Raw genomic sequence first — 94,161 nt, 5'->3', positions numbered from 1 at the left:
TACAAAAGCGCACTCTACAACATGAAGATGCGGGAGCATTATTCGCCCCTTCAACAAGACCAAAACCTTCACACATCCTTGCACAATCTTTTAACGCCTGCCATAGAACCACAAATCATCACACGATCTTCATCAGGAGAAATTTTGAACAAGCCGGTTGCTTAAAAAAGCACCAGCCCCTACCATCACTCTACAAAAGCGCGCTCTACAACATGAAGATGCGGGAGCATTATTCGCCCCTTCAACAAGACCAAAACCTTCACACATCCTTGCACAATCTTTTAACATTGCCATANAAAAATACCATACACTAAAAAGCGTAAAATATAAACCCAAAAGGCAAAACACCGCATATATGATAAGTCTTAGTTCATAAAACAAGAGCAAAACCAACCATCGCAAGCAGAAACCGCTCTCGTTACTCAGCGTATATAGTACTCTTTCAACAAAAGAGTCAATATCATTTTTAATTTTTTTCTAAAATAAAATATAAAAGCAAAAAAAACTATTTCAATAAAAGATCTACCAAAAATTATATATATAAAACCTAAAAAACAGAAGAACTTAAGAAAAAAAAGACACTTCTAAAAAAACATAAATAACCAAAACCGATCAATCATAAAGACGAATTGCATGAAAGTTTTTGCCGGATAATGGCGACTCTTAGATCATAAGATCCCCTCCTCTCACAATGCTTATAAACCTCCTTAAACGAAGCGCATCATGTAAAAGACTCAAAGACAGGTTACATCTTCTATAATCACCATTGCATAAACACCTTACACGCTTTATGATTTTCCATGAAAGCAAAAGGAAGAAGATATCAATGTCCTCTAAACTGACGCGTAACCAAACATTGGTTTTGAACACTTTAAAGAATGCAAAAGGGCCTTTAAGTGCTTATGCGATTCTTGACCAATTACGCGAAGAAGGTTTTCGCGCCCCTCTCCAAGTTTATCGTGCATTAGAAAAACTCGTACAATTAAAATGTGTTCATCGTCTTGAAAGTGTAAATGCCTTTATGGTCTGTTTACACCCTGAAAAATGTCAACATGAACTTACAACTTTCATCATTTGCGAAAACTGTGGCACAGTTAATGAAATACAAAATCAAACGATTGTATCAAGTTTAAAACAAATGGTTCAAGCTGTTAACTTCCAAGCCCACAAAAGCACTCTAGAAGTACGAGGTCTTTGTAGAAAGTGCGCAACAAAATAAATCCTTGAACTTGCAAGTTCATATATTTAGCATTATGCTTTGAGGATTGCCTCATTGTTTGAAAAGCTCTTATCGTCTTTGCACGTATATCACTCTAACCTACAGTGATGGGCTTATTATACTCATTGGAACATAAATATTGAAAGTATAAATCATGTCTATAGCTGAGACAATTTTTTCAACCAAAAATTTCAATAAAACGAAACAAAAGAAGATAATTAAGGCTTTTCTTATCGTCTTTGCGCTTTTTGTGCTTTGGTTTGGCTATAAGTGGATAACACATTGGCGTTATATGCTCTCCACTGAAGATGCCTATGTACAAGGAGATATCGCAGCTATTGCGCCTAAATTAAATGGATATATTGAAAAAATTGCGATTAAAGCCAACCAAGTTGTAAAAAAGGACGATGTTTTATTTTATTTAGACAATGGTGATTATCAAATAGCTTTAGATCAAACAAAAGCGCGTCTTAACACACAGAAAAAAACCCTTCTACGCATTGATGCACAAATCACAGCTGCTCACAGTAGCTTAGATGATGCAAAAGCGCAAAAAGCAGCCGCTTCAGCCATAGCAACCAATGCACAACGCACCTTAAAACGTGTAACAGAGCTGAAAGCCAATCGTTATGCTCCTCAATCAGATGTTGATGATGCCCAATCAGCCTATGAACAAGCCATTGCCAATGTTAATAGGGCGGATGCACAAATCGCTGCAGCACGTGCCAATATCCAAGTACTAGAAGCACAACGAAGTGAAACAGAAAGCCAAACCAAGAGCTTAGAGCTTTCACGTGAAAAAGCACAACGTGATCTTGCTTCAACCATTATACGCGCGCCATTTGATGGAATTATAGGAAATTTAACAGCAAAAAGGGGAGATTTTGTCGTAAATGGTCAACGTCTTGCAGCGTTAGTCCCTATCCATGCGCTTTATATTGAAGCAAACTATAAAGAAACACAGTTACAAGATATTCATGCGGGGCAAAAGGCTTATATTGCTGTTGATGCCTTCAAAAAGGAGGTCTTTACAGGAACAGTGCTCTCTATTTCACCCGCAACTGGTGCTGTTTTTTCTCTTCTTCCTCCACAAAATGCCACTGGTAATTTCACCAAAATCGTTCAACGTATTCCTGTACGGATCTCTATCCCAGAAGAAGTCTTAAAGACCGGTCATATCCGAGCAGGAATGAGTGTTTCAGTAGAAGTTGATACACGCACACAACCATAAGATAAAAGTCTCTTATAACAACAAGAAAATGACCTTATTATTATGACATCTTCCATACCAAAGCCCATACAGTCTCAAGAGCGCATAGAAATCCGTAACATTGTGATTTTCATCGTTATGGCCTTTGGCATGTTCATGGCTATTTTGGATATCCAAATCGTTGCCTCTTCTTTAGCAGAAGTTCAAGCGGGTCTTGCTGCAAGCTCTGAAGAAATTTCATGGGTTCAAACCTCTTATCTCATCGCTGAAGTCATCATGTTACCCCTTTCTGGCTTCTTAGGAAGATTGCTTTCAACACGCGTTTTCTTTACGATCTCGGCAATTGGATTTACGCTTACCTCTATTCTTTGTGCAACAGCAACATCCATTGGAGAGATGATTATCTACCGTGCATTGCAAGGTTTTATTGGTGGAGGAATTATCCCAAGCGTTTTTGTCGCCTCTTATGTTCTTTTTCCGCCTTCCAAACGTCCAGTCGTCGTGCCTATTGTTGGACTCGTCGCAACACTCGCCCCAACGATTGGTCCAACGGTTGGGGGATATCTTTGTCATCTCTTATCATGGCACTGGCTTTTTCTCATCAATGTGCCTTTTGGGATTATTATTTCAATTCTCGCTTGGAAATTAATTGATTTTGATAAAGCAAACCCATCTCTCATGGCTAAATTTGATTGGTTGGGACTCATTTCTATGGCTATTTTTCTAGGAACTTTAGAGTATGTACTAGAAGAGGGAGCACGCCATGATTGGTTAAATGATCGGCTGATTCGGGATTTGTTCATTATCATGATTCTTGCTGCCGCCCTCTTCTTCTGGCGTGCTTTTACGGCAAAAGAGCCTATTGTTGATCTTACGGCTTTTTCTAATTTTAATTTTTCTGCTGCATCCATTTTTTCCTTTTCTTTGGGAATAGGTCTTTATGGGCTCACATATCTTTATCCTGTTTATTTGAGCCAAATCCGCCATTATGATGCCCTCATGATTGGAGAAACATTGTTTCTTTCAGGATTCGTCATGCTATTAACCGCCCCTCTAGCCGGATATCTTTCCGCAAGAATAGATGCACGTTTGATGATGGCGATAGGACTTTTGGGCTTTGCAATAGGAACTTGGATGGCAAGTTCTATCACAGACAACTGGGATTTTTGGCAACTCTTTTGGCCACAAGTTTTCCGTGGTGCTTCTGTCATGTTATGTATGGTTCCTGTTAATAACATTGCCTTGGGAACACTTCCGCCAGAACGCATGCAAAATGCTTCTGGACTTTTTAATCTCACACGGAATCTGGGGGGAGCTGTAGGGCTTGCCATTATCAGCACTCTCATGACAAAACGCACAGACTTCCATTACGAACGAATAGCCGAAACGCTCAATCACGCAAATAAACAAGCAACTGAAATTCTTTCAAAGCTTACTTTACTCTTCAAAACAGAAACCTTTGATTCGTATACGCTTGCTCTTTCTCAATTATTTGGTGTAGCGCGCATCCAAGCAACGATTATGGCTTTGAGTGATATTTTCTTTATCATCACCATCATCTTTGGTCTTTTGACATTTATGACCATTTTTCTCAAAAAAATACCACCCCTCACTGATTCGACACCAAGCCACTGAGTTTAATTTAAAGTGAGAAATACCTTATTACTATTCTTGATAACTTTATTGTCTTTTAAGAGATAAGATAAATCAGCATCTGATTCCAAACGATTTTTTCTGATAAAAATTCTTTGTAATGTATGACTCTTTAGACAGTAAAAAATAACTTCTCATATGAAAAATTATTTTAGATGAGAAGATAGTATAATAAAGACTTGATCATAAGGGCTCTACACCATAAAAAATAAAGCAGTTCTTTCTACAAAATTTTTTATTTCTCATCATAGGGCAGAAAAACTATTAAAAGAATATTTTCCCTCTCATGAGAGAGCTTATCTTTTGGGCAATCTATTTTATGCTACTGTTCTCATAAAAACGATCCTGTAAGATTCTGTGCGTTTCATTCTTTTTAAGCTTACCAGAATAGATCACCTTTTTCTTTTTCTATTTTCCATGGTCCCCTCTTTCTTTGAAGTATTTCATAAAAGATTGATGATTCTTTTGAGTTTTATTTACCTCCCCATTTCCTTACGATCAGAGGCTGCTACTCTATATAGAGCAATGATTTTTTGATTCTTCATATAAAATTTGAAATGAGAATCCTGTATTCGACACGCTCATACCATTTGAAAAACATTGTCTTTAGAAGCTATTCTCTTTAGAGAAAAGAAGTAAGAATATGTTTTTTAAGAAGTTTTCAAACATGTGATTTTATTTTTTTATGCTCTGTACAAACCCTTTGTTGCCTGCCAATAGGCTCTCTTTTAATGCTCACAGGGTTGAAAAACGGAATGAATACAATCTTCAAGCCACTTTATGATGCTGAAAGCGCCTAGAAACGGCTCGTTCTCCGCTCGCAACCAAAGTGCCATAACAACCAGAAAGATAGTGTGGTATCAGTTCCAAGCCTTGAAAACGATGCTTTTCGTAAGGACCAGGCATTGCCAAATTTTCTGTTAAGCGATTTGAAAAACCAAAACGTTGATAAAATTCAAAATCTCCTACCAATAAAATAGCGCCATATCCTAATTTTTTGGCTGTTTCAATTGCATGGCGGACTAAAATTGATCCTATTCCCATACCAGAACATTCAGCAGCAACAGCCAAAGGTCCCAAAAGTAAAGCATGTTGTGTTTCATTTTTTTCTTTAAAAAAAGACACATGCCAAAGACGCACACTCCCCACAAGCTCACCAAGCGCATTTTTAACCACAAAAGAAAGCCCTTTAGCCGCTAACCGACCACGACGTAAAGCCTCTGATGACTTACGTTTACGTCCACGCCCCATTGTTGCATCAAGCAAAATTTCTCGATAAGGCTTGTCTGCTTCTTGCTCCAATAAAAGTGTAAAACATGCCCCATTTTTTGTTTGAAAATTAATCATGTTCATCTCGATGACCCACCCTCTTATAGTGCAATGACAAGCACAGCAAAAAAATCTAAAAACACCTATCGTTACAAGGAAATTTCAGATCACATACGATCGTAAAGGCTCAAAACCATTAAAGGCAACAGATGCGTAAGTTGCTGTGTAAGCACCCGTTCCATGAATCAATATCTTATCTCCGATCGTTAGAGATAAAGGAAGCGGATAAGGTGTTTTTTCATAGAGAACATCTGCCGAATCGCATGTTGGTCCAGCTAAAATACAAGGCTCCATAACCTTATCATCATGAGGGGTCTCAATAGGATAACGAATGGCTTCATCCATCGTTTCAGCAAGACCATTAAATTTTCCAATATCAAGATAAACCCATCGGACATTATCATTATCAGCTTTTTTAGAGATCAGAACAACTTCTGTGCGAATAACACCCGCATTGCCAACCATCGCACGCCCTGGCTCAATAATTGTCTCAGGAATACGATTACCAAAATGCTTTTTTAATGAATCAAAAACTGCCGTACCATAAGCTTGTTCTGTAGGAACATCTTTTAAATAACGCGTTGGGAAACCACCCCCCATATTCACCAACTTCAGTGAAATACCTTCTTGTTCCAAATTTTTAAAAACCCCAGCCACATCCGATAAAGCACGATCCCACGCACTCAGATCAACTTGCTGAGATCCAACATGAAAAGAAACACCATGAGCTTGCAAACCTAATTGGTGTGCGCGTTTTAGCACATCAACCGCCATAGCAGGGACACAACCAAACTTGCGTGACAATGGCCACTCTGCACCTTTTCCATCGGTAAGAATGCGGCAAAAAACCCGCGCTCCAGGAGCAGCACGCGCAATTTTTTCCACTTCTTCAACACAATCAACGGCATAAAGTGAAACCCCCAATGCGTAGGCACGCGCAATATCACGCTCTTTTTTAATTGTATTCCCAAAAGAAATACGCTCACCCGTTGCCCCTGCTTTTAAAGCCATTTCAATTTCTGCAACAGAAGCCGCATCAAAAGAAGATCCTAAAGAACTTAGCAAACGCAAGATCTCAGGGGCTGGGTTTGCCTTTATTGCGTAAAAAATACGAGACTGCGGAAGCGCTTTTTCAAAATTTAAATAATTTTCACGGACAACATCAAGGTCAACAATTAAGCATGGACCCTCAGAACGATGTGTTGCAAGAAAATCGCGAATACGTTGCGTTGCCATCTGCAATTCTCCTCGAGGGAAAGCTCCCCCACTCTATGCTTGGACAGCCAAAACTTCCAAGAACCAAAAGACAAAGAACACACAACAACCATCCCTATTCTGATTACAAAAAACCAGAAATTAGCATTGCATGCAGCGAAAGAACAGCGCGAAAACCGCGTCATTCTACTTTATCTGCCTTTTTGATTGGAGTTGAGAAAACCACTTCCGCACTGAAGGCAATGAGGTGTGCCTCTATAGTAATCCCAGCATTTAAAAACTGGAAGACACCAGAAAGGCCCGCACCGTCGTTGCTTCAAGATGTCCTCATTCTTGCAATTGGCTGTAAGAATGACTGGAGCGGTTAGTTCCAGGTACCGTACCGGTTGACCTCACCATTTGAGAACCAGCGGACACCCACAGGCACGTGCGACTTTGGGCAAGGAGACCTATAAAACGAATCCTTTCTCATTTCAATCATTTTTTTAATTTTAAACATTTTTTAATTATTAAAGAGAACATGATGCTAAAAAGCAACACTCTCCGCCACCAGACAAAGCCATCCCCCCACTTTTATGAGATCACTCCCCTACACAATCCGTACAACAGAAATCACAATTTTGCTTTAAAAACGCCTCTTGTTTAGCTTTCCCATTCTATTTTTCCAACATCATCCATAGAAAACAACGCAACATATCACACTCAACACATTCATTTATAATTGATACTTTCATTATTCTAACCCTAGATCAAAAATCCAATCTTAAAATACTTTCATTTCCCCCTCTCTTACAATGCATCAACCAAAATCATGTCTTTACACATAACAAGTATAAAACAGCGTGTGGCGACAAAATAGTTGAAAAAGGAGTAAAATATCTCTTATTAAATGCAAGGAATCCCAACATTGAAATTTGGGGATATCTGGGCTGAAGCAGCAGCATCTTTAAAGATAACGATATCCTTCCCCCAACACCCCTTATCTTGCTCACTGATATCCTAAAAAAATATCCGTACTTTCAACATCCATTTCACTCTATCCTTAAAGCAAGAGATCATGCAAAATCACTGTATAATAGAGCCGATATGGTATAACTCAACTGTGTTTCACCATCTTTAAGCTTCATAAAAGAGCAAGCCGATCATCATCACGCACTGAACCAATGTGCAACAGCTCTTGACATTTAAGAAGATTCATAAGAGGCATATCTTTCTTGTATCCTTTTACTCTACAGGACTTTCCTCGCTTGTAACGTGCAAAAGACATGGATTTTAATTGATTCAATATAGAAACAGACTTGGAATGAGAAAACCCTCACAATATTCAGATCTCTTATTCAACATGAAAAAAGTAAAATTATTATAAATCAATGTCCTAGACTGTTCGTCAACGGGTTTTCTATTTTAAAATGAAAAATATTTAAAAGATACAATCTCCTATCAAATAAAGCAGAGTGAACAATCTATAATGATTATTTATCAATCAATAAATTAATGTAAAGAAAAAGACCGAATAACATCCGGTCTTATACGATATTTTTCTAAGAAGATTAAAGATGCTTCTCTCTTAAATTTAAGAGAAAAAAGCTGAAATTTAAAGCGCTACAGTAATCCTTATGTTCCTTGATGCGCATCAACTGCACGCAACTTCAACAATTGAAATTGCCTATGGCGCTCACGAAAACGCTCTCTATCCGCTTCACTACGCGTGTTATAACAAGCCTCACAAGAAACACCTTCCTCATAATGAGGCGATAATTTGCTTTCAGCATTCAAAGGAGAACGACATGCGCGACAGAGCTCGCGTCCACATTCCTCAAGACCATGCTGCACAGAAACCCTCTCATCAAAAACAAAGCATTCTCCCCACCATAAACTTTCCTCTTTTGGAATTGTTTCCAAATATTTGAGAATTCCTCCTTTTAAATGGTACACTTGGTCATACCCAAGTTCACGAACATACGCTGTTGATTTTTCACAACGAATACCGCCTGTACAAAACATAGCAATTTTCTTTTTCTTCTTCAAATCAGCTTCATGTTGACGCACCCATTCAGGAAATTCGCGAAATGTTTTAATCTGTGGATCAATCGCTCCTTGAAAACTCCCAATTGCATATTCATAATCATTACGGGTATCGATCAAAATTGTCTCTTCATCTTGAATAAGAGCATTCCACTCTTCAGGCTCCACATAAGTCCCAACAACTTTTAGCGGATCAACCCCTTCAACCCCCATTGTCACAATTTCTTTTTTCAACCGCACTTTCATGCGATGAAAAGGCATTTTTGATGCCCATGAATATTTAATCTCCGGCGTTTGAAACGCTGGCTCAGCCGTAATAAAATCAATCAACGACTCAATCGCTTCACAAGAACCAGCAACAGTTCCATTAATTCCCTCTTGTGCTAAAAGGAGGGTCCCTTTGATATCCTTTGCCCGACATAAATCCTGCAAAGGCTTTTGTAATTGACGATAATGCTTCAAATCTGCAAAGCAATAAAGTGCAGCAACTTTAAAATTCTTTTCCATGTCTTTTGCCATAACGTGCGTTTCATCCAATTTCAAGATCTATTCATTTACTCTTTAACATATTGTGCTTAATCAAACGATATAAATAATATCCTCTCGAAGAAAGAACATTATGTGCCAAAAAAGAGAAACCCTTTTATCATACCTCCAAGGACAAACCGTTATACCTATTTTGACCATCGACAATTTACAAGATGCTGTACCTTTAGCACGAGCTCTTGTCAAAGGCGGATTAAAAACAATTGAGATCACCTTGCGAACACCCCATGCTCTCAAAGCAATTCAGATAATGACACAAGAAGTTCCTGAAGCAATTGTTGGAGCCGGAACGATTCTTAACACAACACACTACGAACAAGCCGAACAAGCTGGAGCAAAATTTATCGTAAGCCCTGGATTATCCAATGAATTAATCAATTGTGCAAAAAATAGTGAAATTCCCCTTCTTCCTGGTGCAATGACCCCAAGTGAACTCATGCAAGCTTTAGACAAAGGCTATTCATATCTTAAATTTTTCCCTGCCAAAGCCGCTGGAGGTCTTGCCTTCCTCCAAGCATTAGCCTCTCCTTTTTCTGAAATCTTCTTTTGCCCTACAGGCGGTATAACACAAAAAAGTGCAACACAATGGCTCCAACTTCCTAACGTCTTCTGCGTTGGCGGCTCTTGGATAGCACCCCAACAGCTCATTGCTATAAAGGACTGGGATTCGATTAGTGCGTTAGCGCATACTGCATCAAAACTTCCCTCTCACCCTACAAAAACGCGCTCTACAACATGAAGATGCAGGAGCATTATTCGCCCCTTCAACAAGACCAAAACCTTCACACATCCTTGCGCAATCTTTTAACACCTGCCATGGAACCACAAATCATCACACAATTTTCATCAGGAGAAATTTTGAACAAGCCGGTTGCTTAAAAAAGCACCAGCCTCTACCATCACTCTACAAAAGCGCACTCTACAACATGAAGATGCGGGAGCATTATTCGCCCCTTCAACAAGACCAAAACCTTCACACATCCTTGCACAATCTTTTAACGCCTGCCATAGAACCACAAATCATCACACGATCTTCATCAGGAGAAATTTTGAACAAGCCGGTTGCTTAAAAAAGCACCAGCCCCTACCATCACTCTACAAAAGCGCGCTCTACAACATAAGTCGCAGGAGCATTATTCGCCCCTTCAACAAGACCAAAACCTTCACACATCCTTGCACAATCTTTTAACATTGCCATAGAACCACAAATCATCACGCGATCTTCATCAGGAGAAATTTTTGGTAAACCAGTCGTTTCAAAAAAAGCACCGCTCTCCATAACAGTCGTAATGCGTCCCATATGCTCGGAAGGTTCACGCGTAGTCATAGGATAAAATTTCAACTGTTGTGCATATTCCCCAATCAGTGGATCTTGTTGCAAAGAGCAAACAAGGTCTTTTGCATAAGTCAACTCATTCTTTTCACGCGTTGTTTGAATAAGAATAACTTCTGAAAATTTTTCATAAGTATCCGGATCACGAATAAGGCTTGCAAAAGGAGCAACCCCCGTACCAGTTGAAAGGAGATAAAGGCGTTTTCCAGGAATAAGAGCATCAAGAACCAGCGTTCCTGTAGGTTTTTTACGCATCAGCACTGTATCACCAATTTTAATTTTTTGCAGATGCTCAGTTAATGGCCCTCCTGGAACTTTTATCGAAAAAAACTCAAGCTGTTCATCCCAAAAGGGACTTGCAATCGAATAAGCACGATAAATCGGCTTTTTTGCATTTGGCAAACCGATCATAACAAATTCACCCGAACGAAAACGAAAACTTTCCGGACGATTCAGGCGAAATTTAAACAAACGATCTGTATAATGATAAACTTCTTGAACAGTAAGAGCGTATACATTCTCAGGAATCGGAAAATTTGAAGCAACGCTGCTGCTGTTTGACGGAACATTGGTAGCAGACGTATTCATACACTTCCCCATATCTTTATTGAACGTTAAATTTCGAATCCCTGACGTGATATAGTACGTGCATCACCATCTGCCAACAATTTTCTTAAAACAAAAGTCTTAAGATTAACACTTTTATGTCCAAATCAATCGCATGAAGAAAACGCCAATACAAATCATATTCAAAGAAAAATAAAAATTTTGAGCCTTAAACAATCACTACACTTTCTTCGCTTTTAACACACAACGCATATTTTCTATTGTTAAGAAAGCCATGCAGGTTCATCAAAACAACCTCATCCGCAACCAACAGCATAACATTGCACTCTTCAAAATGATACAATACAATAAGTTATGCTTTATTTTTTTAATATGCCTCAACAAGAGAAAACAAGTAAAAAACAAAAACCTATGTTTTACAAACTATCAGAAGGTACCATATTGCGAACAACACAAATAAAACTAAAATATCTCTTATATCCAGAGTATCATTTTACATAAAAAACGATTTTATGGTACATAATTCAGTATGGGAGATTTATGATTTTGACCGTCGCAAACAGTATCTTTTCCTTGTATCCTAAGAAACCTTTGTAACATAACCAAAGAAAAAGCCGTACGCACAAACACAGATAAGATTTAAAAATGAATAAATCCGCTAATGATGAAATAAATCCACACCTCTATGCCGCTGTCGCAACCATTGATGTCAGTGCCATTGTTGCCAATTATATCACTTTAGCCAAACGTGTAGCGCCAACACAATGTTCAGCAGTTGTCAAAGCAAATGCCTATGGGCTAGGCGCTCACAAAATTGCTCCTGCCCTTTATCAAGCGGGTTGTCGTACTTTTTTTGTTGCTCAAATCAGAGAAGCATTGCACTTAAAAAGCATTTTACCACCAGATGTCACGATTGCTCTTCTAAATGGACTTCCACACTTAGCAGAAGAATTTGTCGCACAGTCTGGTATTGTTCCTGTCCTAAACTCTTGGAATGCCATTGAAATTTGGCAAAAGATTTGTCAAAAAAAGGATAAAAAATTTCCAGCAATTGTTCAAATCGATACCCATATGAACCGATTAGGACTTGATCAAAAAGAATTACAAAAACTCATCAAACGCCCTACAATTTTTGAAACCGCAGACATAAAATATATTCTCAGTCACCTTTCTAACGGAGAAGATGATACCCAGCCATCGAATTATACCCAATTGACTGCTTTCAAAACTGCCCTTGCACAACTCCCCCCTTGTAAAGTTTCCTTTGCAAATTCTGGAGGTATTTTTTTAGGCTCAGATTTTTATTTTGATCTTGTTCGCCCCGGTATTGCACTTTACGGGATCGACCCTTCAGGAAAACACCCGTCCCTTCTAAAACCTGTTTTAAAACTTGAAGCCCAAGTCATTCAAAATCGCATTGTTGGTGCAGGAAAACCTGTTGGTTATGGAGAAAGCTTTATAACCAACAGACCAAGCACTCTTGCAACCATTTCTATTGGCTATGCAGATGGTTGGCTTCGTGCTCTTTCAAATAAAGGAGCTGTTTATTTCAATGGGTACAAACTTCCCATGGTTGGACGCGTTTCTATGGATTCCATTATTGTAGATACAACCGATCTTGATCAAAAGCCTCAAACAGGTGACTGGGTAGAACTCATTGGTCCCCATCAAACACTTGAAAAAATATCTCTAGATGCCAACACCCTTCCCAATGAAATTTTAACATCCCTTGGATCACGCTATAAATACATTTACACCTAAAGGCTCTTTAAACAAATAAACCGCTACAAATCATCACTTTAGAAAATCAGAGAGCTTTTACGAAAGTTTTTACAACAATCAATCATATACCATGTTCATGGGACACTGCCCATTTACAGAAGTCTCAAAATAGACAAGTTAATAAGCTGTCTTATGAAGGGTTGACGAGATGCAATAACAAAATTTCGCACACCTTTATCATCAGAAGCACTAAAAGTGAATTTATTCAACCAGTCATAGTCTTCTTAGTGAGAATAGCATGTCACACCCCATGTAATAAACTGTAACCCCTCTCCCCATAGATTTAGCTCTCGTTTATGTGGAGATTGGCTGGCTTAGAAATAACTGATGCGCTGAGTCAACTCAAACCATGTCATACGATAGAAAAAAGGAGAGTATACCTATCGCTTACAAAGCACAGCTTTTTTGTCAACTTTTTCGATTTTGCTCATGTTGTAAAAACAAGGAAAAATTCTATAAAGCAGACAAATAACGCCATAGAAGCATAGCTCAATAAGCACAAAGCCCACACATTTCGTGTGGGCTTTTTTTATGCAAATAAACAAATTAAATACATATTTTTATTTAATAAGTATTTCCCAAGGGTGGACACGAACAAATAAGCATTCTGTCTCCCGCAACATTATCAATCCGCGATACAGGAGGCCAATATTTATTGGCTGGATCAAGGGAACTATTGGGAAAAGCAGCTTCTTGTCGCGAATAGGGTCGCGCCCAAGCATCATCTAAAGTATCTGCAACTGTATGCGGTGCATTCACCAATGGATTATTGTCTTTTGGCCAAACCCCATTCCCAACTTTTTTTGCTTCTTCAGCAATGGAGAGTAATGCATCACAAAAACGATCAATTTCTGCTTTTGGTTCTGATTCCGTTGGCTCAATCATCAAAGTTCCCGGAACAGGAAACGACATCGTGGGCGCGTGGAATCCATAATCAATGAGACGTTTTGCAATATCATCAACACTTACCCCATACTGATCTTTTAACAGGCGTGTATCCACAATACATTCATGAGCAACACGTCCATGTTTGCCCCGATAAAGAATGGAATAAGCCGGTGAAAGACGTGCAGCAATATAATTAGCATTTAAAATAGCTATTTGTGTTGCATATTTTAAGCCATCAGCGCCCATCATTCGAATATACATCCATGTAATGGCAAGAATAGATGCACTGCCATAAGGCGCTGCTGAAATTGCATGCGTTGTACCATCTTGTTCATGCCCTGGTAAAAATGGTTTGAGATGCGCTGCGACCCCAATTGGTCCCATCCCAGGTCCCCCCCCTCCATGGGGAATAGCAAATGTTTTATGTAGATTCATATGACAAACATCAGCCCCAATATCTGCAGGACGCGCAAGCCCTACAAGGGCATTGAGATTAGCGCCATCAAAATAAACTTGTCCGCCATTTTCATGAATAATAGAACAAATTTCTTTAATGCTTTCCTCATAAACACCATGGGTTGAAGGATAAGTAATCATGAGAGCAGCCAATTTGTCCTTATGCAATTGCGCTTTCATTTTGAGATCATCGACATCAACATCGCCATCACTTAAACATTTTACCACCACAACTTCCATGCCCGCCATATGTGCCGAAGCTGGGTTTGTACCATGTGCAGAAGCAGGAATAAGGCAAATAGTCCGTTGCTGTTCTCCCCGTGATTGATAATAGCGTCGGATCGCCAAAAGCCCCGCATATTCACCTTGAGCACCAGAATTTGGCTGAAAAGACACTTGCGCAAATCCTGTAATTTCACACAACCAGGCATTTAACTGATTGATCATCTCCAAATAACCCGCCGCATCCTCTTGTGAAACAAAAGGGTGTATATTGGCCATGCTTGCCCAACTTACAGGCATCAATTCAGCCGCTGCATTCAGCTTCATTGTACAAGAACCAAGAGGGATCATCGCCCGATCCAGCGCCAAATCCTTATCGGCTAAACGACGCAAAAAGCGCATCATATCTGTCTCTGAATGAACTGCATGAAAAAAGGGTTGAGAAAGAAAAGCAGCATCCCGCCTTTGACCAAAGAGTCTTGGAGACGCCTGATCAACGAGTTTTGCACCTAAAAGCTGTGCTAGAGCAGCAGCATCTTCTTCTGTCGACAATTCATCAAAATTGATTGCAATGGTATCATCATCGAGAACACGAACAAGACGCCCACTCATCTTGGCTTGATGCGCAATTTCACGCGCTTTTCCCTTCACAACAATGCTAACACAATCAAAAAAAGCTTCACCTTCACAAGAAACGCCAGAAGCCTCTAAACCAGCAACGAAACGACATGTTAAATGATGAATCCGCTGTGCAATTTCTTGTAAGCCTTTTGGCCCATGCCAAACAGCATAAGCGGTTGCCATATTAGCCAACAAAGCCTGAGCTGTACAAATATTTGATGTCGCTTTATCGCGCCGAATATGTTGTTCACGTGTTTGCAAAGCTAAACGAAAACCAACACGCCCTTCTGTATCGACGGATTGCCCCACTATACGCCCTGGAATAAGGCGTGTGAGCGCATCACTCACCGCAAGGTAACCAGCATGGGGACCACCAAATCCCATCGGAACACCATAACGCTGCATCGAACCGACAACAATATCAGCGCCCCATTTTGCCGGTGCTTCCATAAGCGTAAGCGCTAAAGGATCAGCCACAACAATAACCAGCGCTCCTTTTTCCTTTGCCTCTTTTATGACCTCACTATAATCATGAAAAGAACCTTTTGTATCGGGCCAAGAGAGAACAATTGCCGCTGTATCAGAACAAATTTCCTTCTCAAAGCTGATCCGAATGCCTTGCGTTTCAGCACGCGTTTGCACAACACTCAAAGTCTGAGGATGTAAAAGGCTCTGAAGAGAAATTTTTGTTTTTTTCTCCCGCGCAAAACGAACAGCAAGAGCATTGGCTTCCGCTAAAGCCGTTGCTTCATCAAGAAGAGAAGCAGCAGCAACAGGCAGACCTGTCAGTTCACTAATCAATGTCTGAAAATAAAACAGAAGCTCTAAACGACCTTGGCTAATTTCTGCTTGATACGGCGTATAAGCGGTATACCAAGCTGGATTTTCAAACAGATTTCGTAAAATAACCGGAGGCACAAATGTGCCGTGATATCCTTGCCCAATAAAACTTTTATGCACACAATTACGCGCCATCATTTTGGAGAGTTCTTCCAAGGCTTGGCTCTCACTGGCAGCCTTGGGAAGGTTCAGTGAACGTCCCAAATGGATAGAATTGGGAACCGCTTGAGAAATGAGTGTGTCAACACTATCGAGCTCTAAAACATCAAGCATTTTTTGTGTTTCATCAGGACGCAGCCCAATATGTCGAGAAGAAAAAGAACGCTCGATCATGACACTCATCCAATCAAAGCTTTATAAGCATCTTCATCCAACAACCCTTCCAGTTGTGTTTCATCCTGCACTGTCATTTTCCATAACCAGCCTTCTGTTTCAGCCTTTTGATTGACCAGTTCAGGATTATCAGCCAGTGCTTCATTAATTTCGACCACTTCACCATCAAGAGGAGAATAAACATCTGAAGCTGCTTTAACGGATTCCACAACAGCCGCCGCCTCACCTTTAGAAAGTTTTGTCCCACTTTGTGGTAAATCAACAAAAACCAAATCGCCTAATTGTTCTTGCGCATAATGTGTAACCCCAACAGTCACCATTTGTCCTTCAACGCTAAGCCATTCGTGGTCTTGTGTGAAATAAGTTTTAGACATAAAAAATCATCCTTTAAAATAACGTTGTTCAACAAAGGGAAGAGAATGCACTGAAAGTGCAATCTTTTTGCCTCGCAATTCTGTAAAGACTTCTGTTCCTTCACCTTTACACGCAACAGGAACATACCCCATCGCGACAGGACCATCAAAAGAAGGACCAAAACCACCGGATGTTACCACACCAATCTCATTGCCCTGTTCATCGAGAAGCACCGCACCGGCACGAATAGGTTGGCGTGTTTGCGGTTTTAATCCAACACGACAACGATCAGGTCCTTTTTGCAGCGCTTCAAGAAAAGCCTTTGCACCGTAAAATTGTGCTTTTTCTCGGACACTCTTAGGAACAGCCCATGTGAGAGTTGCATCAATAGGCGTCGTCTCAGGGGTAATATCATTTCCATGCAAACACAACCCTGCTTCCAAGCGCAAACTATCGCGTGCAGCAAGTCCAATCCACTCAACACGCGAATCACTCAGCAATTTTTCAGCCAACATATGCGCATGCCCTATGGGCAAAGCAATTTCAAAACCATCTTCTCCCGTATAACCAGAACGCGTTATAAACCAATCTTGTTGTGGTTCGAATCCCTGCATAAAGAATAATTCATTCCCTGGTAAATCGGCATCAGCCAGAACAGCTGCGGCTTGAGGACCTTGAAGAGCAAGCAACACCCTTTCAAGAGCAATCACTTGACATTCAAAATCAACGGCACGCTTTTCTAATTCTTCAAAATCAGCCTGTGCATTCCCCGCATTGGCAACCAACATAAAACGGTTCTCTTCCAAACGAGTAATGATCAGATCATCAAGAATACCAGCCTGCTCATTTAGCAAATAATTATACCGCGAGTGCCCAATCTTTAAAGCTGCTGCATCAATAGGAAAAGCATAGGATAAAAATTCTACGGCTTGTGCCCCTTCAACGGCAATCAATTTCATATGAGAAATATCAAAAAGTCCTGCATGTGCACGCGTATGAAGATGCTCTTTCAAAACGCCAAGAGGATAAGTTAAAGGCATATTCCACCCAGCAAAAGCACCAAATTTTGCTCCTGCTTTTTCATGCAGATCATATAAAGGAAGTGTTTTTAAAAAAGATGTTTCTTGTTGTGTGCCCATAATAACTCCAAAGCTGCGCTAACGCCCACACAATATGGTCGTCTCTGCACCCCTCTGTCATCAACCTGAGAGACTCGCGAAAAGACTTTCGCTTACACCTTCGGCGCGGGCTCTCCCGACTTTCCAGATCTGCCTTCCTCCTTTTACGGTCCTTAAAGCCTGAGAGATTATGGGCTATTTCCCCTTCGGCGGCAATGCGAAAACTTGCAATCTGCACTCTCCCGCAAAAGAATGAAAGAAACGATAACGCTCTTTCCAGCATGTGCTAACCTATAACCTATCTTTATCGCACTGTCATTAGTAAAGTGATAAACATACTCTCATTTTAAAACTTGCATATTTTAAAACTTGCATAAGCTACTTCAAAAGATTTATAATAGTCTCCTTTTGAAGCTTACAAAAATTGTAAGGAACACATTTTAGGAAATTTAAGACAAAAATACCCCTTGAAAATCATGCAAAAGGTCACACACTAAAAAGATCGCAAAGAAATATTCTTTCTTGTGCAATTCAACCTTAAGAGTAAGGTTTCGTATTCTTTTAAAAATAAGGATTTCAAGTATTTATAAGGTTGATTTTAATGCACAAGAAGTAGATTTTCTGCTTTTTCAATAGTGTCATCACGTGCAACGATAGACAGGCTAAAATTACCGAATAAAGGTCACAATATACTCATGAAAGCTGGTAATATCTCCTACAATTGCGAAAATGATCTTCCAAAGCAAATTGCTCTTTTTCCTTTAGAAGGTGCACTTTTACTGCCCGGTGGTTTTTTATCCCTCAACATTTTTGAACCAGAATCGCTTGAAATGATTGAAAATGTTATGGTATCCGATCGTCTCTTGGGCATTATTCAACCCCTTTCATCGGATACGAACCGCTTTTCTACACAACTTTATAAAACAGGTTGTATAGGACGTATTACAAACTACAGTGAAACCGGTAATGGACAACTGTTCATTATCTTACAAGGTGTTTGCCGTTTCACCTTAGAACAAGAATTGACAAATACGAAGTCCTATCGAACAGCTCTTATCCAATCAAACATAAAAGACTTACAAGAACTCGATATCGAAGAAAGCATTCATCGAGAAAGCTTACTTGACGTTGTTGAGAAATATCTGACCATCCATGAAATGGAATACAATTGGAGCAGTATCATAGAAGCCCCAACACCGATATTGGTAAATGCTTTTTCAGCGCTTATCCCCTTTACACCGGCAGAAAAACAAGCTCTCCTTGAAGCCCCCGATATCAAAAGTCGTGCTCAAACGCTTCTCGCATTAACAGAACGCTCCCTCATGAAACAAACAGGAACAGATTATCGTTTAAACTAATAAACGTAAAAACATGAAAAAAATGACCACAGATCCTAAAATGCTCGAATTGCTTGTCTGCCCAATGACGAAAGGCACGCTTTCTTTCAACCGAAAAACACAAGAGCTTATTTCTCTCAAAGCCAAACTTGCCTATCCTATTCGTGATGGAGTTCCCATTATGCTTGCTTCAGAAGCGCGTCCTTTGCAAAACAATGAAAAAACAACTCATAAAAAATAAACACTCTTTAGGCAATTTTCTTTCAAAGACCCACTGTTATCAAGCTTCTATCAAGATGATATTTTAGTGTCTTGAGAAAAAGAGTTTTACAATCCGACTTTACAACTTTTCAAAGTCTCTCAAACGATATTTTTATCTATCGTGGATGCCCTGATGACATCAAAACTTGAAAAAACCAACAAGGAAAATGGGCTGTAATTTCAATTGACGATTGAAAGCTATTGCCTTAAGTCTAGTCGGTATACACGGCGGTCAGGGGGGGCAAATTCAAACATTAAATCCTACTTTGCAAATATACTTCCGGGACTCTTGTCATGTCCAAGTGCATTTTACGCACTAAAAGCAAGAGGCTGTTTTGAGTCAGCACTTCCAGATCCCGGAAGTCTCCAATCCTGAAAGTTGAATGCCGAGGGTGCTTGCACCTGAAAGGCATGAGTATAAGCCCAATATCCAGATTTTAATGACATTTCTATAGGCTAAATCCATCGGCTAAAAAATGCACTTTATTTGCTTGGAACAAGCAATTTGAATTTCAATTGACGATTGAAAGCTATTGCCTTAAGGTCTGGTCGGTATACACGGCGGTCAGGGGGGCAAATTCAAACATTAAATCCTATTTTGCAAATATACTTCCGGGACTCTTGTCATGTCCAAGTGCATTTTACGCACTAAAAGCAAGAGGCTGATTCGATGTCAGCACTTCCAGATCCCGGAAGTCTCCAATCCTGAAAGTTGAATGCCGAGGGTGCTTGCACCTGAAAGGCATGAGTATAAGCCCAATATCCAGATTTTAATGACATTTCTATAGGCTAATCTATAAGCTAAAAAATGCACTTTGACTTGCTTGAAATAAGCAATTTGAATTTCAATTGACGACTGAAAGCAATTGCCTTATGAAGGGAGATTGTGTTTTTGGTCGTATACGCGACGATCAAATAGGGCCTGGAAGCCCGAAAACCGAGTATAAAATTAACCCGCTTGGCGGGTGTCCCGGAATTTCCGGGGGCTCTTGTTATGTCCAAGTGCATCTTACGCACTAAAAGCAAGAGGCTGACTCGGTTTCAGCACTTCCAGACCCCGGATACCAATGCGAGGGCGCTCGCAACCGGAGGGGAAACAAAGTGCAAGCTAAAAATTCACATTCTTACGACATTTCTTTAGGCCAAAAAATTCGCTTCAGAAGAAATATGATGGGGTTTTCTCAAAAACAATTAGGAAGTCATTTGGGCGTAACGTTTCAACAAATCCAAAAATATGAAAAAGGTTTAAATCGTGTGAGCGCAGCACGTTTACAGGAAATTGCTGATGTACTGGGTGTTCCCGTTTCCTTCTTTTACGCTGATTGCACAAAAAAAGAAGAGACTTCCTCGCATTGTGATGACAGAATATCCAGTAAAGCAGAATATTTACTTTTGAAAAATTTCAGAGAGCTGACCCGCAAAAAACAAAGAGCAATTTTGCAGTTGATTTCTGATGAAAAAAACAGCCCCTTATTTTTATGAATTTACTGAAAAGCCCTCAACTGTTCTGAAGCACATTGAAAAACATTTTAACTGTCTCCGCCCCAAAAGACGAAGATTTTTATCCAGTCTGGAAACAGTCTGAATAGAAATTTTTGTCTTTAGAGAGAGGGAAGAAATCAAATAATTGAACACTTAACAGATAAAAGACAAAAAAATCTCCCAAGGCGATGCGCCATACCATCTTTTAAAAATTCAAAAGTGTAAAGAGAAACAATTGACAGAAGAGAAAAAATTCACTTAAGTGCTCTCGCAAAGAGATGAAGAATTCGCATAAAATATTCAATTTTTTTCACTTCTGAAAGATTAAAAAAGACAATATTATTTGCAATACAATACTTTATTGTGCTGACAATTCTGATTGCTGTGCACAACATGGGATTTGTTGAAGATATAATTTAATGATGTTCCTTGACCAACTCATTCTCTCCTGAGTATAGCGCGGGGAATAAACGTGGAGAGACACGAAGGAGTATAGAACAATGAGTTTTAAAGTTGCCATTGTCGGCGCAACAGGAAATGTCGGTCGTGAAATGCTTACAATTTTAGAAGAGCGTGGTTTTCCTGCGCATGAAATTGTTCCTCTGGCATCACGACGCTCATTAGGACAAGAAGTTTCTTATGGAGACAAAACGTTAAAAGTAAAAGCTCTGGATACGTATGATTTTTCTGACACAGATTTGTGTCTTATGTCTGCGGGAGGCAGCATTTCCAAAGAATATGCTCCTAAAATCGCGGCAACAGGCTGTGTCGTTATCGACAACTCCTCTACATGGCGCTATGATGCCAATGTTCCGTTGATTGTCCCTGAAGTCAATGCTGAAGCTATAAGTGCCTTTTCTAAGCGTAATATTATTGCCAATCCCAATTGTTCAACAATTCAATTGGTCTTAGCTTTAAAACCTCTCCATGATGCTGCTATCATTAAACGGGTTGTTGTCTCTACATATCAATCCGTCTCTGGAGCTGGTAAAGAAGGAATGGACGAACTTTTCGAACAATCACGCGCTGTGTTTGTTGCAGATCCCATTACATCAAAAAAATTCACTAAACGCATTGCCTTTAATGTCATTCCCCATATCGATGTTTTCATGGAAGATGGTTATACAAAAGAAGAATGGAAAATGACGGCTGAAACGAAGAAAATTCTTGATCCGAAAATTAAACTCACAGCCACGGCTGTTCGGGTTCCTGTCTTTATCGGGCATGCAGAAGCCGTCCATGTTGAATTTGAAAAACCACTCAGCGTATCTGAAGCACAAGCGCTCTTCCGCGATGCCCCTGGTTGTCAACTTATCGATAAACACGAAGATGGTGGCTATACCACGCCTTATGAATGTACAGGAGAAGATGACACCTTTATTAGCCGTGTTCGTGAAGATATCACCGTTGAAAATGGTTTGGCTTTCTGGGTTGTCGCCGATAATTTAAGAAAAGGCGCCGCATTAAATGCCGTTCAAATTGCTGAATTGCTCATTTCTCGTAATTTGATAAAGCCTAAGTCTGCCAATTAACGCCCTATCTAAAAGGACGAAGAATCCTAGCCGGTCTGTCAAAAGTCCGGCTTCTCTTCAAAAAAAATCTTCCCCCTACTGTGGATTTATATCATCACCCTAAAGGACAACCATTCAGGGCTTTAATAAATTCTACTCTTAAATATCCTTGAAACCCTCACCGCCTTAAAAAACGAAGATCTCTACCTGCATTGCTCTTGTACACAATCGCACTTTTTACCCAGTTTATACCGATCACCATCCTCATGCCGCCTTACGACACAATAGGATAAGGACAACAAGCTTCTCACCATTCTCTTAAAAAAATCCAGCTTTAATAAATTCCATCAAACATTATCCTGAAGGACAGTATCTCGAGGCGTTGATAAATTTCACCCTAAATATTCTTAACTCTCGCCACCTTAAGTTATCTCTCACCACCTTGATGCTATTTTATGGGATAATAGGATCAGCAGCATAAAGCATTTTTTGCTTCATACTGCCATCCTTTCTGTCATTCCCGTTATGAGGTTGATTTTTTATCCTTATCGAGCAGGATAGGTCACAACACGGTAACGTGTTTCATTGCGTTCAAAATTTTTGTCATTAACCTTATCCGGAAAGAAGGGATTATAAGCATTGACGTGTTTTACAGAAACTTCTTGTGCCTTTGGCGAAGGATTAAAAATTGTCCGTTCATCTCTTTTTTTGACTCCTGTGGAATCAATAATCACATCTGTTCTGTACAGTTTTTGCATGTTTTTTGGTGTTTTTTGCACCGCTGGAAGAGCTTTTAAATCAGAAACAATCTGTTTTACTTTTTCTTTTTTTACTTTTGGGGATTTTATCATGGAATTTGATTTTACCGGCACCTTTTTAAAAGCAATGGTAGGAACATTAGCAACATTGACATAACGTGCAGATGCCCAACCAACTTTTCCATGATACCCAAGAGAACACCAAGTTTTATTGGATAGACAGCCATAAATTTGCACTTTTGCACCCACTGGAACCGTTGTGATCACTTTATAAGCTGTCGCAGGACCTGTGCGTAACGATACCTGACCTGATGCAACACGAGCAACCGTTCCAGCAATAGTCCCAGCTTGCGCGTGAGAAGCAGCCACAGCCACCCCTGATGCTCCCAAAGCCGATAACATCATTGTCACTGATAAAAAATTCTTTCTTAACATTATTCTTCTTCCTCTCTAATCTGTGAAGAGCAAAATATTCGCCTTTGCAAAAATTTGCCGCATTTACATCCAGTAATCATCACTCTTTGTTTTTCCCCAAACGTCCCCAGCCCCATTGCAACCAGATCTCTCTTTGTCCCCTCCACCCCTCTCCACAAACACAGTCTTTTGATTTTGATTGCGCAGTATGTCCCTCATAAATTGACCGCTAAAACATCATCTGATTGCGTGGCTCTTTAGCCAATCGTCTCTTAAAGAAGTTTTTAAAGCGACATTGGTTCCCTCAACAAATCATTACAATAGATGAATTGATTGCCTAAATTTCAGAGAATTGCTATGAACCAATGATGATGTTTCCCCAAACTGCGGAACATAAAGAAAAAAGAATATTCTTTTTTAAAATAAAAGTGATTGAATATTCTCTAAAGCTTGTATAACCTTAAATTTCCTTAAAAGAATATAGAGTATATTGAAGCTTTCCTCGAAAAATTTCTTGGAAAAGAAAGTTAAAAGCACATGACATTAAAATTTTTTTCTCGCAGTCAGATTATAGGATTATTCCTCTCTCTCTTTACCCTTTTTTTGTCTACTGCTTTTTCCATGGCCGCAGACAAATCAAAAATCAAACTTGGTGTCATGGAAGGACACGAAGCCACTGTTTGGCAAGTCGCTGCAGAGCAAGCTAAAAAAGCTGGTTTAGAAATTGAGCTGGTTTATTTTTCTGATTACACTTTGCCCAACGATGCTGTTAATGCGGGAGAGATTGATGCCAATGCTTTTCAGCACACGCCTTATCTTAAAAACCAAATGGAACAGCGCGGTTATAAACTTTCAGTTGTAGGGTACACATTTATTGCCCCAATCGGTGTCTATTCCCACAAAATTAAAGATTTAAAGGACCTGCGTGATGGTGCACATGTTGGCATTCCTAATGATCCATCCAACGGTGGAAGAGCCCTTCTCCTTCTCAATTCTTTAGGTCTTATTCAATTAAAAGACCCTCATGATATTCTTGCCTCTCCACTGGATATTATTGAAAATCCTAAAAACGTGCAAATTCGTGAACTTGATGCCGGCATGTTAGGGCGAGCTATTGATGATTTTGATATTGCCGTTATCAATACAAATTGGGCTTTGGTTTCTGGACTAGACTTGCAAAAAGATGTTGTCGCATGGGAAAACGCAGAAAATAATCCCTATACCAATATCATTGTTGTGCGGACCAGCGACAAAGATGAACCATGGGTCAAAAAATTAGTTTCTGCCTACAATAGCGAGCCTGTTCGTGCAAAAATCAAAGAAATCTTTGGTCCAGCAGCACAAACATCTTGGTAATTATACCCCATATTCTCGTCGTTTTGCTGAACATTCTGGTAATTTTAAATGGAAAAAAACGCCCTCATTTCCTTAAAAAATGTCAGCCGTTGTTTTAACAAAACGGCGGGCAATCCAGCGGTTGATAATTTATCTCTTGATATCCATACCGGTGAAATCCTTGGTATTATTGGTCGTAGTGGAGCAGGAAAATCAACACTTATTCGCTGTTTAAACGGATTAGAAAAAATTGATACCGGCTCTCTTTTTTTTGAAGGCGTCAATATTTCCAATCTATCAGAGACAGAATGGGCGCCTTATCGTCAACGGATTGGAATGATTTTTCAACATTTCAATCTTCTCTCATCGCAAAAGGTGATTGATAACATTGCATTACCGCTCAAATTAAGTGGTGTAAACAAAAAACAGCGCAACAAACGTGCCCTTGAGCTTATTGAATTAGTCGGATTATGGGGGAAAGAATATTGTTATCCAGCAGAATTGTCTGGAGGGCAAAAACAACGCGTTGGCATTGCCCGAGCGCTCGCTGCTAATCCTAAAATATTGTTATCAGATGAAGCAACCTCTGCTCTTGATCCTGAAACAACACAATCTATTCTTGAACTTCTTGCCGATATTAACAACCGCCTCAATCTCACAATTGTGCTTATTACCCACGAAATGGAAGTGGTACGCACAATTGCGCATCGCGTTGTTGTTCTCAATCAAGGGCGCATTGTGGAAGAAGGACGTGTAAAAGATATTTTTACATCCCCACAAGAAGAAACAACCATTGCCATGCTTAAACTTGTTACGCCACAACTTCCTGAAAAATATGCAAAAAATCTTAAACCTATCGGCCAAGAAGCTGTTATTGAAATAAATATTGCCGGTGAAATTGCCCAACAGCCTTTTCTCCATCTTCTGGAAGATGAAAGCGGTTTAAGAGCACGTATTCTCCACGGAGGCATTGATACAGTCCAAGGGGAAACCATCGGGCGTCTCTTCTTATGCCTTCCTGCTCAAGATCAAGAAGCTTTTAAAAAAGCCGTTCAATGGTTAACCGAAAAGGGACGATATTGCGAGGTGTTAGGTTATGTTTAATGTTCTATCTCATGAACTTCCCAATGCCTTTTTTGACACAATCTTGATGACGATAAGTGCTTCTTTTATGGCGCTTATTATAGGGCTTCCCCTTGGTCTGCTTCTTCACACGACAGCACGTGGGGGAATCTTTGCTTCATCTCTTATCAACCGCCCTTTAAGCATCATCGTCGACAGTATTCGTGCCATTCCTTTTATTATTCTTGCATTTTATCTTCTTCCCGTTACCCGTATCGTGGTAGGAAGAGGGGTGGGAATGTCTTCTGTTATTTTTGTTCTCACCATTTCAGCTATTCCTTTTTATGCACGCATGGCCGAACTTTCTTTTAAAACCGTTGAAAACGGTCTCATTGAAGCGATCCGCTCTATGGGAGCAAGCCGTCTTCAAATCATCAGATATGTTCTCATTCCTGAAGCTCTCCCTAGCCTGATTACAGGTTTTACAGTCATGGTCATTTCTCTCATAGGCGCCACCTCACTTGCCGGATATCTTGGTGGAGGCGGTTTAGGAGACATGGCAATTCGCTATGGCTATCAACGCTATAATACCTTCATCATGACCATTGTCATCCTTCTTTTGATCATGCTCAATATCATAACCCAATGGACTTCTGATAAAATCGTACAAAAACTTGATAAAACGAAGCATTAAAAGACTGCAGATTTCACACACCAGCGTTATCATCCTCTTTGCCACTTCCAAAGTGAAACCATCTCTCCCGTATACCCATTGGTGATCGAAAGCATTCATTTAAAAAAAACAAGCATTTTTTCTCTTATCTTAAACAGTTTTATCTCAGCCTCCAATGTGCACCCCAACAAATAGTTTGATAGTTTCAATATAAAAGGAAATTAAATGAGAGCTCTTACAACATTCAAAGCTCTCTCTCACCGTAAAAATGATAAATGACCATGTTAAATCACTCTATTGATCACAATCCAATCATAATACCCCATCAAAACAGTCGAGCAGAAAGAACAATCTGCGATGACGAGGAAAGCTATAAAACCTCCACCATAATTACGCCTGATCACTCTCAATGTATGAGTATTGTCTTTCAAAGTATTTGATAAAAAACAGGAACATCTCGCCAATCCATTGCTAATCTATTCATGGTTTTATGACATTCTTTTCTTAAACAAGGTTTGTGCTTTAACAGCGACCTGTCAATCAACATCTAGATCGAATGCGGCAGCATATTTGATACACAGACTGAGTGGGATAAAAGTTCTAAACACTGTTCCTACTGTTATACCAAAGTGCAAGCGAGAGAGCATATTTCGTATCTGTCAAGCGTAATTTCTAAAACCAACTCATTTGAAAAGAATATTAAGATGTAAAAGTACCAACCAATTTCCCTCTTTACCATCATTCTTGAGTTCAGCATTAAGGCTTTCAAAAATGCCTCACGCAATATTCTTTAAATAATGGAGATTGCGCATTATCTCATACTTTTATCTATCGCGTTTTTAATGAATCACAACCTGCTCGTAAAACAGAATGCCCCAAGCTTGGCTCACATCTTCATACGCTTTTAAAAATACATCAAGGTTCTCACGTCCATTTTCCATTTTGCAACAGCAGCCGTAAATAGTATAATAGCCAATCCATTGCCCCCATCTTGACGCTTCATAAAAGAGCAAACCGCTAGCCTCAGACACTTTGCCAGCATCCAATGTTGTCCCCCACTACCCTTAATACTTGAGACGGTTCAAAGGTATAGCTTGTCTGTACAGTTTCAGTCCACATAGATGCCCCCGCTTTTAAACGTGCAAATGAGTGGTTTTAATTGTTTCAACATGGAATGCGCTTAAAATAAGAAAATCTTACGACATTCTGGAGCGCATTCAGGATGAATGACACGAGATTATCCTGATAAATCAATATATTCTCAATTTTATCATCGATAAAAAATTCGAACAAAATTGTATGAAAATTCTTATCAAATAAAGCACTTAAATCATCTTAAACATTGGAAAATTTTTCTCCCATCACAGCAACAATAAGCCATTGAGCCGTAAGGGCTGGTTTTTTTAACTGTTCCACTTCCACCGTAACCCCATAATGGAAGACCACGCGCCCAGAAGGACGAATTTCTGCATCATCGAGCACAAAACGCGCCCGCACCCGTGTTCCTGTCTTCACAGGACTCATGAATCGTACTTTATCAAAACCATAATTAATCCCCATTGTAGCCCCTTCTAACTCTGGAAGAGCTTCATAAGCAAGCGCAGACAAAAGCGATAATGTTAAAAACCCATGAGCAATCGTTCCCCCAAAAGGTGTCTTTTTAGCCTTTTCCTCATCAACGTGTATCCATTGATGATCATCTGTAGCGCATGCAAATTGATTAATCATATCCTGTGTAACAAGACGCCACTGTGATAATCCCATTTCTTTTCCAATAAAAGTAGTGACATCTTGTACTGTGATTTTTTGCTGCATAACGCTATTCCTATTTTATTTGATAAACGCACCCCTCCCCCTCTTGCTTTTATAAAACCCATTGATTAGAGCATCAAGAATAAAAGATTAATTGTCTTAAAAACAAATACACCTTATGAATGAGAAATTCTTTTTAGTAGAATAGTTTTCAAATGGGAAAAAAGAATGGCAAGCAATGTAACCCTAACAGGTTTAGCGCATGATTTAAAGCAACGTGCAGAAAACCATCCCCCCATCCGTATTGGACTGATTGGTTGTGGAGAGATGGGCACAGATTTATTATCAAGTATTGCGCAAATGGAGGGAATAACCGTTGCTGCTGTAGCCACGAGGACACCATCACGAATTTTTGATGCTGCAACACTTGCCTATGGCGAAGAGGGACATGTCTGTGAAGTTGAAAATGCTCATGCCCTCACACAAAGCATTGAAAAAGGTTTGATTGCGGCAACAGATGATATTGACCTTGTTTTGCGCCATGAACAAATTGATATTATTGTTGATGCAACAGGCTATCCTGAAGCGGGAGCAGAAATTGGCTTTAAAGCGCTTGAAAACAACAAACATCTTGTCATGATGAATGTTGAAGCCGATGTTACAATTGGTGCGTATCTAAAACATGAAGCAGAAAAACAAGGACTTATTTATACCCTTGGTGCTGGTGATGAACCGACTTCCTGCATGGAACTCATCGAGTTTGTTTCAGCTCTTGGGCATAAAATTGTTGCAGCGGGAAAAGGAAAAAATAATCCTCTGCTCTTTGATGCCACACCTGATGTTTACGAAGAAGAAGCATTACGGCGTAATATGAATGTACGCATGTTGGTTGAATTTATTGATGGTTCCAAAACGATGGTTGAAATGGCAGCCATTGCCAATGCCACTGGACTTCTCCCTGATTGCCCAGGAATGCATGGCCCCCAAGCGGCACTGCAAGATTTAAACAAAGTCCTTATTCCAAAACAAGATGGCGGTATTTTGCAGCAATATGGTGTGGTGGATTATTCAATAGGTCAAGGTGTTTCTCCAGGTGTCTTTGTCATTGCAGAAATAGCACACCCACGTTTACGCGAACGTATGGAAGATTTAAAAATCGGTCAAGGACCTTACTTCACCTTTCATCGCCCCTATCATCTCACAGCAATGGAAGTTCCCCTCACCTGTGCACGCGTGATGCTTTATGGTAAAAAAGATATGGTTCCTCTTAGCCATCCCGTAGTAGAAGTCTGTGCTGTTGCTAAAAAAGATTTATATCCAGGCGATCAGTTAGATTTTATCGGTCTTTATACGTATCGCGCTTGGATCATGAATATTGCCGAAGCACGCGCCCACCAAGCCATTCCTTGTGGTCTTTTAGAAAAAGCAACAGTCACAGCTGCCATTAAAAAAAATGAACTCATTACAGTACATAATACAGCTATCCGTGAAGATCAATGGATTGCCCGTCTTCGTGCCAAACAAGATCTTTTGCTTGATTGCTCTTCTCCCGCCAAACTATAAATATCCTCTTCTACCCTAACATAAAAATCCATTCATGTATAAGGAACAATGTTTCTTTTCTAGAGGAGAGTAACGCATCAAAAAATAAAAGCATTTTTAATTCATGAGATCTTCACGAAGAAAATATTATGAATTAAAAATGCTTATTCAAAACAATATCTTATGCTTGTTTCCCCTTTCCTTCCACTCATGCATTCCCTTCTTATCCCCTTCCTTAATAGCCCCCTTCCCTTGCGCAACAGAACACCCAGAATACACTTGTATTACACATTCAAGTTTCTGTTTGAATAAAGACATTTTTCAATGCCGCCCATCATCACCTCCCTCTCACGAACAGTGCGCATCAATCTCATACCCAAATCCCCATGAGGCGGTCTAAAATTGGCTATGTATCACTATCTTTACGCTATAAAGATACGAAGCCGGCATCATCATTTTATTTTCCTATATTACGATAGACCTTAAGCCTTAGAGCCTAATTCATGAGAAAAATTTTACCCTTTTCCTAAAGAGTTTTTACCCATACACAAATGCAACTTGCGATATGCAAAAAATGCTTTTGATGAATCCAACATACACAGATTGAAAACGGTAAATATTTATAAAGCAGTAAGTTTATTTTTAATTTAATAGTTTGATTTATAATGATAACTTATCATCAGCTATTTACATTAGAAGAAAACTACAGAAATATTTTTTATTTTATCTCTTCTTTTTTATCCTCTAAAAAATATTTAAAAAAGATAAATATACCTTTGATGAATAATCTTTATATAGAAACGGCAAGATAATATTAAAAAAGCTGATAAAGAAGTTAAAAGTGTTAGCCTTATGACGAGGAAATAACCATAAAAAATCCGGTTACACCACTTTGAAAAGAAAAAATATGAATTACAAGAGATTGAATTTTAATAACAGCTCAAAAAATATATTTAGTATTAATAGTTAGTTATTTTTCTATCCAATACAGCACGAACAACTTCAAATATTGATTTTTTTCAACATAAGGAAATAAAAGAAAAAACTCATCGACAAAGTCGATGAGTTTTCTCCTAAAGTGTACAGAATATTCCTAAAAGAGAAACAAAAGTCCCAACAATATCCCCAACACATAAAGAAGCAAGAAGCGAGAAAACACCTATCCCACCCCAAAAGACGTTCCCTGAATATGCAGAAACTTTTTCAATTTTTCCAAAAGCAACGCCATCTTGTTCCTCAACGCCGTAAATAACAGCTCTATCCGCAGCTTTAACAACTGGATTGTTGTCTACTGTAGAAACAGAAATTGCCATTCTCTCTTGAAATTGATTTTTTACAAAACTCGCATTCCCTTCTATAATTTGTACAAAAAGAAGAATAAGGAGTGTAAAAGTAAATGAACATACACGATTTTTAAATACTTTAAACATAGCTTCATTTGCTCCTCTTTTTCTTCACTGAAAAAGTGAAAAAATATTTACATATATAAAAACAAATAACACAATATGATATATTATATGTAACTTTATATTAAATATAATACATTATGTATTACATGTAAAGATATAAAAACAACATAATTTAAATTTTAAAAATAAATACTGATAAATTCAAAATAAGAACAACAATACTAAAAAATTTCTAAACGGCCTACTTAGGAAAATTTTACTTTAAAATCAAACGATTAAAAACATAGCAAACATAATTGAATATCGCCTCACATTACAAAAAATCTTATCCAATAAAATGTACTATTTTATTATTATTGACTAATAATTTTAAAAATATTCATGAATATCAAGAATAATTTATTACTTTTACAATAGAATCAGTTATCATTTATGATCTTAAATGAAGAGGATAAAAGTAATATTTTTTATCAATATACTTTAAAGTAATAAAAATTTATCAACTTTCACAGCACAATAAAGCTTAAAAAATAAATTCATTTAAAAAAATATAGACTATAAATTTTAAAACCGTATAAACTTAAAAAATGTCAATATAAAAATACTTGTCTCTGATCTTGATCAGAGAAAGATGGCATAGCGCTTCAAGGATCTCTTATTATATCCCTCATCGATATGGCACAAGTCTGCTCTCAGTAATGTTGAAAAATAAAATCGCGAGCAAATAAAAACAACGATCTAAAATAAATATATTTTCATCAACAAACCTTAAAATTCTGTCCTATTTTTTAACAAAATGGTTATAAAGCGTAAAAGATTCTTCAAAATCTCTATTTTCAAAATTGACAAAAAGCACTTATAAAACAAATCAACTTATCAGATTTACAAAAACATTATAAGCAACACAAAAGGGCTAGAAAACTACCTAAAACCAAATACTAAGATATTCATGAAAAATAAGAGTATTCCCCAAAATGCTGAAAAACAACTCTCTTGCCTAACTTTCATAAAAGTTAGCTTATTTTTTTCTTCATTAGAGTAGATCACAGCCCTATCTATATTTCGAGCAACTCTATTTTTCTCTTGATGAGTAAAAAATAATTCTCTTTGAAAGAACTCTTTAGCAATATTTATATGCCTTTCTGCACCTTGTGCAAAAAAAAGAACAAACGCTATAAAAATAGAGCAATAAAAATTACTTTTAAATATGTTAAACATAAATCTATATTACCATATTTTTCTTCAAATAAAAAAGTAAAATAATAATAAAAACTGTAAAAATAAAAACTATTTCCAAACAATTTGTTTCTATACATACAATAATACATATACTATATTGAATATATAGCGTGATTAAAATTTGAATAAAAAAATATTATGATTTTAGAGACTCTTATTCAACATAAAAAAATAAATACTCTTTATAAATCAATATAGTGTCATTATGTAATTTCATCTTATGTAAATTCTTCTCATTACATTCATTTTTTCTTCATGAACACTAAAATCTGTTAAGACACTCTTCAAAGTAAAATGAATGCACAAATATTTCTATTCTTTTGTAAGACGTCTATATAAACTTGAATTCACAGCACAAGAATTCTGATTAAAACAAAAGGACACAATCAAAAACGCTTACATAAGCTACCAATCCTTAGAAGGGATAGCGCATATTTCATCAAACCTGTGTTAACTCCTCTCAATAAAACCTTTCACTATTTTTAATAAAGCTCTCATTTTTAGAATTTCCCTATGGAATGTAACAATACACCTATTTGCGTTTCTCTTATAGATAGATTAAATAGTGATAGCACCTTTGATCACTTTATCTGTATGAACTCCTCTTTTGGGCAATAATTTATGGTATCTAACACACCCTTTCTCGCTCTTTTACCTTTGGGCGCACATGAATATCACGGAGAGCATCTTCCCTTTGAAACCGACTGGATTATTGCTGAAGCTTTTGCAAAAGCCCTCACGTTAGAAACAAAAGAACAATTTCATATCGCCCTGTTACCGGTTGAAAAAATTGGCTATTCTATAGAACATATGGATATCACAGGGACACAAACTCTAACCTTTTCTGATGCGATTAAGCGCTGGATAAAGATTGGTGAAAACTGCTATCATAAAGGGATCAACCGTCTTCTTCTTCTCAATGCTCACGGAGGCAATTCACCTTTAATGAGCATTGTTATCACCGAATTGAGAAGGCGCCTTTCCATGCTTGCTGTAGCAACAAGCTGGAGCCGTTTTGGTTTACCAAAAGGTCTGATAGAACCTTCTCAACAGCCTCTTGATATCCATGGCGGTTTTATCGAAACTTCTCTCATGCTCTATTTAGCTCCAGAAAAAGTCCATATGGAAAAGGCAAAAAATTTTCATAATAAACAAGCGGATATGATTGCCAATTATCGCCATTTACGCGCCTATGGTCCTCATGCTTTTGGCTGGACAATGCGTGATCTCAACACGCAAGGTGCAGCAGGAAATGCAAGCAAAGCAACCCCCCAAGCCGGTAAAGCAATCTTTTCTCATGTTCTGTCTCAGCTTCGTGATTTACTTGATGATATCAAGCGATTTAACATAAACACATGGCAATAAAGAACAATAAAAGGTCTCTCCATGGAAAAAACACCCCCAACAAAACTTCCTGTTACGGTTCTCACGGGCTATCTTGGTGCAGGAAAAACCACCCTTCTCAACCGCATTCTCAGTGAAAATCACGGCAAGCGCTATGCTGTCATTGTCAATGAATTTGGTGAAATTGGGATTGATAATGACCTGATCATTGAATCAGATGAAGAAATTTATGAAATGAATAACGGCTGTGTTTGCTGCACTGTGCGGGGTGATCTCATTCGCATTCTGGAAAGTCTGATGCAACGTTCTCATCGATTTGATGCAATTATTATAGAAACAACAGGACTTGCCGATCCCGTTCCCGTAGCACAAACCTTTTTCATGGATGATACTGTTCATGAAAAAACAATGCTTGACAGTGTCATAGCTGTCGTTGATGCAAAGCATTTGCCCTCTCAACTGAAAGACAGTCGTGAAGTTGAAGAGCAAATTGCCTTCGCAGACATCGTTCTTTTAAATAAGATTGATCTTGTCACGGCACAAGAGCAAGCCCATGCAGAGTCACTTATTCTTGCCATTAATCCTCGTGCTATACTCTATACAACACAGCGCACCAATATTCCTCTTGATAAACTTCTTAATCGTGGTTTCTTTGATCTCCAACGGACTCTAGACCATGAGCCTCATTTTCTTGACCACGAACATAAAAACCAACCTGAAGATCATGTGTGTGGTCCCGACTGCCATCACGACCATCATCATCACACATCTACCATTCATGATATTACCATCACTTCTATAAGTTTAAAAGCAGGTGCCCTGCAACCAGAGAAATTTTTCCCTTGGATCCAACAGCTTACACAGCAACAAGGACCTGATATCTTGCGTCTTAAAGGCATTATTGCCTTTCAAGGAGATGATGATCGTTATGTCATTCAAGGTATTCATATGCTTCTTGAGGGACAACACCAACGCCCATGGCGTGAGGATGAAAAACGAGAAAGCCGCCTTGTTTTTATCGGACGCTCTCTTGATGGCAAAAAATTAAAAACTGATTTTGAAAATTGCGCATAAAATGAATGACAATGCCAAACATAACCCATTATGATCTCAAAAGTTACTGCCTTTCCTGTGGTTTTATAGGCAATAAACCAGCCTTTGTTTCCGTGGAAGGTTTGATTGTTTTTTTAACTCCAACCCCACAAATCTTTGAAGTTCACCAAGGAATAATTTCAAGTCATTTTTCCCATGACAATACTGCGATCATCACAGGAGGAGAAGATGGAAAAGTCTGTCAAACAACAGTAGGTGGTCATACAGAACTGCTCAGTCAAAAAGAACGCAAATGGATAAATAACGTTGCTTTTGGTCCCCAAAAAGCTTTTGCCTTTTCCTCTGCACGTCTTGCATTTGTACATGTGGGAAAAGAACAACAAGAGCTCCCACATGAGCGCAGTGTAGAAGGTTTGGCTTTTGCCCCAAAAGGTTTACGGCTTGCCGTTGCTCATTACAATGGCGTTACGCTTCATTGGCTCTCAACACAAACATCCCCCACCACATTGGTATGGAAAGGGGCGCATTGTGATGTCACCTTTTCACCAGACAACCGCTATGTCATTTCCACGATGCAAGAAAACGCCTTACACGGCTGGCGTCTTACCGATCATCAACATTTACGGATGAGTGGCTACCCAAGCAAAGTCAAAAGCTGGTCTTGGAGTGCAAAAGGAAGATGGCTCGCAACATCAGGTGCTTCTGCAGCAATTGTTTGGCCCTTTCATACAAAAGATGGCCCCATGGGAAAAATCCCCCTAGAACTTGGGACACGAGCAGATGCCCTTGTTAGCACCGTTTCATGCCATCCAAGCAAAGAAATTGTCGCCATAGGCTTCAATGATGGAATGATTTTAGCGGCATATTTTCGTGATGGAAAAGAAGTCCTTCTAAAAGGCTATGGAAAAAGCGCTATTTCAGCACTCAACTGGGATCAAACAGGACACACCCTCACCTTCGGCAGTGAAAATGGTGAATGTGGTATGATCGATATCACTGATTAAGCCAAGAACCAACAAGCACAATCATCATTGATAAAAATACCCACACAATCCTCTAGAAATCTGAACCTCCGCGCATTTCTAGAGCTCGCAAAATCCAGGACACCCTCCCCCAAAAGTCCCCACCCAAAATCCCCAAAGTCTTTATAATCATGAAGCCTTCCATCTTGCTAGAACCTCCCTTGAGACAAGAAAAGGCCTCTTTATTCCTAAGATCAAAAGAAGGAAACTCAACACTATTCTTCTCAATAAATTTTTTTGACCGCCACTTGATACCTCAAAAAATAAAATTCCCTACCAGTTTTGATCGACAATCCAGTTTTTTTCTAGACATATCAAATCGGTTTAATAAAGGATGTTCAGTGTTTACACGTAGGAATGAAAGCCTTTCAAATCATAAAATGCTCTCGATTCAAATCTGTTTATATTAAATTAATCAAAACTATTTGCTTGTACATGACAAACAGAAGAAAGCCCGTATCAATACAAAACATTTAAGAAAAGACTAAAAATACTTCTTATAAATATTTTCGAGTGCTAAAGTCACAGCAATATTGGAAGCTTAAAAAAAATAGAATGATGATGCCCACTTATTAGAGCAATAACAATACTCTATATCTTATCAAAGTTTCTCTTGGTGACTATCATTTGCAAAAAAGAAACAACACCCCTAAAAACACAATCAAGCATCCTTTACTTTTTATGATCATTTAACCACAAATTCTCTCAGTCTTTTCTAAAAAGACAAGTATTTTTCTAAAATTCTCAAGTAAACAACCTCAAAAAGAAAACAAAAAATAGGCGTATTGACGGCTATAAACGTAAATAGAGTTTATATTGTTTTCTTCTCTAAAATAAAATTCAAAACAATGTATAAAAGATCATAAGATTTAAAATTTTGATCTACAAAAATGAATAAAGAAACGGACAAAAATAATCCTAAAAACTCTTAAGAAAAATGCCTAAAACCATTCTGAGCCCACTTTAATATTAAAAAAAACCATCAATACCGCCTTTTTTAAACGATTACGCAACAAAGCATTCGGTATAAAAGATTGTCACATTCATAATGAAATCTGTCCTCATATCACAAGATTAAAACTTGTAGAAAAATTTCTCATTACTTAGAAGCAAGCATCTTGAATACTTCAATCATCAATCAAAGAAATCGTTTACAGTAGCTTTTTATACTTAAAAAAATAACCATATATTGATGAAGGAATATAAGTTAAGAGATTAAAAGGCAGAAAAATCTTCTGCCTTTCATATAAAAATGTACAATGGATCTCTTTTAAAAACGGTGGCGCAATCCAGCAGAGAAACTCGTTCCAGAAAAACCAACTTTTTTAAGCCGATGCTGATAACTAATATCCCCACGAAGAGAAAGTTTTGAAGAAAGACGCGCATTAAACCCAAGCCCTGCTTCTAAGTGAGAACCAAAAGAACCTAACTGAAAATCATCTTTAAAAGAAACAAATTGCTTATCTTCAAAACTATGCAAATAAGAAAACTTACTATAAAAAGAAATCTCTCGTCCCTCTTGAGAAACATTAAGTGTCTTACTTAAACGCCCACCAACACCCCCCATCCATTGATGAAATTTCCCCAAATCAACATCAATCTGATCAACATCATATGCTTGATAAAACTGAAGTTGCTGATACATAACCTGAACCTGCGGATCAAAAACAACACCTTTATATCCTATTGAAAACCTTTTTCCACTCGTTAAAGATCCACTAAACTGTTTTCCCTTTAACGCCAAAACCTTACCTCGTGCAAGCGTCAAAATATCTCCCTTAAAAAGACCATAGGATAATACTCCATCAATATAAAAACCCGTATCATGCTGTAGACTTCCATAAGCCCCAACAGACCATTTGTTTAATGCGCTTTTTTTACTTTGTTCAACCTCCTGAGGATATAGAGAAAGATTTCCATAGTTTCCCAAAGCTCCAAAGAGTGTACGCGTATATAAACCCTCCATCTCGTTTAACAAAACACCGGCTTGCAACGCATTATAATCAAGCTCAGCGCCATAGCCATATTCAAAATCAGATAAATTGGAAGCATAATGATGACTTGCCCCATAAGCATGCAGAAAAAAGGCCGTATCTTTATTATCTCTTCCAAAAGAATAAAAAGCACCCCGCATTGTCTCTAACATCTTATTTTGCGTGGTCATCTCCATAAATCCCGCATGGAATAAAGCATTTGGCAAAAGCAGATACGTTGGCAATTGAGGAACAACAGCTATAATTCCTTGTTCAGGCTGCCCATCAAACGGGACAGAAAGATGAGACGAAGGCTCAACAGGAGCAGAAGGTTGAGAAGGCTGTGGTTCAACGGGTAGAGAAGCAGAAGCCGTAGATGAAGGAGATACCGAAGAAGAGGGTGAAGCCGATATCAATGATGTAGGAAGGAGATCGGGAGAAGAAGGAGGAGGCTCAACAGGAGCAGAGGAAACAGACGAAGACGAGGCAGATGTCAATGATGTAGGAAGAAGATCGGGAGAAGAAGGAGGAGGATCAACAGGAGCAGAGGAAACAGACGAAGAAGACGAGGCAGATGTCAATGATGTAGGAAGAAGATCGGGAGAAGAAGGAGGAGGATCAACAGGAGCAGAGGAAACAGACGAAGAAGACGAGGCAGATATCAATGATGTAGGAAGAAGATCGGGAGAAGAAGGAGGAGGATCAACAGGAGCAGAGGAAACAGACGAAGAAGGCGAAGTAGATGTCAATAATGTAGGAAGGAAATCGGGAGAAGAAGGGGGAGGATCAACAGGACCAGCAGATGGTGAAGAAGGCGGGTCAGACATCAACAATGTAGGAAGTGTATCGGGAGGGGGAGAGTCTAAAGGATGAGATAATGAAAACGAAGCAGGTTTACCAAATGGACCATGATAAGAACCCAATCCAGAATGAAGATAGATCCCTTCAAGACGGAAATCCCAAAAATCTCCCTCACCTTCCACTAATCTTTGCCTAGCATCCGCTTCTCCAAAGGGCGAACCTGGACCATAACCACGAATACGATATTGATAAGGAAAACCTTTCACCGTAGCATAACCATCATAACCATTGGTAAGTCGAAAAGAACCTGCCTGCGCTTTTCCAGCAACTTGAATGAGTGAAATGCTTTGATCTCTTCCCTTATAGACTTCTTTTTTTACAATTTTTGGAAAACTTTGTACCTCAACGAATGTCGTTCCTACGACATCACCAGAAATCAATATACGATCGGTTTTTTGGGAATCAAACAAACCCTCATCACTCAAAAATGCACTCAACCTAATCCGAGCATTTCCTTCAGCGCTGTAGACTTTTTTATCTTTTGATCTGAGAATTTTATCTCCTGCCTCTATGCCTATTTTTCTCCCAATGCGCAAGATTTGATACCCATTCGATATATCTTCATCATCAAAGATCAGTGTACTATTAGAAAGACTTAGAGAAGAAAGTGATGAAACAGATTCCTGTAAACCGTTGTATTTACTTTTGGTCAGATACCATTTCGAATAACGGGTTAATTCTAAATCAACAGTCGATTTATCGTCAACACGCGTCCCTCCTGTCAGAAAAGAAAAATTCGTTTTCACCAATAGAGAAGCATTATTTTCAGCTTTTAGCAACAAATCACTAGAAATCTTTGTTTCATCTGATAATTCAAGAATACCTTTCACCTCGTAGTCTTTATTTCCCTTCGCATAAATCGCAATTCCATCTGGAACTGTCATATCCGTCTTTGATAAGGAAACAAACGCCTTCCCCGTAATGACTGTTTTGCTTTTTAAAAGTTTTTCACCCTCGCGTTGTCCCGACATTTTAGCAAGCTCTTCTGGAGTTAAAACACTAAAATACAGACCATATGTCCCCTCTCCTTTCACAGAAATATTGTTTTTTTCTATCTTAATGTTTGTATTTTTAAAGCCATTCGGTGAAACATATTTTTGAATTATTTTGCCATTATCACCGACATAACCTGAAAAATTTTTAATCAAGAATGCATGCATAGAGTTAAGCTGAAAAAAACCGTTTTTCAAATGAACACCTCCCCCTTGAAAAACCTCAAAAGCTTCCGGCAATACCCCCATAGCACCATCATCATCTGTTTTCGCTTCCTCTCTTCTCCCCTGTCCTATAATCCCCATATTCTCGAGAAGATAGCGCCCCCCAAACTGCGTTGAAAATGAGCCAATCTGATTAAAATTAATAGTACCATCTGACATTCTAACCATTGCATCAAAGCCACTCATAATACCGACCCCTTTTACATTCAAATTATCAGGCTCAATATCGATATTCACGCTCACTAAAGAAATATCCGTCTCTCTCCCCCATGCATAAACAGCATGTGATGTTCCTTTAATTTCTCCTACTGTCATACTAATAACGGCATTTTGAGCACGAAGAGCAGGCATATACTTAAAATCTGCGGCGGTTAGATTAAGTCTCCCACCATTTCTTGCGTATGCTCCATAGGCAGATATTTTATCTGGATTATCACCATAAACGGTTACCTGAGATGCATGAACAATAGTCCCTGGTTTTTCTACATAGAGAGCTGCAATAGGTGCAAAACTAGCAGACTCCTGCTGAGAACTTTTTAAGTAATAAACTTTATTTGCGAGAAAGTGCATTTTTCTATCATCGCATTTATAAAAGGCATCTCCTAGATCATTTAAAGCTCCTGCAGCACTTACATAAGTAACCTGTAGAAAATAAAGAACAGCTGTTGTAAAGTTGCATAAAAATACATGTCTTTTAAGTACATAAACCATAACGCTTCTCGACTCCTATTCCCCTACTTCTCTTCATTGAAGAATAATATCTATATTTAAGTAAACAAAATTATTAAAATACAATAAATATTAAAATAAAGAGCCATTTTTACTTAATATAACATTATATACTTATATATAAGTTACTATATAGTTTATGTATAGCTAAAAATGATAATGTAATCTAGCAGAGAAACTCGCACCAGAAAAACCAACTTTTTTAAGCCGATGCTGATAACTAACATCCCCATGAAGAGAAAGTTTTGAAGAAAGACGCGCATTAAATCCAAGCCCTGCCTCTAAGTGAGAACCAAAAGAACCTAACTGGAAATCATCTTTAAAAGAAACAAATTGCTTATCTTCAAAATTATGCAAATAAGAAAACTTACTATAAAAAGAAACCTCTCGTCCCTCTTCCACAACACCAAGCGTCTTGCTTAAACGCCCACCAACACCCCCCATCCATTGATGAAATTTCCCCAAATCAACATCAATATGATCAACATCATATGCCTGATAAAACTGAAGTTGCTGATATATAACCTGAACCTGCGGATCAAAAACAACACCTTTACACCCTATCGCAAACGTTCTGCCGCTCGTTAAAGACCCACTAAACTGTTTTCCCTTTAACGCCACAACCTTACCTCGTGCAAGGGTCAAAATGTCTCCCTTAAAAAGACCATAGGATAACACCCCATCAATATAAAAACCCGTATCATGCTGTAGACTTCCATAAGCCCCAACAGACCATTTGTTTAATGCGCTTTTTTTACTTTGTTCAACCTCCTGAGGATATAGAGAAAGATTTCCATAGTTTCCCAAAGCTCCAAAGAGTGTACGCGTATATAAACCCTCCATCTCGTTTAACAAAACACCTGCTTGCAACGCATTATAATCCAGCTCAGCGCCATAGCCATATTCAAAAGCGGATAAATTAGAAGCATAATGATGACTTGCCCCATAAGCATGCAGAAAAAAGGCTGTGTCTTTATGATCTCTTCCAAAAGAATAAAAAGCACCCCGCATTGTCTCTAACATCTTATTTTGCGTGGTCATCTCCATCAATCCCGCATGGAATAAAGCATTTGGCAAAAGCAGATACGTTGGCAATTGAGGAACAACAGCTCTAATTCCTTGTTCAGGCTGCCCATCAAACGGGACAGAAAGATGAGACGAAGGCTCAACAGGAGCAGAAGGTTGAGAAGGCTGTGGTTCAACGGGTAGAGAAGCAGAAGCCGTAGATGAAGGAGATGAAGGAACGTCCGGAACAGATGGCTTAGATGGCATAACCTCATCAGTAGAAGTCTCAACGGGAACAGTAGGCATAGGTACAGTAGAAGGATCCTCTGGAACCGTTGGAACAGAAGGAAGCTCAGGCGAAACAGGTTTAGAAGGAGTAAGTGTAGAATCCGTAGGAGAAAATGTTTCAGACGGTTTAGATCCTTCCGGCAAAGAAGGTGTAGATGGTATAAGGGGAGGCTTAACAGTAGGCGGTTGTTCAGGCGAAAGTGTCTCTGTTGGTCGCTCAGAAGGAATCTTTTCTTCTTCAGATTGAGGAGGAATAACCGTAGGCGTCGGTTTAGAAGCAGATTCAGAAGCATCTAAATCAGAACCAATGTAAACACTTTGGAGACGAAAGTCCCAAAAATCTCTTGTTCCTGCAACCAATCTATTTTTGGGATCTGCATTTCCAGCAGAAGAACTTGGACCATAGCCACGAAGTTTATATTGATAAGGAAAACCATTTACCGTCGTATAACTATTGTGTAGCTTAAAAGAATTTTCCTCTGCCCTCCCTGCAACTTGAATAAGTGAAATACTTTGATCGCCCTTCCTTCCTATTTCTTTATCTGAAGTTTTTTGAAATTGTTCCATCTCAATGAGGGTTGTTCCCCCAATATCCCCATAGATCAAAATGCGATCTGTTTGTTGAGAATTAAATGAACCATCATTATGCATAAATGTGCTCATCTTAATCTGAACATTTCCCTCCGCACTGTATACTTTATTGGACACGTCATCCACACTAGCTGTTTTATTGCTATTGTCTAATGCATGAATATCGTCTCCATTATTTATTTTGTTTCCAATATACAATGTTTGATAATCTTGAGAGACATATTTCTCAAAAACAACGGTACTATCCAAAAGGCTCAAAGTAGAAAGCGATGAAACCGTAAAGTCCGCTTCTTGTGAACCTTGATATTTACTCTTAGTAAGATACCATGTTGAACCATTTCTTAACTGCAAATCAATACGAGACCTACCCTCAATGCGTGCTCCCCCTGTAAGAGTCGAAGAATAGGCTTGAACACGAAGAGAAGAATTATTTTCAGCTTTTAACAATAAATCACCAGAGACTTTTGTATTTTCCGATAATTCAAGGGTAGCTTCAGCCCCATAAACAGCATCTCCGGTACCATAAATGGCAATCCCCTCTGGAACTAAAAAATTTGTCTTTGATAACTGAACAGTGGTCTTTTCCAGAGCAACGCCTTGCGCTCCCAGATTTCTCATATTGCCCCATACATCATTGGCATCTAATCCATAAAAATACAGACCATAGGCTTCCTTCCCCTGAACAGAAATATTGGATTTTTCAATCTTAATATTCGTCTTCTTAAACGCATCAGCTAAATTAAATCCTTGCCTCAACAACCTAGCTTCATTATTCACATTCCCTGAAGAACTTTTAACCAAAAAACCATGCATATCACTCAGTTCCATAGAACTATTATTCAATTGAACAAAGCCACCTTGAGAGATATCAAAAGCTTCTGGTAATTTATTGATACTTTTCTCACCAACGATAACAGTTTTTTGTTTTCCTTTTCCCTTAATGACAGAACTATCGAAACTATACTCTCCCCCCAAAATTGATGAAAACGGGCCTTTCCCATTAAAAATAACGGTACTCCCTGACAGCCTAATCTTTGAACCCAAACTGCTAATCAGAGCAGTCTCTCCTACACCATTCAATTCTTTTGGTGTCGTTTCTTTTGGTGTCGTTTCAATCTTGACACGCACTAAAGCAATATCTGTTCCTTTACCCAATGCAGAAATAGCGTGAGAAACCCCCGTAATAGTGCCATCTGTCATGCGAATAACCGCACTTTCAGCATGAAGAGCAGCTATATTCTTAAAATTTGAATCTTTTAGATTAAGATGAGCTCCCTCTTTTGCTAATGCACCATAGCCGTATAATTCATCTGCACTATCACCCGTAACAGTTATCTGCGAGGCATCAACAACTGTCCCTGCTTTTTCTACATATAGAGCTGAAATAGGAGTAGAATCAGAAATAGATTGTTGAGAATATTTTAAATGATACGTTTTATTTTCAAGTGTATGTTTTTTACCATCATTGCATTTATAAAATGGGGCATTTGGATCACAGAGATTTCCTAAATTATGAGAATTTGCATTAACACTCACGATTGGCAAAAAAGAAACAATAGCCGTTGTGATAAATAAAAATCTATAATCTCTTAATACATTAATCATAATTCTTTTCCCAATTTTTTCTTCCGCCCCCTTGACTTAAAAATAAAAAATACGCGCAATAACGCTCACTTAAACAAACAAATAGTGAGAAATATAAAACTTAGATATTCATTTTATACTATACACAACATTATGTGTTTTATATAAAAATTCAGATTATATTTCATAGGTCCCTAAAAACGATAGCGTAACCCGTCCAAAAAAATCCTCTCCATACAATACAAAGTTTGAGGACAACTGCGCATTCAACCCCACTCCAGTTTCGAGAGAAGAACCCAAAGCCCGCAATTGGCATTGATCTCCAAACTGCACACATTGTTCTCAACTAAAACTAATGGCAATATGAAACTTTCCATTGAAGATCATTGACCGTGTTTTTAACACTTCCAATAAAAGAAACCTTATCCCAAACACTCTTCATTTTTTCTTGTGCAAGTACCCCTGATGAAATTTTATCAGTGTTTTTTAACGGCAAAACCCCATCAATCTGCAAACTTCCTCTTTCCTAACCTTAATGCTTACCTGACCAAACTTTCTTGCCTTCGAAACACCAGAGAAACTGCTATTAGCAGTATCTGAACAAGTATCACGTGCACAACCCACACTCCTCAAAAACATCACATGAATAGGACTTTAAAAGAAAACGACACAAAAGCTCCTCTTGCACATTCCCATCTATATTATGAATAAAGAATAAAATAGACATCGTAAGAGCACATAAAGATACATGACGTTTTAATACTTCCATCATTATTGGCTCTAAACTTCCCTTACTTCATCTTCATTAAAAATCGAAAAGATAGATCTAGCTCATCGATAGATTGTTCCTATTATGTGCTATCCGAATAATTTGTTTTGGATTATATGTAAAGTTAAAAACATAAAAACAACACAATAAAATCATGTTTTGTACTTACAATTTTCACAAAGGGTGAATTATAACGAAAAAAATGCAACTAAAAATGATAGCTTAATCCACCAGAAAAATGCGTTCCAGAAAAGCCAGCTTTGGTAAATTTATGCTTATAAATCAGATCACTATGAAAAGTAATTTGGGGGGATAACTGCGAATAAACACCAAATCCAGCTTCTAAAGAAGAACCAAAAGAACCAAGCTGAAAAGCATCTTTAAAATACACAAATTGTTTATCATCAAAATTACGAACGAAATGAAGCGTACCATAGAATGAAAGAACCTGTGCATCTTTCGTTAATGTCAGTGTTTTAGTTAAATGCCCCCCAATACGCATTCCCCAATGATCTGGTCTTCGCATATCAATATTAAGATTATCAATATCACGCGTGTTATGAAACTGAAGATTTTGATAAACAAATTGAACCTGTGGTTCAAAAATAAAACATCGACAACCTATCATAAATGTTTTACCAGCCGTTAAGGAAAAACTTAAGGGCTTGCCTCTCAATACAGCCGTTTTACCTCGCTCACGTGTAAGAACATTGCCATTAAACAAACCATAAGAGAAGAGACCATCCATATAAAAACCCGTATCATGCTGCATACTCCCATATGCTGTGATTGTCCATTTATCAAATATACTTTCTTGACGTTGTTTCACCTCTCGAGGCAGCAAAGAAAGCTTGCCATAATTTCCCATAATCCCAAAGGATGTTGTACTGTATGCACTTTCGATTTTTTTGAGTAAAATACCTGCCTCTAGTGCATTATAATCAAGGTCGCCTCCATATCCATATTCCAGTGCAGACAAGTTGGAAGTATAACGATGATGTCCCCCGTAACCACGCAAAAATAAAGCTGGATTTTCATTAGTTTTCAATAATCGACGAGAAAAAGTTCGCAGTGTTTGCAACTGCTTATTTTGATGACTAATATCCACCAATCCAGCATGAAATAAGGTATTTGGCACAAGAATATAAGTCAAAACCTGTGGAACAATGGTTCTCACATTTGGCTCAAAATGAGAAGAAAGTTCAAAAACAGGGGGAGTAACAGAAGAGCTAGATTTAGGCGACACAACAACAGAAGAAGTGGAAGGAACAGATGACGATACAGATGAACTAGACGCAGAGGGAGAAACAACAGAAGGAGTACGAACTACAGACGGCGATACAGGGGAACCAGACGCAGAAGAGACAACAGAAGGAGTACGAGTAACAGAGGGCGATACAGGGGAACTAGACGCAGGGGGAGAAACAGTAGAAGGAGTACGAGCTACAGACGGTGATACAGGGGAACCAGACGCAGAAGAGACAACAGAAGGAGTACGAGTAACAGAGGGCGATACAGGGGAACTAGACGCAGGGGGAGAAACAGTAGAAGGAGTACGAGCTACAGACGGCAATACAGGGGAACCAGACGCAGAAGAGACAACAGAAGGAGTACGAGCGACAGAAGGCGATACAGGGGAACTAGACGCAGGGGGAGAAACAGTAGAAGGAGTACGAGCTACAGACGGTAATACAGGGGAACCAGACGCAGAAGAGACAACAGAAGGAGTGGAAGGAACAGAGGGCGATACAGGGGAACCAGATGTTGGCACAACTGGATGAGATTTAGGAGTACTGGGTCTAACAGGTGTAAGAGAGGGAGGAGAAGAAACAGGAGGAGGATTTGGAACATCCAGCATAAAAACATCAAAAACATCAGATACAGTCTTAAGATGGGGATCCCTATCAGGAAAATCTACAGGAGAAGAAAGACTTGGCTCTTGAGGTTTCTGCTGAGAATTAGGATCGATAACCTCCTCTTCACCTCCAGTCATATGAGGATGATTTTTAGGAAAAGCAGGAACCTCATCAGAAACAGGAGGAACAACAGCATCAAGAACAGGAAAAATTTCAGTGGGATCAAGAGAGGAAGAATCAACCATTTTACTTTCAAGGCGAAAATCCCAAAATGTTCCGGTGTTTTTAAGCACTCTTTGATTGGAATCTGCTTCTCCTAAAGTAGAGCTTGGACCATAGCTTTTAAGACGATATTGATAGGGAGAAGCATCAAGTGTGACATACCCTCCCTTTAACTGAAAAGAATCTTCAGCGGCTTGCCCATAAACCTGAATAATGGAAATCCCCTGATCATTACCACCTTCTCCCGTCAATGCCCCAGGACTTCCAAGAACCTTATAGACATGGACTATCGTTTTTCCCTCAAGGCCACCATTGATTAAAAGTCGATCCGTTTTCTGCTCTTCAAGCTTTCCTCCTTTATCCAAATATGTATTGAGATAAAGATTTGCATTACCTTGCGCTTTATAAACAGTCCCTGATCCTTTTCCAATGAGAAGTGTCTGATAGCCATCTGTTGTTTTGGATTTTAGTTTCTCAAAAATAAGAGAACTATTCGTAAGTTCGATCGATGAAATAGAAGAATAGTCTTTTAACCTAGAACTAGAAGCATCAGAATTTTGTAATTGTCCAACTTTTGGTCGCGATAAAATCCACTTTGAACCATTTTTTAACACTATCTCGGCTGTAGAACTTTCATCAACATATGCGCTTCCTTGTAAAGTAGAAGCATCAGCTTCGATCTTGATATTAGAGTGTTCAACAGCTTTCAGGAGTGAATCGCCAGAAACTTTTGAATTTTGTAAGAGTTTAACAGAACTTTCAAATTCGCGGCTATAAATAGCTGTACTTTCTGGAGCTATAAAAGTTGTCTGGGTCAACTGGACCGACCCTTTTCCAGGTATGATTGTTTTTTTATCATTCAAGACAGCTTCCCAAAAAAAGTGCATCCCATGAAATGCTTTTCCTCTCACAAAAATATTGGAATGTTTAATATCAGCAACAGCATTATTATTTCCTTGCAATACAAGGCCATGAACGTTATGAACATTAACATTTCCCTTCTGAAAATGAATCATGCCTTTCCCTTGAAGCATACTGAAAGCAGAACCTTCACGAGGATTATCTGTACTTGTCGCCTGTTTCCCCTTTCCGATAATAGAAACACCCTCTAAATCAATTTCGCCCTCTCCTCCTGTTTGGACTCCAATACCCTCAGTAAAGTCAATTTTCCCTCCTTTCATATAGATTTTTGCCCCATTATGACTCAAAAGACCTATCGCATCAGCCGGTGTTATAATCTCTGTTTTGGTCAAAGAAACCAATGACTGCTCACTCGAAACACTGATCCCCATTCTGGTTGCTTTAATCACCCCGTTTTGCATATCAAAAACGCCATCCTCGTCAATATCAGCCCCTATCGACACATCATTTAACATGGAGTCGAACAGAGCAACGCCTCCTCCTTTTGAAGCTTTTACACCGGTTGTCCAAACGCCTTTTCCGGAAGGACCATTAGCATTCGAAACACCGTTAATGATTATAGCCTTTCCCTCAATGAGGGTATTTTCCCCGGATGCCTCTAAAGCTGCCTCAGAACTTTCACCCGTGAGTTGATAAGTTTTCCCAGAAATTTCATGCGTTTTCCCATCGTTACAGTGATAAAATGAAGCACTTTCGTTACATGAATATTGCTTCTTCTGAGAAGAAACGTCACCGGCATCAGCATTGTATACAAAGAAAAAAATAACTGTTGTAAAACGACATAAAGAGAGATGATTTTTGAGCATAATTTTCTACAAACTTTCTTCCCCTTCCTCTAAAAACAAAAAAACACGCGTTCTATTGAATAACTTTGGCTACGCGTGATAATTTAAAATACGTTTTGTGTTTTATATAACTACTCCACACTTTGTGTAAAGCCATAATCTACAAATATCACAATTTAAAATTGTATTATTTACAAAATAACGCGTAAAAATAGAGAAAATCATAGCCCCCAAAGCAGTGATCTCAAGAGAATTTGTAAACTGACACAAAAGAAGATAATGTATCACCTCACAACTTTATGTTTCTCGCGTTCTCTAAGAAAGTCACAACCATCACGAAAAACCAAACACCCCAAACAGAATATAAATATGTTGCCAATTCACATGCTTATTTGAAAGACACATCTCTCAACGCATCGAAGCTCATTTCGCGATAGCGCGCCCCTTGGAAAGATAGAATGGTCAATTCATTGAGCATCCCATCTATACACTGATGAATAAGTAAGCCGATATATCCCCCACGTTACCACCCTTAAAATATTGTAACAGCCCTTAGACCCTTGAGGCGATTCATGAAAAGACTTTTAGCTCCTTTCTTATCCTCATTTTTACTCACACGACCTCCCCCTTGTTACCTGGAAACAAATGATTTTGATTGAGTGAACATAGCCCAGATCTAAAATGAGAACGCCCAACGATATTCATATTTTTTAAACAATGCATTATTATAAAAAATATCTTTCATAGAGGAAAAAACAGTAAAAACGGTGCCCCAGAAAGCCTTATCTCGTTTCTAAAAAGAAACAAATTTTCTCATGCAAAAACATTCTTTAAAAAAGCTTATCTTCAAAGTTGCAAACAAAATAATAAAAAAACCACAAGCGATGCTTGTGGCTTTTTTTAAAAATTAACCCCAAAGGCAATCATCCTAAAAACGATAGCGCAATCCACCAGAAAAACTGATTCCAGAAAAACCACCTTTACTCAACTTATGCTGATAAACCAAATCCCCATGAAACGCGAGATTTTGTGACAAACGGGCATTAAGCCCCAATCCAGCCTCTAGAGAAGAACCAAAAGCTCCCAACTGGAAAGAATCTTTAAAGCGCACAGATCTTTCTTTGCCAAAATCATGAGCAAAATGAATTTTACCATAGAAAGAAACATCACGATCCTTTTCAGGCGCAGCAAGTGTCTTCATCAAACGTCCACCAACACGCACCACCCATTGATCAAGCTTATCCATCTCTATATTAAAATGATCAATATCACGAGCCTCATTAAACTGAAGATATTGATAGACAACCTGCGCTTGTGGATCAAAAACAACACCCTCATATCCTGTGGCAACTTTTCGACCACTCATCAAGGAAACACTTAAAGGGTTACCCTTCAATGTTGCTGTCTTCCCCCGTACAGTTGTCAGAACATCACCCTTAAAAAAACCATAGGATAAAAGACCATCGACATAAAATCCTGTATCATGCTGCAGACTACCATAAACTGTAGCAGTCCATTTATCAAATGTACTTTTTTGGCTTTGTTCAACATTCAAAGGTTGCAGAGAAAGCTTTCCGTACGATCCCATAACCCCAAAGGATATGGCACTCTCAACGTTTTCAATTTTTTGTAACAAAACACCTGCCTCTAGAGCGTAATACCCTAGATCGCCACCATAACCATATTCAAGCGCAGATAAATCTGAAGTATAACGGGAACTGCCCCCATAACCACGCAAAAATGAAGCAGGATTTTCATGAATTTCCAACATTTCACGAGAATGAGCACGCTGTATCTCTAACTGCTTATTTTGATTGCTGATATCCATCAAACCAGCATGAAACAAACTATTCGGCAAGAGGAGATAAGTTGGTACCTGCGGAACAACAGCCTTAACGCCTTGGCTAAAATGATTTTTACCATATAAACCCAATTCAGGACGAGAAGCCGGCACAAGCTTACCCCCCTGAGCTACACTAAATGGATTATCAGAATCAATATATCCATTCTCGAGACGAAAATCCCAAAATTCTCCCTCTCCTTCAACTAGTCTTTGAGAAGGATTTGCCTTCTTTAAATTATGCTTGGGACCATAAACGCTAAGCCTATACTGATAAGGTAAACCGTCCAGTGCAACATAATCACCATCTAACTTAAAAGAATCCTCTTCTGCTCTTCCAGACACCTGAATAATTGAAATCCCCTTGTTGCTTCCTTCAAACCCAGTACCTCCCCCTGGACTTCCTGAAACACTTTGCACATGTACTATCGTTTTTCCCTCAACATCACCATGAATTAAAAGCCGATCCGTTTTTTGATTGGTAAGAGCTCCCCCCTTATTTAAATAAGTATTGAAATAAAGACGCGCATTACCCTGCGCCTTATAAACCTCACCTTTTCCTCTCCCAACACGAAGCGTTTGATAGCCATCAAATACGTTAGTTTTTGGTTTTTCAAAAGCAATAGAACTATCAATAAGATGTATCAATGAAATCGATGAAACACCTATAGAGTCAGAATCTAACAAACTTTCATTTTTGGGTCGTAATAAAGTCCATTTTGAACCATTTGTTAACCGAAAATCAACAGAAGAATCTACATCAACACGTGTCCCCCCTACAAGGGTAGAATCATCAATTGAAACTTTCACAAAAGAGCCCCCTTCAGCCTTCAACAATAAATCTCCAGAAATTTTGGATTTTTCTAAGATTCTAATAAGTGCGCCAGATTCTTTGCTATAAATAGCTGCACTATTTGGAACTGTAAAAGAGGTTTTTATCAAGTCGACAACCCCTGGTACAGATACAGGTAAGTTTGTTTTTGGGAAGCCTCCGAACATCTCTTTCTCACCCGCAAAAATATACTCATCATAGGAATCCTTCTGATCGTTTATTTTCCCCTTTCTATCCCCGCTTTTCTCCAAAAAACGCAAACCATAAGACGCATTACCCTCTACTAAAACCGTAGAATCTGCGATAGTTATAACCCTAGCATCCTCACCAATACCATTCCCATGCATTGAAAAACCATGAGCATTGGCTAAACTAACTTTACCTTCTTTAAAATAGATAATCCCAGAACCAGACACATTAAAAGCTAAGCTTTCACTATGGTCATCTATACTCACCACCTGACCACCTTTTTCGGTAATGGAAAAACTCTTTAAAGTGACCTTTCCCCAATCTCTTACTTCAACTCCGATACCATTTGTAAAGTTAATCTCTCCTCTTTCTATAGTCACCTCTCCACGTTCACTCGCTAAAACCCCATACTTCCAAAAACTTCCTTCCAAATTATCAGCATTTGGAACATCCTTAACAGTTATATCCTCCCCTAAGAGCAACGTTTTGTCGCCAGACGCTTGTATAGCAACAATTTCATCCGTATTGTTATCAGTTTTTTGATAATTTTTCTTTTCAATGTTGTGTTTTTTACCATCATTACACCGATAAAATGCTTCAGAACTATTACATGAAAACTGGTTCGAATTATTTCGTATTTTACCATTAACATCAGAATGAGTTTGCACTCCTGTATTAATAGCAGCACTAGCTTGAACCTTAGCGTCAACATTTTGTACAAAAAAAAGAAGTGCTGTTGTAAAAGTATATAAGGAGACACGATTTTTAAATAGATTGACCATAATTCCACCATAATTCCGCCCCCCTTCCAAAGATGAGCACACAACGTATCAAAAACTCAACCAAGAGAAAATTTAATACGTTTTGGTTTGATGTATTGTATTTATTAGTATTTTTTGTGTTTTATGTAAATATGGAATTAGAAAATGACTAAAAAATACAGTCTAGATCAGTCATTTTTACAAAAAAAATATAAAAATTAAGCTGAAAAACAAGAGAAAAATCATCTCTAAAGTTGTTGTTTAAAAACAGCTTTAATCGGTTTACATGCATTAAAATGCTTCTTTTAACCGCTGCCTAATCAACACCAAAGCAGATATAGTCAACATCTTTACGATTATTGAAACGATAAGCATCTGTAAGCAGAAAAAAACATATATCCAAATTGGGAAATAAGGGGGAGCATATATATCTATTTCTAAGCAATCTTCACGGCAAGAAAGCCTAATAAAGAATAGGAATATGTAAAAAATAAAATCAATTCCTATTCTTACCGTCTCTTTTTAATTCAATTTTACAACATTTAAAAGCATTGAAAATATTTTTAGTATTCTCAATTAAAAAATATCTTTATGAATCGGCATATTATAAACAATATGAAAGAAATTCTAAAAGACGCGTTTGGAAACGATAACGTACAATTTTTTCAATTTTTCCAGAAAAATAAAAGAAATCCAACCAGAAAGCATATTAAAGAGACACAAAAATACATTCTATAAACACGCCCTAAATACACAATAATAGAGAACAAAAAAACCACAAGCATAACTTGTGGTTTTTTCAAAGATTAAACAAAAACAGTAACAACACTAGAAGTGATAACGCAATCCACCAGAGAAACTGGTTCCAGAAAAACCAGCTTTCGTAAGCTTGTGCTGATAAACCAAATCACCATGAAGCGCAAAGTTTTGAGATAATTGAGCATTAAAACCTAATCCAGTTTCTAATGAAGAACCAAAAGCACCTAGCTGAAAAGCATCTTTAAAGTGCACAAATTGTTTTCCTTCAAAACCATGAGCAAGATGAAGCTTGCCATAGAAAGAAATAACTTGAGACTCATCAGCGGCAACCAGCATCTTTGTTAAACGCCCTCCAACACGCCCTACCCACTGATGAAGCTTTCCTAAATCAATATCAAAGCCATCCACATCACGCACTTTATTAAATTGAAGATATTGATAAACAACCTGAACTTGTGGATCAAAAACAAAACCGTCCTCTCCCACCATAAATGTTTTACCAGCCATCAATGAAGCACTTAAAGGATTTCCCTTTAATGTTGCCGTTTTGCCTCGTGCTGTTGTGAGAACATCACCCTTAAACCAACCATAAGACACGAGGCCATCAACGTAAAAACCTGCATCATGCTGCATACCGCCATATGCTGCAACTGACCATTTATCAAATGTGCTTTTTTGACTCTGTTCAACATTTAAAGGTTGCAAAGAAAATTTCTCGTAAGACCCGATAATTCCAAAAGAAGTGGTTCCATACATATTTTCGATTGCTTTTAGCAAAACACCTGCCTCTATGGCATTATAACTAAGCTCACCGTTATAACCATATTCAAGCGCAGAAAGATTTGAAGTATAACGATGATTGCCGCCATAACCGCGCACAAAAAAGAAAGGATTTTCGCGACTTTCTAATAAGCCGCCAGAAGCAATTCGCAAAGCTTCTAACCGCTGATTTTGATTGCTAACATTCATCAAACCAAGATGACGTAAAGCATTAGGCAAAAGCAAATAAGTCGGAACCTGCGGAACAACAGCCTTAACGCCCGGCTTCGGACGAGGATGAGGCTCTGGAGCCGGTCCTGGAGGAGGCGTTGGACTAGGAGGAGGTGTCGGACGAGGATCTGGTTGAGGTTTAACATCAGAATCTATCGATCGACTCTCAAGACGAAAATCCCAAAATGTTCCGCTTCCTCCAACTAATCTTTGAGCAGAATCCGCCTCCCCTAATTCAGAGTTTGGACCATAACCATAAAGCTTATACTGATAAGGTAATTCGTTTAATGCTACATAACCACCTTCCAACTGAAAAGAATCTTGCTTTGCTTGTCCAGAGACCTGAATGACTGAAATACCTTCATTACTCCCTCCCCTTCCCGTGTATCCTCCTGGACTTCCTGCAACAGCATGCACACGAAGCATTGTTTTTCCCGAAACATCACCCTGAATTAAAACACGGTCCGTCTTTTGCTGATCAAGAGCTCCACCACTATTCAGATAGGTATTCAAAGCAATAGAGGCACCTTCACGTGCTTTATAAACTTCCCCCTTTCCCTTTCCAATACGAAGGGTTTGATAATCATCAACAGAAGAAGTTTCATGTCTTTTGAAATTAATAGAGCTCTCGCCCATAAGGCTAACAAGTGAGATAGAAGAATCCTCTGCATCCCCCTGTTGATCTCTCTGCAACTGCTGTGGTAAAATCCATGTGGAGTCTCCCAAATAAAGTTCGGCATTAGAGTTTTTATCAACATGTGTGCGACCTTCAAGTGTAGAGCCATCAGCTAAAACCGTTATAGAGGCCCCTTTCTCAGCTTTTAATAAAAAATTCCCTGAACGAAGCGAACTTTTCATCAAACTCACCGCACCAGAAATACCATTTTCACCATAAATCGCCGCATCATCTACAACAGAAAACTTTGTTGTATCCAAATTAACAACTTCCAATCGTGGTGGCACTTTTTCTCCCCCTAATGAAATCTCTTCCCTTTTATCCCCACCCTCATCCCATGGTTTTTCTCCCCGAAAGTAGATACCATAAGATCCTTTACCCTTTACGGTAAAAGTAGAAGACTTTAAATTAGCCTCCGTCACATAAAAGTTATTCGATAAATCTTCTGCTTCATCTTCGGTTTCAGATTCTTCTTCAGATCGTTCTGGTCCAGAATATAAAGGCTTGAGCGAATTTTTTAACAATATACCATGCGCATCCTCAACATCAACAGTTCCGCCTTTAAACTCAACCTCTCCCCCTTCATCCATTAAAAAGACCGCATGGTTTTCGCCTTTTTTCCCCTTTCCAGTAACACTAACCCCATCAAGAAAGACCTTCCCCCCTAACATTGCAGAAATACCGTGACTGTCCGCAAAGTTAATCTTTCCACCTTCCACCCCGATCTCTGCCCCACTATAACTTAAAAGGCTTGTTGGCCCACCGCTCGTGTTAATGTTTGTATCCTCTAAAATAATCGATGAATTTCCTATAGCTTCAACAGCCCTATCACTCTCCTCTATAATCCCCTTCTTAACCTCAATAATGCCATCGCGAGCAAAAAGAGCTAACTTTGTATTTTGAAGCGCCGGATTTTTCAAAACAATCTTTCCATCATCTGATACAGCGACACCACGCAAAAAAGATCGACCAGAAATGTCACTGCTAACCGTTACACTCTCTCCCTCAACTCTAGTCCCAATCCCCTTGACTGTTATAGCCGTCGGCTCAGCAGGATAGTTGGAAGTATTCTCATTCGTAATTTTATAAGATTTATTATCAATATTAGGCTCCCCACAATTATCACATATATAATACAATCCACTATAGTAATAAAACCCAAGATTCATACCTCTTTCATCAGAGTCCGCATCTCTAACAGAATTATCTATATTTTCCTGTCGTCCGTTCTCTCCAGCCACTCCACTCAACTCACGATAGTTACTCCCCCCACGAATACCCTCATCGTTATTGCCAACATGAATCATATTAGGAATATAATGATTATTCTGCCCACTCTCTCCCCTAAGAGGCTTATTCAGGTTGTTCCCACTAAGATGATTACCACCGACAGAATTTCCACTGATAACACTACCATTAAGAAAAGTATTGATAGGATATCCCTCAACGCCACTCGTAGGAGGTGTTCCAATAGGATAGCCTTCAACACTACTGAGAATATAACCCACATCTGAAGGAATAGAGACAATTGGGATGGTGTTGTTATAGTTACTATTCTCAGCACTTGCAGCAATCACCATTCCATTATGAAGCAAAGAAAGGATAGCTGTTGTACAAGCACATAAACATACATGATTTCTAAACACTTTAATCATAGTTCCCTCGAAACTTTCCTTCCCCTCTCATTAAAAATAAAAGCACTCGAAAACATGCCGCTCTGCACCTAAAATACGAATGGTGTAACCATTAAGATATGTCTCTCATGCTCATTTGAACTGTGCAATGAATTACCCCTATAAACTTGGCAGAAGCTCTACACATAAAACCATCTATAAGAGAATAATGACAAAGCACAATTTATAAGTGTATAATGCATTCTGTATTTCGTGTAAAGAAAAAATAAAACCAGCGCGTGTAATTAATTAATGACACAATTTAACCTTGTGATCTTTAAAAAATTACGCCACAACAAGATGAATGAAAAAATGATTTAAATCAGAGAAAATAAACGCTCAAAAACGAGCTTTAGAAAGCATAAAATGTTATATTAGATAGTATCAATACGGTACCCAAAAAGATAACACAACGCATACTGGGCTTCTCCACACTTTAAAAGCCCATACAAGTTTGTCACTCTATCGCATCATCATCAGCAAAAATTTTAAGAAAATTTGCTTTAATATAGAAAAACGCGCTCGTGCACACAATAAACGTGTCTTTTCTATTCATATCAAGAAAACGAAAGAAAAACACAAGTTGTTACAAAGAAAAAAGGCAGCACAATGTGCTGCCTTTTTAAAAAGTACACCCTGTACCTTATATTAGAACTGATAACGCACGCCTCCGGAGAAACTTGCTCCAGAAAAACCTGCCTTATTAAGTTTATGTTGATAGAGAATATCAGCATGCAGAGAAAACTGTCGCGACAATTTGGCATTAAATCCTACCCCAGCCTCTAGTGAAGAGCCAAACGCCCCTAACTTGAAAGCATCATTGAAATGCACAGACTGTTTTTCTCCAAAACCATGAGCAAGATAAAGCTTACCATAGAAAGCAACAGCATTCACACTTTCAGAGCCTGTAGGATTCTTGGTTAAGCGTCCACCAACACGTGCCACCCATTGATCAAGGTTACCCATTTGAATATTAAAATTATCAATATCACGGGCCTTATTAAATTGGAGATGTTGATACACAACCTGAACCTGCGGATCAAAGACAAAGCCTTTATACCCTGTCGCAATTGTCTGGCCACCAATCAAAGAAACACTCAAAGGATTACCTTTCAATGTTGCCGTCTTACCGCGCGCAAGAGTGAGAACATCACCTTTGAACAGACCATAAGATAAAAGACCATCAACATAAAAGCCAACATTATGCTGCATGCTACCATAGAGCGTAGCAGTCCATTTATCAAATGCACTCTTTTGACTTTGCTCAACATTCAAAGGCTGCAGAGAAAGATTTCCATACATTCCCATAACCCCAAAGGATAGAGCACTATCAGTATTTTCAATAGTTTGCAGAAGAACACCGGCCTCTACACCACGATAGTCAAGATCACCATTATAGCCATATTCAAGTGCAGATAAATCTGAAGCATAACGGTAACTTCCACCATAGCCGCGTAAATACAAAGCAGGATTCTCACGAACCTCTACCATTCCCGTAGAAGTCATCCGTAAAGTTTCTAACTGTTTGCTTTGATTGTTAATATCCATCAAACCAGCATGGAATACGCTATTAGGCAAGACAAGGTAAGTTGGCACTTGTGGAACAACAGACCTGACAAATTTTCCAGGAAGAGCAGAAGATCCAGCAGACTTAACATACTGATTTTCTAAACGGAAGTTCCAAAATGCTCCGCCATCCTTAACAAATTTCTGCCGAGCATGCTCCTGTTTGGAAGTTGCTTCTGGACCATAAGCACGAAGCGTATATTTGTAAGGTGAGTTCGCCAGCGCAACATAATCACCATCCAGTTGGAAAGAATCTTTCTCCGCTTGACCATAAACCTGAATAACTGAAACACTGTGAGCAATCTTAGCATTCACTTGACTATTTGCTACATTGCCTGCATCGCCTCGTACACGTATCTTTGTTTTTCCATAAACATCACCATGAATGACAAGTTGATCCGTTACTTGCTGACCACTTGAATCATGAGGATTTAAACGTGCATTGAGATGAATGACAGCATCACCCTGCGCCACATAAACTATGCCTTTCCCATTTCCAATATGGAGAGTTTGATATTTTTCTCCAGATTCCGAAGGTGCAAAATTAATAGCACCATTTACAAGACTTACAGAAGAAATGCATGAATGCATACACCCTGAATCTGGAGTCCCAAAATTCTTTTGGACACTTCTTTTGAGAATCCACTCTGAACCATTGGCCAAGTATAATTCTGCATAAGAATCTTTATTAACGCGAACGCCGCCTGTCACAATAGAATTATCAACCAAAACCGATATATTAGAATCGTTTTCAGCCTTCAACAACAAGTCACCAGAGAGAGTTGTTTTATTTTCTAATAAAACATGACCTTTAGAATTATTACCATAGATCGCTATACCCTTTGCAACTTCAAAATCAGTTTGTTTCAACGAAACTGTCCCTGTCACGCTTATAGGTGTTTTCTCCTGTTTGGTAGATATAGCACTCCGCTTAACAACATTTGCTTTCTGAGTTTCTAAATTCTCATTTTGATTTTGTTGACTCTCTCCTTTCTGTATTAGCCCATCAAAATAGATACCATAGGTTCCATTACCTTCCACTTTAACAATAGAAGCCTCGATATTCGCGTGATTCATAGCAGAACGAGCCTCAGAAGATCTTTTCTTCCTAGAAGTCCCCGTTTCAACCACATCATCACCCTTTCTAACCCACAAAGCATGTCCATCAGTCACAACACTCCCATTCTTAAAATCAACAGAAGCATTATCACTCAATAGAAAAGCCGCACTCTCTAAATTCTCTTTAGAATCTAACTTTTCTGTCGCTTTTTTCGCAGTAATATTAACTTTGTCTAACTTAACACTTCCCCCAGCTTCTGACCTCACAGCGATTCCCTTTTCCAGAGAGATAGCCCCAGAGTTCATAATTATTTCACCAGCATTACTTGCCAGTCCAGCCGCCGCCAAATCTCCCATCAGGTTAATTGTTGTATCCTTTAAATTAACAGACGATCCGGAACCCGCCAAAGCGCCCACATAACGAGCATTAACATTTCCTTCTGTCATCGTAACCTTCCCGCCACTTTGTGCTTCAAGCCCAATCACAGAAGATGTAATTTTTGATTTTTTATCCAAAATAACTTCTGCCCCCTCTTCTGCAAGCACAGCACTCACAGCCTCTATTTCAGTAAAATCAACACTATTGTTACTATTAGAAGAATCCACACCACTAATTGTAGCTCCCTCTAGCTTAACAACCGTATTCTGATTTTTTACATGCATAGAATGCTGAGTTTTATCACTTGCCTTCAATGTAAGGTTTGTTATTTTTCGCGACTGACCATCACTACACGTATAAGGAGTTTGCAACGCATTTTCACCATTATTCTGTGCAGCATCACACGTAGAAACCATTTCCTTAGCACCATTAGACAGAAGAACACGTCCAACAGCCCCTTTAGAAGGTGCGGCAGGTTTAGCAGAAACAACAGAAGCAGAAGGCTTCAGAGCAGAAGCTCCATTAGAGGGCACACTAGATGTATCAGAAACAACAGGATCAAAAGGCTTCAGAGCAGACTTCGCAATAGCAGCTGATTTTATAGGAGCTGGCCTTTTAGATACAGGAACAGAAGATGTAACAATCGAGGAATTTATAGTGTCCACACCAGATGTTTCTGCAATAGAAGGGCGGGGTGGAACAATAGTTACATGAGAACTATCAGAATCTGCAGAACCATTAGAATTTATATCTGTAGGAGAAATATGAGACTCAGATGATCCAGAAGAAGCCCCTTCAACCCCAGATATTTGAGATTCCTCACGCAAAACAGGTGGAGTAGGAGTACTAGAAGACGAAATACGATCCGATTCTTTTGAAGGATCTATTACAGATAGACTACCATCATCAGCAACAGCTATACCAAATTCTTTAAGCTTCTCTTCTAAACTATCTGATTCTTTTAGTACACCCAATCCTTCAAGATGCCTTCTTACAAATTCTCTTGAAATCAGAAGTACAGACCCCTTACCCGCTGCACTATACATTCTCCCTATATAAGGATCCTCGAATGTATACAATTTAACTTTTTGTCGCGTAGGGCCTCCCAATCCCAATCTAGAAAGCAGCCCCGTCTTCAGCTGAGAATTACTAGGATCAACGGTAGGTTGAACAGAAGATAAAGTCCCAGTAGAAGACTCGGGTGTAGCCGGCAAAATACTTCCAACAGGTAAAGCGGAATGTACACTTCCAGATTTCTCAGACTCCTCGCGCACGACCCCAGTGCCAGAACTAGAATCAACAGTATCCTCAACACTTTTAGCAGCAACTACACGAGTTTCTTCACGTTGAGGAGGTAAACTATACGTAACTGTAGACTTACGCGGATCAGCATAAAGATAATACGAAACAAACTCTGCATTTTCTAAACGAAAATCCCAAAACTCTGTCCTCCCATTCTGTAATTGATTATCAAAATATTTTACCGTCTGAGACACCTCTGGACCATAAACATGAAGAGTATATTTGTAAGGGTAACCATTTAACGTAACATAATCACCATTCAACCGAAAAGAATCTTCTTGTGCCTTTCCATGAACCTGAACAAGTGAAACACTGTAGGGCGCGTCTTCCTTTCCAACGCCACCCAGAGAGAAATTTCCTGAAGCGGTAGCACTGATATGCAATGTAGTTCTTCCAGAAACATCACCATGAATTAAAAGCCTATCAGACACCTGCATCCCGTTACCGTCCCGACTATATCCGCCCCCCAGATGCACATTAAAATGAATCCAAGCGTCATCGGCATTGTAAACCACACCTTCCCCATCCCCAACACGAAGAGTCCGGTAATTTTCAATATCATTTTCCGAAGAGATGAACTTAAGAGTACTATTTTTAAGATTCAGAGATGCAATACATAAATCTATACAATCACTCTTTTTTTCTCTTTTCTTACTTTTTGATAAACGCCACTCGGACTTATCAGACAAAAAGAACTTTGCAGTAGCATTATCTTTAATAGAAACATCACCTACAATTACAGAGTCATGTGCAAAAACCGAAAGATGAGCAGAAGATGTAGCTTTCAACAACAGATCACCGGAAACTAACGTGTCTTTTCCTAAAACAACAGAACCATTATAAATGGCCACACCATCTGGTACCTTTAAGACAGAACCCCTCAAAAGAACCATATGCTTTCCACCCTCCTCCAGAGAAACGGCTTGGCTCTCTACACCATCTACAGCTGATTCTGCAACAGCAGGGCTTCTTCTAACTCTAACATCTGAATCTTCACTTGTTTTTAAGCTGTTATCTTCAAATTCTGATTCACTTTCACCAAAATATATACCATAAGAATTTCTACCCTCCACTGTAATATTTGAATAGTTTATAGCAGCACTAATGCTGACATAATTATCAGCAATAATATTATCAACAAATTGAGTAAAACTATCAGCCCCACTACCAGAACTCATAACATTAAAGGCATCATGATCAATAACACTCAAAAGACCATTTTTAATACTATAATTATTGTTTATCCATAGAGCAATAGCATTAGAACCGCTAAAGGTTACACGATCAGAAGAAACGAAACCATCTTCCAATAAGAAGAGAACACTTAGATCCGCTACACTAGAATCAGCCCCTTCAACCCCAGATATTTGAGATTCCTCTTTGCTTCTCTCTTTTTCAGCAATACTAATTTTAATATCTTCTAGTTTAACAAATCCTTCGTCCTCCGCCCAAACCCCCACACCATGTTGTGCGAAAGTAATTGATCCAGATTTCATCACTATTTGAGATCCACCAGAACTTTGCAAACCGATTGCATTCAAAGGCACCCCATCACTAACCCGTTCCACATTAATATCTACTCCCTCTAAAACAATATACGATCCAGAGTCAGCCACAGCACCCATATAAGATTTTCTGATGCTTCCCTTCCGCATCAAAATCCTCCCCCCCTCTTTAGCCTCAAGCCCAGCAATAAACTTCCTAATATTTGAGTCTTTCAAAATAACCTCTGCATCTACTGCAGCAAATATAGCACTCCCAAAACCCACTTCAGAGTTATCACCGTTATCACCGTTATCACCAACAACAGAAGGATCAAAATCCAAACCAATGATAGGTACTCGGTCCAGTATAACACTTGTAACTTTAGGTTTAATACCCTTAACAGGCATCACGATATTACTAGATTTGATACCCTCACTAGATATTCCGGAACCAATAATAGTAGTACTCCCATCATCTAAAATATTTATTTCACTAACTCCACTACTGTTTGAAATTCCAGTACTCTCTCTAGACGCTGAATCCCTTATGCCTAATGAAAGACGTCCCATTGCATACACAGCATTCTCACCATACTTTTCTATTTGAACAGTACCCCTTTTTGCTGTGTGCTCTTTACCATCCATACAAAAAATAGGCCCACGATCTTCATAATCTTTAAGCGCACACCCATAGGAAATGAATATTGAATGAAGAGAAGGTAATCCTTCTGCATCGGAATCAACACCACCGGGGACACCGCCAACACCAACGCCTCCAGGGACACCGCCAACACCAACACCACCAGGGACACCGCCAACACCAACACTACCGGGGACACCGCCAACACCAACACCACCGGGGACACCGCCAACACCAACGCCTCCAGGGACACCGCCAATACCAACGCCTCCAGGGACACCATCAACACCAGCGCCTCCAAGGACACCACCGCCACCAACACCTCCAGAGACACCACCACCAGTGCCTCCAGGGACATCGCCACCACCAGTTCCTCCAGGGTTACCATCTGATGTCACACGATCTGCTCCCCCAGTAAGTGCTTCTGCTTTGGGTGCAGGAGGAACTTCAACAGAATGATTAGATCCACTAGAAGATGATGAAAAAATCCCTTTTAATGCTGATAGTGATGAATTCCACCAACTATTCCCCATAGAAGCATCGACACCTTGTAAAAAGAAGAAAGCACTTGTTGTCAGTGCGTACAAACGTGTACGCTTTTTAAATACATTGATCATATGTCAAACTTTCTAAATAATGTTGCAAAAACACTAGAATTAAGTGAAAATGAGGTAAGTGAACAGTTTGTAACATATGTTAGTCAACTTTACAACATAGTGTTATTTACAGTCGCATCATTTTGTGCATAAAAATGCCTAAGTTAAGGTTTTAAGTGCACAAGCCCTTGTAATATAAGATAAAAGGATAAAATCACGATGATAAAATATATGAAATCCGTGACTTCTATTTTACTGGTTGCAATCTGCTTTGCAACGGTTTTATGGACACAAACGAGTATGGCAAAGAAAAGTACTCAAACGAATGTAACGATTAATCATGTTTCAGGCACAACTTCTGTTCCCGCTTCTCCGCAAAAAGTTGTTGTGTTTGATCTTGCCTCGCTTGATAATATGAATCATCTTGGGATTAAAGCAGTTGTTGGTATTCCTGAAGGAAAAAAACCATCTTATCTGCAACAATTTAATGATGAAAAATATGAAAAGATAGGCACGCTTTTTGAACCGGATTATGAAAAAATTGCCACTCTCCGGCCCGACTTAATTATTATTTCTTCTCGAACTCAAGCAAAATATAACGATTTATCTAAAATCGCTCCAACTATTGATCTAACGGTAGGAAACGAAAATTCCCTTGAAGATATTAAACGAAATGTGTCTATCCTTGGGAAAATTTTTGGCAAAGAACAGGAAGCAGAAAAGGAAATTGCAAAACTCAATGAAACTTTAGCTGAAGTCCGTAAAAATACCCAAGGGAAAGGTACAGGGCTCATCCTCATGACCTCTGGTGGAAAAATCAGTGCTTTGGGACCAAAATCACGTTTCGATATTTTCCATTCTGCTTTTGGAATTGCTCCTGCAACTGATAAGCTCACCGTACAAAAACATGGACAGCTCATTTCTCCTGAATTTATTCTGGAGACAAATCCGGATTGGTTGTTGGTAATTGATCGGGATGCGGCAATTGGACGGGAAGGACTATCCGCAGCACAACTGCTCAACAATGAGCTTGTGCACCGCACAACTGCAAGCAAACAAAACCAAATTATTTATTTGGACTCTTGGAGCTGGTATCGTGCAAGTGGTGGTTTAACAGGGCTTCTTGAAACCGCTAAGCAGATCAATGAAGCTTTTACAAAGAGCAAATAAGCATACAAAAGAGCTTGCTTGCTCTATGAATAAAATTTAAAAGCAGAGGTTGTTTATGAAACAACCTTTGTTTTTTTTGTTAAGTTTTATGAGAAAATGATTTAACGTGAAGAATTATTGGATAACCATAACCCTTCTGATTTTCTTGTCCATCTTCAGCATTTTTGTTGGTTATTCTGACGTCACGCCTTCTGATCTCTTTGCAGCCGATCCTCATGCGTGGCTTATTTTTTGGCAAACGCGTCTTCCTCGTACCATTGCAATCCTTTTAGTAGGCGCAGCGCTTGCGCTTTCAGGCATGATTATGCAACTGTTGACACGTAATCGCTTTGTCGAACCATCAACCGCTGGAACCGTTGAATCTGCCTCCCTTGGCATTCTTTTTATTATGATTTTTCTACCCGATATTCCTGTTTTAGGAAAAATGGTCGTTGCGACACTCTTTGCCATGACGGGCACTTTACTTTTTATGTTTTTATTGCGCCGCATTCCTTTAAAATCGGCTCTCATTGTACCTCTTACAGGGATTATGCTAAGCTATATTATTGGCTCGTTAACCAATGCCATTGCAGATTATGAAATGCTCCTTCCTTCTCTTCAAGCTTACTTATTTGGTAGTTTTACTATGATTCTTGAGGGGAAATATGAACTTTTATGGCTCTCCCTTCCTCTTTGTCTTCTAGCCTATTGTACTGCTGATCGCTTTACGGTTGCAAGCTTAGGAGAAGATTTAACCAATAACCTTGGGTTAAATTATCGTGTTGTCATGTTGTTTGGTCTTTTTATTGTCGCCTCAATCACTGCTGTTGTTGTCTGTACCGTCGGTCGTATTCCTTTTGTTGGATTGATTATTCCAAATATTGTCTCAAGTTTTATGGGAGATAATATGCGCTATACTGCTCCTTGGGTAGCCATCAGCGGTGCAGGATTGGTCTTGATTTGTGATCTTTTAGGACGAATCATTCATCCATCTCTTGAAATTCCCATTAGTACCATAATGGGCGTGATCGGTAGTTTTATTTTTATGATACTGCTTTTACGCTGGAGAAAGCATCTTGGATAAAAGCAAAAAAACAATATGTGTATTAACAACACTTATCATCATAGCATGTACGGTCATCAGTCTTTACATGACATGGAATATCAATGTTTATACATGGACATTCCGTCTTACAAAACTGATCTCTCTGCTTCTTATTGCCTATGCAATAAGCGTTTCTACGGTTTTATTTCAAACAATCGTTAATAACCGTCTTCTAACCCCTTCAATTATGGGATTTGATCAGCTTTATATTTTAATAAAGACTGTTTTGATGTATTTTGTAGGCTCTCTTTCTTTGCCCTTTTTGAATGAAGAAGGACAGCTCATTCTCGAAGCCCTTATTCTCATTCTTTTTTCCATAAGTCTTTTCCGCTGGCTATTTTCAGGAAGCCTAAAAGGGCTGCACTTGACACTTTTAATTGGTGTTGTTTTAGGTGGCTTTTTTTTCAGTTTACGGATGTTTATGCAATTGCAACTCAATCCAGACCAGATGATGAATCTAACAGATATTATGTTTGCAAATTTTAATAAATTTAATACGTCACTCATAAGCTTTGCCACAATAATTGTTTTCATTGTGAGTTTAATTGGGTGGCGTTCACGTCATCTTCTTGATATTTTAGCTTTGGGACGTGAAAATGCTCTCAATCTTGGCGTTAATTATCATAAAAGTGCGACAGCTATCCTTATTTTTGTTTCTATTCTCGTCTCTATTTCTACCGCATTAGTAGGCCCGGTCACTTTTTTTGGATTGTTAATTGCCAATCTGTCCTATGAACTTTCACCTCAAGCAAAACACAGTGTCGTTATACCGATTGCAATATTATTAGCGATGATTTGTTTGGTGGGGGGACAATTTATTTTAGAGCAAATTTTTCACATGGCAGGACGTTTAAGTTTTATCATTGAGTTTTGTGGAGGGATTGTTTTTTTAATGTTACTGATGAAGGGAAAAGTAAAATGATTGAGATCAATCATCTTTCCAAGGCTTACGGAGCTCGATTGATTATCGATAATTTATGTCTTCATCTTCCCAAAGGGGGGATTACTTCTCTTATTGGGCCTAATGGTTCGGGAAAATCAACTCTTTTAATGCTGATAAGACGTCTTTTACCACACGACAAAGGAACAATTCGTATTGACGGTTTTGATATTGATAAAATGCCCCATGATATTTTGGCTCAAAAGCTCTCCATTTTGCGTCAAGATAATCCTTTATCCTTCCGTTTAACTGTGTACGATTTAGTAAGTTTCGGACGCTATCCTTATTCAAAAGGCTGGTATAGTAAAGAAGATAAACAATTCATCGACAGTGCACTACGCTATCTCGGCTTACAAGATTTAAAAGACCGTTTTTTAGACGAACTTTCTGGGGGGCAGCGTCAACGTGCTTTTATCGCTATGGTTATCTGCCAAGATACTGATTATCTTCTTTTAGATGAACCATTAAACAATCTGGATATGAAACATGCTGTTTCTATGATGAAGCAGCTACGCCGCACAGCTGATGAGCTGAAAAAAACCATTCTTATTGTTATGCATGATATTAATTTTGCCTCATCTTATTCAGATATGATCGTTGCACTGAAAAACGGGAAAGCAGCCTATTTTGGGACTCCCAAAGAAATTATGCAGCCAGAAATTCTTCAGGACATTTATGATATCGATATTCAAATCAAAACAATCAATGATATTCCTATCGCTCTTTACTATCGATAATCCTAAAGATTTTTTACGCTTGCCTACACTGTAGAATCTGCTAGAGATGGTAAAATTGGCTCATTGGGGAATAGTTTAATGGTAGAACAGCGGACTCTGACTCCGTCAATCTTGGTTCGAATCCAAGTTCCCCAGCCAATTTTAGTTGTAGCTTATAGCTTGCTAGCGGGTTTTGTATATTTTGACGCTAGGTTTTGTACCAATTTATTTTCATTCAAATGATTTTTAAGGGGTTCTCAAAGAGTCTTCAAAGGCCTTTCAAAGATCATTTAAAGCCTCTTTAATGTGTATGGTCAACCCAGCTGAAATAAGACAAATATTTGGAAATGAAGAAAGTAGCATCTTTGCGCAACGCCTTAATTTACAATGCGGTACCCTTTCTAACTACGAAATTGGAGCACACGAATCAACATGCTCAATAATTAACGCCTATTATACAGCCTTATAACATTAATCCTCAATTCGTTACAGGTGAAAGCGAAATGTTTAGTAACATGGCAAAAATGAAAACCCGCAGGCTTTAAACTACAAACTACCCCTGCTAGTCTCATGAAAAAACATGAACGAATAGCTTATACAGCCTTTTGCGATAAAAAAATTAAACGCTCACTAAAGATATAACGGAATTAGCGCCAGAGTCTTTGTATAAAATCGCAAGAAGCCTGTTCAAGACATCAACGACACGGAAGAAATTAAGCCTATCTTGCCTCTTTTAAAATTGCATTTTAAGCGTCAAATTGAAAAAATACATCTAACAACCACAAAAAGACTCAACCTCACCACCATTTTAAAAAAGCATGTGGAAATTTTCTTACATTCAAGACTTAATATAATATATTGATAAGTAACATTTTATACTTACTTTTTGAAATTTCATATGTATGGAAATTTTTTTGCCTTTTTGGTCATTTCTGCTTGTTTTTAGAGTAAGCTTAACAACTTTATCGGATTTTTTTAAAAGGCTTTTTAAAAATCTTCAAAGGATTTTCAAAGCTCTTTCTCATTTTTTCCGTTAAATTCCGATTTTCGCCATTTTTGACTCTTTTTTGCAATTTTCGGTGTCAAAATCCAATTTGAAAAAATCTCATTTACTGGAAAAAATAGCTATAAAAACAATAGATTATCATGTATTCTTATTTAATCCTGTTTTTTCTCATCCTGTACAAAACATAATGTCAAATTGCATGTAAGAAGGCTTATCCTTTATTGAATTTAAAACGATAGAATTTTTCCCTTTGTTAGAAAATATACAGCTTTAAAAACACTGCTCTTTTTTACTATCTTTTCTATTCATGGTATTTTTTTTAATCATAAATCAATAAATATTGGCATAAATAAAAAGATACCATAAATACAACTATTGCCACTTACAATATTAATATAAATACAAAAAGTTAATTTTTAAATATACTAAAAAATACATTATAAATTAAATTTATATATTGTGTATTTAACGATAAATTCAAATTTAATTTTGACAGATCAAGAAAAATAAATTATCAAAGCTATGAATAATTAACAGAAAGCAATATCTATTTCTTTTCTTCTTTTGAAGACTGCGGGGAAGTAAATATTGGGGGCTTCAAAAGGAGAGTATTCGTGTATAAAAAATCCCTTCTGTCATCTATGGCAACAGCCGCTATCGTGCTGTTTAATATCCAGTTCAATGTTCATGCTGAATCTCTTGAAGTTTCTGGAGAGAAAAAAGAGGTTAAAGACGCCACTTATGAGACTCTTCATGCTCTAAAGGAAGGTCAAATCATCGGAACTGATTTGAAGGTAACTGGAAATAAAGACACAAACTCAAGCTCAAACACAAACATTTTCGTTGTAACCACTGAGGGTAAAGGCAGTGCAATTAAATTAACGGGAGATAAAACAACCATTAAAGGAACGGATTCTGACATCCGCTTTGGTCTTGCAGTAGGTAATGGCGCGACACTTCAAATGACAGGGGGCACTATTACAGTTTCTGACACTGGCGTTCACTTCTTAAACACTAACAGCACCGAAAACAAACTGGAAAATATAACGATATCGAGTGGTAAAGACGATACACCTCTACACGCTGGAATAAAAACTGAAAACAGTACTGTCACTTTAGAAAATGTAAAAGTGACACAAACAAATAATGCCGTAGTTGCAAATAATAACTCTACAATAACAATCTCTGGAGGATCATTTGAAACGCAAATGGTAACATTAAGCGCTCTTAATGGCAGCACCCTTACTTTAAACAACAACGTTCAAATTACATCTGAAAACGCTGGACTTTATGCAAAAAACGGTGGCGCTATCAGCATGATGGGGGGAACCATTAAAGCTTCAGAGGTTGGTGCTGGCTTTGAAGGCAGTAACAACGAAAAAAATAAACTGGAAAATGTAACCATCTCAAGTAATAAAGAGAATGCACTACTAAAAAAAGGAGTAACTGCAGATAACAGTACAGTCGCTTTAACAAATGTAACTGTCTCTCAAGCAGTAAACGCCGTAGTTGCAGATAATAACTCTACAATAACAATCTCTGGAGGATCATTTGAAGCGCAAAAGGTAACATTAGGCGCTCTTAATGGTAGCACCATTACTTTAAACAACAACGTTCAAATTACATCTGAAAACAGTGGACTTTATGCAAAAGATGGTGGCGCTATCAGCATGACGGGGGGAACCATTAAAACTTCAGAGGTTGGTGCTGGCTTTGAAGGCAGTAACAACGAAAAAAACAAACTGGAAAATGTGACTATATTAAGTAATAAAGACAGTGCACTCCTGAACGTAGGAGTATCTGCAGACAAAAATAGTACTGTCGCTTTAAAAAATGTAACTGTAAAACAAGTAAAAAGCGCCGTAGTTGCAGATAATAACTCTACAATAACGATCTCTGGAGGATCATTTGATGCAAAAGAGGCAACGATATACGCTGGAAAAGGCAGCACTGTTATTTTAACTGACGATGCCCAAATTACATCATCTGAGAACGATGGGCTTCTTGCCGAGACAGGTGGCGCAATCAGCATGACGGGGGGAACAATTAAAGCTTTCTATAATGGTGCTGGTTTTGAAGGCAGTAACAGCGAAAAAAACAAACTAGAAAATGTAACAATATTAAGTAATAAAGACGGTGCACTCCTGAACGCAGGAGTATCTGCAGATAAAAGTACAGTCGCTTTAAAAAATGTAACTGTCACACAAGCAAAAAGTGCCGTAGTTGCCGATAATGAATCCACAATAACAGTCTCTGGAGGATCATTTGATGCAAAAAATGCAACAATAGTTGCACTCAATAATGGTACGATTATTTTAACCGACGATGCCCAAATTACATCATCTGAAGACACTGGAGTTCTTGCAAAAGATGGTGGTGCGATCAGCATGACGGGAGGAACCATTAAAGCTTTCTATAGTGGAGCTAGCTTCGAGAATAGTAAGAGAGAAGAAAACAAACTGGAAAATGTGACCATATCAAACGTTAAAGACGATGCACAACTAAAAGCAGGGGTATCTGCAGATAAAAGTACAGTCGCTTTGAAAAATGTAACTGTCTCTCAAGCAGCAAACGCCGTAGTTGCCGATCATGAATCCACAATAACAGTCTCTGGAGGATCATTGGAAGCAAAATACACAACAATAATTACGCAAAATAATAGTACTATTATTTTAACCGACAATGCCCAAATTACCTCATCTGAAGACGATGGACTCCTTGCACAAGAAGATGGCGCAATCAGCATGACGGGGGGAACCATTAAAGCTGTCTATAGTGGAGCTAGCTTCGAGAATAGTAAGAGAGAAGAAAATAAACTAGAAAATGTGACCATATCAAGCGTTAAAGATGGAGATGATGCGCTATTACACTATGGAATAGAAGCAAATAAAAGTACCATCATTTTAAACAATGTAACCGTGACAAAAGCAGAAACTGCCATAATTGCAGATGACCACTCGACAATAACAGTCTCTGGAGGATCATTTGAAAGCGAAGATAATGGAATATATGCAAAACAAGGAAGTTCTATTTCTTTAAACAACGCTACGGTAACATCATCTTATGGAGATAGTGTCTATGCAGACGGTCAAGATTCAAAAATTATAATGGTAGGAGGAAGTGCAACTGCAAAAAGAGGCAGTGCAGCATTATTGACAGAAAACGAAGGACAAATCGATGCCACAGATGTTACACTCACAACAGATGGCATAGGAACCGGTGCACTTGCGCTTGGTGAGAGCACAATTCAATTGCATGGCAATACAACAATCAACAATACTTTAAACGGTCTTAGAGCAGTTGATGGTGGTAAAATTACCGGTGAAAATTTAAATATCACCGGTGGAAAAGCTATCACAGATCCCGACACAGAACGCTCTGGTCTAACGACAGAAGGCGCTGGAAGTGAAATTAACTTAACAGGTAAAACAATCATTCAAAATGTTGATGAAGGTCTTTATGCAGACGGTGGAAGCAAGATCACCAGTGGAGATCTAACAATAATCGGTGACGAGAGCGAAAAAATAACTACTGCTGTAGGATCTTACGAGCCTGAGAGCAAAATTGAATTAAATGGGAACACAACCATTAAAAGTTTTGATCTTGGTCTTGCTGCAGTCAATCGCTCCTCAATTATCATGAAGAATGGTGCTAAAAATGAAATAGACGTCAAAAAAATTGCACTAGCGGCAATGGCTAGCGGACAAATTGACCTAGCGAATACTGATGTAAAAGCAGAAAGCATAGGTATGCAACTAGTGGCTTTATCGAAAACCAATACAGATGAAGATGAGCTACAAATAGATGGAGACAACGAAATCAATCTGACCAATAGCAATATTCACGTTGATAATGGCACTGGGATTCTTGTTGGAGCATTTGTTAAAAAAAGTATTGAAAATAATATTGCTCCATCAATCGGAAAAGTTAATCTTAACAACTCAGAAATCCATGCGGATGTGTTATTAGACAATGGTGTTTTTTGGGACAAAGTTTCTTTTCAAAAAGAAAATGTCTGGAATGATGAAAACATGAAGGAGATATCTACCGGTAGCTTTACCTTAAATGCAGATCATTCTATTTTAGAAGGAAAGGCAAACATTACAAACGACAGAACAATAAACTTTGATCTGAAAAACGGAACACAATGGTTCTTAAAAAACAGCACACAAGAGAAAGATGCTGAAGGCAATTTGCTTGATATTGCTCAAAGATCACGTTCTGATATTTCTGTTCTGGGTCTCAATGACAGCTCTCTCATTTTTCAAGAGCCAACAGAAGGTCATTACCACACATTGCATATAGGTTCCGGAAAACCAGGGACTACGGCCGTCTATAATGCAACAGGTGATGCAAAAATTTATTTCAATACAAAATGGACTGATGGCACACCAATCACAGAGCAAGAAACCGATCATCTTCTCATTCACGGCGATGTTTCAGGCTCCACAACGGTTTACATTCAAAGCGATTTAGGAGATAAAGAAAGCGTCATAAATGCTTCCGATCCTTCTAACATAGGCGGACTTTCACTGATCCAAGTTTCCGGAAAGGCTGATGAAAATTCTTTCAAATTAGCCCATGGTTATATCACAAGGGGTGGTTCACCTTATAAATATACGCTAACAGGTTACGGACCAGAATCAAGCTATGGCCAAGCGAATATTGAACAAAGTCTCTTTGATGAAAAGAATGAGAATTTCTGGGATTTCCGCTTACATAAAGAACTTCTTCCTGATTCAAAAGCAGAAGCACCTGTAGCACAAATGGCAAGCTATTTGGTCATGCCAAATGCTCTCTTCTATAGTGGATTGACTGATATGGCTGAACAAAACGCATTGTTAGCCAATATCAGAACATCGGTCATAGATAAAGGACAAGAAAAACAGAATGGCTTTTTCTTACACACCTATGGAAGCACAGGAACCTTCTCCTCTGAAAGCGCGCCACGCCAATATGGTTATAGCGGTGCTGATCTTCGCTATGCCGCTCTACAAGGAGGGGTGAACTTCGCAACACTGGAAGGACATAATACCACAACACATTTCGGTCTTTTAGGAACCTATGGACAGCTTTCCTTTACGCCAAAAGATATGCAAGATGCTGGAAAAAACACCGTTGATAAATGGTCCCTCACAGCTTATGGAACCATACAATACGACAATGGCTTTTATCTTGATACGCTGTTATCCTATGGCATCTTAAAGGGAGAGATCACCAATGCCCTCATTGGGACAACCGCAAAATTGAAGAATGCCAAAATGTTGAACATCTCCACAACCGTTGGCAAACAATTTGCAACAGGAATTCAGGGTGTAACATTCGAACCGCAGGCACAACTTGCTTATCAACATTTGGCATTTGATACCATTTTAGATGCTGATAATCTGACCATTGACATGCAAAATCCTCACCAATGGATGATCCGTGTTGGCGGGCGTTTGACCAAAAGCATTACCACTGAAAACAACCGTCCTATGTCTTTCTATGGAAAAGTCAACTTGATCAAAACCTTTGGGGATGATCAAGCACTCCATATTGATAAAGATTATAAACTTGATGCTATGGGATCTGCACTTGAAGGTGGGCTTGGTATCAGTGCACAATTATCCACGAACCTCTCCCTTCATGGTGATGTGAGTTATCAACAAAAACTGCAAAAAACGGGTATCTCTGGAGCAAGTTTTTCAGGCGGAATACGCTATCAGTTTTAAGGTAAAACTGTAAAATAGTCATTCTATTTCAACGTAACAAAAAAGGCAGCACAATATGCTGCCTTTTTTGTTCTTGACATTTTTTCATTAAAAGATCACTTGAATGGGCTTTGTTTTTTGTCCCCTTAACATCATCTCCATCAAGATTTATTGATTTACAAGGTGGATATTATCCTTTGAAACCTATCAGATTAAATTGCGCGTTCATCTCTCTTAAACAAAATGTCACAAAGCGCTTCATCCCCAAGTGAGAGAAAACCAAAACGCTCAGAAAAAACACCTAGAGATAACTATGCTCAGCCCAAATGTTATCGATATAATCTTGCTTGCTTCATAAAATCCCCTTCCCTTTTTCTCATCAAAAAATGTCAGGTATTTTTATCGAGAACATCTCAACAGCCCCAAATAATGAAAACCGAGACCTTTTAATAAAAGCACAATTTCTCATAAAAGTGCACTTTTACAAACCAAAGCATTATTCATTTTACAGCTTTCAAATGAAGCTTTTTATGAATTGCATTTTTCCACTTAAAATAGGCTTTTCTTTCTCTTTACACGAATTCTCCAGCATATTTTATTCGTGAATTTATCCATAAAGTTAAGAAAAATTCATTTTGAGAAAATAGACAGATAATAATATCTAAAAAGATAATAATAAAAAACTCTTTCTTCGCACCCTTGCTCTGTTGATACCCTCTATTCTTTCAATTTATAAGCTTATTACACCATCTATAAAGCTTCATTGACACTTCCCTATACCATTTTAGATAAACAATTTAAGAAAGCTCATCCTCTCATCCCGCGCTTATCTCACAGAAAGAAAATAAAACGGTGATAAAACGATCAAAACCAGTATAATGGAAATGAGTTTTTTAAGCGCAATAGGAAGCTATCAACCTTAAGATAATCTTATGAAAGAAAGGCCTATTTTCTTTTTTTAACAAAAAAACGCTATTTTCCTAATAGTTTATTAAGTCATAAGACTATTAAAACTTATAAATCGGTAGTATATCTAATTATTTTTGTATCGATTTAATCTAAAATAAAAAAATATACTATTACTATATAAATAAAATTATAATAAACTCAAAACTATTATTTATGATTTATTTTAATAAAATAATATAATTAATTATAAACTATATATTGTTATTTTTAAGCATAAACAGAAAATATTTGTAGCTAAAAATATACTATCGGGCATAATAGCCATAAAAATTGTATGATTTTCCACCTGTCATGCTGAAACTAAAGCTCTTAAAATTTTTGGTGCAAAAAACATATCTCATAGAACTTATGCGATATCTCCTACAAAACATGATAAAAAAATCATCGACGAATATTTAATCATAACGAGAAAATAGATATACAAATTGCTTTCTCTAAAAATACTTCTACAGCTGCCAAAACTGAAGGAATGCACAGGGCAATCAAATGACTAAAGAGCATAATTATTTATAAAATATAAGGCAACTCATTGAATTATAAATGATCTTAACTATTTCCCTGTTGAATAAGCATCCCCACTACCGTAAGAAATTTTCTCATTTCCCCCCTATTCCACGTTGAATCAATCAAACCTCTGTCTCTTGCACCTTACAAGCAGGTGGACCATGTGGAAAAAAAACATTAAGAAAAGCCTAAAATAACCTTTTTATGAACCGTCTCAAGCACCAAAGGCTGTTTGGCAATATTAAGGGGCTGGTAAAATATGTAATGGACTTGCTCTTTTATCAAAAGACACCGACTTTCTCCTTCACAAGCATAAAGAGGATGGAGCTCACAAGCTTTATCGCTATACCATTCACGAGTGCCGTCGCAAAATGCGCTTTGGAGCTTTAAAAAGATCTCTTTGAAGAACCCCAATATCCCCCTCATTTCTTTTTATAGCATATCTTCTCCTAGAGCAGAGAAAATAGACTGAGATTTGTCTGAGAGCGCCTCAAACACCCCATCTCAACGCTATAGAGCTTTTATAACGCTTATCCTGAAGCCAATTTATACATCTTGGTTTTAGCATAAGCGGACCAAGCAAAATTTTATAAAATTCATTGTTTCATTGCATTTTATGATCATGAAAAAATCTTTTCTGAAGCAAACCTTCAAATTATAGAGAACAGTACAATATAATTTGTTTTGTTATTTACAATAAAAACATAATGATATAAAAGCTGATTGGGTACTTGCGCCATCAGGGGAATGAAGTAAGCATCAAAGCATACCAAATACTAAAGGCATATCTATGTGTAAGAAATATATTTATAAGAAAAATCTTTTGTTATGTACAATTGCTGGAACTTTCATTTTTTCTCATTTCGGTTCAACTTATGCAAATACACAACCTCCTGAAATTATTGATGAGTTCAAGCTGGAGAATGGAGAGGAAAAAACTCTTAATAATGTTTTTATCCGCAATGGATTAAGCGCAGTGCACGCCTCTAAAAAAGCAACAGCTACAATTACGAACTCAACAATACATTCAGCTTCGTTTGCCTTTGCTGTATCACAAGGGGGACGTATTAATGCTAAAAAAGTTAAAGCCAATGCCTTGTATACTGGTCTATCAATTTCAAACGGTATCATTAACATTGAAGATTCATTTATAGAAACCAAAAGAACATCCGGTATTATTTTTCATAGCATTTTAGATGCTTTTGTAAAACCTGGAGAAGAAGTTATCAATAAGGCAATTCTTACCAATACAAAACTTCTTGTAAAAGAGGGTGTTGGTATTCTAGGACCTTCATCTTCAAAGTCTATTGCTGAAGTTCAACTTAAGGACTCAGAAATTCGTGCTGATGTATTATTACAAAATAATGTAAAAAAGACAACAGATTCAGATCCTCATCCTGTAACTTTTATCTTAACTGCCAATAATTCGATTATGGAAGGAAGAGCAAGAACCTTAGCAGTCAATACAACTATTTTTAATTTAACCAACAAGAGCAAATGGTACTTAAATGTAAGTCAATATGACATAAATCGTGATTTTAGTACATTTAATTATACTCTCCACGACATTGAACAGCGAGCACTGTCTACCGTTTCAGTCCTGAACCTTAATAATAGTTCTATTGTGTTTAATGCGCCCCATACGCTGGCAAAGGGTCAATATCAAACCTTGAGTATAGGACAAACCCTTGAGGTTCCTCATTCACAAGAAAATAGGGGCTCCGCTAAAGAAACTATTTACAATGCAACAGGCAATGCAAGGATTTATTTCAATACACAATGGAGTGATGGTCTGACAAAAGCACAGCAAAAAACGGACCGTCTTCTTGTCCACGGAGATGTCTCAGGTACCACAACAATTCATTTCAATAGTCTCTCAAAAGCTGAGTCATCACAGGCAGAGTCTTCTATTCCGGCGAATATGCGTGGTCTCTCACTCATACAAGTATCTGGACAGGCAGATAAAAATGCCTTCAAACTAGCAAATGGCTATGTCACAATGGGTGGTTTGCCCTATAAATATGTTTTAAATGCCTATGGACCGGCATCAAGTCTTGGAAAAGCAGAGAGCGCACAAAGCCATTTAGGGGAAGTCTCTCAACAATCAAAAGACAAGAGCGCAAAAACCGACACAACTCCCGTTGTGATAGGGGGAATTATTTTAGGAGTTGAGAATAATATAAAAGGTGAATCAACATCGAATTCTAAACAAGCAGACAGCGAACAAAATCATTTGAGAAAAAATCAGAATTTCTGGGATTTCCGCTTGCAAAGTGCAACGCTCGATGATGAAGGAAAGATCAAGGCTCTCGTTCCTCAAGTAGCAAGCTATTTGGTCATGCCTAACGCTCTATTCTCAGCTGGATTGGCTGATATAAACAATCAAAACACTTTGCTGAATACGATGCAAGAAACAGGCTTTGAGACAAAGGGTCATAAAAACAAAGGAATCTTCTTCTCAACTTATGGCAACAAGATGACATTATCCTCTCACCGTACGCCATTACAATATGGCTATGGTGCCGATATTCACTATGCTGCTTTACAAGCAGGCTTTACATTGGTCGCTCTAGAAGATCAAAATGTGACCACCAACTTTGGTCTTTTAGGAACATATGGGAAATTGGCTTTCACCCCAAAAGATATGGAAGGTGCTGACAAGAGTACGCTCAATAAGTGGTCACTGACTGCATATAGTGACCTGCATCATCATAATGGGACATATGTCCATGCCCTCTTCTCCTATGGAATGCTCAAGGGAAATATCACCACAGCTCTCGTAGGAAAGACAGTAGAATTGACAAACGCTGATACATTCAGTGCATCGGCAACCATTGGACAAAAATTCGAAACCAGTACGAAAGGATTGGCCTTTGAACCACAAGCACAAGTTGTTTATCAACGTCTTATGCTTGGCACACTCTCAGATATTGATGGCTTTGATGTGAATATGGGCAATCCTCATCAATGGTTAGTTCGTATTGGTGGACGTTTAATGCAAACAACAGTTCCCACTGAAGACGGTGGGATTCTTTCTTTCTATGGAAAATTGAATATTGTTAAAGCTTTTTCCGATAATAGCACTATACAGATTGGTGAATCATTCCGTCTTGATTCTATGGGAGCAGCCATTGAAGGTGGATTTGGTGTGAATGCACAATTATCACAAAATATTACCCTTCATGCTGATGTTCATTATCAACAAAAAATTCAAAAACCGGGTATATCTGGAACAAGCTTTTCAGGTGGAATACGCTATCAGTTTTAAGAACAAGCAAAACGCAACTTATAGTCTTATTTAATTTAACAAAAAAGGCAGCGCAATATGCTGCCTTTTTTGCAGTCTTTCGGCAAAATCCATCGATAACGGTTCTTTCTATACACCTTTCTTAAAAGAATTAATTTCGTTCAAACTCAATGCAACAAAATCTTTTATCTCTCTAATGACAGTTGAATTCTCAAGAGAGCGATCTTTTTGATGTATAAAAATCAAATGAATTCAGTAAAATTTTTTATCTATTGATAAAAAATACAAAATACTTCAGCTTTTTTACATAAAAAATTCCTCGTGAGTAATTCTATATACAAGCAAACCGACTGAAAACCTTTTGTCAGCGCACAATAAAGCTTCTCCAAAACTTTCTAGCGTTTTTATAACAACAGCTTTAAGCAATAAATATCCTTGTAAAATATTCGCTTCTAGCACTTTAAAACGAAAATACTTATCAAGCTCAGTCTTTTGAAATCCATCGTCACTGGATTGCACTTTCTGTTTTAAAAGCGCTTCTCGGACTAATCTTCAAACGATAAACAACAAAATATAATATTCGTTTTGTTATTTACAATAATAACATAATGATATAAAAGCTGATTGGGTACTTGCGCCATCAGGGGAATGAAGTAAGCATCAAAGCATACCAAATACTAAAGGCATCTCTATGTGTAAGAAATATATTTATAAGAAAAATTTTTTGTTATGTACAATTGCTGGAACTTTCATTTTTTCTCATTTCGCTCCAACGCATGCAAATATACAACCTTCTGAGATACCTACAGTCCAAGTGACTAATGGAGAAGAGAAGGACCTTAATAACGTTTTTGTTCGTGGTAAGTATGATGCTGTTGTTGCTAAAAAAGGTCATGTTACCATTACAGATTCAATCATACACTCAGGCTTTACTTTGCTTTCTGCAACATCAGGGGGGCAAATTAATGCTAAAGGGATTATAGGGAGAGCAGAAGAGCGTGGTTTATCACTCACAAACGGCACAATCCATGTTGAAGATTCAATCATAAACGTCATAGGTCACAGTAAAATCTATGGGATAAATTTTGGTTATATTCTAAGCTCCACGATACAAGAAGGAGAAGAAGTTATAAACAAAGCCATTCTTAATAACACAAAACTGCTTGTAAAGGATGGTGTAGGTATTTTCGGACCTTATTATTCCAAAGCTGTTGCAAATGCGGTGTACCTTAAAAACTCAGAAATTCGTTCTGATATGTTATTAAAAAATGAAGGCTCCCCCTTCACTGAGATTCAACCTACCACTTTTACGTTAGATGCTGATAACTCGATTATGGAAGGAAGAGCGAAAACACTTCCTCAAAATACCACAGTTTTCACCCTAAATAATAATAGCAAGTGGCATTTAAAAATTAGTCTATTTGAGTTAGAAAATAGTTTTAGTCTATTTAATTACAAGCTTCTTGATCTTAAGCAACGCGCACAATCCGTCGTTTCAGTTCTAAACCTTAATAATAGCTCTATCATATTTGATGCCCCACATGATTTAGTGGAAAATCATTATCAAACCTTGCATGTAGGAAGATACCCACAAAAAACAGAGCAAAACAGAAGTTCCGATGCAGCGGCAGTTTACAATGCAACGGGTAACGCAAGGATTTACTTTAATACCAAATGGAGTAACGGTCTTCCAAAAGAGCAACAAAAAACGGACCGTGTTCTCGTCCACGGAAATGTCTCAGGCACCACAACGGTCCATTTCAACAATCTTTCAAAGCACGCAGAATCATTCGATAATGAAAAAGCAAAAGATTCAATTCCTTTGAATGGACGTGGTCTCTCACTCATTCAAGTTTCTGGACAAGCCAATGAAGATTCCTTCAAACTTGCCCATGGTTACACCACAATGGGAGGCTTACCTTATAAATATATACTCAATGGCTATGGACCAACATCCAGCCTTGGGAAAGCGGATAGAACACAAAGTCATTTAAGCGAAACATCACAAGAATCAAGAGAAAAAGATGTGCAAAATACCAATGCATTATCCCTTGGAAAAGAAAACAACGGACACGCTTCCTTGGAAGAAAATAAGAATTTCTGGGATTTCCGCTTGCAAAGTGCAACTCTCGATGATGAAGGAAAAATCAAAGCTCTTGTTCCCCAAGTAGCAAGCTATTTGGTCATGCCTAACGCGATATTCTCCTCTGGATTGGCCGACATAAGCAATCAAAATACACTGTTAAATAATATGCACTCAACAGTTTTTGGATTAGAAGGTCATAAAAAGAGAGGCATCTTCTTATCAACGTATGGCAACAAAGTGACGTTATCTTCCAATCGTAGTCCATTGGAATATGGTTATGGTGCGGATGTTTGCTATGCTGCTTTACAAGCAGGCATGACATTAGCAACGCTAGAAAATCAAAACTTAACTGCAAATTTTGGTCTTTTAGGCACCTATGGAAAGCTCGCTTTTACGCCAAAGGATATGGAAGGTTCTGACAAAAGCATACTGGATAAATGGTCCTTTACGGTCTATGGGAACCTCCACCATGACAATGGTCCCTATATTAATGCATCACTCTCTTATGGCGTTTTAAACGGACATATCACAACAGCCCTTATTGGCAACACCACAGAGTTAAAGAATACAGATATATTGAATATATCGGCAACCGTTGGACAAAAACTAGCAACCGGAGTTGAAGGATTGTCCTTTGAACCACAAGCACAACTAATTTATCAACGTATTGCATTTGGTACGCTTTCAGATATCGATGACTTCCAGGTTAATATAAAGACCCCCCATCAATGGTTGGTCAGTATTGGAGGACGTTTAACAAAAACAATACTGCCTATTAAAAATGATCGTGTTCTTTCTTTTTATGGTAAATTGAACGTCATAAAGGCTTTTGGTGAAAAAAGCACAATCGATATTATTGAACCTTTCCGTCTCGATTCTATGGGCTCTTCTCTTGAAGGTGGGTTTGGCGTTAACGCGCAGCTTTCCAAAAATATTGCTCTTCATGCTGACGTTAATTACCAACATAGACTCCAAAAAGCTGGGTTTTCTGGAATTAATTTTTCCGGTGGAATGCGTTATCGCTTTTAGAAATCTTAGCTTTCACTTTTGACACATAAGCAGCGCTGGAATGTAAGCAGTGCTGCTTATATTTTACACATTACAAAAAAAACGTAATGTGTAAAAGAGTAGTTCATTTTTTATCAAAACAAAGAAAATATCTTAAGGAACGTCTCTATGCATAAGAATTTTTTGTTATGTACAGCCGCTTGTGCTTTGTTTTTTTCTTCTTTTACCTTCACATCGATCAGTACCGCCTCTGGCCTAAGTCCTGAAACACGCCACGCCCTTGAAGGAATGATCAAATTACCAGAACAATATCGCTATGCCATTGATGTAATGAGCACGCCAACACAGACAGAAAAAAATCTTGAAAAGATAGCTTCTGACGCCATGAGGGAAGATCATTCACACTTCAAAAAAGCACATCAAAATTCTATGGATAGTGTAAGAGAGAAGATGAATAGCTCTTTTTCAAGCGCCGATCGTTATGGATTTGCTACGCATTCTGAAACATTAAAGCGTGAAATGGATACTATACATGTCCAAGCTATGACAAACCAATATCCTCAAAATACACAATCTATAGTGAGTGCCAACACACAACTTAACCAAGTGAGAATAAAACGGAGTGCCTTACAAGGACAAAACAATACTGCGACAAAGGTTTTACCCAATACATTACATAAAGAGAATAAGCGCTCTGTGATTGATTCCAGCACAACCCCAAAACGCGCCAGTGATAAATTATCGGCTGATGCCGTTTCACAACACAAGGACAATTCATCCTTAAGAACAGATCGTGGAAATACGCAGCTTGAGATAAATAAAAATACCCAATCTGTTATTGATCTGAAAACAAATACAGCTTCCTCAGCACCAAAAACGGCTCTTAACACATCCGCAGAATCTCATGTGAAATTGCCCACAAAGATTGAGAACAGCCCCATCGCTCATACTGAGAGCACGTCTCAATTTACAGCTGATAAAGCAACCGCACCTTCTTCTTCTCTTGATGGGGCAGAAAATGTCAAAACCCTTACACCGCAAATAGAAAACTCTTTCGTCATGCCTATTGCAATGTTTGCTGTTGGGGTTGCTGATGCTAACAATCAAAATATCTTGTTAGATAATATGCAAATAACAATGTTTGAACCCAAAGAGTATCAAGAGAGAAGTATTTTCTTATCCACTTATGGCAATAAGAACACATTTTTCTCCCGCATTCATCCAAAACAAGAGGGGACTCCAACAGAACAAGAGGGTACTCCAACAGAACAACAGAGCACTCCAGCAGAACAACAGGTAGAGCAAAATGACGTTCAATTAGAACAAGAAAGTGTTAAAGCAGAACAAGGGAGCATTCATGCAGATATTCGCTATGCCGCATTGCAAGCAGGAGCAATATTAATTGCGCGAGAAGGTCAAAATATCAACACTCATTTTGGTTTTTTTGGAACATATGGAAAATTGTCTTTTGCTCCTAAAAATGCAGAAAGCTCTCATAAGAAGATGTTTGATAAATGGTCACTCACCGCCTATGGAAACATTCAACATGACAGTGGCAGCTATGCAAGTGGCTTTCTCTCTTATGGAATTTTAAAAGAAAATATGCGCAAAGATTTCATCGAAGATACCCCCCAAATAAAGAATAGTAAAATCTTAGGGGCAGCTGCAACGGTTGGTCAAAAACTATCCACCGGTTTCGAGGGTGTCATCCTAGAGCCGCAAGCACAAATTGTTTATCAGCGTCTCATACTTGGATCTCCCTCAGATAACATCTCTTCCTCAGCTGACAGCTCTTCTTCAAATGACGATAGCTTTAAAATCAATATAAGCAAGCCTGATCAATGGTTGCTGCGTATTGGCGGGCGTTTAACACAAAACAAAGGCCATGTTCTTTCCTTCTATGGCAAACTGAACATGATCAAAACTTTTAGTAAAAATTTTAAACTTGCTGCTATGGGATCTTTAGTCGAAGGTGGTTTTGGTATTCAAGCGCACTTATCGCCAAATATCGAGCTTCATAGTGATCTGAGCTATCAACATAAATTCAAAAAAGTTGGCATTTCTGGAATAAATATTTCTGCAGGAATGCGCTATCACTTTTAAAAATACTTGTATTCTATCTTGAAATATAAAGTACTCTCATTATGTTTCGTTTTGTCTCTTACAAAAGAGACATAATGAGGTCAAAATTTTATATTTTATGAGAAGGGGAAATATTTAGGAATACATTCATATGAAAAAAAGCTTCTTACTCTACACCGTTTCTGGATTTCTATTTTATTCTTCAACCAGCTTGTCTTATGCTCTTGAGCCCACTCTTGGTGTGTATCCTCCACCCCCGTCAGAAGGTTATGACCTAAATAGGATGCCTCCAGTTTCTTTTAAGCGTAAAGTAGTAGATACATCCAGAGTTTTTGATCCATATGATAATAATTCACCTGATGGATTTGGAAGAACTTATCCACCTCAACCTTCCTCTCCATCTTCAATACCTAGCTCACCTACGTCCCCTACCACATCTGGCCCCACAACAATAACGACTCCTCCTACAGCGGTTGGACCTACGACACCTCCTTCTACCAGCCCTGTAACTCCTACACATACTGTAACGCCCCCAACGCCAAGTGGAGCAAATTCAAGAAGCGGTACAGGCTCTAATGAAGGAACGACACGTTCTTCAACGCAACTCACACCGCCTGTAAAAGCTACAGACTCTAGAACTTCTACAGGCTCTTCTGAAGCTAAAACAATTACAAAACCTGAAACGCCTTCTAAAAGCACAGAGACGTCTAAGGATTCTTCTCAAAACTCTAAAGAAAAAGCGCCATCCTCAAATGGAGCCACTGGAAACGCAGGTTCTTCCTCGAGTCAAAGGTCTGAGCATGCCCAAGAAAATACACAACCATCAACGACTAAAGCAATAGAAGGTGTACAATCTAGCCCTGAAGCCACACAAGGCACGCCTATCACACAATCTCCAACGAGGAAAGAAACTCCAACAACAGAAACTGCAACGACAAAGGTGGTTCAAGCAACAGGAACAGCTTCAACAACAGACGTAGCCAAATCGAGAAGGCGTTCAGGTGTCTCCGAATCTCCTACAGATTCTTCTAGTGAAGAAACAGCACCTAATTCTACTGTAGCTTTACAGCCAGAAGCGGTACAAACTTCATCTGATTTACAGTCAACATCTGAAACTCCAAAATCAGAAACAAAGGTGTCAGCAACATCTGCACAATCAACACCCACGCAAACTGAAACTACACAAGAAGTACCTGCAAACTCTGCCCCCACAGGACCGGAGTCTGAAAAATCAGCACCAGAAGTATCATCCAGTCCTAAAGAGGTAGAACCTACGAGACCAACAGCAGAGCAATCACCGGCGCCTAAAGGATCAGAGCTTCCATCAATATCTTTAAGACCAGCAGCTGAAAAATCAGAATCTGTACAACCAATATCCCCCATACAGCCTGAAAAGCCTGCACAAAGCGGGAACATAAGTGCTAACATTGAGGCTAAAAACGGTGCAACTGTCACACTACATAACAAAAAGATTCAAGACAAATGGAGTGCTTTAGATGCAGAGGGGAAGAATTCAAAAATCGAAATGAATGGGGGAAGCGTTGATGCTGGTTTTATTGCACTCAGTGTATCAAATGGTGGAGAAATTGAAGCCACAGATATTACGGTGACAGCAGAAACAGCTGCTTTGGTTAACATAGAAGGGACAATCAATCTTACAGATTCAAGCATCCATGTCACAGGGAAATCTGAAGCGAATGGTATTATTTTCCGCAATAATCTCTATCGTGCCCCTCAAAAGCGACGTCCACGCAATGCAGAAAGAAATGCCAACACCATTCAAGAACAAGATATTACCGGTAAAGTAAATCTAGAGAATACAAGGCTTTTCGTTGAAAACGGTACAGGTATCAGTCTTTATGGAACAAACACAAGTGGTGAAGTCAGCCTTAAAAACTCAGAAATTCATGCAGATATTTTATCAAAAAATATAAAAAACGGAAGCGGAGCCACAAACACCTTTACTCTAGTTGCGGACCACTCTTCTTTAGAAGGTCGCGTCAGAACTTCTAGAGATAATAGAACAAGTTTTGACCTAAAAGAAGGGACGAAATGGCTCTTAAAGCCCAATAAGAATACTGCAAATAATGATCGTATCTCAGAGGATGATACTATTTCGTATGACTATAGACAGTTTGGTCTTGATGAAAAATCATTCTCTAATCTTTCTGTATTGCGCCTTACCAACAGTGCCATTATGTTTGACAAGCCTATGGGAGGACATTACCAAACTTTATTTATAGGTCCTCAACTTCCCAAAGAAGATGGAACAGCGCATACAGCAGCAGTTTATCATGCAACAGGTGTTGCAGAGATTTATGTCAACACGCAATGGAACCAACATTCTCCTGTCACAGAACAACAAACCGATCGCGTCGTGATTAATGGTGATGTATCAGGGAATACTATTGTTCACATCAATCTGCAAGAAACAGATAAAACGATAACCGATGATTCTGTTGTTTGGGGAGAGCAGATGACGCCTCTTCCTTTAGGGACACATGGAGTTTCAATCATTCAAGTTTCCGGACAAGCAAACGAAAATTCCTTTACGCTCGCCCGAAACTATATGACTATCGGTGGACAACCTTATAAATATGTGCTCAAAGGCTATAAACCTGGAACATCTCATGAAAGTCAAAGTCTTTTTGGCAAGAGTAGTAATTTCTGGGATTTCCGTTTACAAAATGCCTACATTGATAAGGATAAAAAAGTCCGAGCGCTTTTACCACAGGTGGCAAACTATTTAACCCTACCTAATACTTTATTTTCTTCTGGATTTGCTGATGTAAACAACCAAAACAGGTTGTTAGATGCAATACGAACAACAGTCTTTGGCGCCGCAGATCATAAACAGCATAATCTCTTTTTCTCCTCCTACGGCGAGAAAGTCACCTTATCCTCCAACCGTGGCCCCCTGCGCTATGGTTATGATGCTGATGTGAACTATAAAGCTTTGCAATTGGGGGTTATATTAACCACCTCGGAAAGCAAAGACATAAGCGCACATTTTGGTCTTTTAGGAACATACGGAAAACTTGCCTTTACACCAAAAGAGATGCAAGATTCTGAAAAGACAACTCTTGATAAATGGTCCCTCGCCGCTTATAGCACCATCGAGCATAGCAATGGTCTATATCTTAACTCGCTTCTTTCTTACGGAAGGTTAAAAGGAAATGTTACCACAGCTCTTGTTGGGAATGCTGCAAAATTGGATGGAACTGAAATCCTTAATCTCTCTGCAACCATTGGTCAGAAATTAGCAACCAGCATAAAAGGGCTAGTCTTTGAACCACAAGCGCAATTGATTTATCAAAATCTCATGTTTGATATTTTCTCAGATGCCAATGGCTTAAAAGTAGACATGGGCAATCCGCGTCAATGGTTGATCCGTTTTGGTGGACGTTTAACAAAAACGATAACAGCTGTTGAAGAAAGCAAGGCTGTTTCCTTCTATGGTAAAATGAATGTGATCAGAACTTTTGGTGATGGAAAAACAATAAAAATTGCGGATACCTTTGATCTTGATCCTACGGGTTCTTCAATTGAGGGAGGCATGGGTGTGAATGCCTATCTTTCTCAAAAGATCGTGCTAAACGCCGACATTAGCTATCGGCAAAAACTGCAAAAAACCGGTGTATCGGGAACCAATATTTCTGGTGGAATAAGGTATCATTTTTAAAGCAAAAGCACTTTTAACTTCAATAAAATAAAAAGCAGCACAGTGTGCTGCTTTTTATTTAAACGTCTATTTTTAAAAATTCTCAAAAGCCGTTATTTTATCAAAAAACATATTGATTTATAATACTTTTTTACCAATCAAATAAAAAAACTAGAAAGCTTAGCATTCTCTCATGTCCAAACTGCTCATTTTGAAGCAATCAAAACGCTTTGCTTGTGCATCACAAGCCGAGAAAACTTCGATGCAGTAAAACGGTAGAAAAAAAGCATGCCTCTTTATGAACCACAACAAAAAGCAATACAGGAAATTGGCAAAGTGAATCATACGACCCGCTTACTCCTTTGCTATGCATAAAAAGAGCAGTTTTTGTACCATTCTTTTGTACCACTCATGAGAGGTTTTATAGACTTCACGAAGCGCCCTATCCCTTTTCATGAACACTATTATGAAATAAGTATGCGTATTGAGAAAAATCTCCTTAAAACAAGCATATGAACGGACAATAACAAATCTATTCTATTTTGGGTATGTTATTTTGTATGAAGCGTATCCGCTCATAAAAGCTCTACCCTATTATTATAATATCTCAACCGCAGCAAAAGGATAAAACAAGTCATTTTGGTTATTGATTAAGAATAGCACCGTAGGAGAGGCTTTAAACTTAACAACCAAATTTTTCCTTTGTGAAAAGCACGTCTGAGAACATGAGTTGAGTGAAAGCATCTTAAAAAGATTGAACGGCAAACAGTCTTTCCTTCAATAAATCTACCCGTTTTCAGAAAAACGATTTTTATTGCCAAGCTTTTAAAATTACTTTACGAATAAAAAGGTGTTTTGGTCGCATACGTGGCAATCAAGAGGAAAGACAAATTCAAAACCTCAAACCATAAAATTATCCCACTTTGCGGGTATCTCGGAATTCCGGGAGATTTTGCACTGTCCAAGTGCTTCCCAGCACTAAAAGCAAAATGCTGATTAAGCTCAGTACTTTTAGACTCCCGGAATACTAGATGCGGGGGCGCTCGCACTAGGCGGGGACAAATGCAAACTCAAAATCTTAATATTGCCAAGCTCCTAAAATTACTTTACGAATAAAAAGGTGTTTTGGTCGCATACGCAACGATCAAGTGGACCTTGAAAACCTGAAAACTCAAACATGAATTTATCCTACTTTGTGGGTATCCCGGAATTCCGGGAGATTTTGCACTGTCCAGGTGCTCGACGCACTAAAAGCAAAAAGGCTGATTTAGCTTTAGTTTTAGACTCCCGGAATACTCATGCGAGGGCGCTCGCAACCGGCGGAGCAAATGCAATCTCAAAATCTTAATATTGATCTTTTTGTCGGCAAAAAACTCATTGGCAAAGAAAAATGCCCTGCATCAGTTTCTAAACACTATCCAATGCACAAAATAAGTTATCCGCTTGTAAAATATTATCCTCCGGATATGGAAAGATCATAGGATCAAAAGAGCGATGCCTTCTTTAATTACATGAGAAAACACCGCCTTTGGTTAAAAAAGCTATTTTTTATTGTAAATTCCCTAAAATTACTTTATCAATTAAAAGGTGTTTTGGTCGCATACGCAACGACCAATAGGGCTCTAAAACCCGAAAGCTAAAATAAAAATTTACTCCGCTTTGCGGATATCCCGGAATTCCGGGAGATTTTGCACTGTCCAGGTGCTTCCCAGCACTAAAAGCAAAATGCTGATTTAGCTTCAGTTTTAGACTCCCGGAATACCAATGCGAGGGCGCTCGCAACCGGAGGGGCAAATGCAATCCCAAAATCTTAATATTGATCTTTTTGTCGGCAAAAAAATTCGCTTGAAGCGAAAAATGTTGGGAATGTCTCAAAAAACATTAGGAGATGCTTTAGGGGTAAGTTTTCAACAAATTCAAAAGTATGAAAAAGGCTTAAATCGTGTGAGCGCTGGGCGATTAAAGGAAATCTCCGATATCCTAAAAGTTCCGGTTTCCTTTTTTTATGCGGATATTATCACAAAAGAAAACACCCCATACCATCATGAAGAAATCGCATCAAGCAAAGAGGAATTTTTGCTTTTAAAAAGTTTTAGAATTCTGACATCAGCCAAACAGAAAGCCATTTTAAAATTAATTTCTGATCAAAATTAAAATATTTTAAATGATCTTTATCCTTTAATTTGCTTTCTATTCTAAGAATAAACCACTGCAATTTATAAACAATTTGGCTTCTTAATTTAGCAAGTTCCGCTTAATTGACTTCCACGATATGCAACACGATATTTTCTCTTCATAAGCCTTCATGCCGCTTCATAAATACTTCTGAAAATATCTTAAAATACACCATAGCGAGAGCACTCTTGTTTGTCCTTCACTTCCTCCTCAGATCTGTAAACAATCCAATTTCTCCTCAAGAGGGGTCTCACTGTTGATCACTCCTATCAATCCATCTTCTAAATATCTCTGCACCCATCATTCTATTAAAATAACACATTGATTTATCGTCATAAATCATCTTTTCCAACTTTAAGACCAAATAGTGTAAGGGTTCTCTCATCACCGCCCTTCTCCTATGGATAAATCAATCAAAATCACTTGTTTTCCCATCACAAGCAAAGGTGGTATATAAATAAAACAAGATGAAAAATACTCTAAGAATCTCAAGTGTCAAAAGCTGTCGCAACATTGGAAAATGATAAAGTAACGTTGCTGAAAAATATGGCAATGCCAACTTGCTTCTTTATAGGGATGAGAGTGTTCTGGAGATTTTATATTATTTCCATGAAAGCTTTATACCTTCATGGATACCATCTCGCCACAGACCGACATCACAAAATAGGCACTCTTACAAAATGGATGTGCAAGCCTTGAGAAATATTTCTTTACAATAAGCGCCTACATTGGAAACAATAAATCTATTCTTTTAGAAGCGTTCTGTTTTGCATGAGAAGCGTGATCCCATTAAAAACGCAAATAAATATAAAAAACATGAAAAAATGTATGATCTTCACTCTTTAAAAGACAGTGCTTTAAATTCCTTTAAAAGCTGTAAAGCAAAAAGATGATAGTAAAAATATCACCTTTACAATTTTATAATTCTCTACCAATGAAGCTCCCTCTCCTTTTCAAATACGAATCCCAACAGAGAGACGCGTACTCCAATCTGGCATACAAAAACGACAACAGAAGAGAAAATACTAAACCCGCCTCTTTATCTCAAACATAGAGCTTGCAGTGACTAACCGCTTCATATCACCATACTTTAAAGGAAACGGTTGTAAGGCATCACGGGACGATCTTAATATTCCTCTTATCCCCTTCCCTAAACGAAAAAATGAAGTGCCTACCAACCCACTCTGTAAACAATCCGCTATAAGCAATCCGTCTTCTCTTAAAACCGCTTCACTTGGCTCACCACCACACAGGTGTGCGGGTCACATCACCACACTTCAAACGACAGAGCTTCATAAAATTTACAAGCAATATTCACTAAAGACTCTCAAAAGTACTTAATGAGGAAAACTTTACATCACCATACTTTTTACATCACAACACTTTAAAGGAGACTGTTGCATAAGGCATCACGGGACGGTCTTAATATTCTCTTGCCGCCTTCCCCAAACGAAAAAATGAAGTACCTACCAACCCACTCTGTAAAACAATGTTCTGTAAACAATCCGCTATAAGCAATCCACCTTCTCTTAAAACCGCTTCACTTGGCTCACCACCACACAGGTGTGCGCATCACATCACCAAACTTCAAACGACAGAGCTTCATAAAATTTACAAGCAATATTCACTAAAGACTCTCAAAAGTACTTAATGAGGAAAACTTTACATCACCATACTTTTTACATCACCATACTTTTTACATCACAACACTTTAAAGGAGACTGTTGCATAAGGCATCACGGGACGGTCTTAATATTCTCTTGCCGCCTTCCCCAAACGAAAAAATGAAGTACCTACCAACCCACTCTGTAAAACAATGTTCTGTAAACAATCCGCTATAAGCAATCCACCTTCTCTTAAAACCGCTTCACTTGGCTCGCCACCATACAGGTGTGCGGGTCACATCACCACACTTCAAACAGCAGAGCTTCATAAAATTTACAAGCAATATTCACTAAAGACTCTAAAAAGTACTTAATAAGGAAAACTTTACATCACCATACTTTTTACATCACAACACTTTAAAGGAGACTGTTGTATAAGGCATCACGGGACGGTCTTAATATTCTCTTGCCGCCTTCCCCAAACGAAAAAATGAAGTGCCTACCAACCCACTCTGTAAAACAATGTTCTATAAACAATCCACCTTCTCTTAAAGCCGCTTTACTTGGCTCGCCACCATACAGGTGTGCGCATCACATCACCTTAAAAGAAACTGGAGACTCTGTTTTACAGAACAGCAAAATGATAATTTTAAGCCCCAAACGCGCTTAAAACATGGAAACTCAACAAACACGCTTTTTATTCAAATCACTGCCCTACCTCATCATTATAATCGCGTAGAACAGCCGATATGAATGAAGTTTAGATTATTCTTCTAATTCCTTTGCAAGTCCAGAAAGCTGCATAGCTTGCGAAAGATCATTGACTGCATTTAAATGTGTTTGAAGTAGTTCACTATTACGCTGTAATTTTTTTTGTAAATCAGACAGCAAACTTTCAACTTCATGCTCAATATCTTGATTCATGTAGCGTCTCACATCGCTCATCGATTTATTAAGATCACGCAAACCACGTATTTTACATAAATTTATTTCTTCGTAATCTGGAATACCACTGCTTTCTAGCATATTGCTTTCATAATCAACCACTTGGGCTAAACCTTTCACAGCAGCGACAAATTTTGTCATCGCCCAATCACGATCAATAAGATTATTATCAAGAGCTTTTGCTTTTGCTGCAAAACTATCATCACCATATTGCACTACAGACATTTTTATTTCCCCTTCAATTATATTGTTCAATCTTGCTTTCAAATGAGGGAGATTAAACAGTTTTCCTTCAATGCTGATACACCCAATCGCGCTCGTGACGTGAACATTTCTCAGACAACAGCACGACAATCCTTCAAAGTGCGTACCACTTCAACTTTCAACGTATTCTCTGAAATATTTTCTTGTTTTGCTCCAAAATCATTCTTGCTACTATACGCATTCACCAAAACGCTATAAACTTAAACCTCTGCGCAACAACATCGAAACTTCCAAGCTTCCTCTGTCTATTTTGCTTGCTTATTTTTCTCTGCTTATTTTATCTTTATCCGCTTTACCACCACCAAGCCCTCAACAGAAAACAACAATCCTCTGACGATACCCTTGGCAATAAAAAACACCTGCCAGCAAAAATTCGCAGCATATAGAGATTTAAGCCTATTAAAAACTTCAGCATTTCACCGATAGCAGCATTTTACCCTCCATAACTTTACAGCTTTTCCAGCACCCAAATCTGCACACTCTCTGGTGCCATAAGATAGCACCCTACAAGATTAGTTTGCTTCCATTCAAAAGACACACCCCCACCCCAAACTCTTTCTGCATACACGCAGTATTCTGCACAACACATAAAGAGAACGCTCTTTTGAACAGATCAGCCATATAGCACTCTTAAAAAAGACATCTTAAAGTAGCTAAATAGCCACCCATCTTCCTTTTTCAATTATCATTTCGCTTTTCTTTGCAGTGAGCGACTATATAAGATTTTTTGAACCTTTTCAAGCGTTTCTTAACCCATCCGTTCGAGACGCCTTCAATCACATCTTCACACGCTTGTTTGAAAAACAACAATTTCTTAAAAGGCACCCGAACCCATTGCGCACAAGTCCATTTCGCACCGGAATCCATGAAATGGATAAAATCCATTGAGCCACCACCTCTTTACGCTTTATAAAAGAATAAGCCACCACCACACACTCAGCCCCCAATATTACCCCCTTAGCACTTGAAACGATTCATGAGAGGTATAATGCCTTTCTTGTACAGTTTCACGGCATACGGCTCTCTCTGCTTGTAATGTTCAAGAAACATAGCTTTGGTTGATTGAATATAAAAAGATTTAAAATGAGAGAATCTTTTGGTATTCAAGACTCTCATTCAAGCTGAAGAACGCTAGATTATTCTTATAAATAAAAATACTATCAATGAAAAACGCTTCGCTCCCCCCCATGACTCTTTGCAAAATTTTTCCCTCATCTTCCTGTCGATTATTTCACGGACAGCATACAATCCACTCTTAATATCGCAGCTTTACAGACACCTTAGCCTAAAAACATCGTTTATAATAAAGACCCAATTTCGACGACATCTCTCTTTTTACCCTTACCCCTTAAAATAAAGAAAAGATTTTAAGCTTGCCGAATATAGTGTATCCGCATATATTACAAGCTGTAACATATTGTTACTTATAAAATCACTTCCAAGAGAACAGAAAGAGGTTCTTATGGCTGATCTCATAAAAGCCGCGATGCTTTATTCAACCTTGATCATTACCCTCAACGCTTTTGTTGTGTTTTTAGCGCTCATCATAGAGGTA

General features: G+C 38.4%; 46 protein-coding genes, 1 tRNA gene, 2 pseudogenes and 2 riboswitches. Of the genes and pseudogenes, 29 read left to right on the top strand and 20 right to left on the bottom strand.

Annotated features, from left to right (window positions below):
* Positions 1-158: pseudogene (locus FJG96_RS00565) on the bottom strand (ferredoxin--NADP reductase); the annotation flags it as partial.
* Positions 159-826: 668 nt separating this feature from the next.
* Here FJG96_RS00565 and FJG96_RS00555 point away from each other — a divergent pair.
* From FJG96_RS00555 to FJG96_RS00545, 3 genes are all read left to right on the top strand, one after another.
* On the top strand, positions 827-1,219 hold the full coding sequence (locus FJG96_RS00555) for a Fur family transcriptional regulator (protein ID WP_139412311.1): 393 nt from the start codon (positions 827-829) through the stop codon (positions 1,217-1,219).
* A 154-nt stretch (positions 1,220-1,373) separates the two neighbouring features.
* Positions 1,374-2,450 (top strand): HlyD family secretion protein, encoded by a 1,077-nt coding sequence (locus FJG96_RS00550; protein ID WP_139412310.1) that lies wholly within the window; start codon positions 1,374-1,376, stop codon positions 2,448-2,450.
* Between the two features lie 42 nt (positions 2,451-2,492).
* The gene (locus tag FJG96_RS00545; RefSeq protein ID WP_139412309.1) at positions 2,493-4,064 is read left to right on the top strand and encodes a DHA2 family efflux MFS transporter permease subunit; all 1,572 of its coding nucleotides are present in this window, start codon (positions 2,493-2,495) and stop codon (positions 4,062-4,064) included.
* Positions 4,065-4,850: 786 nt separating this feature from the next.
* Here FJG96_RS00545 and FJG96_RS00540 read toward each other — a convergent pair.
* Positions 4,851-5,435: a GNAT family N-acetyltransferase gene (locus FJG96_RS00540; protein WP_139412308.1), complete on the bottom strand. Its 585-nt coding sequence runs from the start codon at positions 5,433-5,435 to the stop codon at positions 4,851-4,853.
* Between the two features lie 78 nt (positions 5,436-5,513).
* Positions 5,514-6,647, bottom strand: a complete 1,134-nt coding sequence (locus FJG96_RS00535; RefSeq protein WP_139412307.1) for a type III PLP-dependent enzyme — start codon at positions 6,645-6,647, stop codon at positions 5,514-5,516.
* A gap of 35 nt (positions 6,648-6,682) precedes the next feature.
* Here FJG96_RS00535 and FJG96_RS00530 point away from each other — a divergent pair, with 35 nt between their 5' ends.
* Positions 6,683-6,994, top strand: coding sequence for a hypothetical protein (locus FJG96_RS00530; protein WP_139412306.1), 312 nt, complete (start codon positions 6,683-6,685; stop codon positions 6,992-6,994).
* Positions 6,995-8,240: 1,246 nt separating this feature from the next.
* On the opposite strand, the gene trhO is transcribed toward FJG96_RS00530, so the two are convergent.
* Positions 8,241-9,158, bottom strand: coding sequence for an oxygen-dependent tRNA uridine(34) hydroxylase TrhO (trhO, locus tag FJG96_RS00525; RefSeq protein ID WP_139412317.1), 918 nt, complete (start codon positions 9,156-9,158; stop codon positions 8,241-8,243).
* A gap of 112 nt (positions 9,159-9,270) precedes the next feature.
* On the opposite strand from trhO, the gene eda reads away from it, so the two are divergent.
* On the top strand, positions 9,271-9,936 hold the full coding sequence (gene eda / locus FJG96_RS00520; RefSeq protein WP_139412305.1) for a bifunctional 4-hydroxy-2-oxoglutarate aldolase/2-dehydro-3-deoxy-phosphogluconate aldolase: 666 nt from the start codon (positions 9,271-9,273) through the stop codon (positions 9,934-9,936).
* Positions 9,933-10,076, top strand: coding sequence for a hypothetical protein (locus FJG96_RS08715; protein ID WP_180338203.1), 144 nt, complete (start codon positions 9,933-9,935; stop codon positions 10,074-10,076). Before eda ends, FJG96_RS08715 begins: the two co-directional genes overlap by 4 nt.
* 20 nt (positions 10,077-10,096) lie before the next feature.
* Here the strand turns inward: FJG96_RS08715 and FJG96_RS08905 are convergent.
* Together FJG96_RS08905 and FJG96_RS00510 are read right to left on the bottom strand one after the other, a co-directional pair.
* A pseudogene (locus FJG96_RS08905) lies at positions 10,097-10,260 on the bottom strand (ferredoxin--NADP reductase); the annotation flags it as partial.
* Between the two features lie 27 nt (positions 10,261-10,287).
* Positions 10,288-11,118, bottom strand: coding sequence for a ferredoxin--NADP reductase (locus FJG96_RS00510; RefSeq protein WP_139412304.1), 831 nt, complete (start codon positions 11,116-11,118; stop codon positions 10,288-10,290).
* 624 nt (positions 11,119-11,742) lie between these two features.
* Here FJG96_RS00510 and alr point away from each other — a divergent pair.
* Positions 11,743-12,858, top strand: coding sequence for an alanine racemase (gene alr / locus FJG96_RS00505; RefSeq protein WP_139412303.1), 1,116 nt, complete (start codon positions 11,743-11,745; stop codon positions 12,856-12,858).
* Between the two features lie 585 nt (positions 12,859-13,443).
* On the opposite strand, the gene gcvP is transcribed toward alr, so the two are convergent.
* From gcvP to gcvT, 3 genes are read right to left on the bottom strand one after another with little or no spacing between them, the layout of a single operon-like run.
* Positions 13,444-16,239, bottom strand: a complete 2,796-nt coding sequence (gcvP, locus tag FJG96_RS00500; RefSeq protein WP_139412302.1) for an aminomethyl-transferring glycine dehydrogenase — start codon at positions 16,237-16,239, stop codon at positions 13,444-13,446.
* Positions 16,240-16,244: 5 nt separating this feature from the next.
* Positions 16,245-16,613 (bottom strand): glycine cleavage system protein GcvH, encoded by a 369-nt coding sequence (gene gcvH / locus FJG96_RS00495; RefSeq protein WP_139412301.1) that lies wholly within the window; start codon positions 16,611-16,613, stop codon positions 16,245-16,247.
* A gap of 6 nt (positions 16,614-16,619) precedes the next feature.
* Positions 16,620-17,732 carry a glycine cleavage system aminomethyltransferase GcvT gene (gcvT, locus tag FJG96_RS00490; protein ID WP_139412300.1) on the bottom strand — a complete coding sequence of 371 codons (1,113 nt, stop codon included), beginning with the start codon at positions 17,730-17,732 and terminating at the stop codon, positions 16,620-16,622.
* Positions 17,733-17,776: 44 nt separating this feature from the next.
* Positions 17,777-17,867, bottom strand: a riboswitch (glycine riboswitch).
* Between the two features lies 1 nt (position 17,868).
* Positions 17,869-17,966, bottom strand: a riboswitch (glycine riboswitch).
* Between the two features lie 440 nt (positions 17,967-18,406).
* Between gcvT and FJG96_RS00485 the strand changes: the two genes are divergently transcribed.
* From FJG96_RS00485 to FJG96_RS00470, 4 genes are all read left to right on the top strand, one after another.
* Entirely contained in the window at positions 18,407-19,069 is a 663-nt protein-coding gene (locus FJG96_RS00485) for an LON peptidase substrate-binding domain-containing protein (protein WP_139412299.1), read from the top strand.
* 13 nt (positions 19,070-19,082) lie between these two features.
* The gene (locus FJG96_RS00480) at positions 19,083-19,289 is read left to right on the top strand and encodes a Trm112 family protein (RefSeq protein ID WP_139412298.1); all 207 of its coding nucleotides are present in this window, start codon (positions 19,083-19,085) and stop codon (positions 19,287-19,289) included.
* 1,121 nt (positions 19,290-20,410) lie between these two features.
* Positions 20,411-20,791 (top strand): helix-turn-helix domain-containing protein, encoded by a 381-nt coding sequence (locus tag FJG96_RS00475; RefSeq protein WP_026500935.1) that lies wholly within the window; start codon positions 20,411-20,413, stop codon positions 20,789-20,791.
* 500 nt (positions 20,792-21,291) lie between these two features.
* Positions 21,292-22,323 carry an aspartate-semialdehyde dehydrogenase gene (locus tag FJG96_RS00470; protein WP_139412297.1) on the top strand — a complete coding sequence of 344 codons (1,032 nt, stop codon included), beginning with the start codon at positions 21,292-21,294 and terminating at the stop codon, positions 22,321-22,323.
* 524 nt (positions 22,324-22,847) lie between these two features.
* Here FJG96_RS00470 and FJG96_RS00465 read toward each other — a convergent pair.
* Positions 22,848-23,495, bottom strand: coding sequence for an SH3 domain-containing protein (locus FJG96_RS00465; protein WP_139412296.1), 648 nt, complete (start codon positions 23,493-23,495; stop codon positions 22,848-22,850).
* Between the two features lie 516 nt (positions 23,496-24,011).
* On the opposite strand from FJG96_RS00465, the gene FJG96_RS00460 reads away from it, so the two are divergent.
* The 3 genes from FJG96_RS00460 to FJG96_RS00450 are packed head-to-tail and all read left to right on the top strand — an operon-like array spanning position 24,012 to position 26,565.
* The gene (locus FJG96_RS00460) at positions 24,012-24,830 is read left to right on the top strand and encodes a MetQ/NlpA family ABC transporter substrate-binding protein (RefSeq protein WP_139412295.1); all 819 of its coding nucleotides are present in this window, start codon (positions 24,012-24,014) and stop codon (positions 24,828-24,830) included.
* Positions 24,831-24,878: 48 nt separating this feature from the next.
* On the top strand, positions 24,879-25,913 hold the full coding sequence (locus tag FJG96_RS00455) for a methionine ABC transporter ATP-binding protein (protein WP_139412294.1): 1,035 nt from the start codon (positions 24,879-24,881) through the stop codon (positions 25,911-25,913).
* Entirely contained in the window at positions 25,906-26,565 is a 660-nt protein-coding gene (locus FJG96_RS00450; protein ID WP_139412293.1) for a methionine ABC transporter permease, read from the top strand. Before FJG96_RS00455 ends, FJG96_RS00450 begins: the two co-directional genes overlap by 8 nt.
* An 818-nt stretch (positions 26,566-27,383) precedes the next feature.
* Here the strand turns inward: FJG96_RS00450 and FJG96_RS00445 are convergent.
* Both FJG96_RS00445 and FJG96_RS00440 read right to left on the bottom strand, forming a co-directional pair.
* Positions 27,384-27,590 carry a hypothetical protein gene (locus FJG96_RS00445; RefSeq protein WP_139412292.1) on the bottom strand — a complete coding sequence of 69 codons (207 nt, stop codon included), beginning with the start codon at positions 27,588-27,590 and terminating at the stop codon, positions 27,384-27,386.
* 289 nt (positions 27,591-27,879) lie between these two features.
* Positions 27,880-28,359, bottom strand: coding sequence for a MaoC family dehydratase (locus FJG96_RS00440; RefSeq protein ID WP_139412291.1), 480 nt, complete (start codon positions 28,357-28,359; stop codon positions 27,880-27,882).
* 165 nt (positions 28,360-28,524) lie between these two features.
* Between FJG96_RS00440 and FJG96_RS00435 the strand changes: the two genes are divergently transcribed.
* On the top strand, positions 28,525-29,859 hold the full coding sequence (locus FJG96_RS00435; RefSeq protein ID WP_139412290.1) for an NAD(P)H-dependent oxidoreductase: 1,335 nt from the start codon (positions 28,525-28,527) through the stop codon (positions 29,857-29,859).
* 1,052 nt (positions 29,860-30,911) lie between these two features.
* On the opposite strand, the gene FJG96_RS00430 is transcribed toward FJG96_RS00435, so the two are convergent.
* Positions 30,912-31,268, bottom strand: coding sequence for a hypothetical protein (locus tag FJG96_RS00430; protein WP_139412289.1), 357 nt, complete (start codon positions 31,266-31,268; stop codon positions 30,912-30,914).
* 1,839 nt (positions 31,269-33,107) lie between these two features.
* On the opposite strand from FJG96_RS00430, the gene FJG96_RS00420 reads away from it, so the two are divergent.
* The 3 genes from FJG96_RS00420 to FJG96_RS00410 are packed head-to-tail and all read left to right on the top strand — an operon-like array spanning position 33,108 to position 35,887.
* The gene (locus FJG96_RS00420; RefSeq protein WP_139412287.1) at positions 33,108-33,851 is read left to right on the top strand and encodes a creatininase family protein; all 744 of its coding nucleotides are present in this window, start codon (positions 33,108-33,110) and stop codon (positions 33,849-33,851) included.
* Positions 33,852-33,872: 21 nt separating this feature from the next.
* A complete protein-coding gene (locus FJG96_RS00415; RefSeq protein WP_139412286.1) occupies positions 33,873-34,904 on the top strand; it encodes a CobW family GTP-binding protein in 1,032 nt (343 codons plus the stop codon).
* 11 nt (positions 34,905-34,915) lie between these two features.
* Complete coding sequence (locus tag FJG96_RS00410; protein WP_139412316.1) at positions 34,916-35,887, top strand: WD40 repeat domain-containing protein; 972 nt, start codon at positions 34,916-34,918, stop codon at positions 35,885-35,887.
* 1,288 nt (positions 35,888-37,175) lie between these two features.
* On the opposite strand, the gene FJG96_RS00405 is transcribed toward FJG96_RS00410, so the two are convergent.
* From FJG96_RS00405 to FJG96_RS00380, 6 genes are all read right to left on the bottom strand, one after another.
* The gene (locus FJG96_RS00405) at positions 37,176-40,667 is read right to left on the bottom strand and encodes an autotransporter outer membrane beta-barrel domain-containing protein (RefSeq protein ID WP_139412285.1); all 3,492 of its coding nucleotides are present in this window, start codon (positions 40,665-40,667) and stop codon (positions 37,176-37,178) included.
* A 165-nt stretch (positions 40,668-40,832) separates the two neighbouring features.
* Entirely contained in the window at positions 40,833-44,174 is a 3,342-nt protein-coding gene (locus FJG96_RS00400; protein ID WP_139412284.1) for an autotransporter outer membrane beta-barrel domain-containing protein, read from the bottom strand.
* A 956-nt stretch (positions 44,175-45,130) separates the two neighbouring features.
* Complete coding sequence (locus FJG96_RS00395) at positions 45,131-48,727, bottom strand: autotransporter outer membrane beta-barrel domain-containing protein (protein ID WP_210234973.1); 3,597 nt, start codon at positions 48,725-48,727, stop codon at positions 45,131-45,133.
* A 907-nt stretch (positions 48,728-49,634) separates the two neighbouring features.
* The gene (locus tag FJG96_RS00390) at positions 49,635-52,349 is read right to left on the bottom strand and encodes an autotransporter family protein (RefSeq protein ID WP_139412283.1); all 2,715 of its coding nucleotides are present in this window, start codon (positions 52,347-52,349) and stop codon (positions 49,635-49,637) included.
* An 807-nt stretch (positions 52,350-53,156) separates the two neighbouring features.
* Complete coding sequence (locus tag FJG96_RS00385) at positions 53,157-56,408, bottom strand: autotransporter family protein (protein WP_139412282.1); 3,252 nt, start codon at positions 56,406-56,408, stop codon at positions 53,157-53,159.
* A 666-nt stretch (positions 56,409-57,074) separates the two neighbouring features.
* Entirely contained in the window at positions 57,075-63,473 is a 6,399-nt protein-coding gene (locus tag FJG96_RS00380) for an autotransporter outer membrane beta-barrel domain-containing protein (protein WP_246046867.1), read from the bottom strand.
* A 198-nt stretch (positions 63,474-63,671) separates the two neighbouring features.
* Between FJG96_RS00380 and FJG96_RS00370 the strand changes: the two genes are divergently transcribed.
* The 11 genes from FJG96_RS00370 (at position 63,672) to FJG96_RS00315 (ending at position 89,772) form a co-directional block, all read left to right on the top strand.
* A complete protein-coding gene (locus FJG96_RS00370) occupies positions 63,672-64,622 on the top strand; it encodes a siderophore ABC transporter substrate-binding protein (protein WP_139412281.1) in 951 nt (316 codons plus the stop codon).
* A gap of 106 nt (positions 64,623-64,728) precedes the next feature.
* Positions 64,729-65,685 (top strand): ABC transporter permease, encoded by a 957-nt coding sequence (locus FJG96_RS00365; protein ID WP_139412280.1) that lies wholly within the window; start codon positions 64,729-64,731, stop codon positions 65,683-65,685.
* Positions 65,678-66,628 carry an iron chelate uptake ABC transporter family permease subunit gene (locus FJG96_RS00360; RefSeq protein ID WP_139412279.1) on the top strand — a complete coding sequence of 317 codons (951 nt, stop codon included), beginning with the start codon at positions 65,678-65,680 and terminating at the stop codon, positions 66,626-66,628. The genes FJG96_RS00365 and FJG96_RS00360 overlap by 8 nt, the downstream gene beginning before the upstream one ends.
* Positions 66,625-67,383 carry an iron ABC transporter ATP-binding protein gene (locus tag FJG96_RS00355; protein ID WP_139412278.1) on the top strand — a complete coding sequence of 253 codons (759 nt, stop codon included), beginning with the start codon at positions 66,625-66,627 and terminating at the stop codon, positions 67,381-67,383. Before FJG96_RS00360 ends, FJG96_RS00355 begins: the two co-directional genes overlap by 4 nt.
* Before the next feature lie 64 nt (positions 67,384-67,447).
* Positions 67,448-67,521, top strand: a tRNA-Gln gene (locus FJG96_RS00350).
* A gap of 1,461 nt (positions 67,522-68,982) precedes the next feature.
* Positions 68,983-74,082: an autotransporter outer membrane beta-barrel domain-containing protein gene (locus FJG96_RS00340; RefSeq protein ID WP_246046866.1), complete on the top strand. Its 5,100-nt coding sequence runs from the start codon at positions 68,983-68,985 to the stop codon at positions 74,080-74,082.
* 2,242 nt (positions 74,083-76,324) lie between these two features.
* Positions 76,325-78,802 carry an autotransporter outer membrane beta-barrel domain-containing protein gene (locus FJG96_RS00335; RefSeq protein ID WP_139412277.1) on the top strand — a complete coding sequence of 826 codons (2,478 nt, stop codon included), beginning with the start codon at positions 76,325-76,327 and terminating at the stop codon, positions 78,800-78,802.
* A gap of 670 nt (positions 78,803-79,472) precedes the next feature.
* Positions 79,473-81,896, top strand: a complete 2,424-nt coding sequence (locus FJG96_RS00330) for an autotransporter outer membrane beta-barrel domain-containing protein (protein ID WP_139412276.1) — start codon at positions 79,473-79,475, stop codon at positions 81,894-81,896.
* A gap of 147 nt (positions 81,897-82,043) precedes the next feature.
* The gene (locus tag FJG96_RS00325) at positions 82,044-83,978 is read left to right on the top strand and encodes an autotransporter outer membrane beta-barrel domain-containing protein (RefSeq protein ID WP_139412275.1); all 1,935 of its coding nucleotides are present in this window, start codon (positions 82,044-82,046) and stop codon (positions 83,976-83,978) included.
* A gap of 130 nt (positions 83,979-84,108) precedes the next feature.
* A complete protein-coding gene (locus tag FJG96_RS00320; protein WP_139412274.1) occupies positions 84,109-87,639 on the top strand; it encodes an autotransporter outer membrane beta-barrel domain-containing protein in 3,531 nt (1,176 codons plus the stop codon).
* A gap of 1,773 nt (positions 87,640-89,412) precedes the next feature.
* Positions 89,413-89,772, top strand: coding sequence for a helix-turn-helix domain-containing protein (locus FJG96_RS00315; RefSeq protein ID WP_139412273.1), 360 nt, complete (start codon positions 89,413-89,415; stop codon positions 89,770-89,772).
* 2,390 nt (positions 89,773-92,162) lie between these two features.
* On the opposite strand, the gene FJG96_RS00310 is transcribed toward FJG96_RS00315, so the two are convergent.
* Complete coding sequence (locus FJG96_RS00310) at positions 92,163-92,567, bottom strand: hypothetical protein (protein WP_005774841.1); 405 nt, start codon at positions 92,565-92,567, stop codon at positions 92,163-92,165.
* Positions 92,568-94,161 lie beyond the last annotated feature (1,594 nt).

The sequence above is a fragment of the Bartonella mastomydis genome (genome assembly GCF_900185775.1).
GTDB lineage: Bacteria > Pseudomonadota > Alphaproteobacteria > Rhizobiales > Rhizobiaceae > Bartonella > Bartonella elizabethae.
The sequence above is the reverse complement of the archived record's forward strand: the minus strand, read 5'-3'. Positions and strand labels throughout refer to the sequence as shown.

Excerpts from the sequence above, each read along its gene's own strand:
- FJG96_RS00555 (WP_139412311.1), top strand. The coding sequence starts at position 827 with ATGTCCTCTAAACTGACGCGTAACCAAACATTGGTTTTGAACACTTTA.
- FJG96_RS00550 (WP_139412310.1), top strand. The coding sequence starts at position 1,374 with ATGTCTATAGCTGAGACAATTTTTTCAACCAAAAATTTCAATAAAACG.
- FJG96_RS00545 (WP_139412309.1), top strand. The coding sequence starts at position 2,493 with ATGACATCTTCCATACCAAAGCCCATACAGTCTCAAGAGCGCATAGAA.
- FJG96_RS00540 (WP_139412308.1), bottom strand. The coding sequence starts at position 5,435 with ATGAACATGATTAATTTTCAAACAAAAAATGGGGCATGTTTTACACTT.
- FJG96_RS00535 (WP_139412307.1), bottom strand. The coding sequence starts at position 6,647 with ATGGCAACGCAACGTATTCGCGATTTTCTTGCAACACATCGTTCTGAG.
- FJG96_RS00530 (WP_139412306.1), top strand. The coding sequence starts at position 6,683 with ATGCTTGGACAGCCAAAACTTCCAAGAACCAAAAGACAAAGAACACAC.
- trhO (WP_139412317.1), bottom strand. The coding sequence starts at position 9,158 with ATGGAAAAGAATTTTAAAGTTGCTGCACTTTATTGCTTTGCAGATTTG.
- eda (WP_139412305.1), top strand. The coding sequence starts at position 9,271 with ATGTGCCAAAAAAGAGAAACCCTTTTATCATACCTCCAAGGACAAACC.
- FJG96_RS08715 (WP_180338203.1), top strand. The coding sequence starts at position 9,933 with ATGAAGATGCAGGAGCATTATTCGCCCCTTCAACAAGACCAAAACCTT.
- FJG96_RS00510 (WP_139412304.1), bottom strand. The coding sequence starts at position 11,118 with ATGAATACGTCTGCTACCAATGTTCCGTCAAACAGCAGCAGCGTTGCT.
- alr (WP_139412303.1), top strand. The coding sequence starts at position 11,743 with ATGAATAAATCCGCTAATGATGAAATAAATCCACACCTCTATGCCGCT.
- gcvP (WP_139412302.1), bottom strand. The coding sequence starts at position 16,239 with ATGATCGAGCGTTCTTTTTCTTCTCGACATATTGGGCTGCGTCCTGAT.
- gcvH (WP_139412301.1), bottom strand. The coding sequence starts at position 16,613 with ATGTCTAAAACTTATTTCACACAAGACCACGAATGGCTTAGCGTTGAA.
- gcvT (WP_139412300.1), bottom strand. The coding sequence starts at position 17,732 with ATGGGCACACAACAAGAAACATCTTTTTTAAAAACACTTCCTTTATAT.
- FJG96_RS00485 (WP_139412299.1), top strand. The coding sequence starts at position 18,407 with ATGAAAGCTGGTAATATCTCCTACAATTGCGAAAATGATCTTCCAAAG.
- FJG96_RS00480 (WP_139412298.1), top strand. The coding sequence starts at position 19,083 with ATGAAAAAAATGACCACAGATCCTAAAATGCTCGAATTGCTTGTCTGC.
- FJG96_RS00470 (WP_139412297.1), top strand. The coding sequence starts at position 21,292 with ATGAGTTTTAAAGTTGCCATTGTCGGCGCAACAGGAAATGTCGGTCGT.
- FJG96_RS00465 (WP_139412296.1), bottom strand. The coding sequence starts at position 23,495 with ATGTTAAGAAAGAATTTTTTATCAGTGACAATGATGTTATCGGCTTTG.
- FJG96_RS00460 (WP_139412295.1), top strand. The coding sequence starts at position 24,012 with ATGACATTAAAATTTTTTTCTCGCAGTCAGATTATAGGATTATTCCTC.
- FJG96_RS00455 (WP_139412294.1), top strand. The coding sequence starts at position 24,879 with ATGGAAAAAAACGCCCTCATTTCCTTAAAAAATGTCAGCCGTTGTTTT.
- FJG96_RS00450 (WP_139412293.1), top strand. The coding sequence starts at position 25,906 with ATGTTTAATGTTCTATCTCATGAACTTCCCAATGCCTTTTTTGACACA.
- FJG96_RS00440 (WP_139412291.1), bottom strand. The coding sequence starts at position 28,359 with ATGCAGCAAAAAATCACAGTACAAGATGTCACTACTTTTATTGGAAAA.
- FJG96_RS00435 (WP_139412290.1), top strand. The coding sequence starts at position 28,525 with ATGGCAAGCAATGTAACCCTAACAGGTTTAGCGCATGATTTAAAGCAA.
- FJG96_RS00430 (WP_139412289.1), bottom strand. The coding sequence starts at position 31,268 with ATGTTTAAAGTATTTAAAAATCGTGTATGTTCATTTACTTTTACACTC.
- FJG96_RS00420 (WP_139412287.1), top strand. The coding sequence starts at position 33,108 with ATGGTATCTAACACACCCTTTCTCGCTCTTTTACCTTTGGGCGCACAT.
- FJG96_RS00415 (WP_139412286.1), top strand. The coding sequence starts at position 33,873 with ATGGAAAAAACACCCCCAACAAAACTTCCTGTTACGGTTCTCACGGGC.
- FJG96_RS00410 (WP_139412316.1), top strand. The coding sequence starts at position 34,916 with ATGCCAAACATAACCCATTATGATCTCAAAAGTTACTGCCTTTCCTGT.
- FJG96_RS00405 (WP_139412285.1), bottom strand. The coding sequence starts at position 40,667 with ATGGTTTATGTACTTAAAAGACATGTATTTTTATGCAACTTTACAACA.
- FJG96_RS00400 (WP_139412284.1), bottom strand. The coding sequence starts at position 44,174 with ATGATTAATGTATTAAGAGATTATAGATTTTTATTTATCACAACGGCT.
- FJG96_RS00395 (WP_210234973.1), bottom strand. The coding sequence starts at position 48,727 with ATGCTCAAAAATCATCTCTCTTTATGTCGTTTTACAACAGTTATTTTT.
- FJG96_RS00390 (WP_139412283.1), bottom strand. The coding sequence starts at position 52,349 with ATGGTCAATCTATTTAAAAATCGTGTCTCCTTATATACTTTTACAACA.
- FJG96_RS00385 (WP_139412282.1), bottom strand. The coding sequence starts at position 56,408 with ATGATTAAAGTGTTTAGAAATCATGTATGTTTATGTGCTTGTACAACA.
- FJG96_RS00380 (WP_246046867.1), bottom strand. The coding sequence starts at position 63,473 with ATGATCAATGTATTTAAAAAGCGTACACGTTTGTACGCACTGACAACA.
- FJG96_RS00370 (WP_139412281.1), top strand. The coding sequence starts at position 63,672 with ATGATAAAATATATGAAATCCGTGACTTCTATTTTACTGGTTGCAATC.
- FJG96_RS00355 (WP_139412278.1), top strand. The coding sequence starts at position 66,625 with ATGATTGAGATCAATCATCTTTCCAAGGCTTACGGAGCTCGATTGATT.
- FJG96_RS00335 (WP_139412277.1), top strand. The coding sequence starts at position 76,325 with ATGTGTAAGAAATATATTTATAAGAAAAATCTTTTGTTATGTACAATT.
- FJG96_RS00330 (WP_139412276.1), top strand. The coding sequence starts at position 79,473 with ATGTGTAAGAAATATATTTATAAGAAAAATTTTTTGTTATGTACAATT.
- FJG96_RS00325 (WP_139412275.1), top strand. The coding sequence starts at position 82,044 with ATGCATAAGAATTTTTTGTTATGTACAGCCGCTTGTGCTTTGTTTTTT.
- FJG96_RS00320 (WP_139412274.1), top strand. The coding sequence starts at position 84,109 with ATGAAAAAAAGCTTCTTACTCTACACCGTTTCTGGATTTCTATTTTAT.
- FJG96_RS00315 (WP_139412273.1), top strand. The coding sequence starts at position 89,413 with ATGCAATCCCAAAATCTTAATATTGATCTTTTTGTCGGCAAAAAAATT.
- FJG96_RS00310 (WP_005774841.1), bottom strand. The coding sequence starts at position 92,567 with ATGTCTGTAGTGCAATATGGTGATGATAGTTTTGCAGCAAAAGCAAAA.